This is a genomic window from Devosia lacusdianchii (assembly GCF_022429625.1).
GTDB lineage: Bacteria > Pseudomonadota > Alphaproteobacteria > Rhizobiales > Devosiaceae > Devosia > Devosia lacusdianchii.
In genome coordinates this window covers 3,877,133-3,990,493 of sequence record NZ_CP092483.1, presented here as the reverse complement: position 1 = coordinate 3,990,493, position 113,361 = coordinate 3,877,133, and the positions used below count along the sequence as shown (strand labels likewise).

Genomic DNA, 113,361 nt, shown 5'->3' with positions numbered 1-113,361 from the left:
TGGCGCAGCGCTTCCAGATGACCGGCGAAGCCGAGCCCGAGAACCGGTTCGTGGTGCTGTGCGAGGCCGAGGGCAGCCACAAAGTGGCGTTGATCGTCGATGACATTATCGGCCAGCAGCAGGTGGTCATCAAATCGCTGGAAGAGAATTTCGAGCGCGTCGACGGCATTGCCGGCGGTACGATCCTGGGCGATGACAATGTCGCACTGATCGTGGACGTGCAGGGTCTCAAGACCAGTATCGTTCATAAGAATGCGGCCTAGCGGGTCGCGCAGAGAAGCAGCCTAGCGGCTGAGTAATGCGTAGCCGTCCAGAACGGGCGGCAGAAAGGCGAAGAAATGGAAGCGCTCGGTTTGCGCGACGACATGGGTGGCGACAAATCGGCGGCCGCCGCCCAGAATTCCCTGCAACTGATCGCGTTCTCGATCGGCGAGCAGACCTATGGTGTCGAGATCACCACGGTCCGCGAAATCCGCGCCTGGAACGGGGCGACGCCACTGCCCAATACGCGGGAATTCGTGCGCGGGGTGATCAACCTGCGCGGCACGATCGTGCCGATCTTCGATTTGCGCGCCCGCTTCGGCGACGGCCAGACCTCGCCCACCAAGAACCACGTCGTGGTGGTGATGAGCGTTGGCGACAAATGGGTCGGCATCCTGGTCGATGCGGTCAGCGACATCCTGACCGTCTCGCGCGACGACATCCACAATGTGCCGGAAGGCAATTCGATCGATACCGAATTGCTCAATGGCATCGTGACCCATGACAGCCGCATGGTTGGCCTGATCGATCTGCATGCCGTGGTCAGCGGCGCCAAGATGGACGGCTAGGCCGTTGCCACTTCGCTGAAGTTTGAGGGCGCTTCGGCGCCCTTTTGCTTGTTGGGACCTATCTGTTCCCACAGGTCGCCAAGCGCATCGATCAGCGGCATCAGCTTGAGGCCGATCTCGGTCAGGTCGTACTCGACCCGCAACGGATAACCGTCGAACACCGTGCGCTGCACGATGCCGGCGGTTTCGAGCTTGCGCAGTTCGAGGGTCAGCATGCGGTGCGAGACGGTGGGATTGTCGCGCTGCAGCTCGCTGAAGCGCTTGGTGCCGTCCTTGAGATAGTACATCAGCAGGGTCGGCCAGCGGCCGCCAAGCACCCGCATGACCTCCTCGATGGGGCACCTCGAAACCAAATCCTTCATTGCCCGCTCCGCTGGTGGTTACAAAAACATGCGTAATTTACTTAGGAGCGAGAGTACCTAAGTTCCAGTCTCGCTGCGCAGCGTGATCCCTAGAAATCACGGAGACTGAAATTGGAACCGATCCTTGTTTATGGCTTCCCGGCGGGAAGCTCGATGGGCCTTATCGCGGCCCTCGAATGGCTGGGCCAGCCCTATCGCCTCAGCCGCGTCGACATGCTGGGCGAGATGCGCGACCCCTCCTATGCCCGCATCAATGCCCGGCATGAAACGCCGGCCTTCGTCACTGAAGACGGCAAGATGCTCACCGAAACCATGGCGATCGCGGCCTGGATCGAGGCGCGCGACGCCGAGCACCGTGCCAGCTTCGCGCCCAAGTCGCCGGAAGCGGACCGCATGCATCAGCTGCTGGGTTTCATCAATACCGGCTTCACCGGCGCCTTCTCGCCGCTCTGGGCAGCGCTCGAAATGGAGACGCCTGATCCTGAATTGCAGGCATCGCTGCGCCGCTGGGGTCGGGAAAGCGTGATCGAGCGGCATGACAAGCTCGAAGCCATGATCGGCGAGACGCCGTTTCTGGTCAGTGACCGCCCGACGCTGGCCGACGGCGTGCTGATCGGGGTTGCCCGCTGGCTTGAGTATCACGAGGTTGCCGAGCCAGGGCGCTGGCCCAGGCTCGAAGCGGTGCGACGCCGGATAGAAGCCGACAAGGCGGTGATATTCGCTACTGCGATCGAGAATGGGGAGACCCCAACTGGATCCGGAGCGTTTCTGGGTCATGTGCCACTGGCCGAGGTGATCGACCGGTTCGGCGCGTAATCTGGGGCGCCTTCGGGCGCCCCATCTGCGTCAGGCGGGCAGCCGCACCAGCATCTTGCCGACATTGTTCCCGGAGAACAGGCCAAGAAAGGCGGGGACAGCGTTGTCGAGGCCGTCGACGATGGTTTCGCGGGATTTGACCTGGCCCGCCTCGATCCATGTCGCCATGTCGCGGGCGAAATCCGACCAAAGATGCAGCTGGTTCGGGGTGATGAAACCGCTCAGAACGATGCTTTTCTTGACGGCCGTATAGATGTTGCGCGGGCCGCGTGCTTCCGAATTGTACTGCTCGATCATGCCGCAGAGCACGATGCGGGCAAAGTCATTGGCCACTTCGATGGCCGCTTCGAGGTGGGAACCGCCGACATTGTCGAAGTAGACATCGATCCCTTCGGGAGCGGCCGCCCGCAGGGCAGATGCAAGGTCGGTGGTCTCACGGTAATTGATAACCGCGTCGGCGCCGAGTTCGCGCAGCCAGTTCGCTTTCGCTTCGGAACCAACCGAAGCGACGACACGGGCGCCCTTGAGCTTGGCAATCTGGACGGCGACCGAGCCTACCGCGCCGCTGGCGGCGGAGACGAAGACGGTTTCTCCGGCCTGCGGCTTGCCGAATTGCAGCAGGCCGGCATAGGCGGCAAGGCCGGGGAAGCCGAGCGGGCCGAGATAGGTCTCGGCTGGAATACGGCTCGTATCGACCAGATTGGCACTGGCCGCATCGATGAGGGCGTAGTCGCGCCAGCCGGAAAAGTGCGTGACGGTGCTGCCGACTGGAAAGCGCTCGTCGCCGCTGGCAACCACGGTGCCGATGGAGGCGCCGTCCAGCGGGGCGTCGAGTTCGAAGGGCGCGATATAAGACGGTTCGTCGATCATGCGGCCGCGCATATAGGGGTCGACCGAGACGAAACTGTTGCGGACGATCAGCTGGCCGGCACCCGGTTGGGGGAGTGCGCGTTGAGTAGCGGTGAAGTCCGCGGCGGTCGGCAAGCCATGCGGGCGGCTTTTAAGATGGATTTCCCGTGCGACGATGGACATATATCTCTCCTGAGCACAGTGCTTTTCTGTGTTACTACCATCAGTAACTTACGTATGGTAACAATGACGGTCAAGCGTGACCGGGAAAGAATTGCAATGGCAGCGACGGCTGCACGAAAGCTACCCAAGGCCGACCGGCGAGAGCAATTGCTGGAGACGGCCCATCTCATCGCCCGCGAAGAGGGCACCGATGCGCTGACGCTCGGCCATCTGGCGCAGCGGGCCGGTGTCAGCAAGCCAATTGCCTATGAGCATTTCGTGAGCCGCTCGGGCCTGATGATCGCGCTTTACAAGCGAATCAACGATCGGCAGCTGGAGATATTGGCGGCAGCTCTGGCCTATACGCCGCAAAAGCTTGAGACGGTCGCGGAGGTGATGGGGCAGGCCTATATGTCGTGCTACACCGCTGTCGGACCGGAATGGCACGCCATCGCGGCTGCCCTGCGCGGCGATGCGCAAATGGACGCCTATCAGCAGGAGCTGATCGACGGCCACATCGATTTCTATGCTAAGGCTCTGGGCCCGATGTGCCAATTGAGCGAAACCGACCTGCGACGACGCTGTGTCGGCATTATCGGGGCGGCGGAAGCGATATCGCGAGACATGGTGCGCGGCCGGATCAGCAAGGACGCGGCGGCGGCAGACCTGACGTCACTGATCGTCGATTGGCTGCGTTAGAACAACTCGGCGTCGCCATGGCTCTGGTGGGCCGCAATGCCCGAAAGCGCGGGAACGCGCAATTCATCGAGCGTAAGGCTGGCCCAGATTTCTTCGTAGACGCTGTCGGGCGCCGTTGGCGGCAACAGGGCGAATTGCCGGACGGCAAGCGCCATATTGTGACAACGCTGTTCGATGCGATCCTGGCCCTGCAGGGCCGTCACGATCATCTGCACCGCCGTGTGTACGGAGGCGTCTTTGCTCAGCCGGCTTTCGGCCAGGATTTCCAGCGCTTCCGTGATGCCTTCTAGCATCGATGCCGTCTGGCGCGCCGTCTCATCGAGTTCTCTCGCGAGTTTCTGCAGTGACATTAAAGTCCGTCCCAACCCCGTTGCAGGCACCCTAGCCCAGTATTCCTAAAGCTCTTCTTGCTGAATTGCCTCGTGCGCATTCCCTCATTGGGTTTGGTTAGCGATTGGATAACGAGTTTTCCGCTACGATCGGTACAATTAGGCGCGTTTAGTTTTCGAGACGACAAATGGCACTGCCCAACTCCCTGCCGCCCGAATTCGATCGTGGGGTGGTGACGACCGTACACCAGGGCGACTGCCACGTGTCCAACGCCGCCGACCTCACCTACTCGACCGTTCTGGGGTCCTGCATCTCCGCCTGCGTCCGCGACCGCGTCGCCAATGTCGGCGGCATGAACCACTTCCTGCTCGCCGAACAGTCCGGCTCGGCCAAGGACCGGTATGGCGCTTCGGCGCGTTATGGCGCCTTCGCCATGGAACAGTTGATCAACAAGGTGCTGACGCAGGGTACGGGCCGGAAGGCCAATCTCGAGATCAAGGTTTTTGGCGGCGGCAAGATCAATTCGGTGCTCGACGACGTCGGGCTCAAGAATATCGAATTCGTGCGCCAGTTCCTGGCCGATGAAGGCTATGTCGCCACCAGTGAAGACCTGGGCGGCACCTATGCGCGCCGCGTGCTGTTCAAGCCGCATTCGGGGCGCGCCTTCGTCAAGCGGCTCGACAGCGATGCCGGCGCCAATGTGGCCCGCGAGGAAATCGCGATCGCCAAGCGCCGTATCGTGGTGCCGGCGCCGGTGGACGATATCGAATTGTTCTAGCCCGAGCGGCCGATACTCAATGCGCAAAGTCGAGTTGCGTGTTCTGGAGTGGGACAATTTCTTCACGGCACGGCAATGTTGATTAGCGAAGTCTTACGACGCAGCTGCCAATTATAGACTTGGTTAACCATTCCCGGCTTAGGGTAATTCCTATGTTGGACCTCTTGCTGATTTGCGGACTTGGCGCCCTATGCCCCAGATGCGGCTAGCGTTTATCGCCGCCGGTCTGTGGCTCTTCGCCTTCGTGCTGGCGGCCAGCCTGATGCCGGTGCTGGGCGGGGGGATAGGCTGGCTGGCGGTTGCTGGCGGCGTTGCCATACTGGCACTGGTCGGCACGTTCGCGGCGGCGCTGCTGCTGGGCCGGCAGGAACGGCAGACGCTGAGCGCGGTGGCACTGGCAGCGGGGCTCTGCGACCGGCCGGAGGAAACGCTCACCATTGCCGGTGTCGTGTCGCGGCTGGGCAAGCGGCTGGAGCGAGCCCATCATTTCAAAAGCGCCATTGCGGCCATGCATCAGCCGGCCGTCATTGTCGACGACAAGGGGGTGATCCTGGCCGCCAGCGCGGGGGTGACCAAGCTTTCGCCGGCCAGCGTCGAGGGGGCGACGCTCGATGCGCTGTTCGGCGCGGGTTATCTCGCGGCTGGGGGCGGTGCGCCCGAGGAAACCATGGTGATGCTGGGCAGCGCGCGGTTCGAAGCCAGGCGCCTCACCATCGCGGCCAACCGCTACCTGCTCGAGCTGGTGCCTGCCGGCAGCTATATCGAGGACGACGATCTCGACGCCTTCGCCGGCGCGCTGGCAGGTGGTCAGACCGGCTTCCGTTTCGAGGCCGATATTGCAGCGATCAATCCGGCGCTGGCGGCGCTGAATGGCGGCCTCGCCGAGCTCGATGCCGGCCTGCGCCAGCTCGAAGGCGTGGCCGCCGGCAGCGGGGAATTGCCCGATGCGCTGCACGGGCCGCTGGGCGGTCTGGCGCGACGGCTCAATGATTTTTCGCAGGCACTGGCCGAGCAACTCGCCGACGAGCAGGATCTGCGGAGCAAGCTCGAGGATCGCCTTGCGGCGGTGGGGCGGCTGGTCGAGGGGTTCGAGGGGCGCATGGCGCGGATGGGCACGCTCACTGCGGAGAATCGTGGTGACATCGGCATGACGGGCCGGGCTTTCGCCGATGGAACCGGCCGGTTGCGGCAGGCTCTCGCCATAGGACGGGATGCGCAAATCCTGGCGGGGGAGGCCGACCTGGCGGCGCGGCGCACCAATGCGGTGGTGAGCGAGGTCGACCAGATGACGCGCGAGGTCGACCAAATGGTGCAGGCCATCGAGGATGTTTCGTTCCGCACCAACCTCCTGGCGCTCAATGCCGCCGTCGAGGCGGCGCGGGCCGGGGAGAAGGGCGCGGGCTTTGCCGTCGTGGCCGACGAGGTGCGCCAGCTGGCGCAGTTGACCAATCGATCGGCCCGGGACATCCGCGCCGTCGTCAGCAGGGGCCGCAGTCAGGCCGAGACCGGCGCCGCGGAAGCAAAGTCTCTGCAAAAAATGATTGCAGAACTGGACGCGCATTTACGCAATCTAAGTAATGAAAACGACAGTATTGTCGCGACACTGAGCGAAGGTGATCTGGCGCTGAAGCGCCTCACTGGGCGGATGGCGTCATTTAGCGACGCCGCCGAGACGGCTATCCGTCCCGAACGGCGCGCTAACGCCTAAACGACAGGCCCAGGACGGGCCTTCGGGGCAATTGGGGTGCGCGGCATGGAACAGGGAGAAATCTCCCTCAGCGAACGCGAGTTTTCGCGGATCAAGAACCGGGTCTATCAGGTTGCCGGGATTGCGCTCAGCGATGCCAAGCGAACACTGGTGATATCCCGGCTCAGCAAGATCCTGCGGGCGCTCGAGATTCCGAGTTTTGACGCCTATGTCGATTTCCTCGAACGCTCGGGCTCAGCCGAGGACAGCCAGGATTTTGTCAACGCGCTGACCACCAATCTCACGCGGTTCTATCGCGAAGACCATCACTTCGAGCATCTGGTCGGCGGGCTGCTCGACCGGGCAGGAACCCTATACTATCGGCATGGACCTGCTGGGCGCATTTCCCGAGCTCAAGCGCTGGGACTTCAAGATCCTCGCCACCGATATCGATACCGCCGTGATCGCCAAGGCGGCACGCGGCGTTTATCCGGAAAACGAGCTTTCGGGCCTCAGCAGCGAGCGGGCGCGACCATTCGTGCGACCGGGTGATGGCACTATCCGCATACCCGAAGCGGTGCGGGAGCTGGTGTCGTTCAAGCCGCTCAACCTCATCGGCCCTTGGCCGATGAAGGGGCCGTTCGACGCCATCTTCTGCCGCAATGTGGCGATCTATTTCGACAAGGCGACGCAAGGCGAAATGTTCGGCCGCTTCAGCAAGCTGCTGGCGCCGGAAGCCTTCCTCTATATCGGGCACTCGGAGAACCTGGGCTCGGGCGGCGAAGGGTTCCGCCTGGTGGGCAAGACCATCTATCAATGCAGACAGAAACTGAACAAACGAGAAGCGGCATGAGCATCAAGGTCCTGGTCGTCGACGATTCGGCGCTGATCCGCGAGGTGCTGACCCGCATGCTGACGCGGGACGGCGATATCACCGTGGTGGCGACTGCCACCGATCCCATCGATGCGCGCGAGAAGATCAAGGCGCTCAACCCCGATGTGGTGACGCTGGATATCGAAATGCCCAATATGAACGGGTTGCAATTCCTCGACAAACTCATGCGCCTCAGGCCAACGCCGGTGGTTATGGTCTCGACGCTGACCAAGAAGGGCGCCAGCGAGACGCTGCTGGCGCTCGAACTGGGCGCGGTGGATTTCGTGGCCAAGCCGAGTGCCGAGTTCGAAGGCGGCATCGAGGCGTTCGGCGCGGGACTGCGTGACAAGATCCGCGCCGCCGCCAAATCGGATGTGCGCGGGCGTTCGGCAAACCGGGCCGAGGCGCCCAAGGTCGCGATCAAGACCGCAGCGGCGCCGGAAGGCTCGCTCATCGCCATTGGCGCATCGACCGGCGGCGTGGAAGCCATCCGCGCCGTGCTGACCCAGATACCCGCCGATTGCCCGCCGATCGTGATCGCCCAGCACATGCCGCCGGGTTTTACCGGCCGTTTCGCGGCGCGCCTCGACGAATTGTGCACCATCAAGGTGGTCGAAGCGGAAGACCGCATGCCGCTGCTGGCCGGGCACGCCTATGTGGCGCGCGGCGATTATCACCTGCGGGTGGAGCGCTCGTCGGGTCAGCTCAAGTGCCGCCTCGCGCATGACGAACTGGAATCGGGTCACCGGCCCAGCGTCGACGTGCTGTTTGAATCGGTCGCCAAAGTGGTCGGGCCGATGGCGGTCGGGGCGATCCTGACCGGCATGGGCCGGGACGGGGCGCGCGGCCTCAAGATGATGCGCGACGCGGGCGCCCATACGGTGGGCCAGAGCCAGGCTTCGGCGCTGGTCTATGGCATGCCGCGCGTGGCCTTCGAAGAGGGCGCAGTGGTCGAGCAGGCGCCGGTCGAGGCCATTGCGGGGCGGCTCGCCCAGGCGCTGGTACGGCTCAAATCGGCAGCTTAAGCGGGCTCCGGCACAATGCCCGGGTCCCGATTGAGAGATTTGTAACGCTTCTTGCCTAGTGTTTGCTCGAATGCGGGGTACCTAACCCCGGACACCAAGAAGGTGAACCAAAACATGCCTAAAGCCAGCGCAGTGAGCGTCCTCATCGTCGATGACCAGCAGTCGATGCGCGGCATATGCAAGTACATCCTGACCCAGCTCGGCTTCAAGGACATCATCGAAGCAAAGAGCGGGCGCGATGCTCTGGGCAAGCTCGAAAAGAGCAATGTCGACCTGATCATTTCCGATTGGAACATGGAAGACATCGACGGGCTGACCTTGCTCAAGGTGATCCGCAAGCACCCGCGCACCCAGGCCATGCCGTTCATCATGGCGACGGGCCGCTCCGACAAGGAGCAGGTCAAGGAAGCCATTTCGTTTGGCGTCAACAACTACATCATCAAGCCCTTCGATGCTTCTACGATGAAGAAGCGCATCGAGGCGGTGATCGGCGCACTCAGCTAAACTCGCCTAATATGTTCGAAACGGAAGGCCATCCGCCACGGGTGGCCTTTTGCTTTTAGGGCCACCGCACCCATCATATGTCTGCGTAAGGAGTGGTTAATCGCCAATCTGTATCGTTTGCACTGTTCGGCTTGCGCCGGCGATTTGGGGGGATGACTGCTGCACGCCGCGCCGGCAACGGCCCGGCATTTTCATGCCATCGGGAGATGGGCGTGCAAGGCCGCGGCGGTCAGGGAAAGCTGGAGCATTCGATGAGATTCCTGCCGCAGTTGAAGATTGCCCAGAAGCTGCCGCTGGCGCTGGTGGGCTCCGCCCTGCTGGTCAGCGCCGGCGTTGGCATTGCGAGCTACCTGATCGGTTCGGCAACGGTCGACCAATTGTCGCGGCGGCAGATCGAAACCATCGCCACCCAGACCTCGGCCGAGCTTGCCGCCTATCTGGATGGCGTGGCCAAGGATTTGACCATCACGGCGGCAACGGAGTCGACGCAGACCATCCTGCGCGATCTCAACATCAACTGGGGTCAGTTCCTTACGGGCTCGCTGGCAACCGATCCGGTGGCGGCGCTGCAAACGGCCTACATCACCAACAACCCGGACCAGGCCAATCGCGAACTGCTCGATGTGTCGACTGCCGAGAAGCGGACGAACTACGATTTCACTCATTCCAAGATGCATCCGGCCTTCCGGCGGCAATTGCAGGCGCGCGGCTATGCCGACCTGATGGTGCTGAGCCCCATTGGCGATCTGATCTATTCGGTCAAGAAGCGTGACGACCTGGCGACCAATTTTGCCGCTGGCGGCGTTGGCGCCGACACCGGTCTGGGCCAGGCGTTCCAGGCTGCGGCGGCCCTGACCGAGGGCGGTCAGGTCGCATTCCAGGATTTTTCGGCCTATGGCCCGGCGGGCGGGCTGCCGGAAGGCTTCATGGCGACCCCGGTCTTCGACAACCGGGCCAAGCTGGTGGGGGTTCTGGCCGCCGCGATTTCGACCGCCCCGGTCAACGCAATCATGAGCAAGAGCGAAGGTTTGGGCGAAACCGGCGAGAGCTTCTTTGTTGGTCCCGATTTCCTGATGCGCTCGGATTCGCGGTTCTCCGAGACCGATGACTCGCTGGTCACGACCTTCCAGAACCCGGTGGTCGAGGCGGCGCTTGCCGGCACCGAGGCTGTCGGCCTCTCGTCCGACTATCGCGGCATGGATATGATACTGACAGCGCAGCCGCTGAGCTTTGGCGGGGCCAACTGGGCAGTGGTGACCGCGGTCGGCGAAGCGGAAGCCTATGCCCCGATCACCGATATGCGCAACATGATGTTGGCCATTGGCGGGGGTCTTTTGGCCATTGCCGCGATCCTCGGTTACTTCTTTGCACGCTCCGTCAGCCGCCCGATCAGCCGCCTCACCTCCACTATGGAAGCGCTGGCCGACGGCGATCTGGATGTCGAGGTGCGAGGCGCTGACGGCAAGGACGAACTGGGCGCCATGGCCCGCGCCGTGGAAGTGTTCCGCGAAAACGGTCTCAAGGTTGCGCAGATGACCGAGGCCGAGGCCGCCCAGATCATCCGCAGCCAGGCCGAACGCGCCGCGATGATGCAGGAACTGCAGCGCGCCTTCGGCGCCGTGGTCGACGCCGCCATAGCCGGCGATTTCAGCCGGCGCGTCGAGGCCGAATTCCCCGATGACGAACTCAATACGCTGGCGCGCTCGGTCAACAATCTGGTGGCGACGGTGGATCGCGGGGTTGCCGAAACCGGCACTGTACTCGCCTCGCTGGCCGATACCGACCTGACCAAGCGCATGGAAGGCAATTATCAGGGCGCTTTCGCCAAGCTCAAGGCCGACACCAATGCGGTGGCCGAGAAGCTCACCGACATTGTCGGGCAGCTCAAGGATACCTCGCGCACGCTCAAGACTGCGACCGGGGAAATCCTCTCGGGCGCCAACGACCTCAGCGAACGCACGACAAAGCAGGCAGCCACGATCGAGGAAACCTCGGCGGCGATGGAACAATTGGCATCGACCGTGCTGCACAATGCCGAGCGGGCCAAGGAAGCCAGCACGGTAGCGTCGGGCGTTACCAAGACCGCCGAAGAGGGTGGGCAGGTGATGAACCAGGCGACCGAGGCGATGGAGCGGATCACGCAGTCGTCGGGCAAGATCTCCAATATCATCGGGCTCATCGACGATATCGCCTTCCAGACCAATCTTCTGGCCCTCAACGCCTCGGTAGAGGCGGCGCGGGCTGGCGATGCCGGCAAGGGTTTTGCGGTGGTGGCGGTGGAAGTGCGTCGTCTGGCGCAATCGGCGGCGAGCGCGTCGGCTGATGTCAAAGTGCTGATCGAGCAATCGGCCAATGAAGTTCGGGGCGGCTCCAAGCTGGTCTCCGATGCGGCTGCCAAACTTGAATCCATGCTAAGCGCGGCGCGCTCGTCCAACGAGTTGATGAACGGTATCGCCAAAGAGAGCCGTGAGCAGGCGTCATCGATCGATGAGGTCAACACGGCTGTCCGTACCATGGACGAAATGACCCAGCACAATGCGGCGCTGGTGGAAGAGATCAATGCGGCCATCGAGCAGACCGAGGCGCAGGCGACCGAGCTTGACCGCATCGTCGATATCTTTTCGATCGCGGAGGCAGGGTCCGGCCGGCAGCATGGAGTTCGGACCGAGCAGCCGGCGACGCTGGTCGAGCGCGCCCGCAACCTGCCGGGCAAGCTCACGACAGCGGCAAAGTCCTATCTCAGCCACGGCAATGCCGCCATCGATCGGGATTGGAACGAATTCTAGGCGCGGATAGTCGGGCGCCAGCCCTCAATCTGTCGGTCGAAATGTAAATGATCGCGTCCGTGTTGATGAATTTGGTGCCCGTTTTCAGTGTTTGGGCTGCTCACTGAAAATGATGGATAGTTAAGTCGTTGTAATACTTATTTAAATGGCAGTGTTTAGCCTCCTTGCACCGATCTCGCGCAGGTGCTGGGGGGCCTCGCCATGTTCAAATCCGTTTCTGCTCTTTTTGGCCGTCTCAGCCTGCGGTTCATGATCTCCGCGCTGGTCATCGTGGCGATCGTGACATCGATCAGCGTCGTGGCGAGCGCGATCTACATCAGCATGCGCTCGGCGGTGATCGAGCAGGGCCGCGAACAGCAAGCGGGCAATATGAAGACCGCGGCGACGATCTTCGCCAGTGCGACCAACGGCAAGGGCGGCACGGTCGTCAATTGGGGCGAGGACGGCCAGCTCGGCCAGATATCGCTGTGGGCGCTGCTGCCATTCTTCGACACCGAACTGGTCGATGGCATCCGCCGGGTCACCGACGCCGAAACGGCGATCTACATCGCCGACAAGGACACCAAGGAATTGGTGGTCAACACGACGACGCTGGTGAAAGCGGACGGCAGCAGCGACAAGGGCAGCGTGCTCGACCCGGCTGGTCCGGTCATTGCCGCGCTCAGTGCGGGTGAGGCCTATTTTGCCGAGCAGAGCATTGAGGGCGAGCGCTACTTCACCGCCTACCATCCCATCATTCGGGAAGACGGCGCATTGGCCGGCGCTTTGTTCGTCGGCGAGAAGGTCGCGGCGATCGAGGGCACGCTTGGCGACATGATGGTGCTGATGCTGGTGACGGCCCTGGTGGTTACCGGCGTCCTGGGGGTGGTCGGCTACATACTGTCGCTGATGATCACGCGGCCGATCCCCCGGCTGGCCGGCGCCATGGAGGCGATCGCCGAGAGCCACTACGATACCGAGGTGCCCTACACGGAACGCGGCAACGAAGTGGGGGCCATGGCCCGCGCCATCGAGGTGTTCCGCGACAACGGCTTGCGCGTCAGCCAGATGACCGAGGCCGAGGCGGCGCGGATCGTGGCCGATCAGGAAAACCGGCAGAAGATGATGACCGAGCTGCAAAGCGCGTTCGGTGTCGTTGTCGACGCGGCGGTGGCCGGCGACTTCACGCGTCAGGTGACGGTGGAGTTTCCAGACCCCGAGCTCAATGGGCTTGCCTCAAGCGTCAACAACCTGGTTTCGACCTTCAATCGCGGGGTCAGCGAAATCGGTACGGTGCTGGACGCCCTGGCGCATACCGACCTCAGCCTGCGCATGGAGGGCGACTATGAGGGCGCTTTCGCCCAGCTCAAGAGCAATACCAATGCCGTTGCCGACAAGCTGACCGAGGTCGTGGGTCAATTGCGCCAGACTTCTGGAACGCTCAAGACCGCGACCGGGGAAATTCTCTCGGGCGCCAATGACCTCAGCGAACGCACAACCAAGCAGGCGGCGACGATCGAGGAGACGTCGGCGGCGATGGAGCAGCTGGCGACCACGGTGATGCAGAATGCCAAGCGGGCCGGCGAAGCCAGCACTGTGGCATCTGAGGTGACGCGCGCGGCCGAAGAGGGCGGGCAGGTGATGCACCAGGCCACTGAGGCTATGGAGCGCATCACCCAGTCGTCGGGCAAGATTTCCAACATTATCGGACTGATCGACGATATCGCCTTCCAGACCAATCTCTTGGCCTTGAACGCGTCGGTGGAAGCCGCTCGCGCTGGCGACGCCGGCAAGGGCTTCGCCGTGGTGGCGGTGGAAGTGCGGCGCCTGGCGCAGTCAGCCGCCAATGCATCGAGCGAGGTCAAGGTGCTGATCGAGCAGTCGGCCAATGAGGTCAAGGGCGGCTCGCGGCTGGTATCGGATGCCGCCACCAAGCTTGAATCCATGCTGGGCGCGGTGCGGTCGTCCAACGAGCTGATGAGCGGCATTGCCAAGGAAAGCCGCGAGCAGGCCGGGGCGATCGAAGAGGTCAACACCGCCGTCCGCACCATGGACGAGATGACCCAGCACAATGCGGCCCTGGTCGAGGAGATCAATGCCGCCATCGAGCAGACCGAGGCGCAGGCCATTGAGCTCGATCGTATCGTAGATGTCTTCGTGGTCGGGCAGGCGGGGCCCAGCGCAAGACCAGCCCAGGCCACACCGCCCGCTGGGGCGCGGGGACTACAGGACAAGCTCAGGACGGTCGCCAAGTCTTATCTGAGCCACGGCAATGCCGCCATCGACCGGGATTGGAACGAATTCTAGTCACAGGCCCCGCGAATTCGGCCGCCAATCCTGTTGGCGGCCGCGTGGACAACGATAGATTAACGGCTGTGCCGTAATTTCCCTCATCACAGGTCCACAAGACGTGCGTCGGATTTGGCGCGTCGGATGCCTCGGGGGGAAATACATCCATGCGCAAGTTCTTTGGCAACATCAAGATGACCACGGCCATTGCGGCTCTGGTGCTGGTGGCCATTATCGGTTCGATCGCGGCGGTGTCCGCCACGATCTATATGAGCCTTTATTCGCAATCGATCGCCGAGAGCCGCGTCGAACAGAGCGCCAATCTGGGGGTTGCCGCCACCATCCTGGAGCGGCGCATTTCGGGTTCGGTACTGAACTGGACGCCGGAGGGCACGATGGATGCCTTCCAGAGCTGGGCCATCCCCCCGTTCTACGACACCGAAGTGATCGACTCGGTTACCCGCGTCACCAAGCAGGACGCATCGATCTACGTGCTCGATAGCGCGACGCAGAACCTGGTCGGCAAGACCACCAGCCTGGCCGGTCCCGACGGTACGCGGTTGGCCGATCTGGTGCTCGATGCGTCGAGCCCGGCTTACGCGCCGTTGATGGCAGGCGAGCAATATATCGGCACCCTGCCGCTCAACGGCACCACGTATTTCGGCGCGCTGCAGCCGGTGGAAAAGATGAGTGGCGAAGTCATGGGTGCCATTTTCGTGGGTACGCCCATGGCGGCGGTTGAAGCCTCGGCCAATGGCGTGCTGGGCCTCATCGCCATGGTCGGGGGCGCGGTCACCATCGCGCTGGGGCTGCTCGGGCTGCTGCTGTCGCGCGGGATCACCAAGCCTATTCCGAAGCTGGCCGTTTCGATGGACGCGATTGCCGAGGGCAATTACGAGGCCGAGGTGCCTTATACGGACCTCGGCAATGAAGTGGGCGCCATGGCGCGCGCGGTGGAAATATTCCGCCAGAACGGACTGCGCGTCAGCCAGATGACTGAGGCGGAAGCGGCCCGCATCATCGCCGACCAGGAAAACCGCCAGAAGATGATGACCGAGCTGCAGGGCGCGTTTGGCGTCGTGGTCGACGCGGCGGTGGCCGGTGACTTCAGCAAGCAGGTTACGGTCGAGTTCCCCGATCCGGAACTCAATGGCCTGGCTGCCAGCGTCAACAATCTGGTTTCGACCTTCAATCGCGGCGTCACCGAAATCGGTCATGTGCTGGGCGCCATGGCCAATACGGATCTGACCGAGCGCATGGAGGGCGATTATGAGGGCGCCTTCGCGACGCTCAAGAGCGACGTCAATGCGGTGGCCGACAAGCTGACCGAAGTGGTTGGCCAGCTGCGCCACACGTCGGGGTCGCTGAAGACGGCAACCGGGGAAATCCTCTCGGGCGCCAACGACCTTTCCGAGCGCACCACCAAGCAGGCGGCGACCATCGAGGAAACGTCAGCTGCCATGGAACAGCTCGCCAATACGGTGATGCAGAATGCCAAGCGCGCCGAGGATGCCAGCACCAATGCGGCGCAGGTGACGCGCACCGCCGAAGAAGGCGGCAAGGTCATGGATGCGGCAACGGCCGCCATGGAGCGGATCACCAATTCCTCGTCCAAGATCTCCAACATTATCGGCATGATCGACGACATTGCCTTCCAGACCAATCTTCTGGCCCTCAACGCCTCGGTGGAAGCCGCGCGTGCCGGTGATGCCGGCAAGGGGTTTGCCGTCGTCGCGGTGGAAGTGCGGCGCCTGGCGCAGTCGGCGGCGCAGGCCTCGTCCGAGGTGAAAGCCCTGATCGAGCAATCGGCCGGGGAAGTGAACTCGGGCTCCAAGCTGGTCGGCGAGGCCGCCGGCAAGCTCAAGGCGATGCTCGATGCGGCGCGCGGCAACAATGAGCTGCTGGGGTCGATCGCCAATGACAGCCGCGAGCAGGCCGCGGCCATCGAAGAGGTCAAGACCGCCGTCCAGACCATGGACGAGATGACCCAGCACAATGCGGCCCTGGTGGAAGAGACCAATGCCGCGATCGAGCAGACCGAGGCGCAGGCGACCGAGCTGGACCGCATTGTGGAAGTGTTCCAGATCGGCGGCCGTCAGGCCGAGGCACCGGTGCGCGAGCGCAATGTCGGGGGCGCTCGTGGCCTCCAGCAACGTCTGGCATCGGCTTCGGCCAATCTCACCACACATGGCAACGCGGCAGTTGCTCCCGACTGGAACGAATTCTAGCCCATAGGCGCTCCGACGATGTTTACGCGTTCTCTGTCTATCAAGGTTGCGCTGCTCAGTGGCGTAGCGCTGGCGATTACCTTTGCCATCGGCATCGTGCTGCTGGTGTTGCAGGTCAGCCGGACCATCGAAGCGCAAACCCAGGCGCTGCAAACCGCGGCGACGCAGTCGGTGGCCCGCGAGGTCGAGGCAAGCCTCACTGCCGCCTCCAGCGTAGCCTATGACCTGGCGGGTGTGCTTGAAGCGCTCAAGGCCTCGGGCGTGAGCGATCGAGCGACTTATGACGCGGTGCTGCGGGGCGCGCTAGAGCGCAACACGGAACTGCTCGGCACCTGGTCGGGTTGGGAGCCCAATGCGCTCGACGGCAAGGATGCGCAATTCGTCAATACGACGGGCACGGACGCCTCGGGGCGTTATGTGCCGTACTGGAACCGCGGCAGTGGCTCGGTCGCGGTGGAAGCGCTCCTCGATTATGATGACCAGACAGCCGGTGCCTATTACCAGGTGCCCAAGGCACTCGATCGGCTGGCGGCTATCGAGCCCTACAATTACAGTGTCGGCGGCGTTGATACGCTGATCATGTCGTTCGGCGCCCCGATCAAGGCGGGCGGGACCTATCTCGGTACTGCCGGCGTCGATCTGTCACTGGCCGACCTCGGTGCGCGCCTAGCCGCTATCAAGCCGCTCGGTACCGGCAATGTCGCGGTGGTCACCGCATCCGGCATCGTCGTTGCGCATCCCGATGCGGCGCTGCTCGGCAAGCCGCTTGATGCGGCCGATCCACTGGCCAATCTCGTGGCGAATGCGCTGACGGCTGGCTCGGCCGAGGCCGGTAGTGCCGATGGCAGCGGCGTAGCGATGAACAATATCGCCCAGCCGATCACGGTGGGCACGGCATCGGACCAGTGGGTGGTGATTTCGAGCGTGCCCGAGGCCACGCTGGCGGCGACGGTCAACGAAGTTCGGCTGACCATTGCGGGTCTGGCTGCGCTCTGCGTGCTGGTGGCTTGCGCCATCCTGTTCATGCTGCTGCGCGGCATGCTCGGCAAGCCGCTGGGTGCGCTGACGGCGACGGTCGAGACCGTTGCCGGCGGCAATCATGATGTCGAGGTGCCCGGCACCACGCGTGCCGATGAGATCGGCAAGCTGGCGCGTGCCGTCGAGATCTTCCGCGACAACGGCGCCAAGATGAGCCAGATGACCGAGGAAGAGCGGGCCGCCTCGGTGCGGCGCCGGGTCGAGCGCACCGACATGATGGTCGCATTGCAGGCGGCCTTCGGCGAAGTGGTGGATGCGGCGATCGCCGGCGACTTCTCCAAGCGCGTACATGCCCAGTTCCCCGACCAGGAGCTCAACTCGCTGGCGGGCAGCGTCAACAGCCTGGTCGAAACCGTGGATCGCGGCATTGGCGAAACCGGCGTGGTGCTGGGCGCCTTGGCCGATACCGACCTGACCAAGCGTATGCTGGGCGATTACCAGGGCGCTTTTGCCCGCCTCAAGAGCGATACCAATGCGGTGAGCGAGAAGCTGACCGAAGTGGTTGGCGGCGCCAAGCAGATCTCGGGCGCGCTGAAGCAGGCCACCGGCGAAATCCTGTCGGGCATGAACGATCTCAGCGAACGGACCACGCGGCAGGCGGCGACGATCGAGGAAACCACGGCGGCCATGGAGCAATTGGCGTCCACGGTGGCGGACAATGCCCGCATGGCGGAAGACGCCAACGGTATGGCGCAGAAGGTCTCGGCTACGGCGGCGCAAAGCGGTGTCACCATGGGTGACGCCAATGCGGCGATGGAACGCATCACGTCGAGTTCGTCCAAGATTTCCAACATTATCGGCATGATCGACGACATTGCCTTCCAGACCAATTTGCTGGCGCTCAATGCGTCGGTGGAAGCGGCGCGCGCCGGCGATGCCGGTAAGGGCTTTGCGGTGGTGGCGGTGGAAGTGCGGCGCCTGGCGCAATCGGCGGCCAGCGCCTCGTCCGACATCAAGGCGCTCATCGAGCAATCGGCGAGCGAGGTCAAAGGTGGCAGCAAGCTGGTCTCCAACGCCGCCGAGCAGCTGGCCGCCATGCTGTCCGCCATCAACGAGAATGCCGAATTGATGCAGTCGATCGCCCGAGCCAGCCGCGAGCAGGCCGCCGCTATCGACGAGGTGACGGTCGCCGTGCGGGCGCTCGATGAGATGACCCAGCACAATGCCGCGCTGGTGGAAGAAACCAACGCGGCGATCGAGCAGACCGAGGCGCAGGCCAGCGAGCTCGACCGCGTGGTGGATGTGTTCACGATAGACAGCGCCACCGCCAGGTCGGCGAGACCGGTGCGGGCGACGACACAAGCGCGCGGTGTGGTCGACAAGGTGCGCTCCGCCGCCCGCTCCTATCTCAGCGAGGGCAATGCCGCCATCGCCAAGGACTGGTCCGAGTTCTAGGCGCATCTCCGAGTTGAAGCAGCAAGGGCGCCGATTGGGCGCCCTTCGCGTTTTTGGGCTTCGGAGGCCGGCGTGGTTTACCGCGCCTTAATGCCGAACTGCGATTATCTACCTCGGACGCACTTAAATCTCTGACTCATCCCGCCGAGCGGGCGTGAGCCACTACGAGGTTCGATGCCGTCCAGGAGCTTCTCCATCACCGCTTGCAGCTTTGGTCTCGGCGTTGCCGCGACTGCCAACCCCTTTTGATCGTTCGTCCCCTGGAGCCCACCTTGTCTCGTTTGTTCACCGGCAGTATCGCCAGACGCCTCTACAGCCTGCTCTTCGTCTTCGCGCTGGGGTTCTTTGCCATCGTCTCCTACCAGCTCTATGCGCTGCGGCAGGACCTGGACGCGTTCAAGCGCACCGAAATCCAGAGCGTGGTGCAGGCCGGCGCCGGTGTGGTGCAGCATTACTATGATCTGGCAGAGGCCGGCACGATGACGACCGAGGCCGCCCAGGCGGCGGCGCTCGAGGCACTGCGGTTCATGCGCTACCAGGACGGGGAGTACCTGTTCATCGACAGCTACGACTACGTCAACGTGATGCATGCCTATCAGCCCGAAAAAGAGGGCACGGACCGCAAGGCCGTGGTCGACGGCAACGGCAAGCTCTATCTCGACGAGATGATCACTGCGGCCAAGACGCAGGGGTCCTACTTCGTGTCCTACGCCTTCAAGGACAAGGATGGAACGTTCAAGGACAAGGTGACCTATGCGCAGGCTTTCGAGCCCTGGGGCTGGGTGATCGGCTCGGGTGTGCTGCTGACGACGGTCGACGCCATCTTCTGGCAGGCCGCCATGGCCAGCGCCGCTATCACGCTGGGCGCGATGGCAGTGATGCTGGTGCTGGGCGTTCTCATCGCTCGCTCCATCAGCCGCCCGATCGCGGCTTTGACCGGCGACATGGTGCGCCTCGCCGACAATGACTTCGAGGTGGCGCTCGAAGGGCAGGATCGCAGCGACGAGATCGGCAATATGGTGCGCGCCGTAGCGGTGTTCCGCGAGAACGGGCTCAAGGTCAGCCAGATGACCGAGGCCGAGGCCGCCCGCATTATCGCCGAGGAGCAGCAGCGCCGGACCATGATGCGCGAGTTGCAGGGTGCGTTCGGGCAGGTGGTGGATGGCGCCATCGCCGGCGACTTCAGCGGCCGGGTCAATGCCGAATTCCCCGATCCGGAACTCAATGGCCTGGCGGCAAGCGTCAATAGCCTCGTGGGTACGGTCGAACGCGGCCTGGGCGAAACCGGCCGCGTGCTGACGGCCCTGGCCAATACCGACCTGACCGAGCGGATGGAGGGCGAGTACCAGGGTGCCTTCGCCCGCCTCAAGGCGGATACCAATGCGGTGGCCGATACACTGACCGACGTGGTCAGCCGCCTCAAGAACACCTCGCGGACGCTCAAGACCGCGACCGGCGAAATCCTGTCGGGTGCCAACGATCTTTCCGAGCGCACCACCAAGCAGGCGGCGACGATCGAAGAAACCTCTGCCGCCATGGACCAGCTGGCGGGCACGGTCATCCAGAATGCCGAGCGCGCTCGCGATGCCAGCGTCAATGCCGGCGAAGTGACGCGCACGGCTGAGGAAGGCGGCCAGGTGATGGAAAAGGCCAATGCCGCCATGGCGGCGATCGAAGCCAGCTCGGGCAAGATTTCCAACATTATCGGGCTGATCGACGATATCGCTTTCCAGACCAATCTCCTGGCCCTCAACGCCTCGGTCGAAGCGGCCCGCGCCGGCGATGCCGGCAAGGGCTTTGCGGTGGTGGCCGTGGAAGTGCGGCGCCTGGCCCAGTCGGCAGCCAGCGCTTCGGCTGATGTCAAGGTGTTGATCGAGCAGTCGGCCGGCGAGGTGAGCCTGGGCTCGCGGCTGGTATCGGACGCGGCGGCAAGGCTTTCGGCCATGCTGGCAGCGGCGCGCGCCAACAACCAGCTGATGGAAAGCATTGCCCGCGAAAGCCGCGAGCAGGCCTCGGCCATCGAAGAGGTCAATATCGCCGTCCGCCAGATGGACGAGATGACGCAGCACAATGCGGCTTTGGTGGAAGAGACCAATGCGGCGATTGAACAGACCGAAGGGCAGGCCAACGAGCTCGACCAGATCGTGGCGGTCTTTACCACCGGTGGCGCGGCGGCTGTCGCGCCAGTGACGCGGGCGGCCGCGCCAGTGCGGCCGGCGACGCCTGCCGTTCGCAAGGCGGCAAAGGCCTATCTCAGCCAGGGCAATGCGGCGATTTCTACCGACTGGAACGAGTTCTAGAAGCACGCAAACAAGCGGGCCGGATGTTGCGTCCGGCCCGCTCCATGACGGCCGGGTGACAGTGGCTGGAGGGCTTCCTTAACCATTGCATTCGTAGAGTTTTTCCGCGTCATGGCCGCGGAGAGGAGCTGCGGGCATGCCTTGGCAAAAGGCAGCATAGCTACAACTCCGGAAGCTCTTTCGATGTCCCAGATCAAACTTGCGTTCAAACTGCCGGCCATGGTCGTGGCCATCGCACTTGCCACTGGTGCCAGCCTGGCGCTGGCGGCGTATTTCGTTGGCGATGCCATTGTCAGCCAACAGGCGCAGCAACGTCTGACAGCGGCATCGGCGAACGCCCAGGCGACGCTCGACAGCTATCTGCAATCGGTGGCCGACGACCTGACGCTCTTCGCGGGACGCTCGGAAATTTCGGCGGCGATCGACATGTTCTCGGGCGACATGCGGTCGCTGAGGGGGCAGGGCGATCCAACGGAAATTCTCCAGGACGCCTATATCACGCAGAATCCCAACCCGGTCGGCGAGCGTGCGCTGCTCGATTCCAGCGACAAGGTGCCGGTCTATGACCTGCATCACCGCGGGCTCAATGCCGACTTCCGCGACATGCTGCAGTCGCGCGGCTATTACGACATCTTCCTGTTCGATGCGGAGGCAATGAACGTCTATACCGTCGCCAAGGAAGCCGATTTCGCCACCAGCTTTGCCGAAGGCGGCGGGCCGTGGGCGGATTCGGATCTGGGCAAGGTGGTGCGGGCGGCGCTGGCGGGCGAGGCCGGCCAGGTATTCCTGTCGGACTTCGCGCCTTATGCACCCAGCGCCGGTGCGCCGGCCAGCTTCATCGCGACGCCGGTCATCGACCAGGGCTTCCTGATCGGGGTCATCGCCTTCCAGATGCCAACGGGCCGCATCGGTCAGGTGCTCGAAAATACGCAGGGCCTGGGCGCGTCAGGCCAGATCTTCCTTGTTGGCCAGGATGGACTGGCCCGCAACGACCTGACGGGCAGTGCGGAAAACGAAGTGCTGGAACGGAGCGTTATCAGCGACGTGACGACCACCGCCCTGGGTGGGACCGAAGCCCTGGGTCGCGTCGATCACGACGGCACGCCCTTTGTCGCGTCGGCGCGGCCGTTGCACTTTGCGGGCGTCGACTGGGCCGTGGTCGCGCTCGAGAGCGAGGCCGAAATCACCGCGCCATCCGTGGGCCTGCGCAATACGATGCTGATCATCGGGTTGGTGCTGCTGGCCCTGGCGGCCATTGTCAGTGTCCTGATCGCCCGCACCATTACGCGGCCGGTGTCGCGTTTGACCGACGCCATGGCCGAGATCGCCGCCGATCGGCTCGAGGTTGCCGTACCTGGTCTCGATCGGGCCGACGAACTTGGCCTGATGGCCGATGCCGTCGAGGTGTTCCGCAGCAACGGCATCAAGATGCGCGAACTCCGCGCGGTCGAGCTCGACATGAGCGAAGAGCGGGCGAGCCAGGTGAATATCATCCGCGGCCTGCAGCAGGATATCGGCCAGGTGGTCGCCGCCGCGATCGACGGCGATTTTTCGCGCCGCGTCGATACCAGCCTGAACGATCCCGAACTCGTCAATCTGGCGCAAAACGTCAATGGCCTGGTGGCCAGTGTCGATCGCGGTCTCACCGAGACCGGCACTGTGCTAGGCGCCTTGGCCAAGGCCGATCTCAGCGTTCGCATGACCGGCGAGTACAAGGGCGCCTTCGCCCAGCTCAAGGCCGACACCAATGCCATGGCCGAGCAGCTCAGCGGGATCGTCACCCAGTTGCGTGGCACGTCGGGGGCGCTCAAGACGGCGACAGGCGACATCCTGGCCGGGGCCAATGATCTCAGCGAGCGCACGACCCGTCAGGCAGCCACGATCGAGGAGACCTCGGCTGCGATCGAGCAATTGAGCCGCACCGTCGTCGACAATGCCAGCCAGGCAGAGGATGCCAGCCAGAAGGCACGCAGCGTCACCGGCGATGCGGAAGCCAGCGGCGCGGTAATGCTGCAGGCCAATGAGGCCATGGAGCGGATCACGCAATCGTCGACCAAGATCTCCAACATTATCGGGCTGATCGACGACATCGCCTTCCAGACCAATCTGTTGGCCCTCAACGCTTCGGTGGAAGCGGCGCGGGCTGGCGACGCCGGCAAGGGGTTTGCGGTGGTGGCGGTGGAAGTGCGCCGCCTGGCGCAATCGGCCGCCAGTGCATCATCCGATATCAAGACGCTGATCGAGCAGTCGGCCAACGAGGTCAAGGGTGGCTCGCGCCTCGTGGCGGAGGCGGCAGACCGGCTGGTCATCGTGCAGGAGGCGATCAAGGCCAACGCGGCCCTGCTCCAGACCATCGCCCGCGCCAGCCGGGAACAGGCTTCCTCGATCGACGAAGTCAATGTCGCCGTGCGCCAGCTCGACGAGATGACCCAGCACAATGCCGCGCTTGTCGAAGAGACCAATGCTGCGATCGAGCAAACCGAGGCGCAGGCCAATGAGCTGGACCGAGTGATCGGCGTCTTTACCGTTGGCCGGGCGCAGTCGATGCGGGAGAACCCCTCAGGTGCCCGCGGCATGCTCGACGGCTTGAAATCGGCCTTCGGCCGCCGCTGACGCAGCAAAATCCGGACAGGGCGGCCCGCCCTTCCGGCCATCCGCGCTTTACCCGCGATTAACCCTGCCGGGCTTAGCGTTCTCGTTGGACGCAGATCAATCTCGATTCCGGCCAGCATTCCGCTGGCCGTGAGGCGCTAACGATCGGCAATGGGCACTATTCAGGCGATCCAGCGTTTTTCTCGGCAGCCGGCCCGGGCGGGCCTGCTGCCGCTTGGCGTGCGTGCCTGTCTGGGTGGCGTGGATGACTACGCAAAACCCGTAAGCGTCGACCAAACCAGCATTTATCCATTCACGTTCATTATGCCCGAGCGTCGCGAAGCGACGAGGGCGGGGCAGGAGGCCCTATGGCTATGAGCATAAAGACCATGTTTGGATATGGCGGCAAATCTGCGGATGACCGCGCAAAGGTCGAAGCCATCATGCGCAGCCAGGCGGTGATCGAGTTCAAGCTTGACGGCACCATCCTGACGGCAAACGAGAATTTTCTTGGCGCGCTTGGCTACACGCTCGATGAAATTGCCGGCAAGCATCACCGTATGTTCGTCGATCCCATCGATGCGCAATCGGCCGAGTACCGCCAGTTCTGGGCCGATCTCGCGGCCGGAAAGTACCAGGCCGCTGCCTATCGGCGCATCGCCAAGGGCGGCCGCGAAATCTGGATCCAGGCCACCTACAACCCGGTCTTCAACAAAGCCGGCAAGCCGGTCAAGGTGATCAAGTTCGCCACCGACATCACGGCGCAGAAGAACCAGGCGGCCGACCACGAGGCGCAGATTGCGGCAATCTCACGGGTGCAGGCGGTGATCGAGTTCAATCTCGATGGCACGGTGCGCGATGCCAATGACAATTTCCTCGCCACGCTGGGTTATCGGCTCGACGAAATCGTGGGCAAGCACCACCGCATGTTCTGCGAGCCCGGGTATGCGGCGAGCGCAGAATACGCCCAGTTCTGGGAACGGTTGCGGGCCGGCGAATATGTTGCCGCCGAGTTCCAGCGCTTCGGCAAGGGTGGCAAGGAGATATGGATCCAGGCGTCCTACAATCCGATCCTCGACGCGCAGGGCAGGCCGGTCAAGGTGATCAAATTCGCCACCGACATCACCGAACGCAAGCGCGCCGAAGGCATCATTGCCCACCTCACCAGCAGCCTCGCCAAGATGGCCGAGGGCGACCTGAGTGGTCGGATCGATATAGAGTTCACCGGGCAATACGAACAGTTGCGCCTGGCCTTCAACCAGTCGCTGACCCGGCTGTTCGATATCGTCACCGGACTGCAGAAGACCTCGCGTTCGCTCAAGACGGCAACCAGTGAAATCCTCTCCGGTGCCAACGACCTCAGCGAACGCACCACCAGACAGGCGGCGACGATCGAAGAGACGTCGGCGGCCATCGAACAATTGACCGGAGCGGTGCAACAGAATGCGGATCGCGCCGCCACCGCGAGCCAGAAGGCCCAGGCCGTCTCCGCCAGTGCCACCGAGGGTGGTGCGGTGATGAACGAGGCCAATGCGGCGATGGCGGCGATCGAGACATCCTCGGGCAAGATTTCAAACATTATCGGCCTGATCGACGATATTGCTTTCCAGACCAATCTCTTGGCCCTGAACGCTTCGGTGGAAGCGGCACGGGCCGGCGATGCCGGCAAGGGGTTTGCCGTCGTTGCCGTCGAAGTGCGGCGGCTGGCGCAATCGGCGGCGCAGGCCTCCAGCGAGGTTAAGGTGCTGATCGAAGCCAGCGCCAGCGAGGTCAAGAATGGCTCGCGGCTGGTGGGCCAGGCCGCCGAGAAACTCCTGACCATCCTGAGCGGCGCCCAGGAAAGTTCTGGGCTGATCGATTCCATCGCTCACGCCAACAAGGAGCAGTCATTCTCGTTGAGCGAGGTGGCCGTCGCCGTCAAGCAGATGGACGAGATGACCCAGCACAATGCGGCACTGGTGGAGCAAACCAATGCCGCGATCGAGCAGACGGAGGCCCAGGCCAGCGAACTCGACGGCATTGTCGATGTCTTCAAGATCGGCAACGAGGGGGCGCCGCCGATCGCGCGCGGTGGTCGTCGCCCTGCGCCGGCATTGCGCGTGGCCGGTAATGCGGCCCTGTCGCCGGACTGGAACGAGTTCTAAACCGCCGCTGGTGCCGCCGCGATCCGGCGGCCCTACCGACCATAGGTAGTCTTCGAACCGTTCGCGATATCGGCTGTTAATCAATTGGGCAGAGGATACGACGACTGAACGTGTAATCGTTTCCCATGGTGGGGGCGCCAGATGGGTTCCAGTGGTCAGGGTCCACAGAGCAGTGGCCGGCAGTTGCTGCCCGCGGCGCTCGTGGCGGTATTCACCAGCGTCATTGCATCTGCGGCGGTTTACGCACCGCCGGCCGTCGGCGAAATGGGGGTGGTTTTCGCCCCCTGGATGAACGAGGCCGAGATCATGGGTGCCGTCGTGGCCGCTGGCGGCCGCATCGTCGATACCAGTCGGCTGCCCAATGTCATCGTCGCCTATGGGCTGGACGATGCCTTTCAGGCCAGGGTGCGTGACCATGGGGCATGGTTCACGGTCGCTGCGATTGGTCTTTGTGCCGGCTCGGGGGACGGCGTGTGATGGCAAAAATAGTGAGTTTGGAGGATTTCCGCCTGCAGGCGGCGTTTGGCTTGTGCGGCATGAGTACGGTGCTGGCGCTGGCGGCGGCTGGCATTGACTGGACGCGGTGGGGCGGGCCGGGGCTTGCCAGCATATTGGCAGTCACGACGCTGGCTGCCTTGTTCGGCGGGCTCAAATTCTTCCGCCGCCAGCCGGCTTTCCGGTACCTCGCGGTTTCGGTGCTGATGGCGCAGGTGATGGCGGTGCTGATCGCCATGCGCGGCCATCCGCAACAGGTCGATATCCATATGGCGTTCTTTGCTGCACTGGCAATGTGCGCACTGCTCTACGACATCAAGGCAATCCTGGTGGGCGCGGCACTGGTGGCGGTGCATCACCTGGGGCTCGGCCTGTTCTGGAGCGAGATGGTGTTTTATGGCGGTGGCGGGCTTGGCCGGGTGGTCCTGCACGCGGTAATTCTGGTCGCCGAAGCGCTGGCGCTGATCTGGATGACGCGCAACACCGAAATGCTGCTGCAATTGGCCAATCTCAAATCGGACGAGGCCGAGGTCGAAGCCCAGACAGCGCTTCAGCATGCGCAGGCGGCACGGGATAGTCTTGAAGCCAGCCAGACGCGCGCTTCGCTGATGCAGGCGCTGCAATCGGGTTTCGGCGAGGTGGTCGACGCGGCGGTGTCGGGTGACTTCAGCCGGCGCGTGGATGCCACTTTCCCCGATGAAGACCTCAACCGGCTGGCCCAATCGATCAATGTCCTGCTGTCGACGGTAGAGCAGGGTATTGCCGAAACCGGGGTGGTGCTGACGGCACTGGCCGAGCGGGATCTCACCCATCGTATGGAGGGCGACTATCGCGGTGCCTTTGCCAAGCTCAAGGCCGATACCAATGGCGTTGTCGATGCGCTGTTCGATCTGGTCAACCGGCTGAGGGTGACGTCCGGCTCGCTCAAGTCGGCGACCGGGGAAATCCTGTCCGGCGCTAACGATCTTTCGCAGCGGACGACCAAGCAGGCTGCGACCATCGAGGAAACCGCCGCTTCGGTCGAGCTGCTGACCGGCGTGGTGTCCAAGAATGCCAGCCTTGCCGCCACGGCCAGCCAGAAGGCGCGCGAGGTCTCAGCCAGCGCTACCGAGGGCGGCGCGGTGATGGACGAGGCCAATGCGGCCATGGCAGCAATCGAAACCTCGTCGGCAAAAATCTCCAATATCATTGGCCTGATCGACGACATCGCCTTCCAGACCAATCTCCTGGCCCTCAATGCCTCGGTGGAAGCGGCCAGAGCCGGCGACGCCGGCAAGGGGTTTGCCGTTGTGGCGGTCGAAGTGCGGCGGCTGGCGCAATCGGCGGCCAGCGCTTCAGCCGATGTCAAACTGCTGATCGAGGCCAGTGCCAGCGAGGTCAAGAACGGGTCGCGCCTCGTGGGGCAGGCGGCCGAAAAGCTGCTGACCATCCTGGGCGGTGCCCAGGAAAGTTCTGGCCTGATCGATGCCATCGCCCGTGCCAACCAGGAGCAATCGCTGTCGCTCAGCGAAGTGGCGGTTGCCGTCAAGCAGATGGACGAGATGACCCAGCACAACGCGGCGCTGGTGGAGGAAACCAACGCTGCGATCGAGCAGACCGAGGCCCAGGCCAATGAGCTTGATGGCATGGTCGAAGTGTTCAAGGTCGGCGGGCCGGTGACGGTGCACGCCCCGCGGTCCCGACGGTCGCAGCCGGTCCTGCGCACGGCGGGCAATATGGCGATTTCGCCCGACTGGAACGAGTTCTAGCGGCGCTGCTGACACTGCCTGTCAGCATGGGAGAGCCAGGTTGCGGTGCGGACCGATGTCTGCGCCGCGCCAACGCCCCGGATACCGCCATGCTGACCTCCGTTGTCGACTCCGTCTATTCGCGTGATTTCGCCGAGCTGGTGGAACCCTTGCCGCCTGACATCCGGGAGCTGACGGCGCGGCTGGTGGCGCTGGTCGCGGCGCATCCGGGGCTGTCCGGCAAGGTCGCCAAAGGCTGGAAAGCGGTCAATTTCCGCCATGCGGGCGCGGGTCATGTCTGCTCGGTGTTTCCGCAGCAGGATCGCGTCGCGCTCTATTTCGAGAATGGCAGGCTGCTCGCCCAAGGCGAGGGACTGCTGCGCGGCGACGGGCTCAAGAAAGGACGCTATCTGCGGCTGCAGCCGGGAGACGACATTCCGGTCGATACCATCGGCATCCTGCTCAGCGAGGCCATTGCCCTGTTCGCCTGAAGCATGCTTGAAGGCATGCAACGAGCTGGAGGGTGCAATGGCGCGGATCGGTCTTGTGGCGCATGACGACAAGAAGGACGAGTTGTGCGCCTGGGCGGTGCATCACAAACATAAGCTTGCCGAGCATGAACTCTGGGGCACGGGAACTACCGGCGGGCGGGTGATCGCGGCGACGGGCTTGCCGGTTTCCCTGCTCAAAAGCGGACCCTTGGGCGGCGACCAGCAGCTTGGCGCGATGATCGCCGAGGGGCGGCTGGACGTGCTAATTTTCTTTATCGACCCGCTATCGGCCCAGCCTCATGATGTGGATGTGAAGGCGCTGACGCGGCTGGCGACGCTCTATGATGTGCCTTGCGCCAACAACAAATCCACAGCCGACGCGGTTCTGGCCTACCTGTGAACCGCGGTAAGGTTGACCCTTCGCCCGCTCTATGAACAGATGCCACAAAATTGCCCGGATTGAACTGGGCGAGACTGCATCGGGAAAATGGGACGGTCTGGGTGTCCTCTGACTTAGTTATTGACGTTCGCAACGTCAGCAAGCGCTTTGGCGGCCTGACGGCCGTGAACAATTGCTCGCTTTCGGTTCGCCGTGGCTCGGTCACCGGGCTCATCGGACCGAACGGGGCCGGCAAGTCCACGCTGTTCAATATCGTGGCCGGCAATATTGTGCCCGACGAAGGCCAGGTGATCTTCGACGGCGCCGACGTGACCGGGCTCAAGCCGCATCAGCTGTTCCGCACCGGCATGCTGCGAACCTTTCAGATCGCCCATGAATTCTCCAACATGACGGCGCTGGAAAACCTGATGATGGTGCCAGGCGACCAGCCGGGTGAATATCTTGCTAATGCCTGGTTCCGCCCCGGGCTCAGCAAGTCGCGCGAGACCGAGGTGCGCAAGAAAGCGCTCGATGTCATCGACTTCCTCAAGCTCGGCCATGTGCGAAATGAGCTGGCGGGGAACCTCAGCGGCGGGCAGAAGAAGCTGCTCGAGCTGGGCCGCACCATGATGGTCGACGCCAAGGTGGTGCTGCTCGACGAAGTGGCGGCGGGTGTCAACAAGACCCTGCTCAATGACCTTGCCGCCAATATCGAGCGGATGAACAAGGAATTGGGCTATACCTTCTTCGTCATCGAGCACGACATGGACCTGATCGGTCGCCTGTGCGACCCGGTCATCGTGATGGCGCAGGGCGAAAAGATCGCCGAGGGGCCGATGGCCGAAATCCGAGCCAATCCTGCAATCGTCGAAGCCTATTTCGGCACCCCGGTGGAGGTGGCGTAAATGGCGCTGATCGAACTCAAGCACGTCGTCGGTGGTTATGGCGGCGCGCCGATCCTCAATGGCGTCAACATGGCTATCGAGCAGAGCGACATCGGCGTCATCGTCGGCCCCAATGGCGCCGGCAAGTCGACGACGCTCAAGGCGATTTTCGGTCTGCTCAAGGTCACCGGCGGGACGATCCAGTTCGGCGGCGAGGATATCGTCAATTCCCTGCCCGACAAGCTGGTGCCCAAGGGCCTGAGCTTCGTGCCGCAGGAGAAGAACGTCTTCACCTCGATGAGCGTCGAAGAAAATCTCGAAATGGGCGCCTTCACCCGGCGCGACGATTTCAAGGACACGATGGACTGGGTCTATCAAATGTTCCCGGTGCTGGCAGAAAAGCGCAAGCAGGCTGCAGGCGAACTGTCGGGTGGCCAGCGCCAGATGGTGGCCATGGGCCGGGCGCTGATGAGCAAGCCCAAGCTGCTGATGCTCGATGAGCCGTCTGCCGGCCTGTCGCCCCGCTATGTGATCGAAATCTTCGAGACCATCGTGCGCGTCAACAACGAAGGCGTCGGCGTCCTCATGGTCGAGCAGAATGCGCGGCAGGCTTTGGCCTTTGCCAGCAAGGGCTTTGTGCTTGCCAGCGGACAGAACCGTTTCACCGGCACGGGCGCCGAGCTCATCGCCGATCCCGAAGTCGCCAAAAGTTTCCTCGGGGGCTGAGCCGTGACCGAACTCGTTTTCTTCATCAATCAGGTGGTGATCGCCGGCGCGGTGCTGGGATGCATCTATGCGCTCGGGGCGGTCGGCATCACGCTGGTCTTCGGCATCCTGCGGTTCGCGCATTTTGCCCATTCCGAGCTGATGACTTCGGGCGCGTTCTTTGCCTTCCTGCTGGCGGCAATGTTCGCGAGCTGGGGCATCGTGACCCCGATCCCGACCGGGTTCGTGGTGCTGCCGATAGCCATGGTGATATCGGCGATCTTCGCGCTCGGCATCGACAAGGGCTTTTATGCGCCGCTGCGCAAGCGGGGGGCCAAGCCGGTGACACTGCTGATCGCCTCGATCGGTGTGACGCTCATGGTCCAAGGCTTGATCCGCCTGTTCTTCGGCGCCGGCAGCTATTCGTTCTTCGAGACGGAAACCAAGGAAGTGTTCCGCATCGACACGGCCTTCCTGGGATCGACGCGGCCACTCGTGATCACCGAGCCGCAATTGCTGATGATCATCGTGACCGTCATTTCGGTGCTGGCGCTGCATCTGTTCCTGACGCGGTCGCGGCTGGGCAAGGCAATGCGCGCCATGGCCGATAATGCCGATCTGGCGCAGGTCTCAGGCATCAATACGACGCTGGTGGTGCGGGTCACCTGGATCGTCGCGGGCGCATTGGCCTGCATGGCCGGCACCATGCTGGCGCTCGACGTGACGCTGAAGCCGGATCTGGCCTTCAACATCATCATCCCCATCTTCGCCGCCGCCATCGTCGGTGGCCTCGGCCAGGCCTACGGCGCCATTGCAGGGGGCCTGCTGATCGGCTTTGCCGAGTCGCTGGCCGTGTTCAACTGGACCATGGTGCTGCGGCCGCTCAATGCCGTGCTGCCGGAATGGGCGCAATTGCCCGCGACGCTGGCTTTGGTGCCCACCGAATACAAGCTCACCGTGGCCTTCGTGATCCTGGTCGTGGTGCTGCTGGTGCGGCCGACCGGTATCTTCAAGGGAGCCTCGTCATGATCCAGCGGTCCCTGACGCTGTTCGCCGGGCTGTTCGTGCTGATCCTGGTGGTTGGCTGGCTCATGGGCCTGCCGTTCACCTCGAGCCGGTTGGTGGAAGCCACGGCCTATTCGCTGATCGCGCTCGGCCTCAACATCCAGTGGGGTTATGGCGGGCTGTTCAATTTCGGCATTATGGGCTTCCTGATGCTGGGCGGCTTTGCCGTCACCTTCATCTCCTACCCCATCAATCCGCAATTCTGGGGCTCGGACGGTCCCTGGATGCTGGGCCGGGCGCTGATCGCCTTTGCGGCCGGCGCCTTATTGGTCATCGGGGCGCAGCAGAGCCATCGCGTCGGCATTACCGGGCGCTGGAAGGCTGTCGTGACCGTGCTGGCCTGGTTCGTGGCCTATTGTGTCTATCGCAGCCAGATCGACCCGGCCGCGGCCTATATCGAGGCCAATGCCGGCTTTGTCGGCGGGTTGGGCGCCCATCCGGTGCTGGGCTGGCTGTTCGGCGGCGTGCTGGCGGCAGTCATCGCCTTCATCGTGGGCAAGATCGCGCTGGGTCTGCGCACCGACTACCTGGCCATTGCCACGATCGGCATTTCCGAGATCATCCGGGCGCTGATCAAGAACATGGATTGGCTGACGCGCGGTACGCTGACCGTGTCGCCGATCCCGTGGCCGACGCCCTTGCCGCAGGATTACCAGGCCACCGGTTCGGACCTGTTCTCGTCGCTGCTGCTGGCGCGCGGCGGTTTCCTGCTGCTGGCCATCGCCGTGCTGGTCCTCGCGATCTGGTTGATCTCGCGCGCTTATTCCGGCCCCTGGGGGCGCATGATGCGCTCGATCCGCGACAACCATATCGCGGCCGCCTCGATGGGCAAGAATGTCACGGCGCGACAGCTCGAAATCTTCGTCTTCGGCTCGGTGCTGATCGGCATTGGCGGGGCGATGCTGGTGAGCTTCACGCAGATCTTTGACCCGTCGAGCTATCAGCCGATCAACCACACCTTCCTGATCTGGGTGATGATCATCGTTGGCGGCGCCGGCAACAATTGGGGCGCGGTGTTCGGTGCGGTGCTGATCTGGCTGATCTGGGTCATTTCCGAACCGCTGTCCAAGGCCGTTTTTGAGATGGTGAGCTATTGGTCGACCAATGCCGGCTGGGGCGCCATTCCCGAGATCGAGTCGCGCTCGGCACAGATGCGCGTCTTCGTGCTCGGGCTGGTGATCACTATCGCGCTCAGGTTCGCGCCCAAGGGACTGATCCCCGAAGCGGTGAAACGGGACACCTAGAACTCTCACCTCTCGCTTTGGGGGAGAGGCCGGCGCACAGCGCCGGGTGAGGGGGTCTTCCTCCGTATCGCATCAAGAAAAGGCCCCTCACCCGGCTCGCAAGAGCGATCCGACCTCTCCCCCAAAGGGAGAGGTTACGAAGTCATACTCAGTCGCTCGCGTCCAATCTTGCATTTAGTCCAATATTGGACTAAATGTAGCGCACTAAGGAGATTGACATGGCAAAGGTAGCGCGGATGGTTCGGCAGACGGTGGCGGCAGGTCCCGACCGGCTCGATGCGTCGCGTTTCCTGCCGGACAATCGGCGGCGGCTGAGCGGCCCGGGCCTGCGGGCGTTTCTGGCCATTGCCGATCTCTGGGATCTCAATGAGGAACAGCGGCGGTTGGTCCTGGGGTATCCGGCGCGTTCGACCTTTCATCACTGGACCGCCAAGGCGCGAATGCAGGAGAGCTTGACGCTCGATGCGGATGTGCTGACCCGGATTTCGGCGGTGCTGGGCATTCATCAGGCGCTGGGCGTGCTGTTCGCCGATCCGGCCGAGGCTATGGGCTGGTTGCGGGGGCCGCATGCCGCGCCGGTCTTCGGCGGACAGCCGCCTTTGGCGCTGGTTACCAGCGGGTCACAGGATGGCCTGCTGACCGTCCGGCGCTTTCTCGATGCGGCGCGTGGCGGGCTCTATATGCCGCCCAACCGGATCGACCTCGATTTCACTCCGATCGACGACAGCGGCATCGTCTGGCAATGAGCCGTATCGCAGCACCACGGCCGGCCTATCGGCTGATCCCTTCGCGATTTCCGCCTATTGGCCTCTTCGATACGGTCGCGACGGTGGCCGATGCCGAGGCGGTCATGGAACTGGCCGGCTGGACCAATGACCGGCTGGTGGCCGAGCGTCTGGCGCGCTTGCCGCAGGGCGAATGGGTGTTCGGGCGGGCCAATTCGAGTATCGTCATGGCGGCGTTCCTGCATGCGCCGGTCAGCGGCGGGCGGTTCTCCGGGCCGGAGCTGGGGGCGTGGTATGCGGCGGCGGCCATCAATACCGCTGTGGCCGAGGTGGCGCATCACCTGCGGCGCGAAGCGGCGGATCGCAAGGTGCCCGGATTGACCCGGACCTATCGCAGCTATCACTGCCGGATCGAGGGTCGCTACGAGGATTTACGCGGGCAGGGTGGGCCGCTCTATGCCAGCGCCGATTACGCGGCCGGGCAGGCTTATGGCGAGGCCGAGCGGGCTGCCGGCGGAGACGGGCTGGTGTTTGACAGCCTGCGCCATCGCGGCGGGACCAATGTCGTGGCCTATCGGCCCAGCAAGGTGCTCGATGTGGCGCAGGGGGAGCATCTCGACATCGCCGTTGAGGTTGATAGTCCGACCGTCACTGTGCGGCGATTGAGTGAGGCTGTGTAATTGCCCGCGGGTCATTCCGGCGAAGGCCGGAATCCAGGCGGTGACTTACTCAAGCTGGATGTCGCGGAGCGCTACGGATATAGATTCCGGCCTTCCCCGGAATGATATCGTGAGTGTGCAAGCGCTGTGGCTCAACCCGTCTTCTGGGCCTCTACCCAGAGCCAGCGCGTGGGCCTGTTGTCGTAACCACCGCCGTCACGTTCGCTGAGGGTAAGATTTGCCCAATCGGCGGCGGCGTCGAAATGGGCCCGCAGCTCGGCGTTATCAGGATAATTGTAGTAGCGGCCGAGCTGGTCGCGGCCCTCGCCGCCGCCAGCTTTGAAGCTGGCGACCAGCCAGCCGCCGGGGCGTAAGGCGGTGAAAATACGGGTGAGGTCGGCGGTTAGTTCGTCGCGTGGAGCGTGCAGCAGGCAGGCACTGGCCCAGACGCCGTCATAGGCAGCGACCTCGTCGAGCTCGTCAAAGGCCATGATCCGTACGGGGCGACCGAGGAGAGCTTCGGCTTGCGCGGCCAGTTCGGGGGAGGCGTCCGACGGGGTTACGGCGAAGCCGGCCGCCCGCATGACCGCGGCATCCCGACCGCTGCCTGTGCCCAGCTCAAGCACATCGCCGCCGACCGGCAAGCGGGAGAGAAACGCTTCGAGCTCCGGAAAGCGCTGTCCGACGCCATGCTGCACATATTCGGCGGCGTTCTCCGCATAGAATTTCAATGTTTCGGCGTCTGGCATGGTGGCTCCTCTAAAGAAAAAGGCCCGGGATCGCTCCCGGGCCTTCGTAATTTTCGGGTCGACCCAGTTTACTGGATTTCGCCCTTTTCGACGAAGGTGCCGCCTTCGACGGCCAGCTCGACGATGATGCCGTCAACGTCGCCAGCGGCGTCGAAGTCGAGCGCGCCACCGGCGCCGTCATAGTCGATGTCGGTGCCGGCCTTGATCAGCTCGACAGCCTTGGTCCATTCGCCGGGCAGGATCTTTTCGCCAGGAGCGGAGGCAACGTCACGCAGGGCAGCCGAGAGGCCGTCACGCGAGGTCGAACCGTTCTTCTCGATGGCGAGAGCCAGCAGGAACGCGGCGTCGTAAGCCTGAGGAGCATAGGTCGCGTTGGCTTCGATGCCGGCAGCGGTAGCCAGGTCGGTATAGGTCGTGGTCGCGGTGCCGGCCGGAGCGCCGGCGCGGGTTGCGATCATGCCTTCGACGGCGGCGGCGTCGATACCGGTCAGCAGATCGTCGCCGATCATGCCGTCACCACCGACATAGAGGGTGAAGTTGCCGGATTCGACGGCCTGGCGCAGGATGGTGTTGCCCGAGGCGTTGGCGTAGGCGAGGATCACCAGGTTCTGCGACGCGGTGAGGTTGCCCAGCTCGGCGCGGTAGTCGGCCTTGCCTTCCTCGTGGGCGACGTTGGCAGCGATCGTGCCGCCGCCAGCGGTGTAAGCAGCGGCCAGGGCATCGGCGAGGCCCTTGCCGTAGTCGTTGTTGACGTAGGTGACGGCAATGTCCTTGACGCCCTTGGCGAGCAGCAGGTCAGCCATCTTCACGCCCTGCATGGCGTCGGACGGGGTGGTGCGGTAGACGAGGTCGTTGTCTTCCAGCGTGGTCAGGGCCGGAGCCGAGGACGCGGGCGACACGAACACGACATTGCCCGACAGGCCCGAGCCGTTGAAGGCGCCGATGGTCTCGCCGGTGCAGAGTGCGCCGACGACGGCGGTGACGTTGTCGGTGTTGATCACCTTGTCGGCAGCAGCGGCAGCGGCAGTTGCGTCGCAAGCGCCGTCAGCCGAGATGAGCTTGAGTTCGCCGCCCAGGATACCGCCCTGTTCGTTGATCTGCTTCACGACGAGTTCGGCGCCGGCAAAGATCGGCGGCGTCAGCGATTCAATCGGGCCGGTGAAGCCGCCGATAAAGCCGATGGTGGCACCGGTATCCTGCGCGATGGCGGGCGCGGCGACAGCGAGCGTCGAGGCGGCAACAGCCAGGGTCAGCGTTTTGTTGAGATTGAGCATGTAGGTCCCTCTGATGGGTTGATCCGTGGGCGGCCCTTGCCTGGGCCAATCTTTCCATACGGAACAACGCGATAAGGGGGCGCAACCCGCGCCCCGCTGGGGTGGACTGTTGCACATTTGTTTGGGCAGAGTCACCGGGTATTGATTGGCAAAGCAGACCGCCCGCGATGTTGCTTAATACGGGCGGTTTTTGCATAGAGTGATGCCCTTGGACGGGAGTGGCGCGCCGATGAAGGCATGGCTATCGAGCGGGGCGGCGCTGCTGCTGGCGGGGCTGACGGCAATGCCGGCGCTGGCGCAGATCACCGTGCTGGATCAGGCGCAGGACGCAGCGGCGCCCGCTGCGGAAACAGCGCCTGCTGATCCCGCGGCGCCGCCACCACCCTGCGGCACCCAGCCGATCAATATCGCGCGGATGAGCTGGCCTTCGGCTGAAATCCTCGCCGAAATCCATGCGCGGCTGCTGGCGGCAGAATTCGGCTGCGACGTGCGGGTGACGCCGGGTGACCTGGCGGCGACCGGCTCGTCCATGGGTTCCACAGGGCAGCCGGCGGTGGCGCCGGAAATGTGGGTGACGCGTATCGCCGAGGTGTGGAATGCGGGTGTCGAGGCGCAGAAGGTGCGGCCGGCGGCGCCGACCTATGCCGAGAGCCAGTTCGAGGGCTGGTTCATTCCCGGCTATGTGGCGCTGGGGCATCCTGAACTGACGACGGCTGCCGGGCTGACGGCGGCGGCGCCGACGCTCAATGGCGGGGCCAAGGTGCGGTTCATCTCCTGCCCGGCGGACTGGGCCTGCGCGCTGATCAATCGCAACCTGATCGCCGCCTATGGGCTGGGCAATGCAGTCGAGATTGTCGAACCTGCCAACCGCTTCGAGATGGATACGCTGATCGCCGAGGCGGTGAGCCGAAGCGAGCCGATCCTGTTCTATTATTGGCGGCCAAATGCGATCCTGGCGCAGTTCGATTTCGTGGCGCTAGACATGGGTGCCTATGACGAAGAGGCAGCCAAGTGCCTGGCGCGCCTTGCCTGCCCGACGCCCGTTGCCACGGCCTTTCCGACTGAGACGGTGGTGGTGGCGCTCAGCGAATGGGTATTCACCGACACACCGGCGATCGCGTCGTATTTTCAGCGCACCAGCCTGCCGCTCAGCGAAATGGATGCGCTGCTTGCCCAGCTCAACGAGCCGGGCGCAACGGTCGAGGGCGTCGCGGACCGCTTTGTCGCCGGCCGTCGGGATATCTGGGGCGGCTGGGTGGGCGCTGGGGCGCCTTAACTGCGCGTTCACGTTGCCAAGGACTTCCCCGCCCACCTCGCACGACCGTCATCCTCGCCCGCTAGAATTTCTGATCGCACCGCATTTTCATGATTAACCTTATGTAATACAACGATTTTTTATCTAGCTTTACGCTTTGTTCACGCCTTCGGCCCGATAAGTGCAGGCGGTCTGGCTAAAGGGCCGAACTGGGTTTTGAGCATATGCGTCGCGACTACGCGCTCGGCAACATTCTGGTTGGGTATCGGCATGTCGCGGTCAGCGTGGCGGCCGTGGTGGTGGTTATCGTCCTGGCGAGCCTGCTGGCTCTGCTGGGTTGGCTACCCTTGCATGGTGGGACATTGCCAGCAGTGGTGCTGCTGGCGGCAGTCGCGGTTTCGACAGCGCTGGTTCTGGGCTATCGCATGCTCAGCCGGCGGGTCGCTGCGGCTGGACGGGCGACGCGCGACATTATGGCGTCGGTGCATCGCGATGCACTGACTGGAGTGGCGACCCGCTCCTTCTTTCTCGAGACACTGCGCAACGAGGTCTATCACGGCTCGGACCGGGCCGTGGGCTATATGCAGCTCGACATGGACAACCTCAAGGTGCTCAACGACAGCGCCGGCCATGGGGCGGGCGATGCGGCGCTGCTGCACCTGACCGCGACGATCCGCGAAATGCTGCCGGGGGCCGTGGTCGGCCGGTTGGGCGGCGACGAATTCGGCATTGCCGTGATGGGGCATGACAACAAGCCGGCGCTCAAGCGTCTGGGCGAAGAACTGTTGCGCCGTCTCGATCGGCCCGTGGGTATCGCCGGCCGGCCGGTGCGGCTGGCGGCCACGATCGGGGTGGCGCTGGCGCCGCTCGATGCCACCGACGTGGACGAGCTGATCTCCAAGGCCGATCTGGCGCTCTACAAGGGCAAGAAGACCGGTCGGCGCTGCGTGGTGGCCTTCGATGCCGATATGCTTGGCGATGAGCGCCATCGGCGTTTCGTCGAGCGCGAATTGCGGGCGGCGCTGCTGATGGATGAGCTGGAGCTGCACTACCAGCCGGTATTCGACGCCGATATGGCGATCAAATCGCACGAGGCGCTGATCCGTTGGCGGCACAAGGTGCGCGGCATGATCCCGCCGGCGCAGTTCATCGCGATCGCCGAGGAGAGCGACCTGATCGACAAGGTGGGCGAATGGGTTTTGCGGCGGGCTTGCGCGGACCTGCCGGCACTGAGCCAATCGGTGGCGGTCAATGTGTCGCCGGCACAGTTACGGCATGCCGATTTCGCCCCGCGCTTTGCGGCCGTACTGGCCGAGACCGCGACGGACCCGGCGCGCATCATCGTCGAGATCACCGAGACGGTGCCGCTGCGCACCGGCGGCATCGAGTTGGCCAATGTCGATGCGTTGCGGGCGCTGGGCGTGCGCATTGCCATCGACGATTTCGGTGCGGGCCATGCCAGCCTGCAATATCTGCGTGGCTTCAATTTCGACATCATCAAGATCGACCGGACCTATGTGGCCAATCTCGACGCCAACCGGATCGACGCCATGATTGTCTCGGCCATCTGTGACATTGCCCGCTCGCTGCCGGTCGAGGTGGTGGCCGAGGGCATCGAGACGCAGGAGCAACTGGCCAAGCTCAAGCTCGCTGGCTGTACCGGCTTCCAGGGCTACCTGCTGGGCCGGCCGCAGCCGCTCCGCGCTGTGGCATCGGGGCGCGACCAGGCAGCGTAGGTCAAGCAAGGCAAGCACAGAACAACTACGCGCGGCGCTGTTTGGGAGCAAAAAACACTTCAGCAGCGTGACAGCTTCACGACAGCTATCCTTCAGTCGCAGTTGCGTCGAGCGCAAGCGGACGGATATAAGGGGGCCGGGGAAGCCTGGAAGTGGCAGCGGGAGTAGTGATTTGGATTTGAAGCGGATCAACGATCACGTCAGCGTTTCGGGGCAGATACAGCCCGCTGATATCGCAGCGCTCAAAGCCGCCGGTTTCGTCGCCATCGTCAACAATCGTCCGGACGGGGAATCGCCCGACCAGCCAGAAGGTGCCGAAATCGAGGCTGCCGCCAAGGCGGCCGGGCTCGCCTATTATGCCATTCCTCTGGGCCGTGAAGGCGTTTCCGCCGACATGGTCGAACAGACCAAATCCGTGCTCGAGGGGAGCGCGGGTCCGGTCTTTGCCTTCTGCCGTTCGGGGACGCGCTCGACCACGCTGTGGGCGCTGAGCCAGGCGGGGGAACTCGATGCCAGCGAGATCATTTCGCAGGCGGCGGAAGCCGGCTACGACATGAGCCATCTCGCCGGTCACCTGAGCCGCAGCTAGTTTTGTTTTCGGCGGTTGGACGGGCAACCGTCGTCAGCCGTCCGTTTAATACCTGAGCCGGACCTGACACGGTCCCTAACCCCTCCTGCTCGGACGGACATATATGCCCATCAAGAAAATCCTCGTCGCTAACCGCAGCGAAATCGCCATCCGCGTGTTCCGCGCCGCCAATGAGCTGGGGCTCAAGACGGTGGCGGCCTATGCCGAAGAAGACAAGCTGGCGCTGCACCGCTTCAAGGCCGACGAGGCCTATCTGATCGGCAAGGGCAAGGGCCCGGTCGAGGCCTATCTGCAGATCGACGAATATATCCGGATTGCCCGCATCTCGGGCGCCGATGCGATCCATCCGGGTTATGGGCTGCTGTCGGAATCGCCGGAATTCGTCGACGCCTGCGAGGACGCGGGCATCATCTTCATCGGTCCGCGCGCCCAGACCATGCGCGACCTCGGCAACAAGGTTGCGGCGCGCAATATGGCGATTGCGTCCAAAGTGCCGGTGGTGCCGGCAACCGAGGCGCTGCCTGACGATCCCAACGAGATCAAGAAGCTGGCGGCCGAAATCGGCTATCCGCTGATGCTCAAGGCGAGCTGGGGCGGCGGCGGGCGCGGCATGCGCCGCATCATGGATGAGAAGTCGCTGATCTCGGAAGTTTCCGAGGGCAAGCGCGAGGCCAAGGCGGCGTTCGGCAAGGACGAGATGTACCTCGAAAAGCTGGTCGAGCGCGCCCGGCACGTGGAAGTGCAGCTGATCGGTGACGATCACGGCAATCTGGTGCATCTCTATGAGCGCGATTGCTCGGTGCAGCGGCGCAACCAGAAGGTGGTGGAGCGGGCGCCCGCGCCCTATCTCAGCGACGCGGTGCGCAAGGAACTGACCGACGCGGCGGTGCGACTGGGCAATGCCGCCAACTATCGCGGCGCCGGCACGGTCGAATTCCTGATGGATGCCGATACCGACAAGTTCTACTTCATCGAGGTCAATCCGCGCATTCAGGTGGAGCACACCGTCACCGAGGAAGTGACCGGTATCGACATCGTCAAGGCGCAGATTCATCTGCTCGATGGCGCTGTCATCGGCACGCCGGAATCGGGCGTGCCGCTGCAGAAGGACATCCATCTCAACGGCAATGCCATCCAGTGCCGCGTGACGACTGAAGACCCCGAGCAGAACTTCATTCCCGACTATGGCCGCATCACCGCCTATCGCGGCGCCACCGGCTTTGGCGTGCGCCTCGATGGCGGCACCGCCTATGCCGGCGCGGTGATTACGCGGTTCTATGATCCGCTGCTGGAAAAGGTCACCTGCTGGGCGCCGACAGCCGAAGAGGCGATTGCCCGCATGCATCGCGCGCTGCGCGAATTCCGCATTCGCGGCGTGCAGACCAATCTGGGTTTCCTCGAGAACATCATTACCCACCCCGATTTCGTCGAGAACCGCTACACGACGCGGTTCATTGATACGACGCCGGAGCTGTTCAACTTCAAGCCGCGCAAGGATCGCGCGACCAAGCTCCTGAGCTATATCGCCGATGTGACGGTCAACGGGCATCCCGAAGTGCGCGACCGGCCCAGGCCACCGGCGGAGGCTGCGGCGCCTGTTGTGCCGGACTTTGGTGTGCTCACTGAGATCGACGGCAGCCGGCAGGTTCTGGATCGCGATGGTCCGGCGGGGCTGGCGAAATGGATGAAGAAGCAGAAGCGGGTGCTTTTCACCGACACGACCATGCGGGATGCCCATCAGTCCTTGCTGGCCACGCGTATGCGCAGCTTCGACATCACCCGTATCGCGCAAGCCTATTCTCGCGGCCTGCCGAACCTTTTCTCGCTCGAATGCTGGGGCGGCGCGACCTTCGACGTATCGATGCGTTTCCTCAACGAGGATCCCTGGGAACGCCTCGCCAAGGTGCGCGAGGGCGCGCCCAATATCCTGACGCAGATGCTGCTGCGCGGGAGCAATGGCGTCGGCTACACCAACTATGCCGATAATGTCGTCAGGTTCTTCGTCAAGCAGGCGGCCGTTGGCGGTGTCGATATTTTCCGCGTCTTCGACTGCCTCAACTGGGTCGAGAACATGCGTGTGTCGCTCGATGCTGTCATCGAGGAGGGCAAGGTCGCCGAGGGCGTCATCTGCTATACCGGCGACGTGCTCGACCCTGACCGGGCCAAGTATGACCTCAAATATTATGTGGGTCTGGCGCAGGAGCTGGAAAAAGCCGGTGCGCATGTGCTCGGGCTCAAGGATATGGCGGGGCTGCTGAAGCCCGCCGCGGCCAAGAAGCTGATTGCGACTTTGCGCAACGAGACCAATCTGCCGATCCACCTCCACACCCACGATACGTCGGGCGCGGCTTCGGCAACGGTGCTGGCGGCAGTGGATGCGGGTGTCGATGCGATCGACGCGGCGATGGATGCGCTATCCGGCACCACTAGCCAGCCAACGCTGGGTTCGATCGTGGCGGCCCTGGCCGGTGGCGAGCGCGATCCGGGGCTCGATGCCCGGGCGATCCGCCAGATTTCGTTCTATTGGGAAGCGGTGCGGACGCAGTATCGGGCCTTTGAGAGCGATCTCAAGGGCGGGGCCTCCGAGGTCTACCTGCACGAAATGCCGGGCGGGCAGTTCACCAATCTCAAGGAGCAGGCGCGCTCGCTGGGTCTCGAAACCCGCTGGCACGAGGTCGCGCAGACCTATGCCGACGTCAACCAGATGTTCGGCGATATCGTCAAGGTGACGCCATCATCGAAGGTGGTCGGCGACATGGCCCTGGCCATGGTTTCGGCGGGGCTAACGCGGGCCGATGTCGAAGACCCCAAGCGCGATATCGCTTTCCCCGATTCGGTGGTCGGCTTCTTTGCTGGCGACCTGGGCCAGCCGCCGGGCGGCTTCCCCAAGGAACTTCAAAAGAAGGTGCTCAAGGGCAAGAAGCCGCTTACGGAGCGCCCGGGTTCCTACCTCAAGCCGGTCGACCTTGAGGCCGAGCGCAAGAAGATTGCCGAAGAGGTCGGTCATCCGATCGACGATTTCCGGCTGGCCTCGTACCTCATGTATCCCAAGGTCTATTCGGATTTCGAGAAGACCCAGGATCGCTACGGTCCGACCGAAGTTCTGCCGACGCCGGTCTATTTCTATGGTCTCTCGGAAGGCGACGAGCTGTTCGTCGATATCGAGAAGGGCAAGACGCTGGTGCTGCAGTATCTCGGCCGCGCCCCGACCAATGAGAAGGGCGAAGTGCGGGTGTTCTTCGACCTCAACGGCCAGCCGCGCACGATTCTGGTGCCGGATCGGCTGAAGGTCGGCGAGGTCAAGGTTCGCGCCAAGGCTGCGCTTGGCGACACTAAGCAGGTCGGCGCGCCGATGCCGGGGGTGATTTCGACGCTCAATGTGAAGGAAGGCCAGAAGGTCGCTGCTGGCGACGTGCTGTGCTCGATCGAAGCAATGAAGATGGAAACGGCCATCCATGCCGAGGTCGATGGCGTGGTGGCGGAGCTGCTGATCAAGCCGGGCGATCAGATCGATGCCAAGGACTTGCTGGTTCGGTTTGAATGATCGAAAGGCCCGGGAGACCGGGCCTTTTAGTGTTTGGCGTGGGATATCTCATCCACCGTCATCACCCGGCTTGTCCGGGTGATCCACGCTTCGACGAATGTGGATGGGTGGATTGCCCGGACAAGCCGGGCAATGACGGGAGACCGTAGGGTCGGGAAGCTGTGCTCCAGCCTAAAGCCGGCGGGCGCGACCTTCGATGACGCGGTCATTGCGCTCGCGGTGATCAGCCTTCACCTTGACCGGCAGGCGCGAGACGATCCAGCTGACCATGAGCGGCACCAGCACGATGTCGTCGATCCAGCCGGCAAACGGCACCAGATCGGGGATGAGGTCGATCGGGTTCACCAGGTAGAACGCCGTGAACAGCGTTGCGGCCTTGAGGTAGAACGGGGTCTCGGGCGCCCAGAAGGCCTTCCAAAGCTGGACGACTTCTTTGCGGAAGAGGACGAGGCGGGGGAGGATCATCTTGAACATGCCCTGTAAATGGCCTCGCTCTGGTTTGGTTCAAGACCGGGGCGATCACATCATCGCAATATGGTTAGGTCAGCCCGCCACGCTCCCGCAGCAGCTTGACGATGGACATGGCGTGGCCATGCCCGAGGCCATAATCGGCCTTGAGCCAATCGGTGATCGGGGTGGCCTTGGTGCCGGGCTTGGTGAAGCCCTTGGCTTTAGCCAGGGCAATGAATTCGTCGGGCGAGACGCCGGTCTGCTTTTGGACATTGTCGAGATAGGCCTGGAAACTCATGGGTGATCTCCTTTGGGGTTTCACAGCATACGACGAGCGGGGGTGCGTCGGTTCGACATCACCGAGAAACATTGCGTCGATAGTCTCGGCAGCCTATTTCTCTTGTCATCAGACTTTCGAGGTGTTGCATGGCCGGGCCGTTGGAGCGCAGGCAATCGGTGGGTGTCAATGTCGGCGGCGTGGTCGTCGGCGGCGGGGCGCCGGTCGTGGTGCAATCCATGACCAATACCGATACGGCCGATATCGATGCGACCGTGAAGCAGGTGATGCAGCTGGCGCGGGCCGGCTCGGAAATCGTCCGCATTACTGTTGACCGCGACGAGTCTGCAGCGGCGGTACCCATCATCCGCGATCGGTTGGCCTTTATGGGCTATGACGTGCCGCTGGTGGGCGACTTCCACTATATCGGCCACAAGCTTCTTACAGATCATCCGGCCTGCGCCGAGGCGCTGGCCAAGTATCGCATCAATCCGGGCAATGTGGGTTTCAAGGCCAAGCGCGATACGCAGTTTTCGACGCTGATCGAGATTGCCAACAAATACGACAAGCCGGTGCGTATCGGGGTGAACTGGGGTTCGCTCGACGAGGAACTTCTCACCAAGCTGATGGATGAGAATGCCGCCTCGGAAGCGCCGATTTCGGCCGCCGCGGTGCAGCGCGAGGCGATCATCCAATCGGCGCTGCTGTCGGCGCGCCGCGCCGAAGAGCTGGGCATGGGGCGCGACAAGATCATCCTCTCGACCAAGGTCTCGGACGTGCAGCACCTGATCGCGGTCTATCAGGACCTCGCCGCGCGCTGCGATTATGCGCTGCATCTGGGGTTGACCGAGGCCGGCATGGGCACCAAGGGCGTGGTGGCCTCTTCGGCGGCTTTGGGCATTCTGATGCAGCAGGGCATTGGCGACACGATCCGTATTTCGCTGACGCCCGAGCCGGGCGGCGATCGTACCACCGAGGTTAAGGTGGCGCAGGAATTGCTGCAGACCATGGGCTTCCGCCAGTTCCTGCCTGTCGTGGCGGCGTGCCCGGGCTGCGGCCGCACCACGTCCAATACCTTCCAGCACCTGGCCAAGGACATTCAGGATCACCTGACCGCCTCGATGCCGGACTGGAAAGAGCGCTATCCCGGCGTCGAAACGCTGTCGGTGGCGGTGATGGGCTGCATCGTCAATGGACCGGGCGAGAGCAAGCACGCCAATATCGGCATATCGTTGCCGGGCACCGGCGAGACGCCGGCGGCGCCGGTGTTCATCGATGGTGAAAAGGCCACGACCCTGCGCGGGGCTGATGTGGCGGATCAGTTCAAGGTGATGGTGGCAGATTATATCGAGCGCAAGTTCGGGCAGGGGCGAGAGGCGGCGGAGTAGGGTGGTGGTGCTGTGCGACGCATAAATTGGCGGCTTACGCTGACCATCACATTCCTTGGGCTGGTTCTGGTGTTCATGTATTACCGTGCAATGAGTGGCGATCAACCGATGTGGCCCAACCGACTTCCTGGAGCTGGTGGGTTGGGTTCGCGGTAAGCACTGCTACGCGGCCGGTTCCGGCAGAGTACACGGCGATGGAGTAGGCTTATAGGCAGGTGGAGGAACTTTCGTTCTCTGCAGTAAGCAATCTCCCGTCCAGACTGAAGCTGACATGGATGAAAAAATCATAAGCGCAGGCGATATTGCCGCCCGCACCTATGTAGTAAGTTTGCTCGCGGCTTGGCCGATCCGTGGCATCAGCGTCAATATTCCAGCGCTTAAAGCCAGCGTCGAGCAGGCGGGGTATCACCTGCTCATCTCTCTCACCCTCAACAAATATATCTGGAATGAGGTTAATCCTTGCCCCGCGCGTGGCCTCGCGTTGTGGATAGAGGTGGCGGGTAAGGGGATTGAGCAGCAGATGTGGCTGGTAGCAGGCATAGACAAAGAATGCCGTTGGTAGGACCAGTAGGGCGAAAACCAACCCCACGATAACGCGAAGAACTCGTTTGCCCGATGACGATTTGACCGCCATCAAATGAACCAGAACGCCAATAGCACCACTAGCAGTTGTACCGCCCCCACGCCCAGTGGCCCCCAAATGGCGTGTTGCTTGCCGGTTTGCGTGCCGACAGTGGCGTCGATGAGTTGGACTATGGCCGATAGGGTTCCCAGCCAGACGAGGGCCGTGGCGTCGGCGCGGAAGGCGGCCCAGAGGATGACCAGCAGCACGGCCAGCGAGCGGGCGGCGCCGTAATAGGCGAAGACGCGGACAGTGTGGGAGCCTTCGCCGTCCTTGACGATGAAGCCGGGGAAGAAGATGCCGGCGACGGAGAAGCCGGTGCCGATGGCCGCGGAGATCACGGTGACGATGATGAGCAAAGCGAGCATCTGAAACTCCACGTGATCACTAAAGCACCAACCAACGCGATCGTCACCCTCGGGCTTGACCCGAGGGCTCTGCACTTGCTGAGCCGTGATTGAAGTGAAGCGCCCTCGGGTCAAGCCCGAGGGTGACGGCCGGTGGGTGTGAAGTCAGTCTGCCTCGGCCAGAGCAGGCGGCTGGCAGGCGTCGACCCATTTGTTGCCGCAGAGGGCGGCGAGGTGGTCGACGGTCAGGCGGACCGAGGCGTGGGTGTCGCCGCCGGCGGGGATGACCTCGTCATAAACCCTAAGCGAGCTGTCCATAAAGATCGGTAGCGGGCCGGGCAGGCCGAAGGGGCAGACGCCGCCGACCTTGTGGCTGGTCAATTGCTCGACTTCTTCGGCGCCCAGCATGCGCGGGCGGCCGCCAAAGGCGGCTTTGGATTTCTGGTTGTCGAGACGCGCATCGCCGCGGGTGACCAGCAGCAGGACCTCGCCATTGACGCGGATGCACAGGGTCTTGGCGATCTGGCCGGGTTCGCAATCATGGACCACGGCTGCGGTTTGCACCGTGGCCGTGGACGCCTCGGTGACCATGACCACCAGGTCGGGGGCGCGCAGGGCGAGGTCGGCTTGGACGGATTGGAGGCTCATGGGGAGGCTTTCAGAACAGGCTGGCGAGGCGGGTTTCGTATTTGAAGCGCGTTTTCTCGCGGATCGGGGTGGTGAGGGCGCGGCGCATGAATTCGGGGTCGATCTCACTGCCATCTAGGGCCATGAGTTCGCTCACGGTCACCCGCGCGCCGGCATAGGGCAGGTGCTCGACGGGCGCCCCGCTGTCCACGATACCGGGCGCCAACACGCGGCAGTAAGCACCGGGGCGACCGGCACGATGGAAGCGCTTGACCCAGGTGCGATCGCCCATGCGGGCAGCGAAGGTCATGCAGGGGGTGCGATGGTAGGTGACTTCCAGCAGCACCGGGCCGATGGTGAAGCGGTCGCCGATGGCGACATTGCGGCCTTCGACACCCGATATGGTGAGGTTTTCACCGAAAGTGCCCGGTTCGATGCGCCGGCCGAGTGTATCGGCCCAGAACTGGTAGTCGTCGGCGAAATAGACATAGATGGCCTGATCTGCGCCGCCATGATGCTGGCGGTCGCAGATGGCGTCGCCTGCCATGCCCTGGCGGTCGATGGCGGCGCTGACGACCGGCATTTTGACGATGCCGGTTAGCGGCGTGTAGCCGGGAATGTGCTGCGCCGTGCCCACATTGATGCTGAGCAGCTTGGCCATGGCTCAATTCTCCCGGCTGGCAAAATAGCGGGCGGTGGCGCGCAGGCCATCGGCCTTGGGGCCGAAGGTGCGCAGGGCCGAGAGCGCTTCGTTGACCGTCTGGGTGAGGCGGGCGCGGGCGCCATCGAGGCCGAGCTGGGCGACGAGGGTTTGCTTGCCGTGGGCAGCATCCTTGCCGGTGGCCTTGCCCATGGCTTCTGATGTGGCGGTGACGTCGAGGATATCGTCGGCGAGCTGGAAGGCGCGTCCAGCGGCTTCGGCATAGGCGGTGAGCGCCGAAAGGGTGCGGGCGTCGGCGCCGCCGAGAATGGCGCCCATGCGGACGCTGGCGCGGATCAGCGCGCCGGTTTTCATGGCCTGCATGCCCGAAATTTCGTCCAGCGACAGCGACGTGCTTTCGCCTTCGATATCCCACATCTGGCCGCCGACCATGCCACCGGCGCCGGAACCCGCCACGAGCTCGCTGACCAGCGCAATGCGGACGGAGGCATCGGGATGGCACGCGGCATCGGTGAGGAGGCCGAAGGCATGGGTCAGCAGGGCGTCGCCGGCCAGGATGGCGGTGGCCTCGTCAAAGGCCTTGTGCACGGTGGGGCGGCCACGGCGCAGGTCGTCATCGTCCATGGCGGGCAGGTCGTCATGGATCAGCGAATAGCAATGGATCATCTCGACGGCGAGGCCGGGGACCAGCGATTGAGCGGCAGGCACGTTGAAGATGGCGGCGGCCTGGCGGACCAGCAGCGGACGCAGGCGCTTGCCGCCTTCGAGGCTGCCGTGCCGCATGGCGCGGACCAGTCGGTCGGGAGCCGGGCCGGGGCCCGAGAGCGGGCCGGCGACCAATTGCCGTTCGAGCGCTGTTTCGACGGCTTTGGCGCAATCGGCGATGTCGGCAGCAAAATCATACATGGCGTTGTTGCTAGCCGGTTTGGGGGAAGGCGGGCAAGCGTCTACTGTGTCATTCCCGCGAAAGCGGGAATCCCTCTTAACCGGAAGGGAGATTCCCGCTTTCGCGGGAATGACGTCGTGGGTATGGAAGCACCATGGCGCGACGCAGCAAACCCAAAGGCATCTGGCGGCTCATCCGGCCCATTGCCATTGTCCTGGCAATTCTGGTTGCCATTCCAGTGGTGCTGACGCCGGTTTATCTGTTTGTCGATCCCATCTCGGTGCCGATGCTGGAGCGCTATGTCACGGGCCGGCCGGTGGTGCGGCAGTGGCGCGATATGGGGGATATTTCCGATCGGTTGAAGGCGTCGGTGATCCTGTCCGAGGATGGGCAATTCTGCCGGCATTGGGGGGTTGACCTCGGCGCGCTGCGCGAGGAGGTGGGGCGCTATATGGAGGGTGAGGACGCACGGGGCGCCTCGACCATCACCATGCAGGTGGCGCGCAATCTGTTCCTATGGAATGGCCAGAGCGTGGTGCGCAAGGCGCTGGAAGTGCCACTCGCCATCTATGTCGATCTGGTGCTGCCCAAGCGGCGCATCATGGAGATCTATCTCAATATCGCCGAATGGGGGCCGGAGGGGCAATTTGGCGTGGCGGCGGGGGCCGAGCGGGCGTTTGGGGTCGAGCCGCAGAACCTCGACTGGCGCAGGGCGACACTGCTGGTGACGGCACTGCCCAATCCGATGCTGCGAAAGCCGGGCCGGCCATCGGCGGGGATGGTGCGGATTGCCGGAATTATCGAGGCACGGGTCGGTGAATATGGCGCGCGCGCCAATTGTGTGGGAGAGGGTGGCCGGTTGGCGCTTTAGCGTCCACAAACCCCCTAGCCAAGGTCCTTCTCTTCCTCTATAGAGCCCGTCAATCCCTTCAGAGCTACGTCTCTGGGCCGCTCTGGCGGCGCAACGATATTGAATTCGGAGTACCGACCATGGCAGTGCCAAAACGAAAGACCTCGCCGATGAAGCGCGGCTTCCGCCGCTCGGCCGACGCTCTTGCCACCGCATCCTATGTTGAAGACAAGGATTCGGGTGAGCTGCGCCGCCCGCATCACGTGGACCTCAAGACCGGCATGTATCGCGGTCGCCAAGTCCTCGACGTCAAGAAATAAGCCTAAAAGACTGGCGGCGCTGTGCGCTCCTTTCTGATATTGCAGCGGCCGATCCCTTAGGGGTCGGCCGTTTTGTTTTGCCTTGCCGCCAGCAGAAGCGGCCCTTTTCGGAGACTAGTCATGACCATGCGCGTTGAATCGGACTCGATGGGCACCATCAATGTGCCTGCTGACAAGTATTACGGCGCGCAGACGGCTCGGAGCCTGGCCAACTTCGATATTGGCGGCGAGAAGATGCCCAAGGAAATCATCACCGCCTTCGGCATCCTCAAGAAGGCGGCGGCGCTGGCCAATCACAAGCTGGGGCTGCTCGACGAAAAGACGCGCGACCTGATCGTTGCGGCGGCCGATGAGGTGATCGAGGGCCGCCTGGGCGAGCACTTCCCGCTGGTGGTGTGGCAGACCGGCTCGGGTACCCAGTCCAATATGAACGTCAACGAGGTTATCTCGAACCGCGCCATCGAGATGGCGGGTGGCGTCATGGGCTCCAAGAAGCCGGTGCATCCCAATGACCATGTGAACATGAGCCAGTCGTCCAACGACACCTATCCGACGGCGATGCATATTGCGGCGGTCGAGGCGCTCGAAAATTACCTGTTTCCGCGCGTCGAAGTCCTGCGCAACACGCTTAATTCCAAGGCTGAAGAGTTCATGGATGTGGTCAAGATCGGCCGTACCCATTTGCAGGATGCGACGCCGCTGACGCTGGGCCAGGAAATGAGCGGCTGGGTGGCGCAGATCGATCTGGCGGTGAAGGCTATCAAGGCGACCATTCCGCAGCTCAAGGAGTTGGCGCTGGGTGGCACGGCAGTGGGTACGGGCCTCAATGCTCATCCCGACTATGCCGTGGCGGTGGCCAAGGAAATCGCAACGCTCTCGGGGCACGACTTCGTGACGGCGCCGAATAAGTATGCCGTCATGGCGGGCCATGATGCGTTTGTCGGTACGTCGGGTGCGCTCAAGCAGCTGGCCGTCGCCTTCATGAAGATCGCCAATGACGTGCGCTGGCTGGCGTCGGGCCCGCGTTCGGGTCTCGGCGAATTGACCATTCCCGAAAACGAACCCGGTTCGTCGATCATGCCGGGCAAGGTCAATCCGACCCAGTCGGAAGCCATGACCATGGTGGTGGCGCATGTGATGGGCAATGACGCGGCCATCGGCTTTGCCGCGTCACAGGGCAATTTCGAGCTCAACGTGTTCAAGCCGGTCATTGCCTACAATTTCCTGCAATCGGTGCGGCTGCTGGCCGATTCGGCGCGCTCCTTCAACGACAATTGCGCTATTGGCATCGAGCCCGATCGGACGCGGATCAAGCAACTCGTCGACCAGTCGCTGATGCTGGTGACGGCGCTCAACCGCAAGATCGGCTATGACAACGCCGCCAAGATCGCCAAGACCGCGCACAAGAACGGCACGACCTTGCGCGAGGAAGCGATCAATCTGGGTCTGCTGACCGGCGCGGAATTCGACGCTGAAGTAAAGCCCGAGCAGATGGTCGGGCCGCTCAAGCTCAAGAAGTAGATCTGACCGCCTTCGCCGTGTTGGCCTGACCCGTTCTCTCAGTCGTCTCCCTCCCCCTTTGTGGGGAGGGATCAAGGGTGGGGATGAGTCACGAGCACCGGGCATGCTGAGAGATACCCCCACCCTGCTCGATTCAACGGACTTAGCAAACGCTAAGTCCTATCTCGTCTTCCCTCCCCACAAGGGGGAGGGAAGACGACTGAGACATCCGGACATAGGGCGCAATCCGTTGCAGGTGGTTCATGGGCATGGTGACTTTGTGCCCCTTCCCCCGCCATGACACCTCTGGCATGGTGCCGCGGTCGAACCGGAGCCACTGCCATGAGCGAGACCGTGATCATGCCGACCCATACTGTGCCGCGATCGCGCGGGCCGTTTATTCCGCCGCTGCTGGTGGTGCCGTTCGTGCTCTACAATATCGCCGCGTTCCTGTTCTTCGGCGGCTCGCCGGCCGGCTGGAGCAACGGGCTCTTCTCCATCCCCATGGTTTCGGGGACGCCGTGGGCGCTGACCGCGGGCGATTTCCTTTTGGTCATCGGCATTATCGCGCTGTTTCTCGAAATCCTGAAGTCGACCAATTCGGGCCGGGCATCGATCATGGAGCACATGCTTTCCATGGTGCTGTTCGTGGTGTTCCTGATCGAATTCCTGCTCATCGGGGCGGCGTCGAGCTCGGTGTTCTTCCTCTTGATGGTGATGAGCCTCATCGACGTGGTCGCCGGCTTTACGGTGTCGATCACCAGCGCCGGCCGCGACGTCACGATGAACTGAGGCGCGTCAACTCTTCCAAACACACCGCGTTGCCCTCGGACTTGATCGGAGGGGCCTCTCGTTGCACGTGCCATGCCGATGGTGGCCCTCGGATCAAGTCCGAGGGAACGCCGGTGGGTGGGGAGTATCGGGGGCTTGTCTCGACCAATCCCTTCCGCTTCTAGGCGACGATGGTGGTCCGGTAGCCCATGGGCATGCGTTTGATCGCCACTTTGGCGCCGTAGGCATAGGCGCCGATGGCGCCTTCGGTGCTGCTACGACGGCGGGCGCGCTGCGGTGGCAGGTTATGGCGCCCGGCGAGCAACTGGCTGACGAAGACGGCGGTGGTCTGGTTGCGCAAGAGCGAGGGGCGTGGGCGCGATGGCTCGAGGGCCACGGGCAGTCCGGCGCGTTTGGTCTCGAAATCGGACATGTTCGACCTCGCTGTGTCAAAGCGGGCCAGTATGTCTCGAATTGAAACAGGTCATCTGGCCCTATGCCCTATTAGGGGCAATCGGCGTGCCAAATGCTAACGTTTTGTTAACGCTTTCCGCTCCTAAAAGCGTGAAAGGTTACCGCTGTGGGTTGATCCACCGCGTGGCGGCTGCGCGAAGCGGCTTGGGGCTAGAAGTTGTCCTTGCCCTTGCGGATGGCGGCGAACACCTCGGCGGGGTCGGCGCCTTCGAGGCCATAGTGTCTGGCCAGGACCGGATCGTCGGCGCGCAGGAAGGGGTTGGCGGCTTTGTCTTCGCCGAGCGGGAAGGGGATGGTCGCCTTGCCGGCGGCGCGCAGGGTGGCAACTTCGGCGGCGCGCGTCTGCAGGGCGGCGTTGTCTGGGTCGATGGAGAGCGCGAATTTGGCATTGCTGGCGGTGTATTCGTGGCCGCAATAGACCAAGGTGTCGTCGGGCAGGCTACGCAGGAATTTGACACCTTCCCACATCGGGCCGGGGGTGCCTTCGAACATGCGGCCGACGCCGAGCGAAAACAGCGCGTCAGCGGTGAAGAGGTGCTTGCCGGCCTTATCGTGGAAGACGACGTGACCGAGCGTGTGCCCCGGCGCGTCATAGACGTCGAACGTGGTTTCACCCAGGGTGACAGTGTCGCCGCCAGCCACGAGTTCATCGAGCCCGGATATCTTGTCGGCCTCGGCGCGAGGGCCGACGACGCGGGCGCCGAACTCGGCCTTGAGTTCGGGAATGGCCTCGACATGGTCGAGATGGTGATGGGTGATGAAAATGTCGGTCAGTTTCCAGCCGCGATGCAGCAAGGCGGTGCGAATCGCGGTGGTCTCCGGCGCGTCGATCGCGGCGGTGCGACCGGTGGCCGTGTCATGGACCAGGTAGCCGAAATTGTCGGTGCGAGCCGAAAAGACATCGACGATCAGACCCATGGCAGAACTCCCAGCAAACAGAATGCTTGAAAGCTAGGGGGCGAGGCCGCACATGACAACCGCTCAATTGGACAAGTCCTTGGGAAACCGGCAAACTTGCAGCCATGACCGCCGACGTCACCCGCCTCATCGCCTATTACAAATCGCCGCTCGGCCGCATTTCGCGCGCCCTGGTGCGCGAGCAAGTCCTGGGGCTGGCCGACGACGTGACGGGCAAACGTGTTCTGGGCCTGGGGTTTGCCACGCCCTATCTGCGCTTCGGGCTCGATAAGGCCGAGCGCGTGCTGGCTTTCATGCCGGCGCGACAGGGCGCTTCGGCCTGGCCACGCGAAGGGCCGTCGCGCACGGTGCTGTGCGATCCCTTGGAAATGCCGCTGACCGATGCCGCCATTGACCTGACCATCGCCATCCACGCGATCGAGCACGTGGCCGATGACGAGGAGCTGATGCGTGAACTGTGGCGGATCACGGCGCCCAACGGACACCTGATCCTGGTGGTGCCGCGCCGGCGGGGCATCTGGGCGCAGCGCGACAATACTCCGTTCGGCTCGGGCAATCCCTATTCGGGCGGCCAGCTCGACAAGCTGCTGCGCGACCACAGCTTCGTGCCCGAGGCCTGGCGCGACGGGCTGTTCCTGCCGCCGTTCCAGAGCTCGCTGGTGCTCAAATCCACCCGTGTGTTCGAGCGGGTGGGCCGGCTGTTCGGTCCGGCGATGAGCGGGGTCATCTGTGTGCGGGCGCGCAAGGAGGCATTTCCGGCGGTGCCGCGGCGCAAGCGCGAGGAGCGCTTCGTGCGGGTGCCGGGCCTGAGCGCGGCGACGGCGCGCCAGGGGTAGCACTCCCCCTTTGCTATCCTTTGCCAGTTTGACTATGGTCCGCGCGGTTTTTCCGCCCAGCGTATCCCATCATGTCCGACGAAATCCGTCCCGTTCCGCAACCCGGCATTCTCGATATTGCCCCCTATCTGCCCGGCAAATCCGGTGCGCCGGGGAGCAATGCCGTCAAGCTCTCCGCCAACGAAAGCCCGCTGGGGGCCAGCCCCAAGGCGATCGAGGCGTTCAGGGCAGCGGCAGGGCATCTCGAAATCTACCCTGAGGGGTCCTCGAAGATCCTGCGGACCGCGCTGGCCGAGGTGCATGGGATCGATGCGGAGCGCATCGTCTGTGGCAACGGCTCGGACGACCTGCTGCACCTCTTGGCTCAGACCTATCTCGGAGACGGCGACGAAGCGGTGATGAACCGCTACGGCTTTTCGGTCTATCCGATCATTACCAAGGCGGCCGGCGCCAAGATCGTCATGGTCGAAGAGGCCGACTATACGGCCGATGTGGATTTGCTGCTGGCGGCGGTGACGCCCAGGACCAAGATCGTCTGGCTGGCCAATCCGAACAATCCGACCGGCACCTATCTCAGCGATGCCGAAGTGCGGCGCCTGCATGCCGGGCTGCGGCCCGATATCCTGCTGGTCATCGACAGCGCCTATGCCGAATATGTCACAGCCGCCGACTACTCGGTGGGGCTCGACCTCGTCGGGGAAGCGCAGAACGTGGTCATGGTCCGCACGTTCTCCAAGATGGGGCTGGCGGCGGCGCGCATTGGCTGGATGGTGGGTCCCGAGCATGTGGTTGATGCGATCAACCGCATTCGCGGGCCGTTCAATGTCAACCTGCCGGCGCAACTGGCGGGGGCTGCGGCCACGCGCGACGTCGAGTTCAACGCCCGGCTGAAGGCGCACAATGCCCAGTGGCGGGACTGGCTGACGGCGGAGCTGCACTCCAACTACATGCGCGTGGTGCCCAGCCAGGCCAATTTCATCATGGTGCTGTTTCCGGACGGTGATTTTGCCGCCAAGGCGTTCGAGACATTGCGTGAGCGCGGCTTGATTGTGCGCGAAATCGGCCAGTCCTACGGCATTCCTAATGGGTTGCGCATTTCCATCGGTTCGGAGCAGGCGATGCGCGGCGTTGCCGGCATCCTCAAGGCATTGGTCAAGATTTCATGAGCGTTCATTTTCGCAAGATCGCCCTTATCGGCATCGGCCTCATCGGTTCGTCCATCGCACTGGCGGCACGGCGGCAGGGGCTGGTGGAGGTCATCTCCATTTCGACGCGCAAGCAGGAAACGCTGGACGAGGCCCACGAGCTGGGCCTGGGCGATGTCTATACGCTTGACGCCGCCGAAGCGGTGCGCGGCGCAGACCTGGTCATCATCTGCACGCCGGTGGGCGCCTATGAGGGCGTGATCAAGGCGATTGCGCCGGCGCTGGAGACCGGCGCAATCCTGTCGGATGTGGGGTCGGTCAAGGGGCATGTGGTCAAGGTGCTGGAGCAGCATGTGCCTGACGGCGTGAGCTTCATCCCCGGCCATCCGATCGCGGGTACCGAGCATTCGGGGCCGTCGGCGGGGTTTGCCGAGCTGTTCGCCGGGCGCTGGTGCGTGTTGACGCCTGGTGCGGAGGTCGATCCGGCCAAGACGGAAAAGCTGGCCGGCTTCTGGCGCGCCATGGGCAGCCAGGTCGAGGTGATGGATGCGCAGCACCACGACATGGTGCTGGCAATCACCAGCCATATTCCTCATCTGGTGGCCTACAATATCGTGGGCACGGTGGCTGATCTCGAAGCGGCAACGCAGTCGGAAGTGATCAAGTTTTCGGCTTCGGGTTTCCGCGACTTCACCCGTATCGCAGCGTCCGATCCGGTGATGTGGCGCGACGTGTTCCTGACCAATCGTGATGCGGTGCTCGAAATGCTGGGGCGGTTCTCCGAGGACCTGTCGGTATTGCAGCGCGCGGTACGCACCGGGGACGGTCCGGCGCTCGAGGCCATGTTTACGCGCACCCGCGCCATTCGCCGCTCGATCATCTCGGCGGGGCAGGAAACCGCAGCACCCGACTTCGGCCGACCGCACGAGGCGCCGCCGGTGCCCGACGTGCCGTTCGTGCGCGAGCATGGCGGCGGCGACGACGCCTAGTCTAGGGCGCCGGGTAGAGCGAGGGTAGGGCGGCGATCGGCACCAGGCCCGAATAGATGCCGCCGGCGCGGAAATTGAGCTGGTTGCTATAGGCGCCATCAGCGCCGGGGGTGCCGAGCACCAGGGTGCGCCACGGCTCGGCCAGCAGCGGGCCGATGCGCTCAGCGACGCCCGATGAGGCGATGTTGATCTGGCCTTCGAGCATGCCTTGCGGATCGAGCTTGAGTTCGCCCTGGGCGTCGAGGGTGGAGGTGGCATCGGTGCCGCGAATGGCGACCACCTTGAGCGCGCCGCCCGCCTGCTGCATGGACGGCAGCAGGTTGGGATCCCCCCAGTTTCTGACATCGTCGGGCAGGCCGGACAGCTCGAGCTGCACTTCGGCCTTGGTATCGGTCAGGGTAATGCCGGGATAGGTGACATTTTCGGCGAGCAGGTAGCCCGATAGTGCGGCCAGGCGGCGCTGTGGGTCGTGCTGCTCGGGAATGTCGAAGAGATGCACCTCGGCCAGCGGCGCCTGGGCGATCACGGTTTCGCCCATCAGCGTGTCGGACCAGACCAATTGCTTGCCCGAAACCGAGGCGCGGGCGATGCGCCAATTGTCGAGGCGGACGCTGGCTTCGAGCGTGGACCAGGCGACGGTATTGCGCGTGCCGGTGAAGGCATCGGTCAATTGCAGCGGCCCCTTGGCCGAGGCCAGCAGGTGGGTCGGAGCATAGACGCGGACGCTGGCGCGGATGTCGGGGACATCGATCACAATGTCGCCGCTGGTGATGCGTGCTTTGACACAATCGACATCGAAGCGGAACGGGAAGCCGCCGACATCGAGGGTTTCGCAGGTGAACCGGGGCGCGGTGACACCGTCGGCAAGGGCCTGGGCATCGATGTTCTGTTTGACCATGCCGGCGAGGACGAGCCAGGCGGCGCTCCACAGCGCGACCACGGCGATGACGACACTGCCCAGGATGATGATTCGCTTCTTCATGAGCGGCACTCTTACCTTTGCCCGGGGCTGGGTTGAAGCGTGTTCATTCCGGGTAAATCCGGGTGGCCGTAGGATCGCATGACGCCTATCGAGGGGACGCAATTGTCTTGAGTGGCAGACAAGCCTAGGTTTCTGTTCAGGTTATGGCGATGTTGACGAGCGCGAGCGACACAATGACCCATTGGGTCTTCGGTTATGGATCGCTGATCTGGAACCCGGGCTTTGCCCATGTTTCCGAGCAGCAGGGCCTGCTGCGCGGGGCGCATCGCAGCCTCTCCATTGTCTCCCACTATCATCGCGGTACCGTCGAGCAGCCGGGCCTGGTCTTCGGGCTGACGCGTGGCGGCTCGTGCCGGGGCATGGTGTTCGAGGTCGCCGATGCCGACTGGGCCGAGGTCAAGGCGTATCTGCAGGAACGCGAGCAGGTGACCGCCGTCTATCGCGACGTGATGCGGCCGGTGCACCTGGCCGACGGACGCATGGTCAGCGCATTGGCGTTTCTCGTCGACGAGCGGCACGAGCAGTTTGCTGGCAACCTGACGCTGGAACAGCAATTGACCATGGTGCGGTCAGGCGTGGGCCTGTCGGGGCGGAATGTCGATTATGTGCTCAATACCGCCCGGCATCTGCAGGACCTGGGTATTCGCGACCGGCAATTGATGGCGCTGGCGGAGCTATTGGCGCGTGATGAGGCCGCGGCGGCCTAGGTGCTGTCATCGCTGATGACGCCGTTTTAACCACGGCACTACCCAATCCACCGGCGCTTCCCGCGGACTTGATCCGCGGGTCACCCGCCGCTTGTGCCGGGTTGATAGTGACCCCGCGGATCAAGTCCGCGGGAAGCGCCGGTGCGTGGGATGGATCGGGGCCTGTTGTTCCGCCTGAAAGCCTCAGGCAGCCTGCGCGCCGGCAACCGGTTCGGCGCCTTCGAGGTCCCAGATGGTGGAGAGCCGCTCGGCGGCGGCGCCGGGCGAGAGCAGGCGGAAGACGCGGTCGGCGCAGTCGAGCGCCAGGCGGCAGCGCGAACGGCTCAGGGGGTCGCCGACCAGCTCGTCGGTCGAGCCAACCCAAAGCACATGATTGCCCTTGGCGATGAGATAGAGCTCGGCATCGCCCATGGCAAAGTGCTCGAGATTTTCGCTGACGAGGCTATAGGCGCGGCCCGAGCGGCCTTGCCAGCTGATCTGGCGGCCGAAAGCGTGTGTCACGATCCTGTTCTCGATGCCAGCCATCTACGCTATCCCCACAGCGTTCGTCCAAGAAGAACAAAAATAGAACAAAATGCCGCACATGTCAAGCGGCGCTCCACTCGACATCTATATGTATGGTTCTGTTCGTGAGTCGCGTCAATATATAGTGGCTATACCGTAACGGAACGCTGCCGCTTGAGCGCATCAAGCCTGGTTTGCAGCGCGGCGTCGATGGGACGGGCAAGACCTTGCTCCGCAGCCTTGAGAATCAGCGCATCCGATTCGGATTCGATGGCATTTTTGAGTCGCTCGAGAAAAATGTCGGGCGCCAGGCCTGGCTCGATGGCGGGCAGGAACCGGGCCTCGGCTGTGCCGGGCCAGATGACGAGGCTGTTGCGGCCCCAGAACAGGCCCGAATTGAGCGCCACCGGCACGACGGGCACGCCGAGTTCCATATAGAGCCGCACCACACCCTGCCGGTAATCCGCCGGCGCCAGTGGCGCCTTGCGGGTGCCTTCGGGGAAAATGACGATGCGGCAGCCCCGATCGATCGCGGCATGGGCCTGCGCCATCATCAGGGGGACGGCTTCGGCGCCCTTCTTGCGGTCGACCTCGATGCAATCGAGCGAACGGGCGGCCCAACCGAAGAAGGGAATGCGCATCAGCTCCTTCTTGACGATATAGGCGGGGCGTCCGGTATGGGGGAAGATGGCGAAGACATCCCAATCGCTCTGGTGCTTGGCAGCGATGATGCAGCCGCCGGCAGGGATGTTCTCTTCGCCTGAGACCTTGGTTTTGACGCCGGCCAACACGCGCAGATAGACGAGGTTGGAGCGGCACCAGAATACGGCCATGGCCCAGGAGAGGCGGGTGCGACCGGTGATCAGCGCAATGGTGCCCACAATGATCGCGACCACCGCCGTTTGGCCGATGAACAGCAGATAGAACAGCGCGGAGCGGATGGCCTGGATGACTTTCATGGCGATTTGCCCCGCGATGCCTCGATATGGACCAGCGAGGCGCGCAGGCTTTGCTGCTGTCCATCGCTCAGCGCGCGCTTGGGAATGATGCGAACCAGCCGTTCGGACTCGTAGAGCAGGATCGATCGGCCATCCTCGCGCCAGCGCAGGAAGTGGCCCCACGGTATGTCGAAAATCCCATATTCGGATTCGATATGCAGGGCGTCGTCCGACCAGGCCAGGGTCATGTCACCCCGGAGCGTGCGCTGCTGGCGATGGGTCCGCCGAGCCTGGATCGGTACGCCGATCACCGTAACGATGGCGGCAAGCAGGAAAGGGATGAGCGAGCCACCGAGAACGACCAGCGCCGTGGCCGGCAATTTTTCGGGCGCGAGTGAGCCGCGGGTCACGATCCAGCCGAGCACGGCCACGAGGACGACCCATAACAGAAACCAGCGGATCAGGGTCTTGCGACTGGTCATGCCCGACCAGGCGTAAAGACGCATTCCCGCCACGGTATCGTCGGCGGTCAACGCGAACTTTGCGGAATTTTCCATAGGCGTCCTAGGAAGTCTGGCTGAGATAGCGCCTTACAGTCATGCGCGAGGTGATCGCCGTCAAGGCAGCGATAACTGGCACCACGGCTGCGATGCCGATCAGACCATCAATGCCCAGCGCGAAACGGCCAAAGAGCACGCCAACTTGCGCACCGGCCTCGCTCGACAGCATGTTGCCGGCGGCGGTGCCGATAATGGCGAAGAACAGCAAAGCTGCCACCACCCCGAGCAAGCCACCCTGCAGGCCGATCGACAGGAAGCGGCCCTGGAACTCGCCGGCGATGAACTTGTTGGAGGCTCCGATATAGTGGAGCACATCGACGATCTCGCGGTTGGTCGCCATGGCACCGCGTGTCGCGAAGATGATGGCGAGCACTGTCGCGGCGCCGATCAGGATCAGCACCAGGAGCCCCGAAAGCACTATCGTGCCGGCCATGGTGTTAAGCTGTTGCCGCCAGGCGGCGTGGGTATCAAGGCTTGCGCCCTTAACCGCGGCAAGGTTGCGCTGCAGTCCCTCGATATCGGCATCGACGGGGTCGGCGAGCTGCACCACGACCAGGCGGGGGATTTCGATGGCGGTCAGATCGAGCCCGGCGCCCAGCCAGGGTTCGAGCAGTTTCTGGCTTTCCTCGATGGTGAGGGCGCGGGCCGAGGCGACGCCGGGCGTGGTTTCGGCCAGAGAGACGGCGGTGCGTAGATTGCTCTCCATCACCTCGCCCCCGACGGGGCGGATCTGGATGGTCACCTCGCGGCCGACATCGGCCGACCAGGCGATGGCCGATTTCTGCACCAGAACCACCCCGCCCAGTGTCACCGCGGAGAGGAAGCTCATGATGGTGATCATCAGCAGCAGCGTGCGGCCGGCAACGCTCTTTTCGGGGACGATGGGGGCCGCGCCCTTGCGGCGGGGCAGCAGGGCCAGCACGCGCTCAATCATGGATGACCAACTCGCCCTTGGTGAGCAGCATGCGAGGATAGTTGAACTTGTCGAGCAGCGGCAATTCGTGCGTGGCAAGGATGATGGTCATGCCCAGGGTCCGGTTGAGCTCGGCAAAAAGGTGGACCAGCCGGCTCGACAGGTCCGGATCGACATTGCCGGTGGGCTCGTCAGCCAGCAGCACTTTGGGCCGGGCAATGACGGCGCGCGCGATGGCAGCACGCTGCTTTTCGCCACCTGATAGCAGCGAGGGCAGTGCATCCATGCGCTCACCCAGGCCTACCCATTCGAGCAGCTCGGTAACGTTGGGCCGGTATTCGCTTTCGGGCTGGCCGAGCACGCGCAGCGGCAGGGCGACATTTTCGAACGTGGTCAGATGATCAAGCAGGCGGAATTCCTGGAAGACGATGCCGATGTGGCGGCGCATCTGCAGCAGGCGATCCTGGGTGAGATCGCTCACATCCTCGCCGAACATGGTCACCTTGCCGCGTGAGGGCTTGAGCGACAGCAAGAGCAGGCGCAGGAGGCTGGTCTTACCGGCGCCCGAGGGGCCGGTGAGGAAATGGAACGAGCCGGGCTCAACCGAAAAGGTCAGGTCTCGCAGGATTTCCGGGCCATTGCCGTAGCGCAGGCCCACATCGGAAAACTCGATCAAGAGTACTTGGCTCCCAAAATGGTCCGCTCGTGCCCGCGAATCAGGCGTTTGGCGCAGCATAGCAGTGCCTGCCGCCCGATGCGGCATGGCGCGTCCCTTGGCGGGATGAAAGCGGCACAAATGTGGTGGATTTCCTCTGCCGGCAGGTGGGTTTGAGGAGTCTTAACACCCTAGCGCTAGGCTTGCGGACGCCGTTTTGCATTCTGCTCCAGCCGTCTGGCCCCATGATCATCACCTGTCCACATTGCCAGACCAAGTACCAGGTGACCTACGAGGCTATCGGCTCGGCCGGTCGCAAGGTGCAGTGCGCGCATTGCCAGCAGGCCTGGCAGCAGGAGCCGCTCAAGCCCGAAGCCGTCAAACCCGAGCACAAGGCCGCCTTCGAGGCGATCGCCGAGGACAGCCTCGACGAGGATATGGCCGCCGAGGAAAAGGCGGTTGTCGCCGAAACGGAGCGTCGCCTCGCCGAGGAGGAGGCGCGGCACAAGAACGCGGCCGGCAAGATCGACCCGGCGGTCATCCGCAAGCGGCAGCGCGCGTTTTCGCGCCGCCAGCATGCGGTGAGCGCCAGCCAGCCGCTGGCGCGGCTGCAACGGAGCGCCCGCATCGTTGCCGTGGTGGCGTTGTGCGCAGTGCTGGCGGTCGGTTATTTCGCGCGTGTCCAGGTGGTGCAGCGCTATCCTGCCATGGCGGGCGTCTATGAGGCAGTCGGCCTGGGCGTCAATGTCGTGGGGCTGGATTTCTCCAATGTGACGACGTTGCGCACCCTACGCGACGGCAAGGAAGTGCTGATCGTCTCGGCGCAGATCGTCGGGTTGATGCCCGAACCGACCGTGGTGCCGGCCGTGGTGGTGACGCTGATCGGCGCCAATGGCGAGGGCGTCTATGAATGGAGCGTTACGCCATCGGTGCGAGACCTGATGGCGGGTGAACGGGCCACGTTCGACACCCAGTTGACCCTGCCGCCCGGCGATGCCTCGCGCGTGCGGCTCAGTTTTGCCGGGGGCTTCACCGTTCGCGACAGCCGCCCGGCGACAGAAACCGCGCCGGCCGGGCCCGCCGTCGCAATCGAACCCGCCGCAGCGGAGGCCGGTCACGGCGCCGCGCCGGCTTCTCCCCCATCTGTACCGGAGCATCCCTGATGGCCCGCATTCTCGTTGCCGAAGACGATCCCTCCGTGCGCGCATTCGTGGTCAGCGCCCTGACCATGAAAGGCCATGAAGTGGTCGCCGAAGAGGATGGCGGGCTGGCGGCTGAGACGGCCGACACCGAGAACGGGCGCTTTGATCTGCTGCTCAGCGATATCAAGATGCCGATCATGGACGGCATCGCGCTGGCGCTGCATGTGGCAGCCAAATACCCCGATATCATCATCGTGCTGATGACCGGCTTTGCCGATCAGCGCGAGCGGGCGCATGGCCTCGATGCACTGATCTATGACGTCATCGTCAAGCCGTTCACGCTGGCCGACCTCCTGGCCAAGATCGACGATGCGCTGGCTGGCAAGCCGGTGGAAGTGGTCTCGCTCGGCCGGCAGGCGCGAGAGCAGTAATCACGCTTCGACGATCGGTCGCCATTCCACATCGACCGTCCCCTTACCCTCGCTCAGGAATGCCCCGGTGGCGCGCGCCTCGGCCTCGACATCGACTGTCTCCGCCGGGGTGAGCTGGCGAAACGGCAGGATGGTGATAGCAAGCACGTCCTTCTTACGGGTCATGGTCCAGTTGCCGGCGATGAAGCCGTCCACGGTGTAGGCGGCGACATAGCCATTGACCAGCACCATCCGATCCTTGGCCAATTGCGGCTGGATGCGATAGCGATCGGCAAAGCCGAGCCAGACATTGTCGTATTCGGGCAGGAAGCGGACCGGCGCTGGTGTATCCGCATCGGGGCGGAGGCCATCGGGGATGTCATAGAGGATGCGGCCATCCTCGCCGGCGAATTCGATCAGTTCACCCCTAAGCGCCTCGAAGGCGGGGGCGAGCTTGGTGAGGCCCGACCAGCTCTGCATGTCCATGACGCTGGCCGGGCCATAGGCGGCGAGGTAGCGCCGCACGAGGTCGGGCAAAGCGATGGCCTCGTCGAGGGCTTTGCCGGTCCAGTTTTCGATGCGGCTCAGCAGCGGCGCGCCGCCATGGCCCCAGACCCGGGTGGGCGGGATCTGGATCAGGGTTTCGCGGCAATGCAGCCATTGCGCCAGCGCCAAAGGTTCGGCTTCGGGCCAGGTCTCGGCCAGCGCCTTGCCCAGGGCGCCGCTGGTCAGCGGGCCCTGATCGAGCAGCTCGACGCCGCGGCGATGAACGGCATCGCGATCGGCGCCGGCGACCCGCCTGCTGAAGGTGGAGTTCCAAGTGCGATCGAGCACGGCCTGCATGACCGGGCGCATGGAGCGCATGTCGGCGGCGGTATGCAGGTGGAGCGTGGTGCGCATGGTGGTGGCGCGGAGCAGCGATTTGTCCACGATCAGCGCAGTGAGGTCTTGGTGGCGGAAGCCGGCCAGACGATTCCACAGGCCCTGATAGGGGCCGGCGCTGGTCTGCGCCTGCAAGCCGAGCAGAAAGGCGATGGCGTCCGGAATGGAGACCGCGCTGCGCTCCAACATCCATTGCCGCGCCAGGGTGGCGCGATTGAGCTGGCGGTCGGAAAGTGTCTGCGGCATAGCGGGTCTCCTCGGGTGAGGAGACTATGGGTCAGGTGCGCTGACAAGGGGTGGCAGGAGGGCTTCAACACCAACCGGTCATTCTGGCGTAGGCCGGAATCCATGCCCCGAAGGTACCCCAAACCCGTCGATAGATGCGGACATGGATCCCGGCCTGCGCCGGGATGACACCACGCTGGCGGCTTAGAGCCAGTCAGGTACGCTATCGAGCGCGATCAGTTCGTCCAGCGACTTGCGTGGGCGGATGACGTGGAAGCGGTCGCCGTCAACAAGCACTTCGGGGATCAGGGCGCGGGAATTATAGGTCGAGGCCATGACCGCGCCATAGGCGCCGGCGCTCATCACGGCGAGCAGGTCGCCCTCCTTCACGCCGGGCATGGTGCGGGCCTTGGCGAGGTAATCGCCGGTCTCGCAGACCGGGCCGACAATGTCGGCGGTGATCGGGGCGAGGTTCGAGTGGTTGACCGGCACGATGTCGTGGTGGGCTTCGTAGAGCGTGGGGCGGATCAGATCGTTCATCGCCGCATCGACGATGACGAAATTGGTGCCGCCTTCCTTCACGTATTCGACCTTGGTGACGAGGATGCCGGCATTGCCGACCAGCAGGCGGCCGGGTTCGATCACCAGGGTGCAGCCGAGCTGGCCGATCTTGTCGCGGACCACGGCGGCATAGGCGGTCGGCAGTGGCGGGGCGGTTTCATCAACATTGTAGGGAATGCCGAGACCGCCGCCGACATCGACATGGCGGATGTCATGGCCGTCGGCCTTGAGCGCCATCACCAGTTCCGCCATCAGACCAAAGGCGGTGCCGAAAGGCTCGAGATCGGTCAACTGGCTGCCGATATGCATATCGACGCCCACCGCCTCGATATTGGGGAGTTCGGCGATGCGGCGATAGACGTCGCGGGCCCTGATATAGGGAATGCCGAACTTGTTCTCGGCCTTGCCGGTGGAAATCTTGGCATGGGTGCGGGCATCGACATCGGGGTTGATGCGGACGGACACGTGGGCGGTCTTGCCCATGTCGGAAGCGACCATGGAGAGGCGTTCGAGCTCGGGCTCGCTTTCGACATTAAAGCACTTGATGCCGGCCTCAAGGCCGCGGCGCATTTCGGCGACGGTCTTGGCGACGCCAGAAAAGACGATCATGTCCGGGGCAATACCGGCGGCGAGGGCGCGCTCGAGCTCGCCCAACGACACCACGTCGGCGCCGGCGCCTTCGGAGGCCATGAGCTTGAGCACGGCCTGGTTGGAATTGGCCTTCATGGCATAGGCCAAGAGGGTGGGTATGCCGTCGAAGGCGGCCTTCACCACGCGCACATGGCGGCGGAGCGTGGCAGAGGAATAGACATAGAACGGCGTGCCGACCTGGGCGGCGAGGTCATTGAGGTTGACGTCCTCGGCGAAAAGCGTGTCGCCGCGATGTTCGAAATGGTGGACCATTTTGCTCTCGATCTGCCCACACCCCACCATGTCACCCCGGCGAAGGCCGGGGTCCATCCTGAGATCGAGGGATTTACTGCATCTCAGGATGGATTCCGGCCTGCGCCGGAATGACACCGCGAGTGCTGATGATTTCGGGAGAAATCCCTATGCCAAGCCCGTCAAAAACGGAAGCAAGACTTATCGATCCGCTTCATAAGCGGCCTCGATACGGTCCGCGACAAGCGATTGCAGTTGCCAGAGGTGGGGATCGTGAATGCCCATGTCTTCGAGGTGCCGCACGGTGGCGAAGAGGTATTCGGCCATCGAGCCGCGCGTGCCGACGGCCGTTGCCAGCACGTCCGCGATGCGGTCGATGGAAAGGCCTGAGACATAGCGGCCGGAATGGCGGTCGATGCAGAAGGTGATGGCCCGAATGATGCGGTCGCCGCTGCGCACATTGATCCAGCGCGGCGGGAAGGGCGAGGGCAGCCAGCCCATTTCGCGCTCCAGCAGCTTGGTCATGTTCTCATCGATACGACCTGGTGGCAGGCGATAGAGCACGCCGTTGCAAGCGCCGCCGCGGTCGAGCGCCAGCATCAGGCCGGGGGTTTGATCGGAGCCGCGAAAGCGGTTATTCCAGCCCAGGCAGAACGAGCGGTGCCAGCCGCGCACCAGGCCGGTGCGCATCTCGACGAAATCACAGGCCGGTTTCCAGATCAGCGAGCCATAGGCGAAGATCCAGACTTCGTCGTGGTTGCGGTCGGGGCCGAGCAGGGTGTTGGTGGTTTGGACGTGGTCGCCCGCCGTCGCTGCGCGCATTCCCGCTGGCGGTGGCGGCAGGTCTTCGGAGGTTTCGAGCGGCTGCAGATAGCCGACATGGCGCTCGGTGAGGCGCATTTGTCGGTTCGGTTTTGTCACCTAGTGCTGCTCCCGCCACATCGATGTCATCCCGGCCTTGAGTCGGGATTCATCTTGAGATTTCAGGATGGGCCCCGGCTCAAAGCCGGGGTGACACCGTGTGTGTGGCTCCAACAATGCCTATTGGAGGCAATGATTGGCGCAACATCCTGCTTTACTCAACCCCGCCATCGCCGTGCCCAGATGACTTCTTCTTGCTCAATGGGCGCGGTTCGTGCGGCTGGCCGGTGAGGAGGGTCTTCCAGCGGGCGGCCTGAACGAGCACATTGGCCGGGGCTGTGCCGCCATAGGATTGGCGGGCGGCGACCGAGGCTTCGACGGTCAGCACCTTGTGGATGCGGCTATCGATGCGCTGGTCGATGAATTTGAAGTCCTCGATGGTGAGGCCCTCGAGACCGGTGCCCTTCTGCTCGGCCAGCGCGACGATCTGCCCGGTAATGTGGTGGGCGTCGCGGAAGGGGATGTTGAGCTGGCGCACCAGCCAGTCGGCGATATCGGTCGCGGTCGAGAAGCCTGCCGAGGCCGAAGCGCGCATCCGCTCCCTGTTAGCGGTGAGATCGCCGACCATGCCGGTCATGGCGGCCAGTGAAAGTGACAGCGAATCGAGGGCGTCGAAGGCGACTTCCTTGTCTTCCTGCATGTCCTTGGAATAGGCCAGCGGCAGGCCCTTCATCACCACGAGCAGGCTGGTCAGCGCGCCGAGGATGCGGCCGATCTTGGCGCGAACCAGCTCGGCTGCGTCGGGGTTGCGCTTCTGCGGCATGATCGAGGAGCCGGTGGTGAACTTGTCCGAAAGCCGGATGAAGCCGAACTGGGCGCTGCTCCAGATCACCATTTCCTCGGCGAAGCGGGAAAGATGCATGGCGCAGATCGAGGCGGCGGCCAGGGTTTCAAGGATGAAGTCGCGGTCGGAGACGGCGTCGAGACTGTTGGCGGTGGGGCGGTCGAAGCCCAGCTTTTCGGCCGTCATATGGCGGTCGATGGGGTAGGGCGTTCCGGCCAAAGCCGCTGATCCCAAAGGACTTTCGTTCAGGCGCTTGCGGGCGTCGAGCAGGCGGCCGGCGTCGCGGCCGAGCATTTCGACATAGGCGAGCAGGTGGTGGCCGAAGGTGACCGGCTGGGCGCTTTGCAGGTGGGTGAAGCCGGGCATGATGGTCTCGGCTTCTTCCTCGGCGCGGGTCACCAGAGCGAGCTGGAGCGCGTGGACCTGCACCACCAGGGTGTCGATGGTGTCGCGGACATAGAGCTTGAAATCGGTCGCGACCTGGTCGTTGCGCGAACGGGCCGTGTGCAGCCTGCCGGCAGCATCGCCGATCTTTTCGCGCAGCCTGCTTTCGACATTCATGTGAATGTCTTCCAGCGCGCGCGAGAACGTGAAGCTGCCACTCTCGATTTCGGCCAGCACGTCGGATAGACCGGCGACGATGCTGTCGCGATCCTGCTGCGTCAGAATGCCCGTCTCTGACAGCATTGTGGCATGGGCGATCGATCCGGCAATATCCTGGCGGAACAGACGCTGGTCAAAACCGATCGAGGCGTTGATCTCTTCCATGATGGCGTCGGGGCCGGTGGCGAACCGTCCGCCCCACATCTTGTTGCTCATTCGACGACCTCGGAGACCTGTTATGACCGATACCAACGTGCCCCGCCGGGGAGCTTCGAGCCGGGTGCGGCTGTTGACTGTCCTGGGTGTGGCGGGATTGGGCGTAGCTATAGCGGCGTGGGTGTGGCTCGGCAATCCGGGACAGGCCAAGGAATGCCCGGTGCAGGAAGCGGCGGCGACGGCTATTGGCGACGCGGCGGTGGGTGAGCTGGCGGCGCTCAATGGCACCGGCGAAGGGCGCGGCTATGCCACGCTGGCCTTCAAGGATGCTTCGGGCAAGGCGATGACCATTGCCGATTTCAAGGGCAAGGCGTTGCTGGTCAACTTCTGGGCGAGCTGGTGCGTGCCGTGCCGCGAGGAAATGCCCGCGCTTGATGCCATCGCCACCAAATACAATTCGGATGCCTTCATGGTGCTGCCCATCAATCTCGATATCGGCGAAGGCGGGTTGGAGAAGGCGCAGGGGTTTCTCGACGAGAACCAGTTCGCCAACCTGCCGCTCTATGCCGATAATACGTTTGCGGCTTTCGAGCGACTGAAGCAGCAGGCGGTGGCGGTGGGGCTGCCGGCGACGCTGGTGCTGGATGAGAATGGCTGCGAGCTGGCGGTGCTGCAGGGACCGGCGGAGTGGAATAGCCCGGATGGGGAAGCGGTGATCGAGAAGCTGATCGAGCTCGGCGCCTAGATCAGGCGATCAACAACCGCGCCGGAGGAGATCACCGGCGCGTCGGCCTCGCCGGTCGGACTGACCCGGGCGTCGGCGGCCTGCGCGGCGTCCACGGCCAATTCGAGGTCCATGCGCAATTCTGCGACCTTGGCCATCTGCGCGTCGGCAGGCGTGTCGGTGCGATCGACAATGCGGTTGATCATGACGGCGGGGCCGATGCCGAGCGCGTTGCTCATGGCCTAGGCTTGCTTGTCGACCTTGAGGCCCTGGCCGGGCGGTGGGGCGGACAGTGCGGTCTGCATGAGATTGTTGAGCAGATCCGCCTGCATCTCATGGGCTTTCTTGAACACCGCGATCTGAATGCTGTTCTGGGTCGCCATGGTGTTCATCGCCACCATCTGCATCGAGAGATCTGAGTTCATCCGGACCTCCTGTGCTGATAGTCCACCGCGAAATCTAGGCCTCAGGTGTAAACAAAGCCTTGGTCAATCGTGGCGATTTGGTGAAACTTGTAGGCACCGCAGGCGCTTTACCAACCGTTAACGCTATCGCACAGTGACGGCCTTGCGGATGGCTAAGTTTATGGCTCACTTACGTTTATCCAGCCAGATGGGCATTACGGCTTGCTCTGTGGTTAGGCGACATGCTCGTTCAGGAACTCTTCATTACACTGGTTCACGGCGTCAGCCTGCTGGCGTTGATGGCGATCGCCTTTGGAGCGGTGGAACGCCAGAAGTGGCCCAAAACCATCACATCGATCACGCATGGCCTGATCTTCGGTTCGGGCGCGGTCATCGCCATGATGGCGCCGGCGCGGATTGGCGACGGCGTGATGGTGGATGCGCGCGCCCTCATCGTGGGTTTCGCGGCGGCCTTCGGCGGCTGGCCGGCAGCCCTGGTGGCGCTGGTGCTGGCGGCGGGCTACCGGGTGTGGCTGGGCGGCATGGGCGCGATGCCCGGCGCGATCGGCATTGCTGCCGCAGCCGCGCTCGGCCTCGGCTGGCGCTACTTCCTGCGTCCCAAGGGCCGTGTCAAAATGCACCACCTGGTCGTGCTCGGGTTGGTGGTTTCCTGCTACCTGCTGACCGGCGTCGCCATGGGCTATGCCAGCATATGGTCGCTGCTCAGCCTGATCGCGCCCTATATGGTTACCGCTTCGGTGGCGGCGTCGATATTGCTGGGATTGTTCGTCGATCGCGAACTCAATCAGATCAGCCGCGAGCGGCAGTGGAAGGCGCGGGCGCTTACCGACCCGCTAACGGCGCTGCCCAATCGGCGCGCCTTCGAACGCGGCGTGGCCGGCCTGCGGCCGCCCGAGGCGGAGGCGGCGCTGCTGATCCTCGACCTCGATCATTTCAAGGTCGTCAACGACACCCATGGTCATGCCGCGGGCGACTATGTGCTGCAGCAGGTATCGATGATCCTGCGGGCCAATATGCGCAATCGCGACCTGCTGTCGCGCTTGGGCGGTGAGGAACTGGCGGTACTGCTGCCCGATACCGGGCTGGCCTTGGCGCGGCAGATCGCCGACCGGTTGCGCCAGGCGATCGAGACGCTCGAAATCCATTGGGAGGGGCAGGTCATCCGGATCACGGCGAGTTTCGGCGTCGCCGTAGCGCCGGGAACGCTGCCCGCCGCCGATCTCTTCGTGCAGGCCGATGCCGCGCTTTATGCGGCCAAGCGCAGCGGGCGCAATCGCGTGGCGTTTGCCGGCGATGTGCTGCTGTTGCGGCCGGTCAGCGGCCACCCAGAAGCGCCACCTCACGCCGCCTAAAGCCGGCGGCAAGGATGATGCCGGCGGCAAAACCGCCGAGATGGGCCCACCAGGCCACCGGCTGGTCCGAGCCGACAAGCACATAGAAGAGCTGCGTCGCCAGCCAAAAGCCGAGCATCCAGAAGGCCGGAACGGGCAGGGGGATCGGAATGACGATACGCGCCAGGACCAGCACGCGGGCATGCGGGTAGAGCAGCACATAGGCCCCCATGACGCCGGCGACCGCGCCTGATGCGCCGATCAGCGGGCCATTGCCATCGAAATTGAAGGCCAGGTGCGCCAGCGCGGCGCAGACGCCGCAGGCCAGGTAGAACAGGAAGAATTTCACGTGTCCCATGGCGTCTTCGATATTGTCGCCGAAGATCCAGAGAAACAGCATATTGCTCAGCAGATGCAGCCAGTCGGCATGCAGAAACACATAGGTGAAGAGCGTCGCCCAATCGGGCAGCCACGGCACGGGCTGCGGATAAACATCGCGGACCACGATCGGGATCATGCCGAAATCGATGGTCGCCTGGTCGAAGGCGGCCTGCGGCAACACGGCCTGGACCAGGAAGCAGAGTGTGGTGAAGGCGATGAGACTGTAGTTGACGAAGGGAAACCGGATGTGGCGGATCGGGTTGGCGTCGTGCAGAGGCAGAAACATCGGCCCGCTACTTCTTGACGTCGCCGTAGACCCCTGGCACCCAGAGCACGTCGCGCGTGCCATTGGCATTGGCGACGCGGGCCATCACGAAGAGCAGGTCCGATAAGCGGTTGAGGTAGCGCACGGCCTCGGGATTGGTGTCCTCGGTGGCGGCCAGTTCGACGGTGATGCGCTCGGCGCGCCGGGTCACGGTGCGGGCGACATGCAGCGCCGCCGCCAGCGGGGTACCACCAGGCAGGACGAAGCTACGCAGCGGCTCGAGGTCGGCGTTGAAGTGGTCGATCTGTTTTTCGAGAAACTCGGTCTGGACCGGGCGCACCCGCAATGAGGGATGCTCGGCGTCCGGATCGTCGGCGCCGGGAGTGGCGAGATCGGAGCCGACATCGAAGAGATCGTTCTGGATGCGGCCCAGGATCATGTCGATCTTGGGCATGGAGGTGGTGTGGATGCGGGCCTGGCCGATGGTGGCATTGGCCTCGTCGACCGTGCCATAGGCTTCAACGCGCAGGTCATATTTGGGCCGGCGGGGGCCGCGAACGAGGCCCGTGGTGCCGTCGTCGCCGGTCTTGGTGTAGATGACGTTGAGCTTGACCATTATGCCTCTAGCGCTGGCCGCCGAAGAGGAAGAGCGCGCCCAGCAGCAGCACCAGAGCAACGGCCTGGCCGATGACGCGCAGGCGCATCAGGCGCTGGCTGGTATTGCCGGGTCCGCCCTTGAGCATGTTCCACAGGCCCATGCCGAGCACGACGACAACGAAGAGCAAAGCGAGAGCGATAGCGATATTGAGAGCGGTCTGCATGGGATCCTGCGCGGCTGGGCCTGGAACTTGCCATCTCCGGCCGGGGCCGGGATCGATCGGTTCTAGCTATTGATATAGGTGTGAAGACCCTCGGCCAATGCGTCATAGATGGCACGAATCCGATGGGACGTGAACAATTCCCTGTGGGTGGTGAGCCAGACTTCGAGCGGCGGGATGGCGAGGTCGAGCGGCAGCGCCACCATGCCGGGCGTGTGGCGCACGAGACTGGCCTGGGCGAAGCCGACGCCGAGTCCGGCTTTCATCACTTCCCAGAGGTGGCATTGGTCATCTGAGCGCAGAACGAAGTTATCGCGGCGCAACGGCAGGCCGATCTTTGTGGCATGGGCGATGATGGCGTCGGAGCGGTCGAGGCCGATCATGTCGTGACCATAGAGATCGGCAACCGTGGCCGGCGTGCCGCGACGGTCGAGATAGTTCTGGTGGGCCGTGGCGATGAGCGGAAGGTCCCCGAGATGTTTGGTGACCAGTTCGAGCTGGGTCGGGCGGAACATGCGGATGGCGATATCGGCTTCGCGCAGCAGCAGGTTTTCGGCCGAATCTGAGGGAACGATCTCAAGTGCAATGGCCGGGTAGCGCTCGCGGATGGCGGCAAGGAGCCGGGGCAGTACATAGGTCGAGATGATGACGCTGGCGGTGATGCGTACCGTGCCGCCATACTCGGCCTGGGCCCCCTCGGCCATGATGGCGGCCTCGGCCAGCGATGCCTGGGCCTGCGCCACCGGCTCATAGATGCGCAATGCCGTGACGTTGGGTTTAAGCCCCGAGAGCGTGCGTTCGAAGAGCGTCAGGCCGAGATCGGCCTCAAGCGTCTCGACATGGCGGCCGACCGTGGGCTGACTGAGGCCGAGCTCACGCGCCGCGGCCGAGAGCGAACCGTTGGCGACGACGGCAGAAAAGCTGCGCCACAGCGCCCAATCCGGTTCTCTATTCATAATTGAATGCCAAACCTACACAATCAGCGGATATCGCAACGTTATTGAATGGCCGATGCTGTGTCCATCAACAAACGGAGACAGTCGATGAGCAAGGGCAAAGTCACGGTTCTGGGCATTAACGGCCATATCGGCCACCACGCCGCCAAGGCGTTTCATGAGGCCGGTTTCACGGTCAGCGGCTTCGGCCGGTCCAACAGGCAGCCGATCGCGGGCGTGACCTTCATCCAGGGCGATGCGGGGAGCCTGGCCGACCTGCGGGCGGCAATCGCCGACGCCGAGATCGTCGTCAACGCGCTTAACCTGCCATATGACAAATGGGACAAGGGCCGCGCCGAGGCGCAACTGGCGACAGTGATCACCGCCATGGGTGATAGCGGCAAGACCATGCTCTATCCCGGCAATGTCTATAATTACGCCGCTACCGATCGGCGCATGGCGCCGTCGACGACGCAGCATCCGCAGACGCCGCGCGGCGCCATCCGGGTGCGGCAGGAAGACATGCTGAAGTCAGCGTCCAAGGCGGGCAAGTTCCAGACCATCATCCTGCGGGCCGGCGATTTCTATGCACCGGGCAATGTGGGCGACTGGTACGATCAGGCCATGATGATGGAGATCAAGAAGGGCAAGGTCTACCACATGGCCGATCTGAAGGTTGGTCACGCCTGGGCCTATCTGCCCGACCTTGGCCGCGCCTTTGCGGTGCTGGCCGAAAAGCGGGGCGAGCTGAGCGCATTCGAGAATTTCCACTTCGCCGGGCATTATGCGACTCATGGCGCGCTGATGGACGCCATTGTCGCGGCCTCGCCGACGCCGCTCAAGGTGGCGCCGCTACCGTGGATTTTCCTCCAGGCCATGGGCCTCGCCAATGGCGTCATTCGGGAGGTGGTCAAGATGCGCTACCTTTGGAACAACTCGATGGAGCTGGTCGACCCCCGGCTCGACGCGATGCTGGGCCCCGATTTCGGTACGCCCTTCGCGGTCGCGGTGGCCGAAACGGTGAAGCCGTATCTGGCGCAGAGGGCGGCGGCCTAGGTTGCGTCGCAGCCTCACCACGGCGTCATCACCGGGCTTGTCCGGGTGATCCATGGTTGAAGGGGCATTGCAAGATGGATTGCCCGGACAGCCGGGCAATGCCGGCGGAAATGCATTTCGCGTCGGGCGGTCTATCCGCCCAACCCCACAGCGCGCCTCACATCCTCCGGCGTCCACCCCTTGGCGCGCAGGTCGCGAAGGCTCTCCGAGCCCTTTGACTTGGCCAGCTTGCGGCCAGCGTCGTCGAGAATGAGCTTGTGGAAATGATAGATGGGGGTGGGCAGGCCGAGCAGCATTTGCAGCAGCACGTGCATGTCGGTCCCCGCCTCCATGTCTCGTCCGCGCGTGACATGGGTCACGCCCTGGGCGGCGTCGTCGACGACAACGGAGAGATGATAGCTGGTCGGGGTGCCCTTGCGCTGGAGTACGACATCGCCCCAGCGTTCGGGGTGGGCATGGCGGATTTGCGGACGATCGGTGACCAGCGGGCCGACTATGGTGAAGGTCAGCATGCCGACGCGGTCGATGGCCCCTGCCGTATCGAGGCGAAACTGCACGGGATCGCCGCGTTCGAGCCGTTCGATCTGCTGGCCGCGATCGAGGTGCTTGCAGGTGCCGGGATAGAGTGGCGCGCCTTCCGGGTCGGTTCCCGCCGCGGCCGCAGCGATCTCGCTACGGGAACAGAAGCAGGGATAGAGCAGGTCGTGCTGGCGCAGGCGGTTGCCGGCATCGGCATAGAGGTCGAAACGGTGCGACTGGCGCAGCACCGGTTCGGGCCAGTCGAGCCCCAGCCAGCGCAAATCCTCGAGGATCGCGTCGACAAATTCGGGTTTACTGCGTTCGATGTCGATGTCTTCGATCCGCAGCAGCGCAATCCCGCCCAGCAGCCTTGCCGCATTCCAGGTATAGAGCGCCGAATAGGCATGGCCGAGATGCAACAGCCCATTGGGGCTGGGGGCGAAGCGGAGGACAGGTTTTGACGATGATCGTGGCACGGGGAATTACTACATGAGCTTGATCGAGCCGTCACCGCGCCTCGACAGCGTCGAGGCAATCGCCGGCCACATCGAGATGCTGGTGGGGATCGATCCACGCTTGGCCGCGGTGCGCGACTTTGCCGGTCCGGTGCAGCCGCGCATCACCGAGCCGGGATTTGTCGGCATAGCCAAGGTCATCTGCGGACAGCAATTGTCGGTAGCGAGCGCCAGGGCGATCTGGAGCCGGTTCGAACTGCTGCCGGGGGCGCTCGATCCGGTGAGCTATCTCAGCCTCAGCGAGGAAGAGGTGCGGGCCACCGGGTTTTCTGGCGGCAAGTTCCGCACCGTGCGGGCCATTGCCGAGGCCATGGCGGCCGGCGCGCTGGATTTCGACCATCTCGAAACCCTGACGGCAGAGGAGGCGGTGCGCTATCTCGTGGCTCATAAGGGCATCGGGCCGTGGACCGCCGAAGTGTACTTGATGTTCTGCGCCGGCCATCCGGATGTATTCCCGGCCGGCGACCTGGCCCTGCTCAAGGCCGTGCAGCACGGATTAGGGCTGGAAGCGCGCCCGACCATCAAGGAAATGGTGGGTATCGCGAGCCACTGGACGCCGCATCGGTCCGCAGCCGCATTGCTGTTTTGGCGCTATTTCGCCGTCATGCGTGACCGCGAGGGCATCTTGTTATAACCTCATCTTGTTATAACCTCATTCATTTGAATGATGCCATGCCCGCGGCGGGATGGCACATTGGCCTGCAATTGCGAAAGCGCTGCCATGGCTGAAGAAATGTTTGCAGAGCTGGAGGACACCAAGGTCCAGTTGTACCAGTCTGTGCTCGGGCAGGACGGATGGGCGCAGGCAGCGAGAAAGCTGCGCGAGGTGGTTCGCTCGGATTTGGTCGCCCTGGCGGTGATCGACCAGCGCGTCGGCAACCATGTCCAGCTCTATGGCGACTGCGGCGAGAAGTACAAGCAGCTCTACCTCGATCTGCAAGTCGAGGGTGGCGACCCCTTCACGCCGGCCCTGCGAATATCGCGCCAGGGCGATGTTATTCTGGACGGCGCCCTTCCCCATTTCGAGCAATCCGGGCTCTTCGACGGCTGGATGCGCCCGCAGCACCAGCATAGCGGCGGGGTGCATAATCTAACCTCGCGCGATGGTATCTCGGCTTATTTCATGTTCAGCCGGGGCGGGCGGGCACCAAAATACACCCGGCGAGAAAGCGCGATCCTGACGGCGCTGAACGGGACATTGGCGCAGGTGATGGACCTGCATGCGCGCCTGGCCCGGGCCCAGCTGGAACAGACCGGACATGTGCTCAATGCGCAGGGTGTGGGCTGGATGGCTGTCGATCCGGACGCCAGGCTGGTCTGGGCCAATGACGCCGCTGACGCCATGCTGACAGAACCCTGGCCTGCCATAACGGTCCGGCACGGGGCGCTCAGCCTGGGTCAAGCCAGTCAGACCCGGCAGTTCTTGCGGGCGCTGCAAGCCGCGTGCTCAATCGACCCATGCCTGAGGCGGGGGTCGGACATGATCGTCGCTTCCATGGACGGCAGTAGCGCCTTTGCCCTCTCAATCGTGCCGGCTGACAATCTCTTCGTTCAAGGATTGCCAGCGCTCCACGGTGCCTATCTGGGAATACAGGATCTGTCGCGCCGGTTGACGCCGGGCTTCGAAGACCGTGTTCGCAGCATGTTCGACCTGACGGTCAAGGAGGCGCAACTCGCCGCGGCGCTGGCCATGGGGCAGACCGTGGCCGAGGCGGCAAGCGCACGCGGCGTGTCCCTGGCAACGGCGCGAACGCATCTGATGCAGATATTCCGCAAGACAGGCACGGGTCAGCAGAGCCAATTGGTATCACTGCTGCTCTCGGTCTTGCCTATCCCTTTTGTTTCTAATGGGCCGACGTCCGACCACATCTTGCGGCAAGGGCATTGAACGATTGAACGTACTTGACCGGATCTATGAAGCCGCTTTCGTGCCTGAGCTTTGGCCGGCGGCCTTGACCGAGGCAGCTGCCTTTGGCGGAGCCTGGTCCGGGGCCATGCTGATCGTCGACCGGCGCCTGCCGCCACTCTATTCGGCGACGGACAATATTATCGACACGCTGAGCGCCTTTGCCCAGACGCATCACTGGTACGAAAACACCCGGCTGCAGCGCATGCGCCGCAAGAACTATACGGGCTTTCTCGAGGTGGGTCAGTTCTCTACGCAGGAGGAACGGCTCCATGAGTTTTCGGAACGCAATCTCGAAGCTATGGGCGTCGGGTGGCAGATCGGCTCGGTGGTCGAACTGCCGGCCGGGGAAACCGTATTGTTCAGTTTCGAGCGGCTGGTGGGCGAGCCAAACTATTCCGAGCTCGATGTTGCGCGTTTCGACAGCCTGCGTCCGCACCTGGCGCGGGCCGGCCTGATCGGGGCCCGGCTCAAACTCGAACGGGCACAGGCCAGCGTCGACGCGATGAACGCGGTCGGGGTTCCCGCCGCTATCGTCATGGCGTCTGGCGTCGTGGTTTCGACCAATGCCTTGTTCGAAACGCTTGGCGATGTGCTGCGTGCGGCGGCGTTCGGGCGCATGGTCGCGGGCGACAGGGACGTCGACCGGCTGCTGCAGGCGGCGCTGCCGGGTCCGGGCCGGGAGCTGCCGCCCCATATCCGGTCGTTTCCGGTGCGCCGGAAAGAAGGTCGGCGGGCCATCGTGGTTCATGTCATCCCGCTGTTGCGATCGGCCAGCGATATATTCGAGCGCGGTTCTGCCATGGTTGCCGTGACCGGCTATGCCCTCGACGGCAATGTGCCCTCGGATGCCGTGTTGCGTGGGCTGTTCGACCTTTCGGCGGCCGAGGCCGGTGTCGCGGCCGAACTAGCCAAGGGGAGCACCGTGCAGGAGGTGGCGCAGCAACGCGGGACTTCGGTGGCAACGGCCCGAACGCATCTGGCGCAGATCTTTCGCAAGACGGGGACGCGCCAGCAGAGCGAATTGGTAGCGCTGCTCAAGGGTAGCCACACCTTCACGCCGCCCGAGCAGCCGGGAGAACCGGGCCCTTGAACCTGATCGACCGGATTTATGAAACCGCCTTCGTGCCTGAATTGTGGTCGGCAACGCTAACCGATATTGCCGCGCTTGTGGGTGCCTCGTCGGGAGCGTTCACGATCACCGACCGCCGTTTGCCGCCGCTGTATGCCGTCACGCCCAACCTAGTCGAATTCATGCAGGCGTTTGCCGCCAGCCAATACTGGTACGACAACCCCAGGATCGATCGGGCGCTGCGGCTCAATTATGCGGGATTTATGGAGCAGGGCCGCTTCACCACCGACGATGAGCGGCAAACGGAATTCGCCGAACCAGACCTGCATGAAGTCGGAACGGCCTGGCAGGCCGGGTCGCTGATCACGATGCCGGGCGGGGAACTCGTCGTCTTCAATTTCGTGCGGCCGGCAGAGCAGGACAACTTTGCTCAGGCCGATATCGCCCTGCTCGACGATTTGCGACCCCATCTGGCGCGGGCCGCCCTTCTGGCGACACGGCTGCGACTGGCGCGGGCGGAGGCCAGCGTGGCGACCATGAGTGTCATGGGGATACCAGCCGCGGTCATAGCGGCCAATGGCGTTGTCATCGCCAATAATGCGCTGTTCGAGACGCTGAGCGACGTGCTGCGACCGGCAGCCTTCGGGCGTCTCGCCGCATGGGATCGCGAGGTCGAGCGGCTGCTGCGAGCGGCCCTGGCGGGCGTGAACCAGGCGTCGCCGCCGCAAGTCCGTTCGTTTCCGCTGCGCGGCAGGCAGACGGAGCGGGCCGGCGTGATCCATGTCATTCCGCTATACCGATCGGCCAGCGACATTTTCGAGCGCGGCACCGCCCTTGTCGCAATCAGCGGCTATTCGGCGGAAGGCAATGTGCCAAGCGACGCGGTGCTGAGGGGCCTGTTCGACCTGTCGGCGGCCGAGGCCGGCCTGGCGACCGACCTGGCGGCGGGCAAGTCGCTCAAGGCGGCGGCCGAAGGGCGGCACATCGCCATGGCGACGGCCCGAACCCACCTGTCGCAGATCTTCCGCAAGACCGGAACGCACCAGCAGAGCGAGCTGGTGGCGCTGCTCAAGGGCAGCCATGCGTTCGGCCCTTGAACCAGTGACAGACTCGAAGGGCGGTGATGTGGCCGTTTGACCACATCTCTCGATAAGCGGCTGATACCGCGTAAAAATCATTCATATGAAGGATGCGGCAAGGCATCGAAGCAGGGGATTTTGCGGCTGTTGTATCTGGCAGCCGGAGATTGAAATGGGTGGATTGGTGTCGCGCGGGGCCTGCTTGGCCGTGGGCCTTATGGCGGGCGGGCTGGCAGGACCGGCAATGGCGCAGGAGGCTGTGGACTGGACCGGCTTTTATGCAGGCGTGTTCGCGGGCTATGGCCTCGATACGGCGATTGCCACATCGACCACTATGGCGCCAGTGACGGTCGAGAATAATCCGGGAGAGTTCCTGACCATAGGCAACAGCGATTACAACGAGCGGTTCCAGGCTTTGTTTGGCGGATTGCAGGTTGGCTACAACTATCAGTTCGACAACTTCGTGTTCGGCGTCGAGGGGGCTCTGGCCCTGGGCGGCTTCAACAAGGCGCGCGGGAGCAATCTTGTGCTCAACCAGGTCGACGGCGCCGACTTTACGAACCTTGCTGCTGATGAGCGCACTGAGTTTTCCATCGACTGGCTGACCACGTTCGCGGGCAGGGCCGGCATGGATTTCGATGGTTGGCTGGTCTACGGCAAGGCCGGTGTCGCCGTTGCCGACCTGAGCGCGGTGTCCTCGTCCACGTTTTCCCTCGATAGCAATGATCCTGCACCGTTCCTGCCCAACGGTACCTATACGTCCGGCAGCACGACCGACGCGTTGCGTGTTGGAGCGGTCATCGGCATTGGCGTCGAGAAGAAGCTGACCGAGGCCGTGTCGCTTGGCCTTGAATACAATTACGTGGATCTGGGCAGCCTTGACGTAACGGCGCCCGCCGGCCTGGGTGGCATTCTCGGCGGTGGGGGTGACACCGAGCGGTTCACGGCAAGCATGCATTCGGTCAGAGCCGCGCTCAACTATCACTTCTAGCATGATCCCCGGCGGCCCGCTGCCGAGGCCGTCGTGGGGGAAGACGATCCTGACTGCCAACTTCGCCCGGCGATCGACCTCCCTCGCCGGGCGCTTTCCATGCTGGATTTTTGTCGCCCATGCGGGCAGGGTGCGCGAACCGTTTCTCAGGGTTCCCCATGCCGCCAAAACTCTCCGGTCCCATGCTCCCGCCCGCCTCCGGCGACTTGCCCAAGCAGGCCGTCGTGCTGCTGCACGGCTATGGCAGCGACGGCAGCGATCTGATCGGGCTCGCGCCGCATTGGCAGGGCGTGCTGCCCGATGCGCTGTTCGTATCGCCGAACGCGCCCGAGCAATGCCGGCAGCTGGCATCGGGCTTTCAATGGTTCGACATTGCCTTTGAGGGCGACCGGCTGACCAGCCGGCAAGAGGGGGTGAAGGCGGCCAGGCCGGTGCTCGTCCAATTCCTCGAGGACCTGTGGAGCCAGACCGGCATTGGGCCGGAACAGACGATCCTTGCCGGGTTCAGCCAGGGCGCGATGATGGCGCTGCATGTAGGGCTTTCGCTGGATCGGCCGCTGATGGGTGTGATCGGGTTTTCGGGTGCGTTCGTGCCGCCGGAAGGATTTGGCAGCACGGCTTTCGCCAAGCCGCCGGTCTGCCTTGTGCATGGCGACATGGATGAGGTGGTCGATCCGGAGTTCAGCGCCGATGCGGAGGTGGCGCTGCGGCTGGCAGGCTATGAGGTGAGCTATCACGTCAGCCTCGATGTGGGGCATGGCATTGCGCCGGACGGGCTGGCCTTCGCCACCGATTTCATCGCCCGCGTCGCAGCGAAATAAAGCGCTTCGTCCCCGCTTCACAGCCCTGACACAAAGGGCTTACTATAAGGGAGCTATGGACTTACTCGATTCCCGTTCCGGGAGACTCAAGTGACGATCCACGTGTCGCCTGAGGCCTGTCCCGCGCTTGTGCTGAACGCCGATTTCAGGCCGCTCAGCTATTATCCGCTGTCGCTCTGGTCTTGGCAGGATGCGATCAAGGCCGTGTGCCTCGACCGCGTCAATATCGTGTCCAATTACGATACGATCATCCACTCGCCCAGCTTCGAAATGCAGCTGCCCAGCGTGGTCTCGCTGAAGGATTATGTGAAACCGGCGCGGCATCCCGCGTTTACTCGCTTCAACGTGTTCCTGCGCGATCGTTTCCAATGCCAGTATTGCGGCTCCAAGGACGACCTGACCTTCGATCACGTCATTCCGCGCTCCAAGGGCGGCCAGACGACCTGGGAGAATGTCGTGGCGGCCTGCGCACCGTGCAATCTGCGCAAGGCCAACCGGATGCCGAGCGAAATCCGCATGTTTCCGCATCAGGCGCCGTATCACCCCACCGTGCACGACCTGCACAATAATGGCCGGGCCTTCCCGCCCAACCACCTGCACCAGAGCTGGCTGGACTACCTTTACTGGGATATCGAGCTGGAGCCGTAGGACTTGTCGATTGGTCGCTATTATTGGTGGGCGTCGGACAAGGAGGCTAGGGTGGCCATCAGTGCGGAACTGGGTGAGAATCTCGAAAAGGTCGTCAGCGATCTTGTCGAGAACGGGCGCTACAATTCCAAGAGCGAGGTTTTGCGCGAAGGCGTGAGGCTGGTGCAGGAGCGCGAGGCGCATTTGCGGGAGCTTGAGGCGAAGATACAGGCGGGCGTTGATGACTTCGAAGCTGGGAGGTCATCCACCATCGATCAGGCGTTTCAACGCGTCAGAAAGCAAATTGCCGCGGGTGCCACGCAGAAGGCATCATGATGCAGGTTCGACTCTCTGCCCCTGGCTGAGACCGACCTGCTTCATATTGGCCGATACATAGCCCTCGATAATCCGGATCGAGCGCTCACATTTATCGATGAGTTGTATCAGGCCTGCAGCGAGCTAGCATCCGGCCCGATGCGCTTCGCATTGCTTCCCCGCTTCGAGCATCGGGCGTTTCGGCGCCGGGTCCATGGTCGCTAGCGATCATCTATGCAGTCCACGCCGAGCAAATTCAGATCTGCCGCATCCTCTCAGCGGCGGTAGATCTTGGTTCGGCGCTCGTGGATAGCTAGACCCGGTTACGCCGACCCATTTGTGCGGCGATGGAGATGATGAGCAGCACGACGATGACGAGCGAGATCAGGGCGTTGTACCCGGCCAGCGAGATGCCGAGGAAGCGGAACTGGACGACGTCGCAGCCGATGACCGGGGTCATGTTGTTCAGCGCGTTGAAATCCATGGATTCGCCGACGCCGGTGCAGGCGGTGGGCCCGGGCCAGAAACCCCATTCGACGCCGGCATGGAAGGCGCCCATATAGGTGCCCCAGACGAAAATGGCGGTCACGATAGCCATGGCGACGTACCAGACCGCTAGCGGCAGGCGGTTCCAGGTGATGAGCACGGCCAGCAGGATCGGCAGGCCATAATAGTAGGACATGCGCTGTTCGAGGCAGAGTTCACAGGGTTGCATGCCGCCGATGAATTGCGAGCCCAGTGCGCCCAGGATGGTGGCGAGGCCGAGGACGAAGGCGAGGCCGGCCGACTTCTTGTCGAGCGGTTGGAGGATCGATGCGGCCATGCTGGAAACTCTTGGGTGACGCTGTGAGGAGGGCTGGATAAACCGCTGACGCGGCGACTTCCAGCGGGAAACGGGCTTGTGATCAATCGCCCGGCAGGGTGATGCCAAGCGCTTGACGCAGGGCAATGGCATTGGCCGGGGCGTGCAGCTTATCCTCGTGGACGAAATAGGCGAAGACATCCTTGCCTGCGGCGGCCCAGGCGCCTGTCGTCCTGGCCCAGTCGGCGATATCGGCGTCTTTGTAGCCCTGCGCGTCGCCGCGTGCTGGGCCCTGCAGGCGGCAATAGGCGAAGTCGGCGGTGAGGTCGCGCGAGGGGTTCTCCGCGGTGTCGGCAATGACGCGCGCCACGTTGTGCTCAGCCAGGAGAGCGTTGACCTCTGGAGCGTCGAAGCTGGCATTTCGCAGTTCGATGGCGTGACGGATGGGGCCGACCCCGTCGGTGGTGAGGAATGGAGCCGACTTCAGCCGCTCGTCGGCCTTGCTGGCGAGCGCCACATACTGATCGGCGGTATGGGGTAGCAGGGCGAGGAAGGTCTCCAGCACCTCCCTATTATGGCTGATATTGGGCGGCAGTTGCCAGATGAAGGGGCCGAGCTTGGGGCCCAGGGCTAATGGTCCCGAAGCGAAGAAATTGGCCAGCTCCTGCTCGCAATTCTTGAGCCGCTTGATGTGGGTGACCAGTTGCGGGCCCTTGATCGAGAAGACGAAGCCGGTACGGGCCTCACCGGCCCATTTGGCGAAGCTTTCCGGCTTCTGGTTGGCGCGGAAGGTGGCGTTGATCTCGATGCTGCCAAGGCGCGAGCTGGCATAGGCGAGCTCTTTCTTTTGCACGAGCCCCTCGGGAAAGAAGGTGCCGCGCCAAGGTTCGAAGACCCAGCCTGCCGTTCCGGTTCTGACCTGTCCGCTCATCTTATACCCTCCAGCGCGCCCGGAGTTTTGCCTATGCGGCGCGCCGGTGCAACGGTTCTATTGCAGCGCGGTCATGGTGCTGAGGGGCGCCACTGGGCAGGCGCCGAGCGGATCGAGCGGCTGGGCCAGAGGGTCGTTGCGGTTGAAGACATAGCGCTTCTCGCAGACATCCCAGGCCGGCGGCTGGCGGGTTGCCTCGAAGATATCGGCGCCTTGCTTGAGGTTGGCCCAGAAGGCCGCATGCGGGCTCGCGGCATTGCTGGCGAGGTTGGCGTCAGTCATGCGGAAGGGAAAAAGCTGGAGCTGGAACGAGCGGTTGCCGCCGCTGAAGCTCTCGCGCGCCAGGGCATAGATTTCCTTGATCTGCTCGTCGGTGACGGCGTAGCAGCCGACCGATTTGCAATCGCCATGCACCATCAGATTGGTGCCGGTGCGGCCCCAGGCCTGGTCGAACTTGTTGGGAAAGCCGGTATTGAACGAGAGCCAGTAGGACGACTTGGGATTCATCTGGGCAGGGGTGACGGTATAGAATCCCTCGGGCGATTGCATGTCGCCCTCGCGGAATTTTGGCCCGAGATCGCCCGACCAGGTGCAGATGGCATAGGTCTTGAACAGGACGAAGGCGCCGGTGCGCGTCCGCTTCCAGACTTCCAGCTCGGATGACTGCTTGTAGATGCGGATGAGCATGGCCTCTTGCGGGCTGGAGCCGATTTCGGCCAGCCTGGTGAGGACCGGTTTGCTCAACGCGACCATGTGCCGGTTATCGAACTGGCTGCAGGCCGCCAGCGCCAAGGCAACGAGAATGATGGTCAGTGCCCGCACGAGCCGCATGGTGACTACCGTATGTTAGGACGGCCCCGCCATACCCCCGAATGGCTGCCGTTCGCTCCAAAAATGACCGCGCCGCGGGTTTTAGACCGCAGCGCTTGGCTCCTAGTTTCGGCGCTGTTTCTTAACAAAATGGCTCAATTTGTCAGAATCGGGCGGCCAGTCGCAATCTTGTGTTGTCGTCGATGAAGGCTGCTGCCAGGGCGCTGGCATTGGCCTTGCGGAAGTCGGCACGCCGCCAGCCGAATACATCATGCAGGCGCTGGTACTCCTGGGTCAGCGTCAGATCGGTTGGGCCCCGGGCGTCGGTATTGATGCCGACGGAAAGGCCGCGGCGGGCGAGCCTGTCTACAGGGTGATCCTCGTAGCGTTCAAAGACGTCGATCTGGATATTGCAGGACGGGCAGACCTCAAGATGCACGCCATTGCCGGCGATGAGATCGAGAACGGCTTCGTCCTCGATGGCGCGGACGCCGTGACCGACCCGGCGCACGCCCAACTCTTCGATGACTTCGCATACGCTGCCAGCGCCGACAGCTTCGCCGGCATGGGCGGTGACATTGACGCCGCGCTCGGCGGCGGCGCGGAAGACCGGGATATGTTCGGTGAGGCTATAGCCGGCTTCGTCGCCAGCCAGGTCAAAGCCGCCGACGCCGTGCTCGGCATAGCGCGCGGCAAGGTAGAGCAATTCCATGCCCTGGGCCGTGTCGTCGGGTCGCAGCGTGCAGAGGATCAGACGGGCCTCGACCGGATAGATCGCCTTGCCTTCGGTAAGGGCCGCGAGCACAGTTTCGACCACAGCCTCGGTGGTGAGGCCGGCCTGCCGGTGCAGGTGGGGGGCAAAGCGGATCTCGGCATAGACGACGGTATCGTCGGCCAGTTGCCGCAACAGGTCGATAGTGGCGATGCGCAGGGCGGCGGTGGTTTGCAGCAGGGCGAGCGGCGCGGCCAGGTAGCGGAAATAGTCCACCAGGTTCCGACATTTGACCGGGGCCAGGAACTCGGCGCGATAGCGCTCCGGCGTCATGTCGGGCACCAGAGCCTGCACCGATTGAAAGCTCATCGAACAGTCGAGGTGGAGATGCAGCTCAACCTTGGGCATTGAGCGCAATTCTTCCGAGGTCAGCACGGTCATCGGATGCGCAACCCGGTGGCGCTGTCGAAGAGGAAGGCTCGTTCAGAGGCGAAACCGGTCTCGAGACGGCTGTTGACGGCGACGTGGCGGTTATCGCGCAATTCGATGGTTAGCGGATGCTCGGTGCCGGATTTGGCATAAGCGAAGGATGATCCGCCCAGATGCTCGATCAGCTCGACGTCCACGGCCAGTGGCACATTTCCTGAGGGAGTGAAATGCTCGGGGCGCACGCCGATCAGCAGTTCGGCTCCGGCGGGTGGCGGTGCGGCGATGGTCATGGGGACGGTGACGGCACCGTGATCGGGCAGGACGATCTGTCCGCCAGCATCGACCCGGGCGCGGAGGAAATTCATGCGCGGCGAGCCGATGAAGCCGGCAACGAACAGGTTATCGGGATCGTCGTAGAGGCTGAGCGGGGTGCCGACCTGCTCGACCCGTCCGGCGCGCAGCACGACGATTTTGTCCGCCAGCGTCATCGCCTCGACCTGATCGTGGGTCACATAGATCATCGTGGCGCCGAGCAGGGTATGGAGACGCGCGATTTCGAGGCGCATCTGCACGCGTAATTCGGCGTCGAGATTGGATAGCGGTTCGTCGAACAGGAAGACTTCGGGATTGCGCACGATGGCGCGGCCGATGGCGACGCGCTGGCGCTGGCCGCCAGAAAGCTGCTTGGGTTTGCGCGTCAGCAATTCGGTCAGGTGCAAGGCGCTGGCGGCTTCGGCCACCTTGCGGTCGACTTCCGCTCGCGGCACGCCATTCATGCGCAGGCCGAAGCCGATATTGTCGGCGACATTCATGTGCGGATAGAGCGCATAGGACTGGAACACCATGGCGACGCGCCGTTCCGACGGATCGAGTTCGGTGACGTCGCGGTCGCCGATGGCAATGGCGCCTGACGTGGTGTTTTCGAGACCCGCGATCATGCGCAGCAGGGTGGACTTGCCGCAGCCCGAGGGGCCGACAAACACCACGAACTCGCCATCGGCGATGTCGAGATCGACCCCGTGGATAATGTCGGTCTGACCGAAGGATTTCCTGACGCCCGAGAGAACGAGACCGGCCATGGGATAGCTCCGAATTAGCCCTTGATGCCCGCGCCAGCGAGCCCCTGGACATAGTAGCGCTGCAAAGGCAGCAGCAGGGCGATGGGAATGAGTGCGGTGATGACCGACACGGCGAAAAGCTGGTTCCAGATGGTCTGGTATTGCTGCTGGAACGCCGCCATGCCGACCTGGATCACCTTGAATTGCTGGCTGGGCATGGCCAGCAGCGGCCACAGGAATGCTTCCCACTGGAAGATGAACAGCAGCAAAGCGGCGCTGATGCAGGTGGGCATGGACAGCGGCACATAGATGCGCAGCAGAATATTGATCCAGCTCACGCCATCGAGGCGGGCCGCTTCCGCATAGTCCTTCGGGACCTGGCTGAAGAATTGATAGAACAGGAACACCGCCAGCCCATTGGCGACGCTGGGCACGATCAGGGCCGCAATATTGTCGAGCCAGCCCAATTGCTGGGTGACGGTATAGAGCGGCAGCGCGATGGCCTCGAAGGGTAGCATGAAGCTGATGATGATCAGCGACAGGATGATGCGCTTGCCCTTGAAGTCGAACATGGCGAAGGCAAAGCCGGCGGCGCCATTGACGACCAGCCCGGCGACCATGGTGACCAAAGCCACCAGCATGGTGTTGGCGATGATCATGCCGAAGCCGCGTTCGAAGACACCCGCATAGGCTTCGAGCGTGAACGGCGTCGGCAGCAGCGCCTTGGCAGTAAAGGGAAAGATATCGGCGAAGACTTCGCCGTTGGGGCGCAGCGAGGAGACGATGGCCCACCATAGTGGCAGCACGAAAACGAAGGCGATGGCGGCATAGACCAGATGGCGGGCGCCGAGGCCGACGCCATTGCGCAGCTTGCGGGCGGTGTCAGTCATCAGCGTGCCTCCTTGGGGCCGGAGAGCAGCTTGAACTGCAAGCCGACAATGACCAGCAGGATGGCGACCACCACGACGACGATGGCCATGGCCCGGCCCATATCGCCGAAGACGAAGCCTGACTTATAGGCCTCATACATCAGCACATTGGTGGAATCGGCGGGACCGCCCTGGGTCAGCATGAAGATGGGGGCGAAGAGCAGGAAATTGATCGACACATCGGCCACCAGCACGAAGAGCAGCGTTGGGCGCAGCAAGGGGATGGTGATGAAGACCAAGCGCTGCCACGGTTTGACGCCATCGATGCGGGCGGCGTCGTAGATTTCGGGCGAGATGTTTTGCAGGCCGCCGATGATGAAGATCATCCAATAGGAGATGCCCTTCCAGGTGGCGATGGCGATGATCGAATAGAGCGCCAGGGATTCGGCGGTCAGCCAGGGCTGGGCAGGAACGCCGGCCATGCCGATGACGCCGTTCACCAGCCCATCTTGGCTCAGCATGATGCGCCAGATGATGACGGCGGTGGGCAGCGATACGCCGATGGGGATGAGGAACAGCACGCGATAGAAGGTGACGCCCTTGAACTGCTGGACGTAGAGCAGCGCCAGGCCCAGAGCGAGGGCGATCTGGATGGGGTTGATCAGAAGGTTGAACCAGAGCGTGACCTGTAGCGAGTTCCAGAAGGCGGAATCGGTCAGCAGGGCGAGGTAGTTGTCGAGACCAACAAACAATTGCTGGCCGCGCAGCACGTTGTGGAAGCTGTCGCTGATAGCCAGCTCGATCGGATAGAGGCGGAAAACGACAAGACCGACCAGCGCTGGCGCCAGCAGTATCGCAATCAACAGGGCAGGTGATCGAGAGCGGGTCATGTCGTTTTCCTAGGGAGCGCGTCCCCGGCGAGCGGGGACGCGACGATGGCGATCAGGGCGCGACGCGGGCTGCGGCGGCCTCGAATTTCTGTACGGCACTGGCCAGAGCATCGCTGACGGCGACGCCGTTGGCGATATCGACGAAGGCGGTGCGGAACGCATCCTGCAACTGCCCATAGGCAGCGGTGACGGGACGGGCCTTGGCAGTGTTCAGCGAGTCATAGACGCCGAGGCGGAACACGTCGTTGGGGAAGGCGTCGTAGCTGGCGGCGGTGCTGATTTCTTCGAGCAGGGGCTGATAGGTCGGCAATTGCTGCAGCGAGTCGAACCAGACCTTGGTGCCTTCGGCCGAGGTGGTCAGAAAGCTGGCGAAGTCGAAGGCTTCGGCCTGGTTGGCCGAGGCGGCGTTGACGCCGACATACCAGGATCCGGTCGGGGTCAGCACCTTGCCACCTTCGAAATAGGGGTAGGGGGCGACGCCGAAATCGACGCCGCTGGCGATCAGGCCGGGCAGGTTCCAGGTGCCGCCGGCCAGCATGGCGAGCTGGCCATTGCCGAAGAGCTGCGCTGCCTCGCCATAGCCTAGACTCTTGGGGCTGACGCCCCAGGCATTGTAGAGGTCGGACCAATAGGTGGCAGCTTTGGTCCAGGCTTCGCTATCGAGGTAACCAGAGGCGGTATAGCCATCCGGGGCGACGACATCGGTGCCCAGCGACTCGCCGAACGGCTGGAGTTGGTAGAGTTCGCCGAACTGCTCGACGGTGAAGCCATAGGTGGTGGTGCGGCCGCCATCCTTGACGGTCAGCTTCTGGGCGGCGTCGGCGACCTGTTCCCAGGTCCAGCGCTTGGTGGCGGCGAGGTCATCGACCTCGGCCTGGGTGGCGGTGGCGCCAGCGGTGAGGCCATCGGGCGGGGTGATGCCGGCGGCTTCGAACAGGGCCTTATTGTAGTAGAGCACTTGCGCCGAGTTGTTGATCGGCAGGGCAAACTGGGTGCCGTCATACTTTCCGGCATCGAGCGCGCTCGGCACCAGCGTCGAGGTGTCGATGGACGCATCGATCGGCGAGAGGAAGCCGCGCGAGGCGTAGCTGGCGAGCAGGGGCGCATCGACATAGACAAGGTCGATCCCGGCATCGGCGGAGCGCAGGCGCAGCTCGGCGACCTGGAAGAACTGGGCGAAGGGATAGGGCTGGAGGTTGATGGTCACGCCCGGATTGGCCGCCGTATAGGCATCGGCCACGGCCTGCATCGCGGTGGTGTCGCCGCCTTCGATGACGATCATGTTGAGCGTCTTGTCCTGGGCCAGCGCGGTGCCGGCGAGCATGCTGGCCACAAGGCCGGCGATGATGGCAATCTTTGTAGTCTTCATGTGAGCACCCTTTGGGTTGGACATTCAGGATTGAGTGGAAATCCGGCCGGCGCCCCAGATCAGGCCCTGGGTGACCAGTCGGGCGAAGCCCTCGGCATCGGCCTTGATGGCGACGCCGACATTCTTGTTGCGCGTATCGTGCGCGGGGTCCTGCGGGCGCAGGTCGATCAGGGTCTGGCCGTAGGTTTCGGTATCGGCGACGATGACCTCGCCCGGCAGTTGCTCGATGGTGAACAGGCTCGGATCGATCAGATAGGCAATAGCGCAGGGGTCGTGCATCGGGGCGCCCGGCTTATCGGCGCCGGCGAAGCGGTAATAGGTCTGGCAGTAGAAATCCATGATGTCGGCGACGGCATTGGTGCCGGGATGAGCGGCGCGCACGGCAGCGATATCCTGCCGACGCAGCAGCGTCTGGTGGGTGGCGTTGAGCCCGAACATCACCAGCTTCACGCCGGAGCGGAAGACCATGCGGGCGGCCTCGGCGTCGGCCCAGATGTTGAATTCGGCGGCGGGGGTGACGTTGCCCTCGCCGGTCGAGCCGCCCATGAAGACAAGCTGTTTGATCTTGCCGGCGAGATCGGGCCGCAGCGCGAAGACCAGAGCGAGATTGGTCATCGGGCCGATGACGACGAGGGTGATTTGGCCCGGATTGGCGTCGACGAGATCGATGATCGCCTGCACGGCGTGCTTGTTGCCCGGCTTGCGGCTGGTCTGGGGCAGGTCGGCGCCGGAACTGTCGAGGCCACTGGGGCCGTGGAATTCGGCGGGGAAATCGTAGCGGTGCAGCAGCGGCTGGACGGTGCCGCGATAGACCGGGACGTCGAGGGCAAAGGCATCGACGATGCGCAAGGCATTGTTGGTGGTGTTATCGAGCGAGGCATTGCCGCAGACGGTGGTGATGGCCTCGAGCTGGATTGCCGGATGGGACGCCGCCAGCAGAATGGCCGCCATATCATCATGGCCAGGATCGCAATCGATAATGATGCGGTGGGGAGTGCTGGTCACGTGATATTTCCTAATTGATGATAAAAACTAGACAGTGCCTCCACGCGTCAAATCCCGCCGAAACCCGGCTGGATGCGCGAGAAAACTTAGGCTAAGCTAGGGGAATGTGACGGTTCTAAATAGCAAATTTTCCAGAGTTCAGTTGACTTTTCCTGAGGTATTGGATGCTGCATCTGCTCAATGCGATCAGGGCGTTCGAAGTGGCGGCGCGGCTGGGCAGTGTGCGCAAGGCGGCCGATGAGCTGCATGTGTCCAGCGGGGCCATCAGCCGCCACATCAAGAACCTGGAAGACGAGCTTGGCATCGACCTGTTTCAGCGCGGCAACCGCTCGATGCGGTTGACGCCGGGGGCGGCAGCGTTCGCGGCGACGGTCACCGAGGCTTTTGCCTCGATCAACCGAGGCGCCGAGCATCTGCATACGTCGAGCCAGACCACGCTGATGATCACGGCGCCCGATACGTTCATGCTGCGCTGGCTGGTGCCGCGACTGCAAAGCCTCGAGGCCGCTTTGGGCGGCATTTCGGTGCGACTCACGACCTGGACGCGGGAGATCAACCCGGCCGATCGCTCGATCGACGTCTATATCGGGGTCGGTCCGCTGCGCGATATTCCCGGTATGACGGTGGCGGCGGTGGCGCCGGAAACCTTCGGTCCCGTGGTCAGCCCGATGCTGTTGCGCGGGCGCGAGGTGACGATGGACCTGCTGTGGAGCCTGCCGCGGCTCGATATCCGCTGGCCGCCCGACATGTGGACCAACTGGGCGCGTGAGGCGGGTATCGCGCTGCCGCCGCGCGAAACCATCTGGTACGACGCACTGTCCTTCAGCGTGCAGGCCGCCGAGGCGGGACTTGGCGTCGCCATAGGTCCCGGCCCAGCGATCACCGACGCGCTGCAGCACGGGCGCCTCGTGGCGCCGCTCGGCATGGTGACGCGCGCCGGCAGCTGGTTCCTCGCCTGGCGCGACGATCGCTCGCCGCGGACCATGAGCCTCATCCGCCGCTGGTTCCAGCAGCAGATGTCGCCGGGCGTCTAACGCAGGGCCCTGGCCGTGGCGACGAGGTTGGCGAGCGACGCTTCAACTTCGGGCCAGCCGCGGGTTTTGAGGCCACAGTCGGGGTTGACCCAGAGCTGATCGGCGGGAATGCCATGGGCGGCCTTGCGCATCAGGGCCTCCATGTCCGCTTGGCCGGGCACGCGCGGGGAGTGGATGTCCCAGACGCCGGGGCCGATCTCGTTGGGGTAGCGGAAGTCGCGGAAGGCTTCGAGCAGTTCCATGTCCGAGCGCGAGGTCTCGATCGAGATCACGTCGGCATCCATTTCGGCAATTGATGGCATGATGTCGTTGAACTCGGCATAGCACATGTGGGTGTGGATCTGGGTGTCGTCGGCGACGCCCGAGGCCGAGGCGCGGAAGCAGTCGACGGCCCAGCGCAGATAGACGTCCCAATCGCGCTGGCGCAGAGGCAGGCCCTCGCGCAGGGCCGGTTCGTCGATCTGGATGATGCCGATGCCGGCGGCTTCGAGATCGATGACTTCGTCCCTTATGGCCAGCGCGATCTGGCGGCAGGTTTGCGAGCGTGGCTGGTCGACGCGCACAAAGCTCCATTGCAGGATGGTCACCGGGCCGGTGAGTATGCCCTTCACCGGGCGGTCGGTAAGCGCGGCGGCATAGGCAGACCACCGCACCGTCATCGGGGCGGGACGCGAGACATCGCCATAGATCACCGGCGGCTTGACGCAGCGGCTGCCATAGGACTGGACCCAGCCGTTCTTGGTGAAGGCGAAGCCATCGAGCTGTTCGCCGAAATATTCCACCATGTCGTTGCGCTCGAACTCGCCGTGTACGAGCACGTCGAGGCCGAGGCGTTCCTGGATGCGCACGGCGCGTTCGGTTTCGGCTTCGAGGAAGGCGTCGTAGGCGGCGACGTCAATCCGGCCCTTTTTGAAGGCTGAACGCTGCTCGCGCACTTCGCTGGTCTGCGGAAACGAGCCGATCGTGGTGGTGGGGAATGCCGGCAGCTTGAAGCGATCACGCTGCGCGACGCGCCGCTCTGCGAAGACACTCTTTCGGCTTAGATCGGTCGGCTGGGCGGCGCGATGTGCGACCTCGGGCCGGTGGATGCGCGCCGACTGGCGATGCGAGGCGGCGGCTGCTGCACTGGCGTCGAAGGCGGCCTTGGCCGCGCCGCGGCCACGCTGCATTGCGGTCGAGAGCGCTGCGACTTCGGCGAGCTTCTGGCGCGCGAAGGCGAGCCAGGAGCGTAGTTCGTCGTCGAGGTCGGTTTCGCCATCGAGATCGACCGGGGAGTGGAGCAGTGAACAGGAGGGGGCGATTTCCAGCCGGTCCGGACCGACACTATCCCACGCCTGGTTCACCAGCGCGAAGCGGGCATCGAGGTCGGCCCGCCAGATGTTGCGGCCGTCGATGACGCCAACCGACAGCACTTTGCTGGTGGGTAGCGCCTTGAGCACCGTGGCCAGTTGCTCGGGTGCCCGCACCAGATCGATGTGGAGGCCGGCGACGGGAAGGCTGGCGGCGAGATCGGTGTTATCGAGCAAGGCGCCGAAATAGGTGGCGAGCATGATGCGTGGTGCGACCGGCTGCAGCACTTCATAGGCACGGCGCAGGGCAGCGCGCTGGACGTCGCAGAGATCGAGCGCCAGGATGGGTTCGTCGATCTGCACCCATTCTGCGCCCTCGGCCTTGAGGGCGGCCAGCAGCTCGGCATAGACCGGCAGCACGGCGTCGAGCAGCGAGAGCGGATCGAGCCCATCGTCCTTGGCCTTGCCGAGGCTCAGCCAGGTCACCGGCCCGACCAGGACCGGACGGGTTTCGATGCCCAGTGCCTTGGCCTCGCGGTAGTGATCCAGCGCCTTGCTGGTCGACAGGGCGAAGTGCTGGCCGGCGTAAAATTCGGGGACGATGTAGTGGTAATTGGTGTCGAACCACTTGGTCATCTCCATGGCCGGGGCGGCCGCACTGCCGCGCGCCATGGCGAAATAGAGCTGGTCCGGATCGCTGATGCCGGCAAAGCGCGGCGGAATAGCGCCCAGCGCTGCGATCGTGTCGAGCATGTGGTCGTAGAGCGAAAAGTCGTTCGACGGAATGATGTCGATGCCGGCAGCCTGCTGGAGTTGCCAGTGGCGGGCGCGAAGCTCACGGGCGGCGGCATGCAGGGCAGCGGCGTCGCTGTCGCCCTTCCAGTAGGCTTCGAGGGATTTCTTCAGTTCGCGATGGGCGCCGATGCGCGGGAAGCCGAGATTGGCCGATTTGGTCATGATGGTACCGATGCATGAATGCGCGCCCGCCGGCTGCGCTTGAGGCGGCCACGGTCCGGGCGTCGACAATGGGGATGAGCTAGGGCAGCGTCAGGAGCGACGCATTCGGGTCCCGGGCAAGGGTACGGTGGGCAGCGAGAAGTTCGTCATGGCATGTCCTCGACCAGTCCACCCGACCGGCGTCATGTGAGTGCTCAATCCCAAGGTAGGTCTCCTGGCTTGCGGTTATCGCGGATGCTCGCCTTCCCAGCTTTCGCCAGTGGCTCGATGAGCATCCGTCACCGCCTACAGTTGCGGGGGCAGCTCCGGACTTGGGTTTGAGGCCCGCACCGGATTCCCTGTTATCCCCTTGCGGGGACCATGGGCAGCATCAGCATGCATCGGGCGGGATCGTCCGTCAATCAAGACATAAAGATTTCTTTATATCTCTGCCGCTTGCGAAATGGCGCGGTGGCAATGTAGGGGCAGAGACGAAGGGGCGGTTGGACAATGCGGATCGCGATCACGGGTACTCATGGAACCGGCAAGACGACGCTGGTCGACGACTGGGTCGCGGCCCGTCCGCATTACGAAAGCGTGCCCGAGCCTTATTGGCTGCTGGCTCAGCAAGGCGTGCCGTTTGCCGACGGACCGACTTTGGCTGACCTCGAAGAGCAGCTCGGGCAAAGCTGCTCCCTGATCATGGCCTCTGCCGGGCAGGATGACGTCATTTTCGACCGGTGCCCGCTCGACTTCATCGCCTATCTCGACGTGGTCAGCGCCCAAGAGGGATTTGAGTGGACCCCGAGCGGCAAGCTGCTGGGCCGAATCGAGAAGGCGCTGTCGACGCTCGACGTGCTCGTCTTCCTCCCGGTGTCGCGGCCGGATGAAATCGCGGTCGCAATCGAGTTCCCGAAATTGCGGGCGCGGGTGGATGCGAGGCTCAAGACCATGCTGCGCGATGACGATCTGGGTTTGCTGGAAGATGGCCCGCGCCTCCTCGAAGTAACGGGCACACGGGAGCAGCGCCTGCTGAGTCTCGGAGCCGCGACGGGCGAGGCGTAATCCCCGCTGTCCACAGCCGCATTCACGCTGGTCAAAAATCCTTCACAAGGGATTGACGGGAATCTCGAACGAGCACACTACATATGGTGTGTCGTGGTCGCCCGGTTCGCAAGGACGGGTGATAATAGGGAAGCCGGTGCGAACCAAGTTCTGGTCCGGCGCTGCCCCCGCAACTGTGAGAGACCGCCTCGGCGGCCAAGCCAGATACCTGCCACGACAGGTTAGAACGTCCACGGGCGGGGTGTCCCGGTTGGTCGCAAGCACGAGCTTGGCCGATCGGTCATGCCGTTGCGCGCGCCCCGATCCCGCCGTCCACCTACGGGGTCTTTGGGGGTCCAATGTCGCAAGTCGAAGCTCATCTTCAGTCCGATACCATCTTGCCGTCGGCGTTGGTTGCCGCCGATCGCGCGCCGACTGCCGAGCCTGGCTATTCCATCATCAAGCGCAATGGCGGCACGGTGCCGTTCGATCGCTCCAAGATCGCCGTGGCGCTGACCAAGGCGTTCCTGGCGGTGGAAGGCAACAAGGCGGCCGCCTCGCGGCGGGTGCATGAAATCGTCGAGGAGCTGACCGCGGACGTGTTCGCGGCGCTGAGCCGGCGGGCGAAGGATGGCCGTGTCTTTCACATCGAGGATGTGCAGGACCAGGTCGAGCTGGCGCTGATGCGCGGCGAACACCAGAAGGTCGCCCGGGCCTATGTGCTCTATCGCGAGGAGCATGCGAAGGCCCGCGCTGCCGCCAAGCCGGTCGAGGTCGCTTCGCCTGTCCTGACCATGACCCTGGCCGATGGTACGCGTGCGCCGCTGGACGAGGCGCGCCTCGCCACGGTTGTCGCCGAAGCCTGTGCCGGTCTCGAGGGCACGGCGCCCGACGCCATTCTCGAAGAGACGCGGCGCAACCTTTATGACGGTATCTCGCTCGACGAGCTGGCGCTGGCGCCGATTTTGGCGACCCGCACTTTGGTCGAAACCGAGCCCAATTATGCCTTCGTCTCGGCCCGGCTGCTGCTCGACAAGCTGCGTCGCGAGGCCCTGAGCTTTGTCGCCGGCCGGCCGGAACAAGCGACGCAGGCGGACATGGCGACGCGTTATGCCGAGTATTTTCCGGACTATCTTGCCGTTGGCATCGCGCACGAGCTGATCGATCCGGAGCTGAGCCGCTTCGACGTCAAGCGCATCGCCGCCGCCATCAAGCCGGAGCGCGATACCCAGTTCCAGTATCTGGGCCTGCAGACGCTCTATGACCGCTATTTCCTGCATGTCGAGCGCAATGTGTTCGAGCTGCCGCAGGCCTTCTTCATGCGCGTCGCCATGGGGCTGGCCGTGCGCGAAATCGATCGCGAAGCCCGGGCGATCCAGTTCTACGACCTGCTTTCGAGCTTCGACTTCATGGCCTCGACGCCAACGCTGTTCAATTCGGGCACGCTGCGGCCGCAGCTCAGCTCTTGCTTCCTGACCACGGTCGCTGACGATCTCGACGGCATCTTCAAGGCGGTGAAGGACAATGCGCTGCTGGCCAAGTATTCGGGTGGTCTCGGCAATGACTGGACGCCGGTGCGCGGTCTTGGCGCCCATATCAAGGGTACCAATGGCGAGAGCCAGGGCGTGGTGCCCTTCCTCAAGGTCGCCAACGACACCGCCATCGCCGTCAACCAGGGCGGCAAGCGCAAGGGTGCGGTCTGCGCCTATCTCGAAACCTGGCATGTCGACATCGAGGAATTCCTCGACCTGCGCAAGAATACTGGCGATGACCGCCGCCGCACGCATGATATGAATACGGCCAATTGGGTGCCAGACCTGTTCATGGAGCGCGTCGAAGCGGGCGCCGACTGGACGCTGTTCTCGCCGGACGAGGTGCCGGATCTGCACGATCTTTACGGCCCGGCTTTCAAGACGGCGTATGAGGCTTATGAGGCCAAGGCGGCCGCAGGCGGACTTAGGGTGCATCGCAAGGTCAAGGCGCTCGATCTGTGGCGCAAGATGCTGACCATGATCTTCGAGACCGGGCACCCCTGGATCACCTTCAAGGACCCCTGCAATATCCGCTCGCCCCAGGGCCATGTCGGCGTGGTGCATTCGTCCAATCTTTGCACCGAGATCACGCTCAACACCTCCAAGGACGAAGTGGCGGTGTGCAATCTCGGCTCGATCAACCTGCTCGCCCATGTCGGGGAGAACGGGCTCGATCTGGTCCGGCTCAAGCGCACGGTCGATGTGGCCATGCGCATGCTCGACAATGTGGTGGACATCAATTTCTACACTATTCCCGAGGCGCGGAAGTCCAACTTGCGGCATCGTCCGGTCGGCCTGGGGCTGATGGGGTTCGCCGATGCGCTGCAGGCGCAGGGTATCGCCTATGCGTCGGATCGTGCGGTGGAATTTGCCGACACGTCGATGGAGGCCATCAGCTATTTCGCCATCGGGGCCTCGACCGATCTGGCCGAAGAGCGCGGTGCCTATGCGTCCTTCCAGGGGTCGCTATGGAGCCAGGGTGTGCTGCCGATCGACAGCCAGGACCTGCTGGCCAAGACGCGCAGCGAGATCAATATCGACCGCACGCAGCGGCTCGATTGGGAGACCTTGCGGAGCCGCGTCAAAACCGTCGGCATGCGCAATTCCAACACCATGGCGATCGCGCCGACGGCGACGATTTCCAACATTTGCGGCGTCAGCCAGTCGATCGAGCCGGGCTACCAGAACCTCTATGTGAAATCGAACATGAGCGGCGATTTCACCGTGGTGAATGCCCAGCTCGTCCGCGACCTCAAGGCGCGCGGGCTCTGGGATGCGGTGATGATCTCGGACCTCAAGTATTTCGACGGTTCGGTGGGCCAGATCGATCGGGTGCCTGATGATCTCAAGGCGATCTATGCCACGGCGTTCGAAATGGATGCGGCCTGGCTGATCGCGGCGGCGTCGCGCCGGCAGAAATGGATCGACCAGGCGCAGTCGCTGAACCTCTACCTAGCCAATCCATCGGGTAAGGCGCTGGACGGGCTCTATCGTTCGGCCTGGAAGGCAGGGCTCAAGACCACCTATTACCTGCGCTCGCGCTCGGCGACCCACGTTGAGAAATCGACGCTCAAGGGCACGGACGGCAAGCTTAACGCGGTGGCGGTGAGTGCGCCCGTGGTCGAGGCGGGGCCGGTGCGAACGGCGCTGGTCATGCCTGTCATCGATGGGCCTGCGTGCCTGATCGACGACCCCGATTGCGAGGCCTGCCAGTAGTTCAGCACCCCCTCATCCGGCCTTCGGCCACCTTCTCCCACGAGGGGAGAAGGGAAAGAGCCCGAAGTTCTCGGTTGGATCCTTCTCCCCTCGTGGGAGAAGGTGCCCCGAAGGGGCGGATGAGGGGGTCTTTCAAACCCATCAAGGAAATCCTGAAATGTCCCTAGACTGGACCTCCGACACCCCCAAGCCTGCCCCTATCGCCTCCGAAACCCGCATCGACCTCACGGGCGGCCGCGTCTCGGTTGACGACAAGGCAATGATCAATTGCCGTGCCGACGTGAACCAGCTCCTGCCGCTCAAATACAAATGGGCGTGGGAGAAGTACCTCAACGGCTGCAACAACCATTGGATGCCCACCGAAGTCTCGATGCAGGCCGATATCGCCCTGTGGAAGTCCAAGGACGGCTTGACCGATGATGAGCGTCACACGCTCAAGCGCAATCTGGGGTTCTTTGCCGCGTCGGAGAGCCTTGTGGCCAACAATATCGTGCTGGCCATCTATCGCCACCTGACCAACCCGGAATGCCGGCAATACCTGCTGCGCCAGGCTTTCGAAGAGGCGGTGCATACGCACACGTTCCAGTACATCGTGGAAAGCCTCGGCCTTGATGAGGGTGAGCTCTTCAACATGTATCGCGAAGTGCCGTCGATTACCGACAAGGCGGCCTGGGCACTGAACTTCACTCAGCATCTGGACGATCCCGATTTCACTACCGGGACGCCGGAAACCGACCGCGCCTTCGTGCGCGACCTCATCGCCTTCTATGTGATTTTCGAGGGCATGTGGTTCTATACCGGCTTCGCGCAGATCCTGTCGCTTGGGCGGCGCAACAAGATGGTCGGGATTGCCGAGCAGTATCAGTACATCCTGCGCGACGAGAGCATTCATCTCAATTTCGGCATCGACGTGATCAACCAGATCAAGGCCGAAAACCCGCATGTCTGGACCAAGGAGTTCCAGGAGGAAGTGCGTGGCATGATCCAGAAGGCGGCTGAACTCGAGGCCGCCTATGGCCGCGATACCATGCCGCGCGGCTTCCTCGGGCTCAATGCCGCGCTCTGCGAGCAGTATATGCACTTCATTGCCAACCGCCGCTGCGCCCAGCTTGGCCTAGCGCCAGTGTTCGGTGAGACCGAGAACCCGTTTCCCTGGATGAGCGAGGCAATGGACCTCAAGAAGGAGAAGAACTTCTTCGAGACCCGCGTCATCGAATACCAGAATGGCGGCGCGTTGAGCTGGGACTAATAGGGCGGGGCGTCCGGTTCAGCCGGTGCTCTCGGCCATCAACCTGACCTGATGGCGCAGCGTGCGCAGCTGCGACTGCAGCTCCTCCAGCTGATCGGACGGCGCCTGCTTTTCCAGGGCATCGAGCACATATTCGCCGGTGCGGATCACGTCGCGCCAACGCGGCTGCTCCGGCAGGGTTTCGAGCAGCAGGTATTTGTCCAGCGTGCGGGCCTGCAGCGAGGAGCGGTCGAGGCTGACGCGCCAGATGCCGCTCTCTTCGGCCAGGTCGAATTTGGACTTGCCGGTGGCGTCCCGCCAGAGACGCAGGCTTTCCGTCATCACCCTGACCACCGTCTGGCGGTAGTGGTCGCGGCTGAAATCATGCCTCATGGCGTTTGCCGAAGCGGTCTCGCTGGCCTGAACCAGTTCCGGGCCGACTGTGTCGATAATGCTGCGCAGCGACTGGGTCATGTCCGGCGCCTCCAGCCGCGAGCGCGCCGAGTCCGAGGTCAGGATCAGTGCCAGGCCGCCCCCGGCATCTGGCTCGATATCGAAGGCACTGACCAGCACCGAGCGCCCGGGCCGGCCGAATGGTATCTCGACCAGGGTGGCCTGACCTTCGTCGGCAACGCCGCGGCGCACGGTTTCCACCAGGTCCGGCGTCAGGATGTCGGTCACCAGGGTCGATCCGGGCAGGAGGCGCATATTGGCCAGCTTGGACGCGGCCTTGTTGGCATAGGTGATGCGGCCGGAATCGGTGACGCAGATGATGCCGGCCTGTACCGTATCGAGCAGCCCGGCCATACGCTGTTGCGACAGGCGCAGGGCATCTTCCACCTGCACGCGGCGGTCGATTTCCTGCTTCAGGTCGGCATTCTCAAGCGCCTGGGCCTGGGCCTTCGCGGCGGCGAGCAGGGTGGCGACGCGCGCCAGCAATTCGTCCTTCACGAAGGGCTTGATCACATAGTCATTGGCGCCGTTCTCGAAGCCGGCGATGACGTCGCGGGTGCGGCTGCGGGCGGTGACCATGATGATGGGCAGATCGAGCAGCGAGAAACGGTCGCGCAGTCGGCGCGCCACTTCGAGACCGCCCATGCCCGGCATCATCACATCGAGGATGATGAGGTCGGGCCGGCGGCGTTCCACCGATTCCAGCGCATCGGTGCCGCTCTTGGCCGAGCAGACCGCGTAGCCCTGTGGCAGCAACACGTTGCGCAGGACCTGGATGTTGATCGGCTCATCGTCGACCACCAGCACCAGTGGTGTGTCGTCCATGGCGGTCTCGGCGCTGTCCTGCAACACACTGGCGCCGTTGAGGGCCTGCCGGTAAGGCACCACGATATCGGTCAGCGCCAGCGTGGTTTCCTCGGACACCGTCTCGGCCACCGGCAAGGCGAAGGTGAATACCGAACCCTTGCCCAGGGTGCTGCTGGCGCGCAGGGTGCCATGCATGGCATGTGCGAGCTGGCGCGCAATGGTCAGGCCCAGGCCGAACCCGCCGGCTTCGGCATCGGCAGCGCGCTCCAGCGGCTGGAAAATGCGTTCGAGGCTATCTGTAGCAATGCCGATGCCGGTATCGTGCACCGAGACCTCGACCGTGTCGCCTGTGGCCCTGGCGTCGATGCTGACTATGCCGCCACGGGTATATTTCATGGCATTGCCGACGAGATTGTAGAGGATCTGCTCGAACCGCACGGGATCGGCCTGCACATAGGGCAGGGCCTCGGGAATATCGACCACGATCTCAACCGGCTGGCCGCGCAGCATGGATTGCGACACCTGCAAAACGTTGCGGATCGAGGTCGCCACATGCACGGGGTGAATATCAAGACGCATCCGGCCCTGCCGGATGCGGTAGAGATCGAGCAGGTCGTCGACCAGGCGCGACAGGCGGCGGGCCGAGAAGGTGATCAGCTCCATCTGGGCGCGCTGCGCCGGCGCCAGTTCGCCGACCGCGCCCGCCGACAGCGTGGTCGAAATGCCGATAATACCGTTGAGCGGCGTGCGCAATTCGTGGCTGGTATTGGCGACGAAGGTGTCCTTCTGGCGATCCGCCTCCTCAAGCGCCGCGTTCTTTTCCTCGATCACGCGCACCTGTCGCTCGAGCTCGGCGTTTTTCTGGCTGATCAGTGTCAGCTGTTCGCGCACCGCAGCGCGCATCCGGCGGAAGCTGGTGGCGAGGCGCGCCAGTTCGTTGGGTTTGCGGATGTCTGGCATGTCGCGCTCCAGATCGCCGGCGGCGATGGACTCGGCGGCGTCGGTCAAATTGCCGAGCGAGGCGGCGAAGGTGCGCGACAGGACCAGGGAGAGCCAGAAAACGATCGGCAGGCTCAAGGCGGCAAGGCCGAGGATGAACCGCGTCAGCGTGTCGGCGTCGGCGAAGGCCTCGCGCGTCGGGACTTCCGATGACAAGCGCCAGGTTCGATCGCCGAAACTCAGTGTCGTCCAGGCCGACAGGGCCGGGCGACCGTCAAAGCCACCCTCGATGACGTCGGCGCCACTGGCCGTGGTCTCGATCGGCCGGCCGACTGCCTGGCTGCCAATCGGCCAGCGGTAATCGGGTGGAACCGAGACGAAATGGTTGGTGCTGCTGACCAGGAAGAGCTTGCCCGACACACGCTCCCGGCCCTGCGCTTGAACCAGCCGGTCAACGGTCGCGGCAGGCAGGCGGAATACGGCCACGCCACGGACGCGCTGATGGAACTCGATGCGCACCGCCACGTAAGCAGCGAAGGTCCCCGTGGTCTGATCGAGTGCGAAGTCGCGCACCATCAGTTTGGTGTCGGCCGGGGCTGCCAGGATGTCGTCGACCAGCTGGCCGAGCGGCGTGGTCGCCATCCCGGCTCCAAGGTCGCCGCCCAGGTAGCGGTCCTTCTCGACCGAGTAGACCATCCGCCGTGCCGCGTTGATCAGGTAGAGATTGTCGAACTCGGAGGTGCGCACGAAGTTGGCGTATTCGTCGTGGAAGCGGTTATGCGCGTTGGCATATTCAAGGGCCGAGCGCAGCATGGCGCCGCCGTCGGTCGGCAGCATTTGCTGTTCGGCGTCGCGCTCAGTGACGGAAAACAGCTTCTGCAGGGTGGCCTGGGCCTGGTCCGGTGTCGCTGCGATCATGCGGAAGGCGTAGGAAAAGCCGTAGAAATCGCCGATCGAATAGCGGACGACGTTCGACTTGGTGAGTGATTCCGCCTGCCGCACGGCGAAGGTGAGGTATTGGACCAGCTCTGCCTGCTTGGCGTCCCGAACGAAGGTCAGTTTCTCGATGTTTTCGTCGCGCAGGCTCGACGATAAAATCGTCAGGAACGCATAGGCCGAGATCACCAGAGGAATGGTCGTCATGGCGAGGAAGATCAGCAGCAGCCGCCCGCGAAAGCTGGACGGAACCAGAGCCGAAATCGCCACGACAAGACCTCCCTCATGCTCCCGACAGCAGGAATAACCTCACGTTCCGCTGCTCAGCTTGCCCCCGCCCAGATAAGACCATTTTGAACCAGTTCCGCTGTTCTTGCCCGCGGATTTGCCGATTTTGCCGGTGGTTTTGTCGAGAATGCTGGCTGACAATGTGGGCCACTATAATGCCAATTACATACCACTCGCAACCAGCCAAACTAGGCGGTGCGACCGGGAGAGGCATCAAGCCTCGCCATCAGTTCTGTGGGAGGAACAAGAATGAAGCTTCAAAGACTGACCGCCATGATGCTCGCGGGTGCGCTCGCGCTACCCGGCGTCGCATTTGCCCAGAACGAAGGCGAGTCCGTGCTGACGGCCGTGCCGCAGCAGCTCACTGCCTGGGTCGAAAACTATAACCCCATGAACGCGACCACGGTTCTGCCGACCGTGCTGGATTTCATGTTTGAGCCGCTGGTGGTGTTCAACGCCATCAAGGGCGGCGAAGCGAATTACCGTCTGGCAACGGAATATTCCTATTCCGAAGACCAGCTCTCGCTGACCTTCACCATGCGCGATGGCGCCAAGTGGTCTGACGGCGAGCCGTTGACCGCCAAGGACGTGGCCTTCACCTTCAACCTGATCAAGGAATTCCCCGCTCTCGATCTGCGCGCCGTCTGGCCCAAGCTTGAAAGCGTCGAAGCCTCTGACGACAAGACCGTCACCTTCAAGTTCAAGCAGGTCGATGCCGGTCTTATCTACCAGATCGTGCAGACCTATGTGGTTCCCGAGCATGTCTGGGCCGACGTTGCCGATCCGGTCACTTTCACCAATCCCAATCCGGTTGGTTCGGGTCCACTGACCGAAATCCGTCGCTTCTCGCCGCAGGAATACATCCAGTGCCGCAATCCCAACTACTGGGACAATGCCGAGCTGGAAGTCGACTGCATGCGCTTGCCGCAGGTGTCGAACAACGACCAGGTTCTGACCATGGCGTCCAATGGCGAACTCGACTGGTTCGGCTCCTTCCTGCCCGATATCGAAAAGACCTATGTTTCGGGTGATCCCGATCACCGCGGCTACTGGTTCCCGGCCGGCTCGCCGGTCTTCGTCTCGCTCAACATGGAGAGCGAAGATCCGGGCCTTAAGGAAGCCTTCAACGACGTCAACTTCCGCCGCGCCTTCTCCATGGCAATGGACCGCCAGGCCATGGTCGACATCGCCGGCTACGGCTATCCGACCGCCAATGAGTATGCCTCGGGCCTCGGCAAGGCCTATGACGTCTGGAACAATGCCGAAGCCGAAGCCGAATATGGCAAGTTCGCCCGTTTCGACATCGAAGCCTCCAAGGCCCTGCTCGCTGAATCGGGCTATGCCGACAAGGACGGTGACGGTTTCCTCGAAACCCCGACTGGCCAGCCGATTGCGCTCGAAATCATCGTGCCCAATGGTTGGACCGACTGGGTGAACACGGTGCAGCTGGCCGTCGAGGGTCTTGCCGAAGTGGGCATCAATGCCTCGATGGCAACGCCGGAGAGCCCGGCCTGGACCGATGCGCTGATCACCGGCAAGTATGAAGCCGCGCTCAATGCCGCCGCCACCGGCGTCAGCCCGCACTTCTTCCTCGATGGTTCGCTGCATTCGCGCAATATCGGGCAGAACCGTTTCGCCGCTGCGCGTTACGTCAATCCCGAACTCGACGCGGCGCTTGATGCGTTCAACGCCACGACCGATGCCGATGCCCAGCGTGAAGCCATGACCAAGGTTCTGGCCCTGATCGCTGCCGACATGCCGTTGATCAACGTGTTCAACAACCCGCTCTGGTACGAATACAACACGACCCGCTTCACCGGCTTCTTCAATGCCGATAATCCGGTCGCCCGTCCGGTGGTCTATGCCGGCGTACCGGAACGCCTGCTCCACCTTCTCGCCCTCTCCCCGGTCAAGCAGTAATTCCGCTGCTTGACTGACAGGTGGCGCGGCGATCTGTCCGCGCCACCCTTCCTTTTCGCGGAGAGCGGCAATGTCCTTCATCCTGCGCCGGCTGGGCTTCTACATTGCGGCCTTCCTGGTGGCTGCTACGGCCAATTTCATTCTGCCACGGCTGATGCCCGGCAACCCGGTCGACATCATGTTCTCCCAGCAGAACAGCACGCTGACGCCCGAGGCGCGGCAGGCCCTGATCGAGACATTCGGCTTTGCTTCCGGCCCGCTCCACCTGCAGTTTCTCGACTATATGAAGTCGGTTTTCACCGGCGATCTCGGCTACTCGATCCGCTTCTACCCCCAGACCGTCAATCAGGTGCTGGCCTATGCCGCGCCGTGGACGATCCTCTTGGCCGGTACGGCGACGATGCTGGCCTTTGCCATCGGTTCCACCATGGGTTCGTTCGCGGCGTGGCGCCGCGGCGGCAAGTTCGACGCCATCGTCACGCCGGCTTCGCTGGCCGTGCAGGCGACGCCCGCCGTCGTGGTCGCCATATCCGTGCTCTTCATCTTTGGCGTGGCCCTGCGCTGGCTGCCAACCTCATACGCCTTCGCTCCGTCGCTTGATCCGGCCTGGAGCTGGCAGTTCTTCGGCAGCGTCTTCGTCCATGGCTTGATGCCCATCTGTTCGCTGATGGTGGTGTTCGTCGGCGGTTACCTGGTCACTATGCGCAACAATATGGTGGGCCAGCTCGGCGAGGATCACGTCACCATGGGTGTGGCCAAGGGCCTGAGCGACCGCCGCGTGCAGTTCAACTACGCCGCGCGCAACGCGCTGCTGCCGTCGGTGACATCGCTCGGCCTGACGCTGGGTGCCATTCTGGGCGGCTCGCTCGTCACCGAGGTGGTGTTCAACTATCCCGGCCTCGGCCAGACGCTCTATATCGGCATCGTCACGCGCGACTACCCGCTGATCCAGGGGCAGTTGCTGATCATGACCTTCGCCACCCTTATCGCCAATTTCCTGGTCGACATTCTCTACGTCTTCCTCGATCCCCGCCTGCGGAAGGTGTGAGGCCGCCATGCTGGAAACGCTCAAAGTCTTTCTTCGAAACCGCAAAGCGGCCTTTGGCCTGGCCATTGTGCTGATCTATGTCGCGATCGCCGTCATCGGGCCGCTGCTGCTCAATGCCGACCCCATGGCGCGTGTCGGCCGGCCGCACCAGCCGCCGAGCCCGGACGACCTGCTGGGCACGACACGCATGGGGCGCGACGTGTTCACCCAGGTGATCTACGGCACGCGCACCTCGCTCGCCGTCGGCTTCTTCGCCGGCTCGATCGTGGTGATCATCGGCACCGTGCTCGGCATTGCCGCCGGCTATTTCGGCGGCTGGATCGACGAAGTCGTGACCTTCATGACCAATGTCGTGCTGGTTATACCGCAATTGCCGCTGCTGCTCGTCATCGCCGCCTTTCTCGGGCAGACCAACCCGGTGGTCATTGCCATCATCATCGGCGTCACATCATGGGCCTGGGGGGCGCGCGTCACCCGATCGCAGACGCTGACGCTGCGAAACCGCGAGTATATCCTCGCCTCCGAGCTGATCGGCGAACCGGGGCACCGCATGATCTTCGTCGAGCTGCTGCCCAATCTGCTGTCGATCATCGGCTTTAACTTCATCGGTTCGGTGACCTATACCATCATCACCCAGGCGACCCTGGAATTCCTGGGCCTGGGCAATCCGATGTCGATTTCGTGGGGCACGATGCTCTACCACGCGCAGAACGCCTCAGCGATCACTGTGGGGGCGTGGTGGGAGGTGCTGGTGCCGGCGGTTGCCGTGGCCGGCATCGGCATCGGGCTGTCGCTGCTCAATTTTGGCGTCGACGAAATCTCCAACCCGCGCCTGCGCACGCTGGGCACCATTGCCGCAGCCGTGCGCACGCAGGAAAAGCTGGACAAGCAGCGTCTTGCCCAGCGCCAGGGAGCCGCATGATGGAGACGTCCAACACACTCGTCGAAGTCCGTGGCCTCCAGGTCGACTTCCTGACCGCAAAGGGTCTGTTCACTGCCGTCAAGGGCGTCGATTTCGAGATCGGCCGCGGCGAGGTGATGGGGCTGGCCGGGGAATCCGGTTCGGGCAAGAGCACAATCGCCTTCTCGCTGCTGCGCCTGCATCGACCGCCGGCCATCATCTCGAAGGGCTCGATCATCATTGACGGGCAGGACGTGCTGGCCATGCCGCTCGACAAGCTGTCGAAGTTCCGCTGGTCCACCGCCTCCATGGTGTTCCAGAGCGCGATGAACTCGCTCAACCCGGTTCTCACCATTTTCGAGCAGTTCCGGGACGTGATCGTTCGGCATACCGGTGTGTCACGCGCTGAGGCGCGGGCGCGGGCGGAAGAGCTGCTCAAGCTGGTCGGCATTGCGGCCAACCGGCTGGACGATTATCCGCACCAGCTTTCGGGCGGCATGCGGCAGCGTATCGTGCTGGCCATCGCCCTGGCACTCGACCCCAAGCTGATCGTGATGGATGAGCCGACCACCGCGCTCGATGTGGTGGTGCAGCGGGAAATTCTCCAGGAGATCATGGCGCTCAAGGAGAAGTTCGGCTTTTCCATCCTGTTCATCACCCATGATCTGGCGTTGATGGGCCAGTTTGCCGACCGCATCGCGGTGATGCTGGAAGGAAAGCTGGTGGAAGTAGCACCGGTGGCCGATATCGTCGGCAATCCGCAGCATGATTACACGCGACGGCTCTGGTCCTCGATGCCCATTCTCAAGCGATCGACGGTGACGGCATGATCAACCAGGATATCGCATTGCTGCGTCTGGAAGACGCCACCAAGGTCTTCTCGCTGAAGCCAATGTTTGGGCAGGCCCGCGAGGTCGTTGCCCTCAAGGACGTGTCGCTGACCGTCCGGGCCGGCAAGGCGCTCGCCATCGTCGGTGAAAGCGGCTCGGGCAAGTCCACGCTCGGACGCGCGGTCACGCGGCTGTTCACGCTCTCGAGCGGCTCGGTAAGTTTCAAGGGCCGCGATATCGCCAGCTTTCACTCGCGCCGCGAGCGGCTGGATTACCTGCGCAGCGTGCAGATGGTGTTCCAGGACCCGTTCTCGGCGCTCAATCCGGCGCACACTATCCGTCACCACCTTCAGCGCCCGCTGCAATTGCATCGCGGCGTCAAGACTGCCGAGCTCGAAGCGGCCGTACGCCAGGTGCTCGATGACGTGGAGATGGATCCCGACGTGTGCATGGACAAGTTCCCGCATGAACTGTCCGGCGGACAGCGCCAGCGCGTGAACCTGGCGCGCGCCCTGGCGGTCGGTGCCGAGCTGATTGTTGCCGATGAGCCCACCTCGATGCTCGACGTGTCGATCCGGCGGTCCGTGCTCGATCTGATGCGGCGGATGAAGGAGGAGCGCTCCATCGCCTTCCTCTACATCACCCACGATATCGCCACGGCCCAATACCTGGCCGACGACGTCGCCATCATGTTTGCGGGCCGGGTGGTCGAATGGGGGCCGCCGGCCGCCATTATCGACAATCCGCAGCATCCCTATACCCAATTGTTGCTGTCCGCCGTGCCCGATCCGGGTGTGCGTGTGACGGGCGCTGGCGGAAAGTCATTCTCCGAACGCGCCGAGGCGGTTCGCGAGGCGACCCGCCGTCCTCTCCAGGCCGCCACTGAAGTCGGACCAGGACACTACGTCCGGCTGAACGTGGCAGGCTAGGGCCCGGCGACCAGATACGAGGGGCGTGGTCGCCGGGAAAATCGTCGGGTATTGCCGCTGGCCCAGGCCGCCGGCGGCAATGCTGTTTGAGCGGCGCCTTGGGTCTAGTTGGCCCAGCCACCATCGACGAGGAATTGCTGCGCCGAGATCATGGCGCTGTCCTCTGACGCCAGAAACAGCGCCATGCGAGCGACGTCATCCGGATAGACGCGGCCGGCCAGCGCCTGGCTGTCGTCGATCAGTTGCTCGGTCGCCGGGTTCAGCCAAAGGGCGATCTGACGCTCCGTCATGATCCAGCCAGGTACCAGCGTGTTGACCCGGATGCCGTGCTTGCCCAGTTCGCGGGCCATCGATCGGGTCAGGCCATGCGTGGCGGCCTTGGCGGCTTCGTAGATCGGCAGGCGTGGCGCCATGATCATCCAACTGATCGAACCCGTATTGATGATCGACCCACGCCCGGCCCGGATCATGCCGGGCGCCACCGACTGGATAGCGAAGAAACTGTGCTTGAGGTTGACCGCCATGCGCTCGTCCCAATAGGCGGAGGTCACCTCTTGCCAGTCATGGCGCTCATCATGGGCGGCGTTGTTGACCAGCACCATGGCGTCGCCATGGGCTTCGGCAAAGCCGGCAATAGCGCTGCGATAGGCCTCGGTATCGGTAATGTCGCAGGCGGTGAACCTAGCGACCTGCCCCGCCGCTGCCAGTTCTTCGGCCAGTACGGCGCCACGTTCGGCCTGCACGTCGACAAAGCCGACCCTGGCGCCCTGGGCTGCGAAGTTCCGCACCAGCGCCTCGCCGATACCCGACGCGCCGCCGGAAATGATCACCGGAGCGCCGGCCAGGCTGGGGTATCGCGCGGTTTGAGTCATCAACGAATTCCTAGATGAACAGGCTTGCATGCCGGGTTTCGAGGTCCGGCAGGTCGTCGAGGATGCTGCTCAGATGCTCGGTCATGGCGCGCTGCGCCTCGGTAGCGTTATGCGCGTCAATCGCGGCCATGATGGCATGGTGCTCGCGCACGCGCCGCTGCATGTCGGCCTCCCCTTGCAGCGTCATGTTGCAGACACGGTCCATGTGCGTCTTCATATCTGCGATGGCGATCCAGGCGATGCCCACACCAGCGCCGGTCGCCAGAGCAATGTGAAACGCCTCGTCGTGCTCGCGGAAGGCGGCATGGTCTAATTTGGCCGACGCCTCTTCCTGTTTGGTCAGCAGGGTCGCGATGCGCTTGCGCTGCCAGGGGTCAAACGAGAGGGCCGCTCGGGCCACCACCGCAAGCTCTACCGACTGCCGCACGAACAGCGCCTCAGTCATTTCCTTGGCCGAGATACGGGCCACCACCGTGCCGCGGTGAGGACGGATTTCGATCAGCCGTGAATTGGCGAGGCGGATCAGCGCTTCGCGCACCGGCTGCCGCGAAACACCCAGGCGGGTGGCGATATCCTGTTCAGACAGCCGCGCGCCGGGCAGCAGCTCCAGCTCGATAATGGAGCGGCGCAGGTCTTTTTCAATCGACGCGGCGGCGCTTTCGCTGCTCTCAGCCGGCTGCATTTCCAGAGTCATATTACATCTCGCCAATGGCATTGACAGGGCAATACCATGCACCATACGGTACCATACAATTCCATACGAGGCCTGTTCAAGAGGCTCGTGACTAAGAGGAGGGTGGGTCCGATCCCACCGGTTTGATGACCATTCAGGCCCGCTTTCAGGACAATTTCGTAGTGCCGGACCTTAGTGACCCGCGGCTTGCGAGTAAACGGACCTATCGCATGCCGATCGATGGCGTCTCACGCGACGCCTTGAGCGGCGAGGTCATCGAACGGCAGAGCCCGGGCCACCGCGGCAAGGTGGTCGGCGTGTGGCCTGCCGGTGGCGCAGCCGATGCTGACCTGGCCATTCGTGCCGCGCGCAAGGCCTTCGATACCGGGCATTGGCCGCGCATGACCGCCGCCGAGCGCTCGACCATCCTGCATGCCGTGGCCGCAAACATCCTGCGCCATGTCGAGGAACTCGCCTTGATCGAGTGTCTCGAAACCGGCAAGCCGATCAACCAGGCGCGCGGCGAGATCGGCTATTGCGCCGACCTCTGGACTTACGCGGCCGGCCAGTCGCGGGGCCTAGAGGGCGACAGCCACAATGCCATCGGGGAAAACCGCCTCGGCCTGGTCCTGCGCGAACCGGCCGGTGTCGTCGGTATCATCACGCCCTGGAACTTCCCATTCATTATCGTGTCCGAACGCGTGCCTTGGGCGCTTGGCGCCGGCTGCACCGTGGTGGTCAAGCCAAGCGAATTCACGTCCGGCACAACGGTTCGGCTCGCCGAACTGGCGCTGGAAGCCGGCATGCCCCCCGGGGTGTTCAACGTCATCACCGGTACCGGTGCGGCGGCAGGGCAGGTGCTCGCCGAGGACCCGCGTGTCGACGTGCTGGCCTTCACCGGCTCAGTAAGGGTGGGCACCCATCTCGCTGCCATCGCCGCCGCCGGCATCAAGCGCGTGGGGTTGGAACTGGGCGGCAAGGGGCCGCAGATCGTCTTTGCCGATGCCGACCTCGAAGCGGCGGCCGACGGTATCGCTTACGGCGTCTATCACAATGCCGGGCAGTGCTGCATTTCCGGCAGCCGCCTTATTGTCGCCAATGCCATCCGCCCGGCGCTGCTCGAGCGGCTGCTGGACCTGTCACGCCGCCTGCCTTTCGGCGATCCGCTGGGCGAGGCGTCGCGGTTCGGCGCCATGGTCTCTGACCAGCACATCGAAAAGGTCGCGGGCTATGTCGCGACCGGGCTGCGCGAGGGGGCGGAGTTGCTGTTGGGTGGAGACATGGTCGACGCCAAGAGCGGCAATTTCTTCGCGCCGACCGTGTTCGACGGCGTCAGGCCCGACATGACCATCGCTCAAGAGGAAATCTTCGGGCCGGTGCTGGCGACGATCGGCTTCGACACGCGCGAGGAGGCGGTGGCGCTCGCCAATGGCACGCCATTCGGCCTTTCGGCGAGTGTCTGGTCGCGCGATCTCGAAACCGCCATCCAGACCACGCGCCAGCTCCGCGCCGGGCGCTGCTGGATCAACTCCGTCATCGACGGAACGCCCGAGCTGCCGATCGGCGGCTACAAGAAAAGCGGCGTTGGTCGCGAACTCGGCCGCTACGGTTTCGACGAGTATTCCCAATTCAAGGGTCTGCACATGACGCTTGGGCGGGGACAACCCTGGTTCCAGCACTGAGGAGCGCTGGAACCAGGGAAGACGGACTCGCAAGGCGTAATCTTTGGTCGGAGGACGCCTTTGCGAAGCGGGACCGAGGAGGAACCGCGGCAATCCAAAGGGAGGACTAAGTGATGAAATTGACCAAGTCAAAGGCCGCGCTACTGGCGGGGTGCGCCCTGTTTGCCAGCGCCTGTGGCGCTGTCGCGCAGGATCAGGATCCGGTTTCGGCGACCATGATCATCTATCTCGACCCCAGCGTGCAGTTCTTCAACCCGGTTGTCAAAGGGGCGCAGGACGCCGCTGCGGCCTTTGGCGTCGATCTCGACGTGCAATATGCCAATAACGATCCGGTGCGTCAGAACGATCTGATCGAAACCGCCGTGGCCGCCGGTGTCGATGGCATAGCGGTGGCCATTTCGAGCTCGGATGCGTTCGACGAGAGCATCTGCGCGGCCGTCGAATCCGGCGTCGTCGTCATCGGCTTCAACAATGACGATCTCGAAGGCGCCGATGGCAATTGCCGGCAGGCTTATGTTGGCATGAACGAGTTCGCCTCCGGCTATGAACTGGGGCTACGCATGATCGAGGCTTTCGATCTCAAGGAAGGCGACACCGTCTTCAATCCCCGCGAAATCCCAGAGGCCAGCTTTGCCGTGGCCCGGGGCGGCGGCATCGAAAAGGCGATGGAAGAGCATGGCATCAAGGTCGAAACCGTGCGTGCCGGTCTCGATCCGGCGGAAGCGCAGAACATCATGGCGCAGGTGCTGATCGCTAACCCCGATATCAAGGCGCTGTTCGGCACCGGCTCGGTGACCTCCACCGTGGGGGCCGGCGCGATCAAGGATGCTGGCGTGGAGATTCCGTTCGGCGGTTTCGATCTCGCGGTTGAGATCGTCAACGCTGTCGAATCCGGAGCGATGTTCGCCACCATGGATCAGCAGCCCTACCTGCAGGGCTATTACCCGATCGCTCAGATCGCCATGGCGGCCCGTTATGGCCTGACCCCGACCGACGTCGACACCGGCCAGGGCGCCTTCCTCAACCAGGAACGCATTGGCGTCGTGAAGCCGTTCATCGGCACCTATCGCTGAGGGCAGGGCTCCGGCCGGTCTCAGGCCGGGCTCCCTCCTCCCTACCAGGACATACACTGTGACCGTCATGACCCATGATCACGCCGCCGCGGCCGAGCGGACGGTTGCCGCACGGCTCCATAGTCTGCTGACCATGCCGGCCGGAGCCATCCTTATGGTCTTCGTGGCCGTGCAGATCGTCTGTATCGCCGCCGGCCTGCTGTTCCCGGACGACTTCCGTTATCTCTCGTCGCAGAATATGGGCATTCTCATGCGCTCGGTGCCGGTGCTCGGTTGCCTCGCCCTTGGCGCCGGCGTGCTGATGATCGCAGGGGAATTCGATCTCTCGATCGGTTCGGTTTACACCTTCGCGGCCATCGTCATGGCCATGCTGACGGGCAACGGCGTCGACGCGTTTCTCGCCGCACCTGCGGCTCTGCTGGTCGGCGCCGCGATTGGCGTGCTCAACGGCCTCCTGACGCTGCGCTTCAATCTGCCAAGCTTCATCGTCACGCTTGGCGGA

At 63.5% G+C, this 113,361-nt stretch carries 109 protein-coding genes, 1 pseudogene and 2 riboswitches (2 of these 112 only partly in view); of the genes and pseudogenes, 67 read left to right on the top strand and 43 right to left on the bottom strand.

Annotated elements, in window-relative coordinates; translation table 11 throughout:
• Positions 1-263, top strand: partial view of a chemotaxis protein CheA gene (locus tag MF606_RS19630; RefSeq protein ID WP_240231013.1) — the final stretch only. Its footprint begins 2,059 nt before the window's first position; only the last 263 of its 2,322 coding nucleotides appear in the window; the start codon falls outside the window, past its left edge; its stop codon occupies positions 261-263.
• A gap of 75 nt (positions 264-338) precedes the next feature.
• Complete coding sequence (locus MF606_RS19625; RefSeq protein WP_240231012.1) at positions 339-830, top strand: chemotaxis protein CheW; 492 nt, start codon at positions 339-341, stop codon at positions 828-830.
• Here the strand turns inward: MF606_RS19625 and MF606_RS19620 are convergent.
• A complete protein-coding gene (locus tag MF606_RS19620; protein ID WP_240231011.1) occupies positions 827-1,192 on the bottom strand; it encodes a winged helix-turn-helix transcriptional regulator in 366 nt (121 codons plus the stop codon). The genes MF606_RS19625 and MF606_RS19620 overlap by 4 nt on opposite strands.
• 111 nt (positions 1,193-1,303) lie before the next feature.
• Here MF606_RS19620 and MF606_RS19615 point away from each other — a divergent pair, with 111 nt between their 5' ends.
• Complete coding sequence (locus tag MF606_RS19615; protein ID WP_240231010.1) at positions 1,304-2,008, top strand: glutathione S-transferase family protein; 705 nt, start codon at positions 1,304-1,306, stop codon at positions 2,006-2,008.
• 30 nt (positions 2,009-2,038) lie between these two features.
• Here the strand turns inward: MF606_RS19615 and MF606_RS19610 are convergent, their stop codons facing one another.
• Complete coding sequence (locus MF606_RS19610) at positions 2,039-3,040, bottom strand: NADP-dependent oxidoreductase (protein WP_240231009.1); 1,002 nt, start codon at positions 3,038-3,040, stop codon at positions 2,039-2,041.
• A 96-nt stretch (positions 3,041-3,136) separates the two neighbouring features.
• Here MF606_RS19610 and MF606_RS19605 point away from each other — a divergent pair, with 96 nt between their 5' ends.
• A complete protein-coding gene (locus MF606_RS19605) occupies positions 3,137-3,718 on the top strand; it encodes a TetR/AcrR family transcriptional regulator (RefSeq protein ID WP_240231008.1) in 582 nt (193 codons plus the stop codon).
• On the opposite strand, the gene MF606_RS19600 is transcribed toward MF606_RS19605, so the two are convergent.
• The gene (locus MF606_RS19600; RefSeq protein WP_240231007.1) at positions 3,715-4,068 is read right to left on the bottom strand and encodes a hypothetical protein; all 354 of its coding nucleotides are present in this window, start codon (positions 4,066-4,068) and stop codon (positions 3,715-3,717) included. The two genes, MF606_RS19605 and MF606_RS19600, sit on opposite strands and share 4 nt — an antisense overlap.
• A gap of 167 nt (positions 4,069-4,235) precedes the next feature.
• On the opposite strand from MF606_RS19600, the gene MF606_RS19595 reads away from it, so the two are divergent.
• The 23 genes and pseudogenes from MF606_RS19595 (at position 4,236) to MF606_RS19490 (ending at position 34,062) form a co-directional block, all read left to right on the top strand.
• Entirely contained in the window at positions 4,236-4,826 is a 591-nt protein-coding gene (locus MF606_RS19595) for a chemotaxis protein CheD (RefSeq protein WP_240231006.1), read from the top strand.
• Positions 4,827-5,016: 190 nt separating this feature from the next.
• Positions 5,017-6,534: a methyl-accepting chemotaxis protein gene (locus tag MF606_RS19590; RefSeq protein ID WP_240231005.1), complete on the top strand. Its 1,518-nt coding sequence runs from the start codon at positions 5,017-5,019 to the stop codon at positions 6,532-6,534.
• Between the two features lie 45 nt (positions 6,535-6,579).
• Positions 6,580-6,702, top strand: a pseudogene (locus MF606_RS21730) (hypothetical protein); the annotation flags it as partial.
• A 196-nt stretch (positions 6,703-6,898) separates the two neighbouring features.
• Positions 6,899-7,366: a CheR family methyltransferase gene (locus tag MF606_RS19585; RefSeq protein WP_240231004.1), complete on the top strand. Its 468-nt coding sequence runs from the start codon at positions 6,899-6,901 to the stop codon at positions 7,364-7,366.
• Positions 7,363-8,412: a protein-glutamate methylesterase/protein-glutamine glutaminase gene (locus MF606_RS19580; protein ID WP_240231003.1), complete on the top strand. Its 1,050-nt coding sequence runs from the start codon at positions 7,363-7,365 to the stop codon at positions 8,410-8,412. Before MF606_RS19585 ends, MF606_RS19580 begins: the two co-directional genes overlap by 4 nt.
• A 114-nt stretch (positions 8,413-8,526) precedes the next feature.
• A complete protein-coding gene (locus MF606_RS19575; RefSeq protein WP_056233086.1) occupies positions 8,527-8,916 on the top strand; it encodes a response regulator in 390 nt (129 codons plus the stop codon).
• A 251-nt stretch (positions 8,917-9,167) separates the two neighbouring features.
• Positions 9,168-11,702: a methyl-accepting chemotaxis protein gene (locus MF606_RS19570; RefSeq protein ID WP_240231002.1), complete on the top strand. Its 2,535-nt coding sequence runs from the start codon at positions 9,168-9,170 to the stop codon at positions 11,700-11,702.
• A 201-nt stretch (positions 11,703-11,903) separates the two neighbouring features.
• On the top strand, positions 11,904-13,988 hold the full coding sequence (locus MF606_RS19565; RefSeq protein WP_240231001.1) for a methyl-accepting chemotaxis protein: 2,085 nt from the start codon (positions 11,904-11,906) through the stop codon (positions 13,986-13,988).
• Positions 13,989-14,137: 149 nt separating this feature from the next.
• Positions 14,138-16,198: a methyl-accepting chemotaxis protein gene (locus MF606_RS19560; RefSeq protein WP_240231000.1), complete on the top strand. Its 2,061-nt coding sequence runs from the start codon at positions 14,138-14,140 to the stop codon at positions 16,196-16,198.
• Positions 16,199-16,216: 18 nt separating this feature from the next.
• Positions 16,217-18,631 (top strand): methyl-accepting chemotaxis protein, encoded by a 2,415-nt coding sequence (locus MF606_RS19555; RefSeq protein WP_240230999.1) that lies wholly within the window; start codon positions 16,217-16,219, stop codon positions 18,629-18,631.
• A 272-nt stretch (positions 18,632-18,903) separates the two neighbouring features.
• A complete protein-coding gene (locus MF606_RS19550; protein ID WP_240230998.1) occupies positions 18,904-20,931 on the top strand; it encodes a methyl-accepting chemotaxis protein in 2,028 nt (675 codons plus the stop codon).
• 183 nt (positions 20,932-21,114) lie between these two features.
• The gene (locus MF606_RS19545; protein WP_240230997.1) at positions 21,115-23,544 is read left to right on the top strand and encodes a methyl-accepting chemotaxis protein; all 2,430 of its coding nucleotides are present in this window, start codon (positions 21,115-21,117) and stop codon (positions 23,542-23,544) included.
• A gap of 353 nt (positions 23,545-23,897) precedes the next feature.
• A complete protein-coding gene (locus MF606_RS19540; protein ID WP_240230996.1) occupies positions 23,898-25,667 on the top strand; it encodes a methyl-accepting chemotaxis protein in 1,770 nt (589 codons plus the stop codon).
• A 141-nt stretch (positions 25,668-25,808) separates the two neighbouring features.
• Positions 25,809-26,144 (top strand): hypothetical protein, encoded by a 336-nt coding sequence (locus MF606_RS19535; RefSeq protein ID WP_240230995.1) that lies wholly within the window; start codon positions 25,809-25,811, stop codon positions 26,142-26,144.
• 11 nt (positions 26,145-26,155) lie between these two features.
• Positions 26,156-27,910, top strand: coding sequence for a methyl-accepting chemotaxis protein (locus tag MF606_RS19530; RefSeq protein WP_240230994.1), 1,755 nt, complete (start codon positions 26,156-26,158; stop codon positions 27,908-27,910).
• A gap of 89 nt (positions 27,911-27,999) precedes the next feature.
• A complete protein-coding gene (locus MF606_RS19525) occupies positions 28,000-28,380 on the top strand; it encodes a DUF1801 domain-containing protein (RefSeq protein ID WP_240230993.1) in 381 nt (126 codons plus the stop codon).
• Positions 28,381-28,405: 25 nt separating this feature from the next.
• A complete protein-coding gene (locus MF606_RS19520; protein ID WP_420842269.1) occupies positions 28,406-28,780 on the top strand; it encodes a methylglyoxal synthase in 375 nt (124 codons plus the stop codon).
• Positions 28,781-28,881: 101 nt separating this feature from the next.
• Positions 28,882-29,664, top strand: a complete 783-nt coding sequence (locus MF606_RS19515) for an ABC transporter ATP-binding protein (protein WP_240230991.1) — start codon at positions 28,882-28,884, stop codon at positions 29,662-29,664.
• A complete protein-coding gene (locus tag MF606_RS19510) occupies positions 29,665-30,369 on the top strand; it encodes an ABC transporter ATP-binding protein (RefSeq protein ID WP_240230990.1) in 705 nt (234 codons plus the stop codon). It abuts the gene before it with no gap.
• A gap of 3 nt (positions 30,370-30,372) precedes the next feature.
• Positions 30,373-31,377, top strand: a complete 1,005-nt coding sequence (locus tag MF606_RS19505; RefSeq protein WP_240230989.1) for a branched-chain amino acid ABC transporter permease — start codon at positions 30,373-30,375, stop codon at positions 31,375-31,377.
• Positions 31,374-32,657 (top strand): branched-chain amino acid ABC transporter permease, encoded by a 1,284-nt coding sequence (locus MF606_RS19500; protein WP_240230988.1) that lies wholly within the window; start codon positions 31,374-31,376, stop codon positions 32,655-32,657. Before MF606_RS19505 ends, MF606_RS19500 begins: the two co-directional genes overlap by 4 nt.
• A 218-nt stretch (positions 32,658-32,875) precedes the next feature.
• Positions 32,876-33,403, top strand: a complete 528-nt coding sequence (locus MF606_RS19495; protein WP_240230987.1) for an MbcA/ParS/Xre antitoxin family protein — start codon at positions 32,876-32,878, stop codon at positions 33,401-33,403.
• A complete protein-coding gene (locus MF606_RS19490) occupies positions 33,400-34,062 on the top strand; it encodes an RES family NAD+ phosphorylase (protein WP_240230986.1) in 663 nt (220 codons plus the stop codon). Before MF606_RS19495 ends, MF606_RS19490 begins: the two co-directional genes overlap by 4 nt.
• A gap of 131 nt (positions 34,063-34,193) precedes the next feature.
• Here MF606_RS19490 and MF606_RS19485 read toward each other — a convergent pair whose 3' ends face one another.
• Both MF606_RS19485 and MF606_RS19480 read right to left on the bottom strand, forming a co-directional pair.
• Positions 34,194-34,790: a class I SAM-dependent methyltransferase gene (locus tag MF606_RS19485; protein WP_240230985.1), complete on the bottom strand. Its 597-nt coding sequence runs from the start codon at positions 34,788-34,790 to the stop codon at positions 34,194-34,196.
• Positions 34,791-34,858: 68 nt separating this feature from the next.
• A complete protein-coding gene (locus MF606_RS19480; RefSeq protein WP_240230984.1) occupies positions 34,859-36,064 on the bottom strand; it encodes an ABC transporter substrate-binding protein in 1,206 nt (401 codons plus the stop codon).
• Positions 36,065-36,293: 229 nt separating this feature from the next.
• On the opposite strand from MF606_RS19480, the gene MF606_RS19475 reads away from it, so the two are divergent.
• From MF606_RS19475 to pyc, 4 genes are all read left to right on the top strand, one after another.
• Positions 36,294-37,340 (top strand): glycine betaine ABC transporter substrate-binding protein, encoded by a 1,047-nt coding sequence (locus tag MF606_RS19475; RefSeq protein ID WP_240230983.1) that lies wholly within the window; start codon positions 36,294-36,296, stop codon positions 37,338-37,340.
• A 203-nt stretch (positions 37,341-37,543) separates the two neighbouring features.
• On the top strand, positions 37,544-39,055 hold the full coding sequence (locus tag MF606_RS19470; protein ID WP_240230982.1) for a putative bifunctional diguanylate cyclase/phosphodiesterase: 1,512 nt from the start codon (positions 37,544-37,546) through the stop codon (positions 39,053-39,055).
• A gap of 172 nt (positions 39,056-39,227) precedes the next feature.
• The gene (locus MF606_RS19465) at positions 39,228-39,644 is read left to right on the top strand and encodes a protein tyrosine phosphatase family protein (RefSeq protein ID WP_240230981.1); all 417 of its coding nucleotides are present in this window, start codon (positions 39,228-39,230) and stop codon (positions 39,642-39,644) included.
• A 103-nt stretch (positions 39,645-39,747) separates the two neighbouring features.
• Complete coding sequence (gene pyc / locus MF606_RS19460; RefSeq protein WP_240230980.1) at positions 39,748-43,188, top strand: pyruvate carboxylase; 3,441 nt, start codon at positions 39,748-39,750, stop codon at positions 43,186-43,188.
• Between the two features lie 171 nt (positions 43,189-43,359).
• On the opposite strand, the gene MF606_RS19455 is transcribed toward pyc, so the two are convergent.
• The gene (locus MF606_RS19455; RefSeq protein WP_240230979.1) at positions 43,360-43,662 is read right to left on the bottom strand and encodes a YkvA family protein; all 303 of its coding nucleotides are present in this window, start codon (positions 43,660-43,662) and stop codon (positions 43,360-43,362) included.
• A 64-nt stretch (positions 43,663-43,726) separates the two neighbouring features.
• A complete protein-coding gene (locus MF606_RS19450) occupies positions 43,727-43,936 on the bottom strand; it encodes a DUF4287 domain-containing protein (RefSeq protein ID WP_240230978.1) in 210 nt (69 codons plus the stop codon).
• A gap of 128 nt (positions 43,937-44,064) precedes the next feature.
• Here MF606_RS19450 and ispG point away from each other — a divergent pair, with 128 nt between their 5' ends.
• Together ispG and MF606_RS19440 are read left to right on the top strand one after the other, a co-directional pair.
• Complete coding sequence (gene ispG, locus MF606_RS19445; protein ID WP_240230977.1) at positions 44,065-45,303, top strand: flavodoxin-dependent (E)-4-hydroxy-3-methylbut-2-enyl-diphosphate synthase; 1,239 nt, start codon at positions 44,065-44,067, stop codon at positions 45,301-45,303.
• A 271-nt stretch (positions 45,304-45,574) separates the two neighbouring features.
• Positions 45,575-45,865, top strand: coding sequence for a hypothetical protein (locus MF606_RS19440; RefSeq protein ID WP_240230976.1), 291 nt, complete (start codon positions 45,575-45,577; stop codon positions 45,863-45,865).
• 71 nt (positions 45,866-45,936) lie between these two features.
• Here MF606_RS19440 and MF606_RS19435 read toward each other — a convergent pair whose 3' ends face one another.
• The 4 genes from MF606_RS19435 to MF606_RS19420 form a co-directional block, all read right to left on the bottom strand.
• The gene (locus tag MF606_RS19435; protein WP_240230975.1) at positions 45,937-46,293 is read right to left on the bottom strand and encodes a hypothetical protein; all 357 of its coding nucleotides are present in this window, start codon (positions 46,291-46,293) and stop codon (positions 45,937-45,939) included.
• 144 nt (positions 46,294-46,437) lie between these two features.
• The gene (locus MF606_RS19430; protein WP_240230974.1) at positions 46,438-46,920 is read right to left on the bottom strand and encodes a YbaK/EbsC family protein; all 483 of its coding nucleotides are present in this window, start codon (positions 46,918-46,920) and stop codon (positions 46,438-46,440) included.
• Positions 46,921-46,930: 10 nt separating this feature from the next.
• The gene (locus MF606_RS19425) at positions 46,931-47,560 is read right to left on the bottom strand and encodes an MOSC domain-containing protein (protein WP_240230973.1); all 630 of its coding nucleotides are present in this window, start codon (positions 47,558-47,560) and stop codon (positions 46,931-46,933) included.
• Between the two features lie 3 nt (positions 47,561-47,563).
• Positions 47,564-48,466, bottom strand: a complete 903-nt coding sequence (locus MF606_RS19420; protein WP_240230972.1) for a polyprenyl synthetase family protein — start codon at positions 48,464-48,466, stop codon at positions 47,564-47,566.
• 134 nt (positions 48,467-48,600) lie between these two features.
• Between MF606_RS19420 and MF606_RS19415 the strand changes: the two genes are divergently transcribed.
• From MF606_RS19415 to MF606_RS19400, 4 genes are all read left to right on the top strand, one after another.
• Positions 48,601-49,317 carry a transglycosylase domain-containing protein gene (locus tag MF606_RS19415; protein WP_240230971.1) on the top strand — a complete coding sequence of 239 codons (717 nt, stop codon included), beginning with the start codon at positions 48,601-48,603 and terminating at the stop codon, positions 49,315-49,317.
• Between the two features lie 119 nt (positions 49,318-49,436).
• On the top strand, positions 49,437-49,616 hold the full coding sequence (rpmF, locus tag MF606_RS19410) for a 50S ribosomal protein L32 (RefSeq protein WP_240230970.1): 180 nt from the start codon (positions 49,437-49,439) through the stop codon (positions 49,614-49,616).
• A 120-nt stretch (positions 49,617-49,736) separates the two neighbouring features.
• Complete coding sequence (gene fumC / locus MF606_RS19405) at positions 49,737-51,137, top strand: class II fumarate hydratase (RefSeq protein WP_240230969.1); 1,401 nt, start codon at positions 49,737-49,739, stop codon at positions 51,135-51,137.
• Positions 51,138-51,458: 321 nt separating this feature from the next.
• Complete coding sequence (locus tag MF606_RS19400) at positions 51,459-51,908, top strand: hypothetical protein (RefSeq protein ID WP_240230968.1); 450 nt, start codon at positions 51,459-51,461, stop codon at positions 51,906-51,908.
• A 160-nt stretch (positions 51,909-52,068) separates the two neighbouring features.
• Here the strand turns inward: MF606_RS19400 and MF606_RS19395 are convergent, their stop codons facing one another.
• Both MF606_RS19395 and gloB read right to left on the bottom strand, forming a co-directional pair.
• A complete protein-coding gene (locus MF606_RS19395) occupies positions 52,069-52,320 on the bottom strand; it encodes a hypothetical protein (protein ID WP_240230967.1) in 252 nt (83 codons plus the stop codon).
• 191 nt (positions 52,321-52,511) lie between these two features.
• A complete protein-coding gene (gene gloB, locus MF606_RS19390; RefSeq protein WP_240230966.1) occupies positions 52,512-53,279 on the bottom strand; it encodes a hydroxyacylglutathione hydrolase in 768 nt (255 codons plus the stop codon).
• A 104-nt stretch (positions 53,280-53,383) separates the two neighbouring features.
• Between gloB and MF606_RS19385 the strand changes: the two genes are divergently transcribed.
• The 3 genes from MF606_RS19385 (at position 53,384) to MF606_RS19375 (ending at position 56,249) form a co-directional block, all read left to right on the top strand.
• On the top strand, positions 53,384-54,115 hold the full coding sequence (locus MF606_RS19385; RefSeq protein ID WP_240230965.1) for a class I SAM-dependent methyltransferase: 732 nt from the start codon (positions 53,384-53,386) through the stop codon (positions 54,113-54,115).
• A gap of 71 nt (positions 54,116-54,186) precedes the next feature.
• Complete coding sequence (gene hisC, locus MF606_RS19380) at positions 54,187-55,281, top strand: histidinol-phosphate transaminase (RefSeq protein WP_240230964.1); 1,095 nt, start codon at positions 54,187-54,189, stop codon at positions 55,279-55,281.
• The gene (locus MF606_RS19375) at positions 55,278-56,249 is read left to right on the top strand and encodes a prephenate/arogenate dehydrogenase family protein (protein ID WP_240230963.1); all 972 of its coding nucleotides are present in this window, start codon (positions 55,278-55,280) and stop codon (positions 56,247-56,249) included. Before hisC ends, MF606_RS19375 begins: the two co-directional genes overlap by 4 nt.
• 1 nt (position 56,250) lies before the next feature.
• On the opposite strand, the gene MF606_RS19370 is transcribed toward MF606_RS19375, so the two are convergent.
• Positions 56,251-57,231 carry a DUF2125 domain-containing protein gene (locus MF606_RS19370; RefSeq protein WP_240230962.1) on the bottom strand — a complete coding sequence of 327 codons (981 nt, stop codon included), beginning with the start codon at positions 57,229-57,231 and terminating at the stop codon, positions 56,251-56,253.
• 173 nt (positions 57,232-57,404) lie between these two features.
• Here MF606_RS19370 and MF606_RS19365 point away from each other — a divergent pair, with 173 nt between their 5' ends.
• A complete protein-coding gene (locus MF606_RS19365) occupies positions 57,405-57,938 on the top strand; it encodes a gamma-glutamylcyclotransferase (RefSeq protein ID WP_240230961.1) in 534 nt (177 codons plus the stop codon).
• Positions 57,939-58,121: 183 nt separating this feature from the next.
• Here MF606_RS19365 and MF606_RS19360 read toward each other — a convergent pair whose 3' ends face one another.
• The 5 genes from MF606_RS19360 to ftsE form a co-directional block, all read right to left on the bottom strand.
• The gene (locus MF606_RS19360) at positions 58,122-58,463 is read right to left on the bottom strand and encodes a hypothetical protein (protein ID WP_240230960.1); all 342 of its coding nucleotides are present in this window, start codon (positions 58,461-58,463) and stop codon (positions 58,122-58,124) included.
• A 128-nt stretch (positions 58,464-58,591) separates the two neighbouring features.
• Positions 58,592-59,401, bottom strand: a complete 810-nt coding sequence (locus MF606_RS19355) for a lysophospholipid acyltransferase family protein (RefSeq protein WP_240230959.1) — start codon at positions 59,399-59,401, stop codon at positions 58,592-58,594.
• Positions 59,398-59,937, bottom strand: coding sequence for a YcxB family protein (locus MF606_RS19350; RefSeq protein WP_240230958.1), 540 nt, complete (start codon positions 59,935-59,937; stop codon positions 59,398-59,400). Before MF606_RS19350 ends, MF606_RS19355 begins: the two co-directional genes overlap by 4 nt.
• A 7-nt stretch (positions 59,938-59,944) precedes the next feature.
• Positions 59,945-60,874: a cell division protein FtsX gene (locus MF606_RS19345; protein WP_240230957.1), complete on the bottom strand. Its 930-nt coding sequence runs from the start codon at positions 60,872-60,874 to the stop codon at positions 59,945-59,947.
• Positions 60,867-61,529, bottom strand: a complete 663-nt coding sequence (gene ftsE, locus MF606_RS19340; RefSeq protein WP_240230956.1) for a cell division ATP-binding protein FtsE — start codon at positions 61,527-61,529, stop codon at positions 60,867-60,869. The genes MF606_RS19345 and ftsE overlap by 8 nt, the downstream gene beginning before the upstream one ends.
• A gap of 224 nt (positions 61,530-61,753) precedes the next feature.
• On the opposite strand from ftsE, the gene MF606_RS19335 reads away from it, so the two are divergent.
• Together MF606_RS19335 and MF606_RS19330 are read left to right on the top strand one after the other, a co-directional pair.
• A complete protein-coding gene (locus tag MF606_RS19335) occupies positions 61,754-62,671 on the top strand; it encodes a zinc-ribbon domain-containing protein (RefSeq protein ID WP_240230955.1) in 918 nt (305 codons plus the stop codon).
• A complete protein-coding gene (locus tag MF606_RS19330) occupies positions 62,671-63,081 on the top strand; it encodes a response regulator (protein WP_240230954.1) in 411 nt (136 codons plus the stop codon). Before MF606_RS19335 ends, MF606_RS19330 begins: the two co-directional genes overlap by 1 nt.
• Here the strand turns inward: MF606_RS19330 and MF606_RS19325 are convergent, their stop codons facing one another.
• The 4 genes from MF606_RS19325 to argH all read right to left on the bottom strand — a co-directional run bounded on the left by MF606_RS19325 (position 63,082) and on the right by argH (position 68,134).
• Positions 63,082-64,188: a winged helix DNA-binding domain-containing protein gene (locus MF606_RS19325; protein WP_240230953.1), complete on the bottom strand. Its 1,107-nt coding sequence runs from the start codon at positions 64,186-64,188 to the stop codon at positions 63,082-63,084. It abuts the gene before it with no gap.
• Between the two features lie 183 nt (positions 64,189-64,371).
• Positions 64,372-65,631, bottom strand: a complete 1,260-nt coding sequence (gene lysA, locus MF606_RS19320; protein WP_240230952.1) for a diaminopimelate decarboxylase — start codon at positions 65,629-65,631, stop codon at positions 64,372-64,374.
• 180 nt (positions 65,632-65,811) lie between these two features.
• The gene (locus MF606_RS19315; protein WP_240230951.1) at positions 65,812-66,531 is read right to left on the bottom strand and encodes a gamma-glutamylcyclotransferase; all 720 of its coding nucleotides are present in this window, start codon (positions 66,529-66,531) and stop codon (positions 65,812-65,814) included.
• A gap of 154 nt (positions 66,532-66,685) precedes the next feature.
• Positions 66,686-68,134: an argininosuccinate lyase gene (gene argH, locus MF606_RS19310; RefSeq protein WP_240230950.1), complete on the bottom strand. Its 1,449-nt coding sequence runs from the start codon at positions 68,132-68,134 to the stop codon at positions 66,686-66,688.
• Positions 68,135-68,156: 22 nt separating this feature from the next.
• On the opposite strand from argH, the gene MF606_RS19305 reads away from it, so the two are divergent.
• Complete coding sequence (locus MF606_RS19305) at positions 68,157-68,819, top strand: TlpA disulfide reductase family protein (protein ID WP_240230949.1); 663 nt, start codon at positions 68,157-68,159, stop codon at positions 68,817-68,819.
• On the opposite strand, the gene MF606_RS19300 is transcribed toward MF606_RS19305, so the two are convergent.
• Together MF606_RS19300 and MF606_RS19295 are read right to left on the bottom strand one after the other, a co-directional pair.
• A complete protein-coding gene (locus MF606_RS19300; RefSeq protein WP_240230948.1) occupies positions 68,816-69,037 on the bottom strand; it encodes a hypothetical protein in 222 nt (73 codons plus the stop codon). The genes MF606_RS19305 and MF606_RS19300 overlap by 4 nt on opposite strands.
• 3 nt (positions 69,038-69,040) lie before the next feature.
• Positions 69,041-69,223, bottom strand: a complete 183-nt coding sequence (locus MF606_RS19295; RefSeq protein WP_240230947.1) for a putative motility protein — start codon at positions 69,221-69,223, stop codon at positions 69,041-69,043.
• Between the two features lie 221 nt (positions 69,224-69,444).
• On the opposite strand from MF606_RS19295, the gene MF606_RS19290 reads away from it, so the two are divergent.
• A complete protein-coding gene (locus MF606_RS19290) occupies positions 69,445-70,575 on the top strand; it encodes a GGDEF domain-containing protein (protein ID WP_240230946.1) in 1,131 nt (376 codons plus the stop codon).
• On the opposite strand, the gene MF606_RS19285 is transcribed toward MF606_RS19290, so the two are convergent.
• The 4 genes from MF606_RS19285 to MF606_RS19270 form a co-directional block, all read right to left on the bottom strand.
• Positions 70,538-71,221, bottom strand: a complete 684-nt coding sequence (locus MF606_RS19285) for a rhomboid family intramembrane serine protease (protein ID WP_240230945.1) — start codon at positions 71,219-71,221, stop codon at positions 70,538-70,540. The two genes, MF606_RS19290 and MF606_RS19285, sit on opposite strands and share 38 nt — an antisense overlap.
• 7 nt (positions 71,222-71,228) lie before the next feature.
• A complete protein-coding gene (locus tag MF606_RS19280) occupies positions 71,229-71,816 on the bottom strand; it encodes a cob(I)yrinic acid a,c-diamide adenosyltransferase (RefSeq protein WP_240230944.1) in 588 nt (195 codons plus the stop codon).
• 7 nt (positions 71,817-71,823) lie between these two features.
• Entirely contained in the window at positions 71,824-72,021 is a 198-nt protein-coding gene (locus MF606_RS19275; protein ID WP_240230943.1) for a twin transmembrane helix small protein, read from the bottom strand.
• 62 nt (positions 72,022-72,083) lie between these two features.
• A complete protein-coding gene (locus tag MF606_RS19270; protein WP_240230942.1) occupies positions 72,084-72,974 on the bottom strand; it encodes a LysR family transcriptional regulator in 891 nt (296 codons plus the stop codon).
• 87 nt (positions 72,975-73,061) lie between these two features.
• Here MF606_RS19270 and MF606_RS19265 point away from each other — a divergent pair, with 87 nt between their 5' ends.
• Positions 73,062-74,009, top strand: a complete 948-nt coding sequence (locus MF606_RS19265; RefSeq protein WP_240230941.1) for an NAD-dependent epimerase/dehydratase family protein — start codon at positions 73,062-73,064, stop codon at positions 74,007-74,009.
• Positions 74,010-74,140: 131 nt separating this feature from the next.
• Here the strand turns inward: MF606_RS19265 and gluQRS are convergent, their stop codons facing one another.
• On the bottom strand, positions 74,141-75,004 hold the full coding sequence (gluQRS, locus tag MF606_RS19260; protein WP_240230940.1) for a tRNA glutamyl-Q(34) synthetase GluQRS: 864 nt from the start codon (positions 75,002-75,004) through the stop codon (positions 74,141-74,143).
• A gap of 13 nt (positions 75,005-75,017) precedes the next feature.
• Here gluQRS and MF606_RS19255 point away from each other — a divergent pair, with 13 nt between their 5' ends.
• The 9 genes from MF606_RS19255 to MF606_RS19215 all read left to right on the top strand — a co-directional run bounded on the left by MF606_RS19255 (position 75,018) and on the right by MF606_RS19215 (position 82,079).
• A complete protein-coding gene (locus MF606_RS19255; RefSeq protein WP_240230939.1) occupies positions 75,018-75,677 on the top strand; it encodes a DNA-3-methyladenine glycosylase family protein in 660 nt (219 codons plus the stop codon).
• A gap of 87 nt (positions 75,678-75,764) precedes the next feature.
• Complete coding sequence (locus MF606_RS19250) at positions 75,765-76,931, top strand: helix-turn-helix transcriptional regulator (protein WP_240230938.1); 1,167 nt, start codon at positions 75,765-75,767, stop codon at positions 76,929-76,931.
• 4 nt (positions 76,932-76,935) lie between these two features.
• Complete coding sequence (locus MF606_RS19245) at positions 76,936-78,042, top strand: helix-turn-helix transcriptional regulator (protein ID WP_240230937.1); 1,107 nt, start codon at positions 76,936-76,938, stop codon at positions 78,040-78,042.
• Positions 78,039-79,118 carry a helix-turn-helix transcriptional regulator gene (locus MF606_RS19240; RefSeq protein ID WP_240230936.1) on the top strand — a complete coding sequence of 360 codons (1,080 nt, stop codon included), beginning with the start codon at positions 78,039-78,041 and terminating at the stop codon, positions 79,116-79,118. The genes MF606_RS19245 and MF606_RS19240 overlap by 4 nt, the downstream gene beginning before the upstream one ends.
• Positions 79,119-79,272: 154 nt before the next feature.
• Positions 79,273-80,091 (top strand): outer membrane protein, encoded by an 819-nt coding sequence (locus tag MF606_RS19235; RefSeq protein WP_240230935.1) that lies wholly within the window; start codon positions 79,273-79,275, stop codon positions 80,089-80,091.
• Positions 80,092-80,249: 158 nt separating this feature from the next.
• Positions 80,250-80,912 carry an alpha/beta hydrolase gene (locus MF606_RS19230; RefSeq protein WP_240230934.1) on the top strand — a complete coding sequence of 221 codons (663 nt, stop codon included), beginning with the start codon at positions 80,250-80,252 and terminating at the stop codon, positions 80,910-80,912.
• Positions 80,913-81,002: 90 nt separating this feature from the next.
• On the top strand, positions 81,003-81,560 hold the full coding sequence (locus MF606_RS19225) for an HNH endonuclease (protein ID WP_240230933.1): 558 nt from the start codon (positions 81,003-81,005) through the stop codon (positions 81,558-81,560).
• A gap of 51 nt (positions 81,561-81,611) precedes the next feature.
• Positions 81,612-81,875, top strand: a complete 264-nt coding sequence (locus MF606_RS19220; protein ID WP_240230932.1) for a type II toxin-antitoxin system ParD family antitoxin — start codon at positions 81,612-81,614, stop codon at positions 81,873-81,875.
• A 15-nt stretch (positions 81,876-81,890) separates the two neighbouring features.
• Positions 81,891-82,079, top strand: a complete 189-nt coding sequence (locus tag MF606_RS19215; protein WP_338084462.1) for a type II toxin-antitoxin system RelE/ParE family toxin — start codon at positions 81,891-81,893, stop codon at positions 82,077-82,079.
• 88 nt (positions 82,080-82,167) lie between these two features.
• Here MF606_RS19215 and MF606_RS19210 read toward each other — a convergent pair whose 3' ends face one another.
• From MF606_RS19210 to MF606_RS19170, 9 genes are all read right to left on the bottom strand, one after another.
• The gene (locus MF606_RS19210; RefSeq protein WP_240230931.1) at positions 82,168-82,677 is read right to left on the bottom strand and encodes a disulfide bond formation protein B; all 510 of its coding nucleotides are present in this window, start codon (positions 82,675-82,677) and stop codon (positions 82,168-82,170) included.
• An 82-nt stretch (positions 82,678-82,759) separates the two neighbouring features.
• A complete protein-coding gene (locus MF606_RS19205; protein ID WP_240230930.1) occupies positions 82,760-83,587 on the bottom strand; it encodes a DUF72 domain-containing protein in 828 nt (275 codons plus the stop codon).
• Positions 83,588-83,644: 57 nt separating this feature from the next.
• Positions 83,645-84,418 (bottom strand): L,D-transpeptidase family protein, encoded by a 774-nt coding sequence (locus MF606_RS19200; RefSeq protein ID WP_338084391.1) that lies wholly within the window; start codon positions 84,416-84,418, stop codon positions 83,645-83,647.
• A 142-nt stretch (positions 84,419-84,560) separates the two neighbouring features.
• Positions 84,561-85,550 carry an adenosine deaminase gene (gene add / locus MF606_RS19195; protein ID WP_240230929.1) on the bottom strand — a complete coding sequence of 330 codons (990 nt, stop codon included), beginning with the start codon at positions 85,548-85,550 and terminating at the stop codon, positions 84,561-84,563.
• Entirely contained in the window at positions 85,547-86,617 is a 1,071-nt protein-coding gene (locus tag MF606_RS19190) for an ABC transporter ATP-binding protein (protein WP_240230928.1), read from the bottom strand. Before MF606_RS19190 ends, add begins: the two co-directional genes overlap by 4 nt.
• A gap of 14 nt (positions 86,618-86,631) precedes the next feature.
• A complete protein-coding gene (locus MF606_RS19185; protein ID WP_240230927.1) occupies positions 86,632-87,486 on the bottom strand; it encodes a carbohydrate ABC transporter permease in 855 nt (284 codons plus the stop codon).
• Positions 87,486-88,355: a carbohydrate ABC transporter permease gene (locus tag MF606_RS19180; RefSeq protein WP_240230926.1), complete on the bottom strand. Its 870-nt coding sequence runs from the start codon at positions 88,353-88,355 to the stop codon at positions 87,486-87,488. The genes MF606_RS19185 and MF606_RS19180 overlap by 1 nt, the downstream gene beginning before the upstream one ends.
• Positions 88,356-88,407: 52 nt before the next feature.
• Entirely contained in the window at positions 88,408-89,724 is a 1,317-nt protein-coding gene (locus MF606_RS19175; protein ID WP_240230925.1) for an extracellular solute-binding protein, read from the bottom strand.
• A 24-nt stretch (positions 89,725-89,748) separates the two neighbouring features.
• Positions 89,749-90,729 (bottom strand): nucleoside hydrolase, encoded by a 981-nt coding sequence (locus tag MF606_RS19170; protein ID WP_240230924.1) that lies wholly within the window; start codon positions 90,727-90,729, stop codon positions 89,749-89,751.
• A 164-nt stretch (positions 90,730-90,893) separates the two neighbouring features.
• Here MF606_RS19170 and MF606_RS19165 point away from each other — a divergent pair, with 164 nt between their 5' ends.
• Positions 90,894-91,763, top strand: coding sequence for a LysR substrate-binding domain-containing protein (locus MF606_RS19165; RefSeq protein ID WP_240230923.1), 870 nt, complete (start codon positions 90,894-90,896; stop codon positions 91,761-91,763).
• Here MF606_RS19165 and metE read toward each other — a convergent pair.
• Positions 91,760-94,009: a 5-methyltetrahydropteroyltriglutamate--homocysteine S-methyltransferase gene (gene metE, locus MF606_RS19160; RefSeq protein ID WP_240230922.1), complete on the bottom strand. Its 2,250-nt coding sequence runs from the start codon at positions 94,007-94,009 to the stop codon at positions 91,760-91,762. The genes MF606_RS19165 and metE overlap by 4 nt on opposite strands.
• 187 nt (positions 94,010-94,196) lie before the next feature.
• A riboswitch (cobalamin riboswitch) is annotated at positions 94,197-94,387 on the bottom strand.
• A gap of 111 nt (positions 94,388-94,498) precedes the next feature.
• On the opposite strand from metE, the gene MF606_RS19155 reads away from it, so the two are divergent.
• From MF606_RS19155 to MF606_RS19145, 3 genes are all read left to right on the top strand, one after another.
• Positions 94,499-95,053, top strand: coding sequence for an AAA family ATPase (locus MF606_RS19155; RefSeq protein WP_240230921.1), 555 nt, complete (start codon positions 94,499-94,501; stop codon positions 95,051-95,053).
• Between the two features lie 77 nt (positions 95,054-95,130).
• A riboswitch (cobalamin riboswitch) is annotated at positions 95,131-95,283 on the top strand.
• Between the two features lie 108 nt (positions 95,284-95,391).
• Positions 95,392-98,280 (top strand): ribonucleoside-diphosphate reductase subunit alpha, encoded by a 2,889-nt coding sequence (locus tag MF606_RS19150; protein WP_240230920.1) that lies wholly within the window; start codon positions 95,392-95,394, stop codon positions 98,278-98,280.
• A gap of 157 nt (positions 98,281-98,437) precedes the next feature.
• Positions 98,438-99,529 (top strand): ribonucleotide-diphosphate reductase subunit beta, encoded by a 1,092-nt coding sequence (locus MF606_RS19145; RefSeq protein WP_275693102.1) that lies wholly within the window; start codon positions 98,438-98,440, stop codon positions 99,527-99,529.
• Between the two features lie 18 nt (positions 99,530-99,547).
• On the opposite strand, the gene MF606_RS19140 is transcribed toward MF606_RS19145, so the two are convergent.
• A complete protein-coding gene (locus tag MF606_RS19140; protein ID WP_240230919.1) occupies positions 99,548-102,913 on the bottom strand; it encodes a response regulator in 3,366 nt (1,121 codons plus the stop codon).
• Positions 102,914-103,180: 267 nt separating this feature from the next.
• Between MF606_RS19140 and MF606_RS19135 the strand changes: the two genes are divergently transcribed.
• The 5 genes from MF606_RS19135 (at position 103,181) to MF606_RS19115 (ending at position 108,559) form a co-directional block, all read left to right on the top strand.
• The gene (locus MF606_RS19135; RefSeq protein ID WP_240230918.1) at positions 103,181-104,851 is read left to right on the top strand and encodes an ABC transporter substrate-binding protein; all 1,671 of its coding nucleotides are present in this window, start codon (positions 103,181-103,183) and stop codon (positions 104,849-104,851) included.
• Between the two features lie 70 nt (positions 104,852-104,921).
• Positions 104,922-105,899 (top strand): ABC transporter permease, encoded by a 978-nt coding sequence (locus MF606_RS19130; protein WP_240230917.1) that lies wholly within the window; start codon positions 104,922-104,924, stop codon positions 105,897-105,899.
• Between the two features lie 7 nt (positions 105,900-105,906).
• Positions 105,907-106,821, top strand: a complete 915-nt coding sequence (locus tag MF606_RS19125; protein WP_240230916.1) for an ABC transporter permease — start codon at positions 105,907-105,909, stop codon at positions 106,819-106,821.
• Complete coding sequence (locus tag MF606_RS19120; RefSeq protein ID WP_240230915.1) at positions 106,821-107,630, top strand: ABC transporter ATP-binding protein; 810 nt, start codon at positions 106,821-106,823, stop codon at positions 107,628-107,630. The genes MF606_RS19125 and MF606_RS19120 overlap by 1 nt, the downstream gene beginning before the upstream one ends.
• The gene (locus MF606_RS19115; protein ID WP_240230914.1) at positions 107,627-108,559 is read left to right on the top strand and encodes an ABC transporter ATP-binding protein; all 933 of its coding nucleotides are present in this window, start codon (positions 107,627-107,629) and stop codon (positions 108,557-108,559) included. The genes MF606_RS19120 and MF606_RS19115 overlap by 4 nt, the downstream gene beginning before the upstream one ends.
• 104 nt (positions 108,560-108,663) lie before the next feature.
• Here MF606_RS19115 and MF606_RS19110 read toward each other — a convergent pair whose 3' ends face one another.
• Positions 108,664-109,431, bottom strand: a complete 768-nt coding sequence (locus tag MF606_RS19110; RefSeq protein WP_240230913.1) for an SDR family NAD(P)-dependent oxidoreductase — start codon at positions 109,429-109,431, stop codon at positions 108,664-108,666.
• Between the two features lie 10 nt (positions 109,432-109,441).
• A complete protein-coding gene (locus MF606_RS19105; protein WP_240230912.1) occupies positions 109,442-110,113 on the bottom strand; it encodes a GntR family transcriptional regulator in 672 nt (223 codons plus the stop codon).
• A gap of 221 nt (positions 110,114-110,334) precedes the next feature.
• On the opposite strand from MF606_RS19105, the gene MF606_RS19100 reads away from it, so the two are divergent.
• The 3 genes from MF606_RS19100 to MF606_RS19090 form a co-directional block, all read left to right on the top strand.
• Positions 110,335-111,786, top strand: a complete 1,452-nt coding sequence (locus MF606_RS19100; protein WP_240230911.1) for an aldehyde dehydrogenase family protein — start codon at positions 110,335-110,337, stop codon at positions 111,784-111,786.
• A 113-nt stretch (positions 111,787-111,899) separates the two neighbouring features.
• A complete protein-coding gene (locus tag MF606_RS19095; RefSeq protein WP_240230910.1) occupies positions 111,900-112,859 on the top strand; it encodes a sugar ABC transporter substrate-binding protein in 960 nt (319 codons plus the stop codon).
• Between the two features lie 133 nt (positions 112,860-112,992).
• Positions 112,993-113,361, top strand: the 5' portion of a protein-coding gene (locus MF606_RS19090; RefSeq protein ID WP_420842268.1) for an ABC transporter permease. 576 nt of this gene lie beyond the right edge of the window; 369 of the gene's 945 nt are visible here — the first part of the coding sequence; its start codon is at positions 112,993-112,995; its stop codon lies off the right edge, out of view.

Bases quoted from the DNA above. Each gene is read 5' to 3' on its own strand.
- MF606_RS19625 (WP_240231012.1), top strand. From the start codon at position 339: ATGGAAGCGCTCGGTTTGCGCGACGACATGGGTGGCGACAAATCGGCG.
- MF606_RS19620 (WP_240231011.1), bottom strand. From the start codon at position 1,192: ATGAAGGATTTGGTTTCGAGGTGCCCCATCGAGGAGGTCATGCGGGTG.
- MF606_RS19610 (WP_240231009.1), bottom strand. From the start codon at position 3,040: ATGTCCATCGTCGCACGGGAAATCCATCTTAAAAGCCGCCCGCATGGC.
- MF606_RS19605 (WP_240231008.1), top strand. From the start codon at position 3,137: ATGGCAGCGACGGCTGCACGAAAGCTACCCAAGGCCGACCGGCGAGAG.
- MF606_RS19600 (WP_240231007.1), bottom strand. From the start codon at position 4,068: ATGTCACTGCAGAAACTCGCGAGAGAACTCGATGAGACGGCGCGCCAG.
- MF606_RS19595 (WP_240231006.1), top strand. From the start codon at position 4,236: ATGGCACTGCCCAACTCCCTGCCGCCCGAATTCGATCGTGGGGTGGTG.
- MF606_RS19590 (WP_240231005.1), top strand. From the start codon at position 5,017: ATGCCCCAGATGCGGCTAGCGTTTATCGCCGCCGGTCTGTGGCTCTTC.
- MF606_RS19585 (WP_240231004.1), top strand. From the start codon at position 6,899: ATGGACCTGCTGGGCGCATTTCCCGAGCTCAAGCGCTGGGACTTCAAG.
- MF606_RS19580 (WP_240231003.1), top strand. From the start codon at position 7,363: ATGAGCATCAAGGTCCTGGTCGTCGACGATTCGGCGCTGATCCGCGAG.
- MF606_RS19575 (WP_056233086.1), top strand. From the start codon at position 8,527: ATGCCTAAAGCCAGCGCAGTGAGCGTCCTCATCGTCGATGACCAGCAG.
- MF606_RS19570 (WP_240231002.1), top strand. From the start codon at position 9,168: ATGAGATTCCTGCCGCAGTTGAAGATTGCCCAGAAGCTGCCGCTGGCG.
- MF606_RS19565 (WP_240231001.1), top strand. From the start codon at position 11,904: ATGTTCAAATCCGTTTCTGCTCTTTTTGGCCGTCTCAGCCTGCGGTTC.
- MF606_RS19560 (WP_240231000.1), top strand. From the start codon at position 14,138: ATGCGCAAGTTCTTTGGCAACATCAAGATGACCACGGCCATTGCGGCT.
- MF606_RS19555 (WP_240230999.1), top strand. From the start codon at position 16,217: ATGTTTACGCGTTCTCTGTCTATCAAGGTTGCGCTGCTCAGTGGCGTA.
- MF606_RS19545 (WP_240230997.1), top strand. From the start codon at position 21,115: ATGTCCCAGATCAAACTTGCGTTCAAACTGCCGGCCATGGTCGTGGCC.
- MF606_RS19540 (WP_240230996.1), top strand. From the start codon at position 23,898: ATGAGCATAAAGACCATGTTTGGATATGGCGGCAAATCTGCGGATGAC.
- MF606_RS19535 (WP_240230995.1), top strand. From the start codon at position 25,809: ATGGGTTCCAGTGGTCAGGGTCCACAGAGCAGTGGCCGGCAGTTGCTG.
- MF606_RS19525 (WP_240230993.1), top strand. From the start codon at position 28,000: ATGCTGACCTCCGTTGTCGACTCCGTCTATTCGCGTGATTTCGCCGAG.
- MF606_RS19510 (WP_240230990.1), top strand. From the start codon at position 29,665: ATGGCGCTGATCGAACTCAAGCACGTCGTCGGTGGTTATGGCGGCGCG.
- MF606_RS19500 (WP_240230988.1), top strand. From the start codon at position 31,374: ATGATCCAGCGGTCCCTGACGCTGTTCGCCGGGCTGTTCGTGCTGATC.
- MF606_RS19495 (WP_240230987.1), top strand. From the start codon at position 32,876: ATGGCAAAGGTAGCGCGGATGGTTCGGCAGACGGTGGCGGCAGGTCCC.
- MF606_RS19490 (WP_240230986.1), top strand. From the start codon at position 33,400: ATGAGCCGTATCGCAGCACCACGGCCGGCCTATCGGCTGATCCCTTCG.
- MF606_RS19485 (WP_240230985.1), bottom strand. From the start codon at position 34,790: ATGCCAGACGCCGAAACATTGAAATTCTATGCGGAGAACGCCGCCGAA.
- MF606_RS19480 (WP_240230984.1), bottom strand. From the start codon at position 36,064: ATGCTCAATCTCAACAAAACGCTGACCCTGGCTGTTGCCGCCTCGACG.
- MF606_RS19475 (WP_240230983.1), top strand. From the start codon at position 36,294: ATGAAGGCATGGCTATCGAGCGGGGCGGCGCTGCTGCTGGCGGGGCTG.
- MF606_RS19470 (WP_240230982.1), top strand. From the start codon at position 37,544: ATGCGTCGCGACTACGCGCTCGGCAACATTCTGGTTGGGTATCGGCAT.
- pyc (WP_240230980.1), top strand. From the start codon at position 39,748: ATGCCCATCAAGAAAATCCTCGTCGCTAACCGCAGCGAAATCGCCATC.
- MF606_RS19455 (WP_240230979.1), bottom strand. From the start codon at position 43,662: ATGTTCAAGATGATCCTCCCCCGCCTCGTCCTCTTCCGCAAAGAAGTC.
- MF606_RS19450 (WP_240230978.1), bottom strand. From the start codon at position 43,936: ATGAGTTTCCAGGCCTATCTCGACAATGTCCAAAAGCAGACCGGCGTC.
- ispG (WP_240230977.1), top strand. From the start codon at position 44,065: ATGGCCGGGCCGTTGGAGCGCAGGCAATCGGTGGGTGTCAATGTCGGC.
- MF606_RS19440 (WP_240230976.1), top strand. From the start codon at position 45,575: ATGGATGAAAAAATCATAAGCGCAGGCGATATTGCCGCCCGCACCTAT.
- MF606_RS19435 (WP_240230975.1), bottom strand. From the start codon at position 46,293: ATGCTCGCTTTGCTCATCATCGTCACCGTGATCTCCGCGGCCATCGGC.
- MF606_RS19430 (WP_240230974.1), bottom strand. From the start codon at position 46,920: ATGAGCCTCCAATCCGTCCAAGCCGACCTCGCCCTGCGCGCCCCCGAC.
- MF606_RS19425 (WP_240230973.1), bottom strand. From the start codon at position 47,560: ATGGCCAAGCTGCTCAGCATCAATGTGGGCACGGCGCAGCACATTCCC.
- MF606_RS19420 (WP_240230972.1), bottom strand. From the start codon at position 48,466: ATGTATGATTTTGCTGCCGACATCGCCGATTGCGCCAAAGCCGTCGAA.
- MF606_RS19415 (WP_240230971.1), top strand. From the start codon at position 48,601: ATGGCGCGACGCAGCAAACCCAAAGGCATCTGGCGGCTCATCCGGCCC.
- rpmF (WP_240230970.1), top strand. From the start codon at position 49,437: ATGGCAGTGCCAAAACGAAAGACCTCGCCGATGAAGCGCGGCTTCCGC.
- fumC (WP_240230969.1), top strand. From the start codon at position 49,737: ATGACCATGCGCGTTGAATCGGACTCGATGGGCACCATCAATGTGCCT.
- MF606_RS19400 (WP_240230968.1), top strand. From the start codon at position 51,459: ATGAGCGAGACCGTGATCATGCCGACCCATACTGTGCCGCGATCGCGC.
- MF606_RS19395 (WP_240230967.1), bottom strand. From the start codon at position 52,320: ATGTCCGATTTCGAGACCAAACGCGCCGGACTGCCCGTGGCCCTCGAG.
- gloB (WP_240230966.1), bottom strand. From the start codon at position 53,279: ATGGGTCTGATCGTCGATGTCTTTTCGGCTCGCACCGACAATTTCGGC.
- MF606_RS19385 (WP_240230965.1), top strand. From the start codon at position 53,384: ATGACCGCCGACGTCACCCGCCTCATCGCCTATTACAAATCGCCGCTC.
- hisC (WP_240230964.1), top strand. From the start codon at position 54,187: ATGTCCGACGAAATCCGTCCCGTTCCGCAACCCGGCATTCTCGATATT.
- MF606_RS19375 (WP_240230963.1), top strand. From the start codon at position 55,278: ATGAGCGTTCATTTTCGCAAGATCGCCCTTATCGGCATCGGCCTCATC.
- MF606_RS19370 (WP_240230962.1), bottom strand. From the start codon at position 57,231: ATGAAGAAGCGAATCATCATCCTGGGCAGTGTCGTCATCGCCGTGGTC.
- MF606_RS19365 (WP_240230961.1), top strand. From the start codon at position 57,405: ATGACCCATTGGGTCTTCGGTTATGGATCGCTGATCTGGAACCCGGGC.
- MF606_RS19360 (WP_240230960.1), bottom strand. From the start codon at position 58,463: ATGGCTGGCATCGAGAACAGGATCGTGACACACGCTTTCGGCCGCCAG.
- MF606_RS19355 (WP_240230959.1), bottom strand. From the start codon at position 59,401: ATGAAAGTCATCCAGGCCATCCGCTCCGCGCTGTTCTATCTGCTGTTC.
- MF606_RS19350 (WP_240230958.1), bottom strand. From the start codon at position 59,937: ATGGAAAATTCCGCAAAGTTCGCGTTGACCGCCGACGATACCGTGGCG.
- MF606_RS19345 (WP_240230957.1), bottom strand. From the start codon at position 60,874: ATGATTGAGCGCGTGCTGGCCCTGCTGCCCCGCCGCAAGGGCGCGGCC.
- MF606_RS19335 (WP_240230955.1), top strand. From the start codon at position 61,754: ATGATCATCACCTGTCCACATTGCCAGACCAAGTACCAGGTGACCTAC.
- MF606_RS19330 (WP_240230954.1), top strand. From the start codon at position 62,671: ATGGCCCGCATTCTCGTTGCCGAAGACGATCCCTCCGTGCGCGCATTC.
- MF606_RS19325 (WP_240230953.1), bottom strand. From the start codon at position 64,188: ATGCCGCAGACACTTTCCGACCGCCAGCTCAATCGCGCCACCCTGGCG.
- lysA (WP_240230952.1), bottom strand. From the start codon at position 65,631: ATGGTCCACCATTTCGAACATCGCGGCGACACGCTTTTCGCCGAGGAC.
- argH (WP_240230950.1), bottom strand. From the start codon at position 68,134: ATGAGCAACAAGATGTGGGGCGGACGGTTCGCCACCGGCCCCGACGCC.
- MF606_RS19305 (WP_240230949.1), top strand. From the start codon at position 68,157: ATGACCGATACCAACGTGCCCCGCCGGGGAGCTTCGAGCCGGGTGCGG.
- MF606_RS19300 (WP_240230948.1), bottom strand. From the start codon at position 69,037: ATGAGCAACGCGCTCGGCATCGGCCCCGCCGTCATGATCAACCGCATT.
- MF606_RS19295 (WP_240230947.1), bottom strand. From the start codon at position 69,223: ATGAACTCAGATCTCTCGATGCAGATGGTGGCGATGAACACCATGGCG.
- MF606_RS19290 (WP_240230946.1), top strand. From the start codon at position 69,445: ATGCTCGTTCAGGAACTCTTCATTACACTGGTTCACGGCGTCAGCCTG.
- MF606_RS19285 (WP_240230945.1), bottom strand. From the start codon at position 71,221: ATGTTTCTGCCTCTGCACGACGCCAACCCGATCCGCCACATCCGGTTT.
- MF606_RS19280 (WP_240230944.1), bottom strand. From the start codon at position 71,816: ATGGTCAAGCTCAACGTCATCTACACCAAGACCGGCGACGACGGCACC.
- MF606_RS19275 (WP_240230943.1), bottom strand. From the start codon at position 72,021: ATGCAGACCGCTCTCAATATCGCTATCGCTCTCGCTTTGCTCTTCGTT.
- MF606_RS19270 (WP_240230942.1), bottom strand. From the start codon at position 72,974: ATGAATAGAGAACCGGATTGGGCGCTGTGGCGCAGCTTTTCTGCCGTC.
- MF606_RS19265 (WP_240230941.1), top strand. From the start codon at position 73,062: ATGAGCAAGGGCAAAGTCACGGTTCTGGGCATTAACGGCCATATCGGC.
- MF606_RS19255 (WP_240230939.1), top strand. From the start codon at position 75,018: ATGAGCTTGATCGAGCCGTCACCGCGCCTCGACAGCGTCGAGGCAATC.
- MF606_RS19250 (WP_240230938.1), top strand. From the start codon at position 75,765: ATGGCTGAAGAAATGTTTGCAGAGCTGGAGGACACCAAGGTCCAGTTG.
- MF606_RS19235 (WP_240230935.1), top strand. From the start codon at position 79,273: ATGGGTGGATTGGTGTCGCGCGGGGCCTGCTTGGCCGTGGGCCTTATG.
- MF606_RS19230 (WP_240230934.1), top strand. From the start codon at position 80,250: ATGCCGCCAAAACTCTCCGGTCCCATGCTCCCGCCCGCCTCCGGCGAC.
- MF606_RS19210 (WP_240230931.1), bottom strand. From the start codon at position 82,677: ATGGCCGCATCGATCCTCCAACCGCTCGACAAGAAGTCGGCCGGCCTC.
- MF606_RS19205 (WP_240230930.1), bottom strand. From the start codon at position 83,587: ATGAGCGGACAGGTCAGAACCGGAACGGCAGGCTGGGTCTTCGAACCT.
- MF606_RS19200 (WP_338084391.1), bottom strand. From the start codon at position 84,418: ATGCGGCTCGTGCGGGCACTGACCATCATTCTCGTTGCCTTGGCGCTG.
- add (WP_240230929.1), bottom strand. From the start codon at position 85,550: ATGACCGTGCTGACCTCGGAAGAATTGCGCTCAATGCCCAAGGTTGAG.
- MF606_RS19190 (WP_240230928.1), bottom strand. From the start codon at position 86,617: ATGGCCGGTCTCGTTCTCTCGGGCGTCAGGAAATCCTTCGGTCAGACC.
- MF606_RS19185 (WP_240230927.1), bottom strand. From the start codon at position 87,486: ATGACTGACACCGCCCGCAAGCTGCGCAATGGCGTCGGCCTCGGCGCC.
- MF606_RS19180 (WP_240230926.1), bottom strand. From the start codon at position 88,355: ATGACCCGCTCTCGATCACCTGCCCTGTTGATTGCGATACTGCTGGCG.
- MF606_RS19175 (WP_240230925.1), bottom strand. From the start codon at position 89,724: ATGAAGACTACAAAGATTGCCATCATCGCCGGCCTTGTGGCCAGCATG.
- MF606_RS19165 (WP_240230923.1), top strand. From the start codon at position 90,894: ATGCTGCATCTGCTCAATGCGATCAGGGCGTTCGAAGTGGCGGCGCGG.
- metE (WP_240230922.1), bottom strand. From the start codon at position 94,009: ATGACCAAATCGGCCAATCTCGGCTTCCCGCGCATCGGCGCCCATCGC.
- MF606_RS19155 (WP_240230921.1), top strand. From the start codon at position 94,499: ATGCGGATCGCGATCACGGGTACTCATGGAACCGGCAAGACGACGCTG.
- MF606_RS19150 (WP_240230920.1), top strand. From the start codon at position 95,392: ATGTCGCAAGTCGAAGCTCATCTTCAGTCCGATACCATCTTGCCGTCG.
- MF606_RS19145 (WP_275693102.1), top strand. From the start codon at position 98,438: ATGTCCCTAGACTGGACCTCCGACACCCCCAAGCCTGCCCCTATCGCC.
- MF606_RS19135 (WP_240230918.1), top strand. From the start codon at position 103,181: ATGAAGCTTCAAAGACTGACCGCCATGATGCTCGCGGGTGCGCTCGCG.
- MF606_RS19130 (WP_240230917.1), top strand. From the start codon at position 104,922: ATGTCCTTCATCCTGCGCCGGCTGGGCTTCTACATTGCGGCCTTCCTG.
- MF606_RS19125 (WP_240230916.1), top strand. From the start codon at position 105,907: ATGCTGGAAACGCTCAAAGTCTTTCTTCGAAACCGCAAAGCGGCCTTT.
- MF606_RS19120 (WP_240230915.1), top strand. From the start codon at position 106,821: ATGGAGACGTCCAACACACTCGTCGAAGTCCGTGGCCTCCAGGTCGAC.
- MF606_RS19115 (WP_240230914.1), top strand. From the start codon at position 107,627: ATGATCAACCAGGATATCGCATTGCTGCGTCTGGAAGACGCCACCAAG.
- MF606_RS19110 (WP_240230913.1), bottom strand. From the start codon at position 109,431: ATGACTCAAACCGCGCGATACCCCAGCCTGGCCGGCGCTCCGGTGATC.
- MF606_RS19105 (WP_240230912.1), bottom strand. From the start codon at position 110,113: ATGCAGCCGGCTGAGAGCAGCGAAAGCGCCGCCGCGTCGATTGAAAAA.
- MF606_RS19100 (WP_240230911.1), top strand. From the start codon at position 110,335: ATGCCGATCGATGGCGTCTCACGCGACGCCTTGAGCGGCGAGGTCATC.
- MF606_RS19095 (WP_240230910.1), top strand. From the start codon at position 111,900: ATGAAATTGACCAAGTCAAAGGCCGCGCTACTGGCGGGGTGCGCCCTG.